This is a genomic window from Stutzerimonas stutzeri (assembly GCF_002890895.1).
Lineage (GTDB): Bacteria > Pseudomonadota > Gammaproteobacteria > Pseudomonadales > Pseudomonadaceae > Stutzerimonas > Stutzerimonas stutzeri_AB.
In genome coordinates this window covers 230,687-346,029 of sequence record NZ_POUL01000002.1, presented here as the reverse complement: position 1 = coordinate 346,029, position 115,343 = coordinate 230,687, and the positions used below count along the sequence as shown (strand labels likewise).

The following is a 115,343-nucleotide window of genomic DNA, read 5'->3' as shown; positions in this document are numbered from 1 at the left end:
GCCGCCATTCAGCGGCGCAGAGCGGCTTCCCGTCAGTTGCTGGCGAGCTGCCAACCGCCGCCAAGTGCCTTGTAGAGGCCCACGACGCCGCGATAGACCTCGACTTCGGCCTGCGCCTGCGCATCCTCCGCAGCCAGGCGCTCGCGCTCGGCATCCAGTAGCACCAGAAAGTCCACCGTGCCTTCCCGGTAGCGGATTGCCGCTTGCTCCGCTGCCGCGCGACTGGCGCCCGACTGACGCAGCAGTGCGAGCAGTCGCTCCTGGGAGCGCGAATAGTCACTGAACGCGTTTTCCGACTCCTCCAGCGCCAGCAGGACCTGCTGCTCATAATTGGCCAACGCACCCTCGGCGTCTGCTTCTGCACCGCGCAGCCTGGCTCGAACGCTGCCCATGTCGAACGCAGCCCAGGTGATGCTCGGCGCTACACCCCAAGCCTGCGCCGCGCTTGAACCGATCTGCGAACCGCGTCCGGCGATGAAACCCAGAAAACCGCTCAGGCTTACCCGCGGAAACAGATCAGCTGTCGCTACGCCCACGTTGGCGGTTGCCGCTGCCAGCTGTCGTTCGGCCGCGAGAATGTCCGGTCGGCGACGTAGCAGCTCGGTGGGGTCACCAATCGGCAGAGCCTTGGCAATGGCAGGCAGCTCGCGCGGCGTCAGGTCGACGCTGAGTTTGTCGGCGCGCTGGCCGAGCAGGGTCGCGATGCGATTGGTTGCCCGGGTCTGCTGTGCCTGCAGTTGCGGCAAGCTAGCCTGGGTCGCTGCTAGCCGAGCGTCGGCGCGCAGCACATCGAGCTCGTTACCCACGCCCGCGTCGCGCAACTGCTCAGTCAGACGATGTGAGTTGCGCTGGTTCTCAAGGTTTTCCCGGGCGATGCGTTCACGCAGTTGCGCCCCGCGCAACTGGCCATAGGCATCGACCAGTTCGGCAATCAGGCTGACCTGTAGTTGATAAAGCTCGGCTTCCGCGGCTTCGCTCTGTGCCTCGCTGGCTTCGATGCGCCGCTGAACTCGGCCGAACAGGTCGAGTTCCCAGGCCATGTCCAGCCCAAGATCGTAGCGCTCGATGCTGCTGCGCTCCTCGCCGAATCCCGGCTGCTGAGCCTCGCCATACTCGGCACCGGCCCCTGCGGTTACGGTAGGGAAGCGATCATTGGTCACGTCATCGCGAATGGAACGAGCGGCGCGGAGCCGGGCGAATGCGATGCGCAGTTCGCGGTTCTCGGACAATGCTTCACCCACCAGAGCATCCAGCGTCGGGTCATCGAACTGGCGCCACCAGGCCGCCTGAAAACGCGACTGATCGAAGCCAGTCGCCGCAGCCCTTTCGATATGCGCCGGAGCGACGTCCGGCGCGCGGTAATCCGGCCCCACCGCGCAGGCGCTCAACGCAAGAGCGACCGCGAGCAGAAGCGGTGTGCTAATGACAGCCTTCATGCGTGCGCCTCCTTCAGTACCGCTTTTTTCTCCGCGCGCCGTTCGACGAAGGCGCGAATGACCAGGTAGAACACCGGCGTCAGCAACAGCCCGAAGAAGGTCACGCCGAGCATGCCGCTGAACACTGCAACACCCATGGCATGCCGCATCTCAGCGCCTGCTCCCGAAGAGAGTACCAACGGCACCACACCCATGATGAACGCGAAGCTGGTCATCAGGATCGGGCGCAGCCGCAGGCGGCAGGCCTCGAGCACAGCGGATAGGCGATCCATGCCTTCTTCCTGTTTGTCCTTGGCGAACTCGACGATCAGGATCGCGTTTTTGCACGCCAGGCCGACGAGCACGATCAGGCCAATCTGGGTAAACACGTTATTGTCGCCGCCCGACAAGATCACCCCGGTGATGGCCGAGAGCAGTGTCATCGGTACGATTAGGATCACCGCCAATGGCAAGCTCCAGCTCTCGTACTGCGCCGCCAATACCAGGAAGGCCAGCAGCACGCAGAGCGGGAAGACGAACATTGCAGTGTTCCCCGCCAGGATCTGCTGATAGGTCAGCTCGGTCCATTCGAAGCTCATGCCATTCGGTAGCTCAGCTTGCAGCAGCCGCTCCATCGCAGCTTCGGCCTGACCGGAGCTGTAGCCGGGGGCGGCTGCGCCGTTTATTTCAGCGGTCAGGAAGCCGTTGTAGTGCATCACCCGATCCGGGCCGGAACTGTCGCTGACCTTGACGAAGGTCGACAGCGGGACCATCTCGCCACGGTTGTTGCGCACCTTCAGCTGGCCGATCTGATCGGGCGTCAGGCGAAACTTCTGCTCGGCCTGGACGTTGACCTGATAGGTGCGACCAAAACGGTTGAAGTCGTTGGCATACAGCGAGCCGAGATAGACCTGCATGGTGTCGAAGATCTGATCGATAGCCACGCCATGGGTCTTGGCTTTCTCCCGGTCGATGTCGGCATCGATCTGCGGCACGTTGACCTGATAGCTGGTAAACAGCCCGGCTAGCTCGGGATAGTCCGCGCTCTTGGCGATGACGTTCTGCACCTGCTTGTACAGCTCTTCGTAGCCAAGATTGCCGCGGTCCTGCACCTGCACGCGGAAGCCGCCGATGGTGCCCAACCCTTGTACCGGTGGTGGCGGGAAGATCGCGATAAAGGCGTCCTGAATTTGCGCGAACTGACCGTTCAGATCAGCCGCGATGGCGTTGGCGGACAGCGAGGGATCACTGCGCTCATCAAAGGGCTTGAGCGGGGTGAAGACGATGCCGCTGTTCGGGCTGTTGGTGAATCCGTTGATCGACAGGCCTGGGAAGGCCACGGTGTTCTCGACACCGGGATGCTCGGCAGCGATCTGTGACATGCGTTTGATGACGTCTTCCGTGCGATCCAGCGTGGCGGCATCCGGCAGTTGCGCAAAGGCCACCAGGTACTGCTTGTCCTGCGGCGGCACGAAGCCGGTCGGTGTGCTGGCGAAGCCCATATAGCCGAGTCCGACCAGGCCGAGATAAACCACCAGGGCAATGCCGCTGCCACGCAGAATGCGTTTAACCGCACCGACGTAGCCGTGGCTGGCGCGTTCGAATACCCGGTTGAAGGGGGCGAACAGCCAGCCGCCGAACAGCTTGTCCAGCAGGCGTGAGAAGCCGTCTTTAGGCGCGTCATGGCTACGCAGCAACGCGGCCGCCAACGCTGGCGACAGGGTCAGGGAGTTGAAGGCCGAGATCACCGTGGAGATCGCAATGGTCAGGGCAAACTGTTGATAGAACTGCCCGGTAAGGCCCGAGATGAAGGCAGTCGGGATGAACACCGCGCAGAGCACCAGCGCCGTGGCGATGATCGGCCCAGTCACTTCCTTCATCGCCTGCTTGGTGGCTTCCACCGGCGACTTGCCGAGGCCGATGTTCCGCTCGACGTTCTCCACCACCACGATGGCGTCATCCACCACGATGCCGATTGCCAGCACCAGGCCGAACAGTGACAGCGCATTGAGCGAGAAACCCAGCATGTGCATCACGGCAAAGGTGCCGATGAGTGATACCGGTACGGCGGCCAGCGGGATGATCGACGCGCGCCAGGTCTGCAAGAACAGAATCACCACCAGCACCACAAGCACAATCGCTTCAAGCAGGGTATGCACCACCGCCTCGATGGAACCGCGAACAAAGATGGTTGGGTCGTAGACGATTTCGTAGTCCACGCCTTCAGGGAAGTCCTTCTTCAGCTCGGCCATGCGGGCACGCACTGAGTCGGAGATTTCGATTGCGTTCGAGCCAGGGCGCTGGAAAACCGGGATGGCCACGGCGGGCTGGTTGTTGAGCAAGGAACGCAGTGCGTATTGGCTGGAACCCAGTTCGATACGCGCGACGTCCCGCAGTCGAGTGATCGAACCGTCTTCGCCGGCGCGAATGATGATGTTCTCGAACTCTTCCTCGCTGACCAGCCGGCCCTGTGTGTTGATCGACAGCTGGAAGTCCGTCGCGCCCGGCGCGGGTGGCGCACCCAGCGAACCCGCAGCGACCTGACGGTTCTGCTCGCGGATCGCGTTAACCACGTCGGTTGCGGTGAGGTTGCGCGAGGCGACCTTGTTCGGATCGAGCCAGACGCGCAGCGAATAATCACCCATGCCGAACAGCTGCACATCGCCAATCCCGTCCAGCCGCGCCAGCTCATCTTTTACGTTGAGCGCCGCGTAGTTGGAGAGATAGAGCATGTCGTAGCGCTCGTCTGGCGAGGTCAGGTGCACCACCATCGTCAGGTCCGGTGAGGCTTTGTCCACCGTCACGCCAAGGCGCTGCACCTCGGTCGGCAACGTCGGTTGGGTACGCGTGACGCGGTTTTGCACCTGCACCTGGGCGTTATCCAGATCGGTCCCCAGGGCGAAAGTGATGGTCAGGGTCAGCTTGCCGTCAGCGGTTGCCTGGGACGACATGTAGAGCATGCCCTCGACACCGGTGATGGCCTGTTCGAGGGGGGACGCGACGGTTTCGCCGATCACTTTCGGGTTGGCGCCCGGGAAGCTGGCGCGCACCACCACAGTGGGCGGCACGACTTCGGGATATTCGCTAATCGGCAGCTGGAACAGCGATATGGCGCCACCGATCAGGATGATCAGTGATAGCACCGCGGCAAAGATCGGCCGCTGGATAAAGAACTGGGAGAAATTCATGACGCACTCCGGGGGAGAGGGCACGCGCGACGTGCCCTGACGGAATCGGTTTTGTTTGAGTTGGCGCCTTGGCGCCGGTCAGTGGGACGTGCTGAACGTCAACTGCTCGGCCCTCGCGCCAGGGTCCGGTCGACCACCTGCGGGTTCATCGCTGCCGATATGGCACGGCTCTGTTCTTTCAGCGCGGCGAGGGTGTCCGCATCTGCCATCGGTACGTCCTCTGGCTGTACGGCATTACCGGGTCGCACGCGCTGCAGGCCGTTCACGACGATGGTTTCACCTTCCTCCAGACCGCTACGCACGATGCGCAGGCCCTCCAGCTTCGGACCAAGCTCGATGGCGCGATAGTTGACGGTGTCGTCCTCCCCGAGGACCAGGACGAACTTCTTCCCAAGATCGGTTCCGACCGCGACATCCTTGATCAGGACGGCGTCGTAGGTGGCGCTACCGACCAGCTTCAGGCGGGCGTAGAGACCGGGAGTGAAGCGCCCGTCACGGTTATCGAACACGGCGCGTCCGCGAATGGTGCCGGTGCGTGGGTCGACCTGATTGTCGATGAAGTCCATGTGACCCAGATGAGGGTGGCCTTCCTCGTTGGAGAGCCCGAGGTACACCGGTGTCTCCTCGCCACGCTCACCGTCACGGGCGAGTTCGCGGTATTTCAGGTAGGTGCGTTCGTCCGCCTCGAAGTAGGCATAGACCTTGTCGGTCGACACCAGCGTTGTCAGCAAGGCTTCGCCAGCATTGACCAGGTTGCCCGCTGTAATCAGCGCACGACCTACGCGGCCATCGATGGGGGCGGTGACGCGGGTGAACCCGAGATCCAGCTTGGCTGCGTCGAGCTGAGCCTGGATGGCGGCGACGGCGGACTTCGCTTCGCTGGCGGCGCTGGCTCGCGCGTCAGCCAGTTCGGCGGAAATGGCATTGTTGGCGCGCAGTCGCTCACCGCGCTCGGCTTCGCTTGCGGTCCGGCGCTCAGTGGCGCGAGCCTGTTGCAACTCGGCCTGCAGGCGTTTGACCTGCGCTTCGAACGGGCGCGGGTCGATCTGAAACAGCAGATCGCCTTTCTTCACCAGCGAGCCTTCTTCGAACGCGACCTTGTCGATGAAGCCCGACACGCGAGGACGAATATCGACCGATTCGGGCGCTTCCAGGCGGCCGGTGAGCTCGTCCCATTCGGTCACCTGCTGTTCGATGACCTCGGCAACACTGACGGCGGGGGCCGGCATGGCCGCTTCGGTGGCTTCAGGGGCTTTACCGCATGCGCCTACAAGGGCGGCAGCAACCGCAACCAATGGGTAACGCAAGGCTTTGAGTGAACGATCCATGCTTGACTCCGCAACTCGGGTTTTTATCGATGGCGGGAGTGTGGGGGCTGGCCTTTACAAGCAGAAATCGAACGAGGCGAATGTAAATATCATCCGCGATGATGTTGCAGCATTTGTCATTGATGGCGCCGACAGCAAAACCGCGGCTGAGCTTCAGACCACCCAGCGACACTAAGCACTAGCCGCACGGGCACACAAGGAGCAGTGGAGAGGAAAGGGGCGATCGGTTGCAGCTACAGGGGGAATCGGCGCCCGAGCGGCAACCGATGCTAAACCTTATCGCGATCTGGGTTGGTTCAGAGACTGTCCGGATCGCCTACGAACATCTGGATGCGCGAGCGCAGCCAACGCTCGGCCGGGTCGTTGTCCTGAGCGCCGCGCCAGGCCATGGACAGCTCGAAGTCCTGGCTGGTCTCGAATGGCAGCGGCTCGGCCCGCACGCCACCGTTGGCGGCAAGCGCTGCGGCGGCATAGTCCGGCATGGTCGCGACCAGGTCGGTTCCGGCCAGCAGGCTCGCCAACCCGTTGAACTGTGGCACCGCCAGCACGACCTTTCGCTTGCAGCCGTGCAGCGCCAGCTCGTCATCGATATAGCCGTTCAGGTCGCCAGCAAAGGAAACCATGGCGTGCGGGCGCGAGCAGTAGTCTTCCATCGTCATACGGCCAGGGATGCTGTCGGCACGCAGCAACATGGGTTTCGGTCTGCGCAATACCTTGCGCTTGGCGTTGGCTGGCAGCTCCTCGGTGTAGCAGACCCCCACCGAGATCTCGCCCGAGGCAAGCAGGCCAGGCATCAACAGGTAATTGGCACGACGCACCACCAGCACCACACCCGGCGCTTCGGCACGGACGCGCCTGAGCAACTGCGGCAGCAGGGCAAATTCCACCTCATCGGTCAGGCCGATGCGAAACACCAGTTCGCTGGTGGCCGGGTTGAAGTCAGAGGCGCGGCTGACGGCCGTGGAGATCGAATCCAGCGCTGGCGACAGCAACCCGGCGATCTCTTGCGCGCGTGCAGTGGGCTCCATGCTGCGCCCGGTGCGCACGAACAGCGGGTCGTCAAACAACGTACGCAGGCGTGCCAGGGCGGCACTGATGGCGGGCTGCCCAAGAAACAGCTTTTCAGCGGCGCGAGTCACGCTGCGCTCATGCATCAGCGTTTCGAAGACGATAAGCAGGTTCAGATCCACGCGGCGAAGGTCGTTGCGGTTCATGCCATTCACTTCAAGCTGTGGTCAGACAAAGGCGCGGCTGACCTTCTGGAGGGTTGCGGTTGCATTCTAGACAGATCGGAGTGACGCCGGCATGTCCATTTCAGCTTTGGAATTACACAAACCTGCAGTCTGTGGCGCAGGTTTACATACAGCTCATCATCATTCCCACGCATGGCGACTATCGAGCGGAATGCAGGGATCGGCGCTGGAGTTGTTCCGGCGGTGCAGATAGAGTCACTGACACAGTAGTAATCGAGGGGTCTTTCAATGTCCCGCATCATCCGTTTCCACCAGTTCGGGCCAGCCGAAGTGCTGCGTTATGAGCAGCGCGACGTGCCAAAGCCTGGCCCGGGCGAGGTGCTTGTCGACGTGAAAGCGATCGGCATCAGCTGGAACGACGTACTTTGGCGGCAGGACTTGGCTCCGCGTCACGCCAAGCTCCCGGCAGGGCTGGGCAGCGAGATCGCCGGCGAGGTGTTGGCGGTAGGTGATGATGTAGATGGTTTCGCGGTGGGTGATCGTGTTGCCAGCTTCCCTGCGCACGATCTCAACCAGTACCCGCTCTATGGCGAGCAGGTTCTGCTGCCGCAAACCTCGCTGGTGCACTATCCGGAGATGCTCAGCGCAGCTGAGGCCAGCGTCCATTACACGCCGGCGCTGGTGTCTTATTTCGCTCTGATCGAACTGGCTCAGCTCGAGCCTGGACAATACGTGTTGGTCACCCAGGCGCGGCATTGCACCGGGCCTTCTGCGGTGCAGCTGGCGAAAGCACTTGGCGGACGTGTGATCGCTACCTGCGAGACGGCCGAGGATCGCGACTTCCTGCGTGAGCTGGGTGCCGAGACGGTCATCGTTACCGAAGAGGAAGATCTGGTCGGGCGGCTGCAGAAGATCACCGGTGGGGCTGGCGTGGAAGTCGTACTCGACGGTTGCGGCGGCTCGCAGATGAAGCTGCTGGGCGACGTGATCGCACCGCGCGGCAAGTTGATCCTTTACGGGCTCAACGGCGGCAACGAGACAGCGTTTCCGGCTTGTGCGGCGTTCAAGAAGAACTTCAAGTTCTTCCTGCATTGCCTGTGCGATTTCACTGGCCAGCCCGAACTGGGCATCGAGCAGAACCGCGACGCGGTCGAGCGTGCCTTGCTGCACATCAACCAGCTCACGGCCGATCGTCTGGTCACTCCGCAGGTCGACAAGGTATTTACCTTCGACGAGGTGGTGGCCGCGCACGAGTATGTTGAGAGTGGTGCTCCGCGTGGGCGGGTCGCACTGCGCGTCGACTGATTGACCGAGGCCCCTGTTCAGGGGCCTCTCATCGCTTCACAGAAACTTTTCCTTCCGCCGTCAAGTCCTCCGAATACAGATTTCAGGCTCTTACGGAGGATCCAGCATGCCCGACGAAAACCAGACGCTCCCACCTCAACAGCAACCGGAGCCTGGCAAGGAAAGCGAGATGAGCCCTCGCCCGGAGTACCGTGGAGAGGACTACAAGGCCGCCGGCAAGCTTACGGGCAAGGTTGCGATCATTACCGGTGGCGACAGTGGTATCGGCCGCTCTGTCGCGGTGTTATTTGCCCGCGAAGGCGCTGACGTGGCGATTCTTTATCTGGATCAGCACCAGGACGCCGAGCAAACCAAGCGCGTAGTGGAAGAGCAGGGGCGCAAATGCCTGACTTTCGCCGGCGACGTGGCGGACCGCGGTGTATGCCGCAAGGTGATCGATGAAACGCTGAGCGAGTTCGGCAAACTCGACATCCTGGTCAACAACGCAGCCGAGCAGCATCCGCAGGAAAAGCTCGAGGACATCAGCGAAGAGCAGTGGGAGAAAACCTTCCGCACCAACATCTTCGGCATGTTCCAGATGACCAAGGCCGCACTGCCGCATCTGAAAAAAGGCGCCTCCATCATCAACACGACCTCGGTTACCGCCTACAAGGGCAGCCCGCACCTGTTGGATTACTCGTCGACCAAGGGCGCAATCACCTCATTTACCCGCTCGCTGTCGATCAACATCGCCGACCGCGGAATCCGCGTGAACGGAGTAGCGCCTGGGCCGATCTGGACGCCACTGATTCCGTCGACGTTCGATGAAGAAAAGGTGAAGAAATTCGGCGCCAACGTGCCTATGGAGCGTCCGGGGCAGCCTGATGAAGTGGCGCCGGCATACGTGTATCTCGCCAGCAGCGACTCGTCCTACGTCAGCGGACAAGTTATTCATGTCAACGGCGGCACTGTGCTCAACGGCTGACCGAACGACTGTCGACAGGAGGGAAGGCATATGCCCCGTACGATCTGGAAAGGCGCCGTCAGTTTCGGCCTCGTTCACATCCCCGTCGCGCTTGTACCGGCAACGACCCGGCAGGGTATCGATTTCGACTGGCTGGATAAACGCAGCATGGACAGGGTCGGCTACAAGCGCATCAACAAGACCACTGGGGAAGACATCGAAAGCGAGAACATCGTCAAAGGCGTGGAGTACGAGAAGGGTAATTACGTCGTCATCAGTGATGAGGAAATCAAATCAGCCCACCCTGAAGCCACGCAGACGGTCGATATCGTTGCCTTTGTCGATGCCAAGGACATTTCTTTCCTGTACATCGCTACCCCGTATTACCTCACCCCGGATCGACGGGGTGAAAAGGTCTATGCATTGCTCCGCGAAACCTTGGAGCAGACCGGTAAGGTCGGCATCGCCAATGTTGTGCTACGCAACAAGCAGCATCTGGCCGTTGTGATGCCGCTGGGCAAGGCGCTCGTGATGAATACCTTGCGCTGGGCCGATGAGGTGCGGGGCGTGGAATACCTTGAGATGAAGGACGAAGCGCTCAACCCCGACCTTAATCCCAAGGAACTCGACATGGCCAAGCGGTTGGTCGAGGACATGAGCGAAGACTGGAACCCCGAGCAGTACAAGGACACCTTTCAGGATCAGATCATGGATCTGGTGGAGACCAAGGCCCGAGAAGGCAAGCTCGAAGCCGTGGGTGGGCCGGAAGAAGCAGTGGATCGTCGCAGCGCCGATGTCATCGATCTGACCGAGCTGCTCAAGCGCAGCCTGGCCGGCAAGTCGTCAGCCAAGAAAGCTGCACCGGCGAAGGAAGTCGACGAGGATGACAGCGATGAGGCCGCGGCCCCGGCCAAGCGGACCACGAGCAAAACCGCAGCGAGCAAATCCAAGGCTCCAGCCAAATCGACTGCCAGTAAGTCTTCAACCAGCAAAACCTCGACGGCACGCAAGACGAGTACCAGCAAACCGGCAGCCAGCAAATCCAGCAGCAAGAAGGCGAGCTGAGTCCATGAGGATTGCCCATGGCTGAGAGGACGGCCAAGAGCCGCCCCGATGTGGGCGGTATCGGCATCAGTAATCCGCAGCGGGTCATCGACCCGGCCAGCGGCGCCACCAAGCTGCAGCTCGCTGAATACTACCTGGCAGTCGGTGAATGGCTGACGCCTCAGTTGGCCAAGCGGCCGCTGTCGATTGTTCGCGCTCCGGAGGGCGTCCCCGGTGAAAGCTTTTTCCAGCGTCACTGTGGACGTTTGAAAATGCCCCACATGCGCGTGCTGGATAAATCTCTGGATCCCGAACACGCCCGTCTGATCCAGGCGGACAGCGTGACGGCCGTGATCGAGGCGGTGCAGATGGGCACCATCGAGTTCCACACCTGGAATGCGCGTAGCGATCGGATCGACAAGCCGGACCGGGTCGTTTTCGATCTTGATCCCGACCCGGAACTGCCATGGTCGAGCATGGTGCAAGCCACCTGCATGACCCTCGATCTGCTCGACGAACTCGGTCTTCGGGCCTTCCTCAAAACCAGCGGAGGCCGGGGCGTACACATAGTCGTGCCCATCGACCGTCGTCACAGCTGGGATTGCGCCAATGAATTTGCCCGTGGCGTTACAGTCCGACTGGCAAAGGAAGCGCCGGAGCAAATCGTCGCGAAGATGGGCCCGAAGAACCGGGTCGGCAAGATCTTCGTCGATTACCTGCGTAACCAACGGGGCGCAAGCACGGTCGCTGCCTTTTCCGCGCGGGCAAGGCCCGGCCTGCCGGTTTCCGTACCCATCGCCCGGGAGGAACTGCAGCAGATCAGCGGCGCCGATCAATGGAACATCCTCAACCTGCATGAGCGCCTCGACAACCTGAAGCGCGAGCCCTGGGCCGAATACCCTACGACCCGCCAGATTCTCTCGGCTCAACTGTTAAAAGACCTCGCTGCGCGCCAGTGACGCGACGGGTGACCTGTTGATGGTCGAGGTCCTGAACTAGCCTTTTAAGCGTAACGACTGTGACGCCCGTCTGTCCCTCTGGAGGAACCATTCCAGAGCGGTCCAGTCGACCTGTTAGATGGACAGACACAATAAGTAACAGGAGATACCGATGACCGTGCGAGTATCCCGGCGACAGTTCCTGAAGTTCGGTGCGGCTGGTGTAGGCGCGTCGAGCATGGCCATGATGGGATTTGCGCCTGATGAAGCCTTCGCGTCGATTCGTCACTTCAAGCTGACCGGCGCAAAAATGACCCGCAATATCTGCACCTACTGCTCAGTAGGCTGCGGCATGCTGCTTTACTCCCGTGGCGATGGCGCGATCAACGTGATCGACGAGATCTACCACGTCGAAGGCGATCCGGATCACCCGGTCAGCCGCGGTTCGCTTTGCCCACGCGGCGCAGGTGTTATCGACTTCATCAAGAGCGAATCGAGGGTCAAATACCCTGAGGTCCGTGAGCCTTACACCAATGAGTGGAAGCGCATCAGCTGGGACGAGGCCTTCGCGCGTATCGCCCGGCACATGAAAGATGACCGCGACCGGAATTTCGAGACGCATGACGAGCAGGGCCGGCTGGTCAACCGCTGGATGACCACATCGATGGTAGCGGCTTCGGCCTGTACCAACGAGACGGCCTATCTCACGCAGAAGATCACCCGAGCGCTCGGCATCCTCAAAATAGACAACCAGGCTCGCGTTTGACACGGACCAACGGTGGCAGGTCTTGCCCCAACATTTGGTCGCGGTGCCATGACGAATCACTGGACCGACATTGCCAACGCCAATGTCATCCTGTCGATGGGCGGCAATTCGGCTGAAGCGCATCCGGTGGGCTTCCGCTGGGTCATGCATGCCAAACAGCGCAGCAATGCTGTCCTTATTTCGATTGACCCACGCTTCAATCGCACCACCGCAGTAGCGGACTATCACGCCTGGCTTCGTACTGGCACGGATATCGTGTTTCTCGGCGGGTTCATCAACTACCTGATCGAAACCGAGCGCTATGCCCACGAGTACGTGCGCGAGTACACCGACGCCAGCCTGATCGTGGCCGAAGGGTTTGGCTTCGAGGAAGGATTGTTCACTGGGTACAACCCAGCGGATCGAACCTACGACCGGAAAACCTGGAATTTCGAGCTGGACGAAAACGGCTTTGCCCGGACCGACCCAACGCTGCAGCATTCACGCTGTGTCCTGCAACTGATGCGTCAGCATTACAGCCGCTACAGCGTCGATCAGGTGGAAAACATCTGCGGCATGCCCAAGGCAAAGGTGCTTGAGCTCTGGGACCTGATGGCGACCACTTCGGCGCCCGACAAGACCATGACCATCCTCTACGCCCTGGGCTGGACGCAGCACACCATCGGCTCGCAGATCATCCGCTGCGGAGCCATGGTCCAGCTGTTGCTGGGCAACATGGGAATGCCGGGTGGCGGGGTGAATGCGCTGCGCGGGCATTCCAACATTCAGGGGCTTACGGACATCGGATTGCTGTCCAACCTGCTCCCCGGCTACATGAATCTTCCGTCGGTGAATCTGCAGTCCTACGAGGACTACATGAAGACCCGCATCAAGCTGCCGCTGCTCGAAGGCGAGGTCTCCTACTGGAAGTTCTATGAGCGGTTCTTCGTCAGTTTGATGAAGGATTGGTACGGCGATGTGGCAACCAAGGAAAACAATTGGTGCTACGACTGGCTGCCAAAGCTGTCCGAACCAATCTATGACGTGCTGTACGCCATCAACGACATGACGCTTGGCAAGATGACCGGCGCATTCTGTCAGGGCTTCAACATTCTGGCGGCTTTCCCGAACAAGGCGAAGGTCATGGACGGCCTGTCGAAGCTCAAATTCCTGGTGATCATGGACCCGCTCACCGTGGAGACCGGCGAGTTCTGGAAAAACTTCGGTGAATACCACGACGTCGACCCGTCGCAGATCCCCACCGAGGTGTTCCGGTTGCCGACCACCTGTTTTGCGGAGGATGACGGCTCCATCACCAACAGTGCGCGCTGGTTGCAATGGCATGAGCGCGCCGTGCCTGGCCCGGGCGAAGCCATGACCGATACCGAGATCCTGGGTGAGGTCATGTTGCGCCTGAAGCTCATGTACCAGGAGGAGGGTGGTGCCTTCCCCGATCCGATCCTCAATCTGAGTTGGAACTACAAGGTGCCGCAGTATCCCAAGGCGTCCGAACTGGCCATGGAGTACAACGGTCGCGCACTGGCGGACATTACCGATGACAGCGGCAAGGTCATTCGGCGCAAAGGCGAGCAGTTGCAGGATTTCAGTGAACTGCGCGCGGACGGCTCGACCGCCTGTGGTTGCTGGATCTATTCCGGCGCCTGGCCCGAGCAAGGCAACATGATGGCCCGTCGCGACAATTCGGACCCTTACAACACCGGTAATACCCTGGGCTGGGCCTGGGCCTGGCCGATGAATCGGCGACTGCTCTATAACCGCGCTTCGGCGCGTCCCGACGGTACGCCATGGGCACCGAACAAGGCATTCATCTGGTGGAACGGCGAGCGCTGGACAGGCGCTGATGTGCCCGACTTCCCGGTCACGTCGCCGCCCTCGCAAGGGGTGGGTCCGTTCATCGTCACCCAGACCGGACGTGGGCATTTCTTCGCCTGCGAATGGTTGAACGAAGGGCCTTTCCCTGAGCATTACGAACCCATGGAGACGCCGATCGACCGCAATCCACTGAGCCCGGACAACCCCTTGGCGCTGCATAACCCCATCGCCCGGGTGTTCGAGCAGGACCGCGACTCGTTCGGTTCAAACACGGAATTCCCCTATGCGGCGACGACCTATCGCCTGACCGAGCACTTCCATTACTGGACCACCCATGCGCGGCTCAACGCCATCGCTCAGCCGGAGAAGTTCATCGAGATCAGCGAAGTGCTCGCCGGCGAACTGGGCATTGCGGCCGGTGATCGAGTCAAGGTCAGCTCCAAGCGCGGCTATATCACCGCCGTGGCGGTGGTCACCAAACGGCTGGTGCCGCTGGAGATCGACGGCCGCACCGTGCATCAGATCGGTATCCCGATTCACTGGGGGTTCAAGGGTGTGGCGAAGAAGGCGCACCTGACCAACACCCTGACACCCTTCGTGGGCGACGGTAATACGCAGACGCCAGAGTTCAAGTCGTTCCTGGTGAACGTGGAAAAAGTCGGAGGGATCCTCTGATGAGAGGCGACCAGATCAATCTGCAGAACATCATCGCCCGTTCGGCGACGACCACGCCTTCGCCACAGGTACGCCATGGGGGTGTGGAGAAGGTCACCAAACTGATCGATGTGTCGGTCTGCATTGGCTGCAAGGCCTGTCAGGTGGCGTGCTCGGAGTGGAATGACCTGCGCGACGAGGTTGGGGAGTGCGACGGTACTTACAACAACCCTCAGGACCTTTCGCCTGAGTCATTCGAGGTGATGCGTTTCTCGGAATACGAGGACGAGCAGGGCAACCTCGAATGGCTGATCCGCAAGGACAACTGCATGCATTGCGCGGAGCCTGGCTGTCTCAAGGCCTGCCCGTCACCTGGCGCCATTGTGCAGTACGCCAACGGCATCGTCGATTTCAATTCCGAGCATTGCATCGGCTGTGGTTATTGCGTGGCGGGTTGCCCGTTCGACATTCCGCGAATCTCGAAAAAGGACAACAAGGCGTACAAGTGCACTCTGTGTTCGGATCGGGTCTACAACGGGCTGGAGCCGGCGTGCGTCAAGAGCTGCCCGACCTCGGCCATCATGTTCGGCACCAAGGAAGACATGCTCGACTACGGTGCTCACCGAGTTGCGGATCTGCAGGGGCGTGGCTACGAAAATGCCGGGATATACGATCCGCCAGGTGTTGGCGGCACTCACGTGGTCTATGTGCTGCAGCACAACGACAGGCCGGAGCTGTACAGCGGGTTGCCGCGTGATCCCCATATCGCGCCCACGGTCGAGCTGTGGAAAGGGGTGACCAAACCGATCATGTCGGTGGCGCTGGGCATGTCGGTGCTGGCGGGCTTCTTCCATTACGTGATGAAGGGGCCGAAAGAGGAGCCGGAGGACGATCCGGATCCGGAAAATGCGCATGACGCCCGTGAAATCGACAGGCGCGGGGAGGACCGGCTATGAGCCACTCGAATGTCAAACACGGCATCTTGCGCTATGGCTGGTGGACGCGGGTGAATCACTGGCTCATCGCGATCAGCTTCGTGCTGCTTGTGCTGAGCGGCCTGTCGCTGTTCTATCCGGCGTTTTTCGGGCTGACCGCACTGTTCGGCGGGCCGGAGCCGACGCGCATCGTTCACCCGTACATCGGCGTGTTCATGTCGTTGTTCTTCGTCATCCAGGCGGTGCGCTTTTTCGGCGACAACCTGATCCGTCGTCACGATGTGCAATGGATGAAGCAGATCCGCGACGTGCTGGCCAACCGCGACGAGCGACTGCCGCCGGTAGGCAAGAACAACGCCGGGCAGAAGCTGGTGTACTGGATCTTCCTCGCCACTGTGCCGGTGCTGCTGATCACCGGCATCGTTCTCTGGCGCCCATGGATCGCCGATGACATGCCGGTCTGGGCGCTGCGCTGGGCGGTCACCATCCATGCTTACACCGCCTTCATTGCGATCATCACACTGGTGATCCATATCTATTCGGCGATCTGGGTGAAGGGGTCGGTACGCGCGATGACGCAGGGACGTGTAAGCCACGCCTGGGCGCGTCACCACCACGGTCTCTGGTATGACGAGGTACGCCGCAAGGGAGGGCATGAAGATCCGGGCGGTCTGTCGCCCAACCGGGACGTACCCTCGAAACGAACGTAAGGAGCTGCAGTGAACCACTCTTTTGGAAGTGCGCCATCGGGAATTATGGAGGCGCCAAATGTGGTGTTGCCGGACGCCAAAGTGTTCAGCAAGCGCGCGACGAGGCTGCGGGAACTCGTCCAGCAGGTTCCACCGCTGGATGAGTTTCTCGCCTTCATGGCGCGCTTGGTGCAAGCCCAGCACCAGGTACTGATTGAGCGTGAAGCAGGTTGGCGTCCGGCTGAGGACGCATTCGATCAAGCGTTGAAGCATGGGCTGCCGCCACTCGGCTTTCAGGCCTTGAAGCGTGACGTGCCCTGGCATGAAGACCTGCTGTCGATGCTTGATGCGATGGAGCTTCACATAGGCGAGATTCAACGATCGTTGCTCAAGAGACTCCGGGAATCCTCGCGTGAGCAGCTCGATGCGTTGGCGGACGACGTTCTCGAGGCCCGACCCGGTGATGAAACAAGCCGCCCGTTACTGCCACTGGTCGCCGCCGCCCTGCAGATCAGTTGGATGAGGCTGGCGATGGCGTTGCCTCGGCCCCCCGAAAAACCCGTGGGCGAAGCGAAAGGGCTGTGCCCGTGCTGCGGTTCCCCACCGGTCGCCAGCGTCATTCACAACGAACGTCACCGCGCAGGCGTGCGTTATCTGCATTGCTCGCTGTGCGCTACTGAGTGGCATCTGGAGCGACTCAAGTGCAGTGTCTGTGACAGCGGCGCGAAGCTGCTGTACCTGACGTTGGATAACGAGCAAGGCAAGCCGGCTATGCCGGTTCAGGCGGAGTCGTGCGGCGAATGTCACAGCTATCTCAAGGTCATGTTGCGCGAGGAGCACGGGCGCGCTGACCCGGTAGCAGACGACATTGCCAGCCTTGCGCTCGATATGCTGCTGGCCGAACAGGGCGAATACGGCCGTAGCGGGTACAACCCGTTGCTGATCGTCGGTGGTGACTAGCGCACCAGGCGTATGTCTCAGACGGGCACCTTTGGGGCAGCCCCACATCAAATGCGCTTCGGATTGCCAGCAAACTGGCTCCTACTGGAGCAATGCACTCACACCCCTGCCGTTCTGTCCGGCGTTTGCCATAAAACAACCGCAGCGCTGTCTGTGACAAGCGGTAGCGGCCTTCTTGCTGAACTTTTCACGCCTCCTTTGGTTCGGAAAGAACAGAGCCCGAGAAAGCCCGCATGAAGGGTTTTCCGCCGGTATAGCCAGTCCCGCTCGATTGCCAATCACGAGCGGGGAGGTTTTGCCGTTTCGCTGTCATTTCGCCTAGGAGCCCCGTTCGATGACCGATGCAAAGCCCCATCCGGTGATTCACCCCCGACTTGAACAGGCCTTGCGGATGCCGCGCATCGCCATTGAATCTACCCAACCCGTCCTTGAAGGGGGGCGATTTGCCGCAAAGGCAACCATTGGCCACCCGATCAACGTCACGAGCAAGATCTTCGCCGATGGGCACGATCAGCTCGCTGCGACGATCTGCTGGCGGACCAAGGACGAAACCACCTGGCGCCGCGCACGGCTCAAGTTGATCGGCAACGACAGCTGGGAGGGGCAGTTCACCCCAACCCAGGTCGCATCACACGAGTTCATGATCGAAGCCTGGTGGGATATTTACGAGACCTACCGTTACGAGCTGTCGAAGAAGCACACCGCCGGCGTTCCGGTGCAACTCGAGCTGGAAGAAGGACGGCTGTTGCTTGAGCGCGCCAGCCAGCGCGCGCAGGGCGAAACCAAGGCCATCCTTGATGACCTGCTGCACCGCCTGAGCGTGGCGCACCTGGACGACGAGCGCGTCTCGGTGATGCTGGCCAGTGAAACTGCCGCGGCGATGGCTGATGCAGACCCACGTGAGCATTGCAGCCAGAGCGATGTATACCCGGTGGAGGTCGAGCGACCGCTTGCACTGTTTGCCAGCTGGTACGAGTTGTTCCCCCGCTCTGAAACCGATGACCCCAACCGTCACGGTACCTTCCACGACGTACACAAGCGTTTGCCGTCGATCCGCGACATGGGCTTCGACGTGCTCTATTTCACGCCGATTCACCCTATCGGCCGGCAGCACCGCAAAGGCCCGAACAACACCCTGCATGCCGGTCCGGATGATCCAGGCAGCCCGTATGCAATCGGCAGCGAAGCCGGTGGGCACGATGCTGTTCACCCGGAGCTGGGTACGCTTGACGATTTCCGCGCACTGGTCGCTGCGGCCCGAGAGCACGGTCTGGAAATCGCACTCGATTTCGCGATTCAGTGTTCGCAGGATCACCCGTGGCTCAACGAGCATCCGGGCTGGTTCTCCTGGCGACCGGACGGGACCATCCGCTATGCGGAGAACCCGCCGAAAAAGTACCAGGACATCGTCAACGTCGATTTTTACGCCGAAGACGCCATGCCCGATCTGTGGATCGCCCTGCGCGATGTGATCTGGCACTGGGTGGAGCAGGGCGTGAAGATCTTCCGCGTCGATAATCCGCACACCAAACCGCTGCCATTCTGGGAGTGGATGATTGCCGATATCCGCGAGCGAGACCCGGATGTCATGTTCCTTTCCGAGGCTTTCACCAAGCCGGCGATGATGGCGCGCTTGGGCAAGGCTGGCTTCAACCAGAGCTACACCTACTTCACCTGGCGCAACAACAAAGCGGAGCTCAGCGAATACCTCACCGAGCTCAACGAGCATCCGCTGCGCGATTGCTACCGGCCTAACTTCTTCGTCAACACACCGGACATCAATCCGTTTTTCTTGCACGACTCCGGGCGCGCCGGGTTCCTGATCCGCGCGGCGCTGGCGACCATGGGCTCCGGGCTGTGGGGCATGTACTCGGGGTTTGAACTGTGTGAGTCGGCGGCGATTCCAGGCAAGGAGGAGTACCTGGATTCGGAGAAGTACCAGATACGGGTACGGGACTATCACGCACCGGGCAACATCGTCGCCGAGATTGCCCAGCTCAATCGAATCCGCAGGCAGAACCCGGCCCTGCAGACCCATCTGGGGTTCAAGGCATACACGGCCTACAACGACAACATCCTGTTCTTCGGCAAACGCACGCCGGATCTGAAGAACTTCATCCTGGTTGCGGTCAGCCTTGACCCACATAACGCCCAGGAAGCGCATTTCGAGCTGCCGCTGTGGGAGATGGGGCTCCCGGACAATGCCGAGACCCGAGGCGAAGACCTTATGAACGGGCATCGCTGGACTTGGTACGGCAAGACTCAGTTTATGCGGATTGAGCCCTGGCACTTGCCGTTTGGCATTTGGCGCATCAGTTCGGATGCCATGGACCCTGACTTAAAGTGATTTATTAAGAAGGGTATAAAAACGCTATTTATCAGTTGTTTATAAACATTAGCTCATCTCGTTTATAGACTAGCTGGCTTACTTTTCCGCCTCGGCTGGCCACATGTGTGGGCCAGTCAGGAGGCAGATGAAAGGAACGAGACCATGGCCAGAGCGCGCAAACCTGCTGCCTTTATCAAGGACCCTCTTTGGTACAAGGATGCGGTGGTCTATCAGGTCCACCTGAAATCCTTCTTCGATTCGAACAACGACGGCGTCGGCGACTTTCAGGGCTTGATCGACAAGCTCGACTACATAGCCGACCTCGGCGTGAACACCATCTGGCTACTGCCGTTCTACCCATCGCCGCGTCGCGACGACGGTTATGACATTGCTGAATACCGTGGCGTGCATTCGGATTACGGCACCATGGCTGATGCCAAGCGCTTCATTGCTGAGGCTCACAAGCGTGGCCTGCGGGTGATCACCGAACTGGTCATCAACCACACTTCCGACCAGCATCCGTGGTTTCAGCGTGCGCGCAAGGCGAAGAAGGGCTCCGCTGCGCGTGACTTTTACGTGTGGTCCGACACTGACGAGAAATACGACGGCACGCGGATCATCTTCCTGGATACCGAAGTATCGAACTGGACCTGGGACCCGGTGGCACAGCAGTACTTCTGGCACCGCTTCTATTCTCACCAGCCGGACCTCAACTTCGACAACCCGCAGGTGATGAAGGCGGTTCTCAGCGTGATGCGCTACTGGCTGGATCTGGGGATCGACGGACTGCGTCTGGACGCGATTCCCTACCTGGTGGAACGCGACGGCACCAACAACGAGAACCTGCCCGAAACCCATGTGGTGCTGAAGAAGATCCGCGCCGAGATCGACGCCAACTACCCCGACCGCATGCTGCTGGCCGAAGCCAATCAATGGCCGGAAGACACGCAGCTGTACTTCGGCGGCGAGGATGGCGGGCTCGGCGACGAATGCCACATGGCCTTCCATTTCCCGTTGATGCCGCGCATGTACATGGCGCTTGCCCAGGAAGACCGTTTCCCGATTACCGACATTCTCCGGCAAACACCGGACATTCCCGAGAACTGCCAGTGGGCGATCTTCCTGCGCAACCATGACGAGCTGACGCTGGAAATGGTGACCGACAAGGAGCGCGATTACCTCTGGAATTACTACGCCTCCGACAAGCGCGCGCGAATCAACCTCGGCATCCGACGTCGCCTGGCGCCACTGCTGGAACGGGACCGCCGCAGGATCGAGCTGCTCAACAGCCTGTTGCTTTCGATGCCCGGTACGCCGGTGATCTATTACGGCGATGAAATCGGCATGGGCGACAACATCTTCCTCGGTGACCGCGACGGTGTGCGCACGCCGATGCAGTGGTCGGTCGACCGCAACGGCGGCTTTTCCCGCGCCGACCCGCCCAGCCTGGTGCTGCCGCCGATCATGGACCCGCTCTACGGCTATCAGGCGATCAACGTCGAGGCTCAGCAGCGCGACCCCCATTCACTGCTCAACTGGACGCGACGGCTGCTTTCCATCCGTAAGCAGTTCAAGGCATTCGGCCGTGGCACCCTGAAGATGCTGGCGCCGAGCAACCGTCGCATTCTTGCCTATATCCGCGAGTTCACGACGGCAACCGGCGAGACGGAAGTGATCTTCTGCGTCGCCAACGTCTCGCGTTCGGCACAGGCCGCAGAGCTGGAGCTGTCGCATTACGCCGGAATGGTGCCGGTGGAAATGGTCGGCGGCAGTGCCTTCCCGCCGATCGGCCAACTGCCGTATCTGCTGACTCTACCTCCCTACGGCTTTTACTGGTTCCAGCTGGCAACCAGTCACCAGATGCCGAGCTGGCACCAAGAACCGGTGGAAACCATGCCTGATTTTCAAACGTTGGTGCTCAAGCGCCTGGATACGCTCAATGCGGCCAACAAACGGATTCTGGAAACCGAATCGCTGCCGGCATACCTGCCCAAGCGTCGCTGGTTCGCCAGCAAGGACGCGACGATCAACTCGATCAAGATTTGCTACAGCGTGCCGTTCGGCGACCCGCAACGCCCCGTGTTGTTGAGTGAGGTGGCGGTCGATGCAGGCGGACGCAGCGACCGTTATCAGTTGCCATTGGGCTTCCTTGACGAAGGTGACTTCGATATCGCGCTGCCACAGCAACTGGCAATGGCGCGGGTTCGTCGCGGGCCGCAAGTGGGCCTCCTAACTGATGCCTTCGCGCTCAAGCAGTTCGTACTCGGCGTCATCCAGGGGCTGCGCGAGGAGCAGGTGCTGCCGTGCGGCGAAGGCGAGATACGTTTCCAGCCCATGGCGCAGCTCGCAGAAATCGAATTGCCAGCCGAGGCGGAAGTGCGCTACCTCACTGCGGAACAGTCCAACAGCTCGGCAATCATCGGCAGCTGCATGATGATCAAGGTCTTGCGCCGCGTTTCGGCCGGGATGCACCCGGAACTGGAGATGGGCAGCTTCCTTACCGAACAGGGCTTTACCCATATTTCTGCGATGCTGGGGCAGGTGAGCCGCTTCGACAAAAACGGTGAGCAATATGCCCTGATGGTCGTGCAGCGCTTCCTCGACAACCAGGGCGACGCCTGGGAGTGGACGCTGAACACGTTGGATCGGGCGGTGCGCGACCAGATCGCTGGCGGCGTTTCGCTGCATGAAAACCAGTTCAGTGCACTGGAGGAGCTGGAAGCCTTCAACCGGCTGCTTGGGCAGCGTCTTGGCGAAATGCACATGACCTTGGCGGTGCAGACCGACAACCAGGCCTTTGCCGCCGAGCCGACCACGGCTTCTGATGCCAAGGAATGGACGCAGTTGATTTCCGGCCAGGTCGAACATGCGCTTGACCTGCTGCAGGCTCGCCGTGGCGATCTGGATCGTAAAACTACCGCTCAGGTCGATCAGCTCCTTGACCAGCGCAAGCAGCTGTTGGCCGAGGTCAAGCGGCTGGCCAACCGCACGCTGGGTGGGCTGCGGACGCGCGTGCATGGTGACCTGCACCTTGGCCAGATTCTGGTTGCGCAGGGTGATGCCTACTTCATCGACTTCGAGGGTGAGCCCGCACGCTCGCTTGAGGAGCGACGCAGCAAGCTGAGCCCGTTCAAGGACGTCGCCGGTGTCCTGCGCTCCTTTGAATATGCCACCGCCATGACGCTGCGTAACGCCCAGTCGAGCGACAGCTCGGAAGTTGCCGACCAGGCTCGCCGCACCATTTCCGATACCTATCAACAAAGCGCACGTGCGGTCTTCCTGGAAGCTTATCGCGAGGCGACCGCCGAGTTGCCACATGCCTGGAAGGACGCGGCCGGCGCTGATGCGGCTCTGGCCCTGTTCAGTCTGGAAAAGACCGCGTATGAAGTAGCTTATGAAGCAGAGAACCGCCCGGCTTGGCTGACCGTCCCGCTTCAGGGACTGGCGACGCTGGCACAACAGATTTCCGATGGAGGTTCCCAATGAATGATCGTCCGGCCGTGACAATGCCCGGTGAAAACCTGCTACCAACCGATGCTGATGTCGACGCGCTGGTGCGCGCCGAACATGGCAACCCGTTTTCCATTCTTGGCCCGCACCCGGACGGTGATGGGCTGGTCGTGCGCGCCTACCTGCCCAATGCGTTGGGCGTCGAAGTGCTTGAGCGCAGCGGCGGCAGGGTGCTGGCGGCCATGGAGCAAGGCCAGGTGCCCGGCTTTTTCTTCACCCGCTTGACCAATCAGCAGCCGTATCTGTTGAAGATTCGCTGGGCCAGTGGCGAACAGATCACCGAAGACCCTTTCAGCTTTGGTCCCCAGCTCGGCGAAATGGACATGTACCTGTTTTCCGAGGGCAACCATCGGGAAATCGGCCGCGTATTCGGCGCTCAGCCCATGGAGGTCGATGGCGTTCAGGGTGTTCGCTTTGCAGTGTGGGCGCCTAATGCTCGCCGCGTATCGGTAGTTGGCAGCTTCAACGGTTGGGACGGGCGTCGGCACCCCATGCGCCTACGCTTTCCGTCAGGCGTGTGGGAAATCTTCATCCCGCGTTTGCAGCCGGGCGAGGCCTACAAATACGAGATTCTCGGCCCGCACGGGATCCTGCCACTGAAGGCCGATCCGATTGCTCTGGCTACCGAACTGCCGCCAGGCACTGCATCGGTAGTCTCGCACCCGCTCGAATACGAATGGAAAGACGAGGCCTGGCTGGAGCAGCGAGCAAAGCAACAGTCGGTGAAAGCACCGATGAGCATTTACGAGCTGCACGCCGGTTCCTGGCGTCGCGACGGCGGCGACGACGGTCGCTTGTACGACTGGCATGAACTGGCCGAGCGGCTGATTCCCTATGTGGTCGACCTGGGCTTCACCCATATCGAACTGATGCCCATCATGGAACACCCCTTCGGCGGCTCCTGGGGTTACCAGCTGCTGTCCCAGTTCGCGCCAAGCGCGCGTTATGGATCAGCGCACGACTTCGCAGCCTTCATCGATGCCTGCCACGCCGCCGGTATCGGTGTGATTCTCGACTGGGTTCCGGCCCACTTCCCGACAGATGCTCATGGTTTGGGCGAGTTCGATGGCACGGCGCTATACGAGTACGCGCACCCGTTCGAGGGCTTCCATCAGGACTGGGATACCTACATCTACAACCTGGGGCGTACCGAGGTGCATGGCTTCATGCTTGCCTCGGCATTGCACTGGCTGCGCGAATTCCACGTCGACGCACTGCGAGTGGATGCAGTGGCTTCGATGCTTTATCGCGACTACTCGCGCAAGGATGGTGAGTGGATTCCCAACCGTCATGGCGGCCGGGAGAATCTGGAAGCCATCGACTTCCTGCGTCACCTGAATGATGTCGTGGCGACTGAAACCCCTGGTGCGCTGGTCATTGCTGAGGAGTCCACAGCATTCCCCGGCGTGAGCAAGCCGACGTCCGAGGACGGGCTCGGCTTTGCCTACAAGTGGAACATGGGCTGGATGCACGACACGCTCCAATACATCGAAGAAGACCCGATCAACCGTCAGTACCACCATGACAAGTTCACCTTCGGCATGGTCTACGCCTACTCGGAACACTTCGTCCTGCCGATTTCCCACGATGAGGTGGTGCACGGTAAAGGCTCGCTGATCGACAAGATGCCGGGCGACCGCTGGCAGAAATTCGCCAACCTGCGGGCTTATCTGTCGTTCATGTGGACGCACCCCGGCAAGAAGCTGCTGTTCATGGGCTGCGAGTTCGGCCAGTGGCGTGAATGGAACCATGACCGCGAGCTTGATTGGCATCTGCTGGAAGAGCCCGACCACCGCGGCGCGCAGAATCTGGTGCGCGATCTCAATCATCTGTACAGCAAGGAACCTGCGCTGCATGAGCTCGACTCCGATCCGGCCGGCTTCCAGTGGTTGATCGGTGATGATCGCGCCAACAGCGTGTTTGCCTGGCTGCGCATGGATTCCAGCGGCAATCCATTGTTGATCGTGGGTAATTACACGCCGGTCGTTCGCGAGAACTATCGCATTGGCGTGCCCGTCGACAGCCGCTGGGAGGAAATCTTCAACAGTGACGCCGAGTGCTATGGCGGCTCCAACGTGGGTAATGGCGGCGGCGGCATATTGGCCGAGCAGATTCCTGCTCATGGTCAGGATGTGTCACTGGCGCTGAGCCTGCCGCCGCTGGGTGTGATCATCCTTCGACCCCAGGTGTAACTGCTGCAGACCGGCGCCTGATGCCAGACGCCGGTACAAAAAAGCCGGAGCGATGATCGCTCCGGCTTTTTTGTTTATGGTGCTTGCGGTGGCAGCGGGCAGGGCAAACTTGGGGTCATTATCAAGTCGCTGTAGACGGGTGCTCCTCCTGCGGGTCTTCGTCGGTTTGCGCCTGGCCACGAGAACGCAGCTTCTTGGCCCGTAGTTCCAGCGCCACGTAAACCATCGTGGCGAACATAAGCGGGATAAGGAAGTAGACCACCCGGTAGCCGATCAACCCGGCCACGATGTTGGCCTGGCTGAGTTCACCGCCGCTGAGCATTGCCACGAACACCGCTTCGATCACCCCCAGCCCGGCCGGTATGTGGGCAATCACGCCCGCTACGCTGCTGATCATCAGAATGCCCAGCACGACGGGATAGGGCACCTGTTGCGACAGCATGAAGTAGACCACCAGCGCCATCAGAGCCCAGTTGCTGGCGCCGAGCAGCATCTGGACCACAGCCAGGCGCAGGCTCGGCAAATAGATCTCGTGCTTGCGGATAGTCCAGTGGCGCCGTTTGGAGAAGCCGCACGCCCAGAGATAGACCGCCGAGACCAGCAGCAGCCCAGCGCCCAGTACACGCAATGCGGTATGACCGATCTCCCAGTCAGCGGGCGGCGTGATCCAGCCCAGGGAAAAGATCAGCCCCGCCAGCCACAAATAGCCGAGCCAGTTGGTCAGCACGCTCATGGTGAACACACGGGTGATCTGCGAGGTGCGCAGGCCAAACCGCGAATAGAGCCGATAGCGCAGCGCGATTCCGCCGACCCAGGCGCTCAGGTTGAGGTTGAAGGCGTAGCAGACAAAGGTCACCGGGAGGATTTGCCGGATTGGCATGTCGTGCTGGGCATAGCGTTTGCCGAGTACGTCGAAACAGCAGTACACCGCATAACTCACCGCGGTGGCTGCGCCAGCCATCCACAGCGTCCTGGCGCTGTAGTTGCGCAGCGTCTGATAGACCTCACTCCAGTTGACGTTGCGGGCAAGCCCGATCAATAGCCCGGCGACCAGAATGAAGAAGCAGTAGGTCAGGATCCGCTTGATCAGCGGCCATCGGCGGCGCCACCCGCTCTGTGGCTGGTGGTGTCGCTCTGTCATTGATGTTCTCGCTGCAAGGGGGCTGGGCTGGGCTCCAGGGGCTCCGGATCGAGCAGCTGCAACCTTGGTTTATGCGCCGGCAACAGGCCCACCCACTGAGGGAAGTGACGCAGGAAGTGGAAAATGATGAAGGCCAGCGGTGCTCGCCACCAGTAACCACGGATGATGCGCTCCAACGGAATGCGGCGGCAGTCCTGTTGCAGCAGTCGGTCCAGGTTCTCGTGCAATTGGCGGTTGAAGCTGTGATCACGAATGATCAGGTTCGCCTCGAGGTTGAGCGACAGGCTCAGGGGATCGAGATTGCTCGAGCCCACTGTGGACCACTCGTAGTCGGCCAGCGCTACCTTGCCATGCAACGGCCGGCGGCAGTATTCATGGATCTCCACGCCGTCGCTCATCAGATAGTTGTAGAGCATGCGCGCGCCGAATTTTGCAATCGGCATGTCCGGTTCGCCCTGCAGAATCAAACGGACCCTGACGCCACGCCGTGCGGCGTTTCGGATTTCCCGCAGCACGCGGTAACCGGGGAAGAAATAAGCGTTGGCGATCAGCAGGCGTGAGCGAGCATCGCGGATCGCCTGCAGATAATGCTGCTCGATGTCGTTGCTGTGGTCGTTGTTGTCGCGGGTCACGAACAGGGCGCGGGCTTCTCCTCGGCTGACGCCGACAAAACCGTTGCTTTGGGTCCGTGATCGCCGATGCCACCAGCGCCGATGCGTAGAGGTGGCCGAAATGTTGGCGAGCGAGAAACGGTGGATATCGTGTACGACCGGGCCTTCGACCCGAAGCGCGTAATCCTGCTTGGCCGCTGGGCCAAAATCGCCGAGATGGTCAGCGGAAAAGTTGATGCCGCCGATGAAGGCCAGATCACCATCCACCACGACAATCTTGCGATGCATGCGGCGGAACACGTTCAGACGCTTGCCCAGTACCCGCTTGCCCGGATCGAATACGTGGACGCGTACGCCGGCCCGCGCCATCGCCGCGGCAAAATCGCCATCCAGGTCAGCCGAGCCATAACCGTCTACGGTCACGTCCACACTGACGCCGCGCTCCGCTGCGGCGATCAGTGTCTGTTGCAGCTCCTGTCCAACCTTGTCTTTGAAAAAGATGAAGGTTTCCAGCAGCACTTCCTTTTCCGCGGCCGCGATGGCCTCGAATACAGCGGGAAAGAATTCCTCGCCGTTTTCAAGCAACTGAAGACGATTCCCGTCTCTCCAGTGAAAATTCATATGTGTATCTCCACCGCCAAGGGCAGATGATCGGACAAGTGTGTCCAGGGTTTGTTACCCAGTATTCTCGGTTTGTGGCTCGTGGCATTTCGCACATAGATCCGGTCCAGCCTCAGCATCGGCCAGCGCGCCGGGAAGGTTTTCGCCACCGTGCCCTGTGATACCGCGAAAACCTCGTGCATACCGGCGCAGCGATCCAGCACCTGCGCACCTTTGAGTCGCCAGTCGTTGAAGTCCCCGGCAACCACCACTGGGGCATCGGCTGGCAGCGAGTCGAGAAGGTCGCAGAGCAGGCGCAATTGCTGCTGACGATGCGCTTCGCGCAAGCCCAGGTGCACGCAGATAGCATGGAACTCGTCATGCCCCGGCACCTGCAGCACGCTGTGCAACAGGCCGCGACGCTCAGGGCCAGCAATGGAAATGTCGAGGTTCTCGTAACGCGTGATGGGAAATTTGGAGAGCAGGGCATTGCCGTGATCGCCGTCCGGGTAGACGGCGTTGCGGCCATAGGCGAAATCGGTCCAGATGCTGTCAGCCAGGAACTCGTACTGCGACATCTTGGGCCAGTCATGAAAGCGCAAGGCATGCTTTTCATGAGTGCCGAGCACTTCCTGCAGAAACACGATATCGGCCGATACCGCCCTGACTGCCTCGCGCAACTCCGGCAGGATGAACCGCCGGTTAAGTGCGGTGAAGCCTTTATGGGTGTTTACGGTCAGCAGGCGGACCGTGCTGACCGCCGTGGACATATGCGCGTCTAGGTCGCGGCTGTCGAGGGGGTGGGACTTGTCCAGATTCACGCCAATGCTCCTTCCAACTGGCCTGGAGTGGTTTCCAGGTCTTTATCCAGTCCGAGCCGGCGCAACAGCTGTCGCGCATCATAGGGCGCCCGGACCTTTACATCGTTATCGAAATAGCAATAAACGGCGCGATGCTTGCGCGCCGGAGGCTTGCTGGAGCTGATCAGATGAGCGTCGTCAGGCTGGCCGCCATTGCTCCAGCGGGTTATGCGCTGGGCCCAGTTATCCAGCGCATCATCGGTGTAGCCGCTGGTGTAGAGCTGTTCGGCCCCGTGAAGGCGGATGTAGACGAAATCACTGGTGAGATCCTCTCGGTATGGCCACTTACCGGCCGTGTCGGCTACAACCAGTGCAACCTTGTATTTGCGCAAAAGCGCTACGAACGCCGGATCGACAAAGCTCTCATTACGTATTTCGACCGCATGGCGAAGGGCGCGTTTGCGGTCAATCTGCAGATAACTGCGCCCCTCCATGCGTGGTTCGCAGCCTTTTGCCATCTCCAACGCCGCAGCCGTGTCATGCGGCAGCAAGCTGAGGAAGGTTTCGAAACGCTCGGGATCGAACTTGAACGATGGCGGGAACTGCCACAGCATCGGGCCGAGCTTGTCCTTGAGCGCAAGAACACCGGAGGCGAGAAAGTTGGCAATGGGCTTCTCGACGTCCCGAAGGCGCAGCACATGGGTGATGTAGCGGGGCGCCTTGACGCTGAAAACGAAGCCCTTGGGTGTCTCGTCATACCAGCCGGCGTAGAGCTCTGGCTTCTGCAGCGAGTAGAACGAGCCGTTGATCTCGATGCTGCTCACGGCGCGCGAGGCGAACTTCAGCTCGTTCTTCTGGACGAGACCCTTGGGATAGAAGTCGCCTCGCCAGGGTGCGTAGCGCCAGCCGGACATGCCTATATGGATGGCTGCCATCGCTTGCTCCTGTGGCCTAACGGGGGTTCTGCATGCTGGTCGGGTCGCTGGCCGGAAAGGTGTCGGCGACGGCCTCGTCGACCAGCGTTTCCTCCGAGCCGTGTACGTTCGAGCCCTCTCGTTGGGGCTTCAGCTCGACCTTGATCCAACCGCCTTCGCGCCGATCGAACGCTTCGAATGCCGCGATGACATCGCTCATCGGCTTGACCTGGGTGAGAATCTTCGTCGGGTCGATGCGCCGCGCCTGGATCATCTCGATCAGCCGGGGGATGTATTTGCGGTGGTGGCAGTTACCCATGTTCATGGTGATGTTCTTGTTCATCGCCATGCCGATGGGAAAGGTCGTGGCATCCGGTGGGTAGACGCCAATGATCGACAAGGTGCCGGCCTTGGCCAAACACTGCACGCCCCATTCGAGCGCCTGGGATGGGGCATCGCCCGGTTGCCACTTGGCGTTCTGGTCGGCATTAGCGCCGTCGGCAGGTTTGCCGCCGCAGCAACCGTGTTCCGCATCGACGCCTACCGCATCGATCACGCGGTCGACGCCAATCCCGCCGGTCAAACGCTTGAGCGTTTCGATCGGATCTTCTCGATTGAAGTCAATGATCTCCGCCCCCTGACGCTGGGCCATGCGCAGACGGTCGTCGTATTGATCGATGGCAAAGATGCGCCCGGCACCCAGCAGTTTGGCGCTGGCAATGGCGAACTGGCCGACCGGACCGCAGCCGAACACCGCTACTGTGTCGCCGGCTTCGATCTCGGCCATCTCCGCGCCGAAATAGCCGGTCGGGAAAATGTCCGAGAGCAAGATTGCCTGGTCATCGCTGATCTCTGGCGGCAGTTTCACCAGCCCGATATTGGCGAAGGGAATGCGCGCCTTTTCGGCTTGCAGTCCATGAAATGGGCCTGTGGCCGCAGGGCCGCCGTAGAACGCAGTGCCTGCTTCCTTGCCGTTTGGATTGGCCACGTCGCACTGGGCGAAATAGCCCGAGCGGCAGTACGAGCAGTTGCCGCAGGCGATAGTCGAGGGAATCACCACGCGGTCGCCGATCTGCAGGTTGCGCACGTCCTCGCCGAGCTCTTCAACGATGCCGACACCCTCATGGCCAAGAATGGTGCCGGGCTTCATGCCGCTGAAGGTGCCGCGCACGAAGTGCAGATCCGTCCCGCAAATGGCAGAGGCGGTGATGCGCACAATGGCGTCGGTCGGGGCTTCGATCTTGGGGTCGGGTACGTCTTCGAGGCGTATGTCGCCGACATCGTGATAGACCACAGCTTTCATGGGCGTCTCCATAAACGGTCCAATCGCGCCTGGCCGGGCATCGATTGGTCTGAATGAATGGTGAGTGACATCCAGCAGATCAGCCGAGCTGGAGCAGCTGGGCTGAAGAGTCCTTGGGCATGCGCCTGCCTGTGCGGGCGGCGCGATCCACGGCACGTTGCTTACGCAATCTGCTCCCTTCATTCGGACTGATAGCGGCTTGCCCGGTTCATCTTTTTTTCCCCTGCAGCGCAGCCGGGGCCGCTCAGTATCGGGAGTTACCGCCTGTTGGAAGAGTGCTGAGGCGAGGCGAAAGGCACGGCCGGGTCAACGAAACGGGTGCTCCCATGGCAGCTCGCCCGCGAACGCTTCGACCAGATAGTCGATCATGGCTCGCACTTTGGCCGGTGGGCGGCGGTCTGGCGGGTAGACGACATGGATCCCGCCGAGGCCCAGCGGTGGCTGATCGAGTTCGATGACTTCCAGCTCACCTCGGCTGAGGGCCGCCGCCACGATGAACTGCGGCTGGTAGATCAGCCCTTGGTCACCCACGGCGGCTGCCACCAGCGCCGCGCCGTTGTTAGCCACCAGGTTTCCCTGAATCGGTACGCGGAATTCTCCCTCGGGTCCGAATGCCCATTCTCGACCGCCCAGCAAGTTCGACAGGCTGTAACCCAGGCAATTGTGCTGCGACAGATCGCTCACTCGCTTCGGCACGCCATGCCGGGCCAGATAGCCGGGCGAGGCGCAGACCTGCATCCGGCAGTCCGTCAGGCGCCTGGCCTGCAACGGGCTGTCGGTCAGGCGGCCAATTCGCACGGCCATGTCCCAGCGCCCATCGATCAGGTCAACCTGGCTGTCGGTCAGCCCCAGTTCGACTTTGACCGCTGGGTGGCGCTGACTGAACTCAGGCATCAAGGGCGCGATGAAACGGGTACCGAACGACAGAGGCACGTTCATGCGCAGCAGGCCTGAGGCTTCGACCCGCTGTGAGGCGACGCTGGCCTCGGCTTCGTCGATTTCCGGGAGGATCCGCAGGCACGCCTCGAGGTAGCTGCTGCCCGCCGCTGTTAGGCTTAGCCGTCGGGTGCTGCGGTGAAAGAGCTTGACCCCAAGGCGTGCTTCCAGCGCATCCACATGCTTGGTCGCCATGGCCGGTGACAAGCCCATATGACGCGCCGCGGCAGACAGGCTGCCAGCACTGGCTGCACGGGCAAACACTCGCATTCCGGTGATTCGGTCGAGCATTGCAGCTCCTACTCTCAGTTGAAACTGTTGATTCAGATTGCCTTGTTCAGCTCAAAACAACCGTAATCCATACTGTGCGTCCGCCCCCTCAGGATCAAGATGCGATGCACAACTACGCCAATATGAGGATGCCCACACTGTTCGTGCCGCACGGTGCCGGGCCGTGCTTCTTCATGGAATGGAACCCAGCCGATGCATGGGATGCGATGGCTGCCTTTCTGAGATCTGTCGCCGCAACGTTGCCGCAGCGCCCTCGTGCGATCGTGCTGATCTCCGGGCATTGGCTGGAGTCCCGCGTCATGGTCACGGCGAACGCACGACCTGAGCTCATCTATGACTACAGCGGATTTCCCGCGCACACCTACGCCTTGGAGTACCCGGCACCAGGCGATCCATCGCTGGCGGCACGGCTGGTCGATTTGCTTGGTGAGGCTGGCATTGCGGCGGGCGAGGACGGGCGACGCGGCTACGACCACGGCACCTTCATCCCACTGAAGCTGATGTTTGCCGAGGCAGACGTGCCGGTGGTGCAGTTGTCGCTGCAGCGCGATCTGGACGCGGCGACCCATCTCGCTATTGGTCGCGCCATCGCCCCGCTGCGTGATGAGGGTGTGTTGATCGTCGGCAGCGGCATGAGCTTTCACAACATGCGTGGCTATGGCGATCCGCGTTTCGCGCCGATTTCGGATGAGTTCGACCACTGGTTGAGCAATGCCGTCAGTGCACCGAGTTCGGATCGTGAGGCGCTGCTGCAAGGATGGGAGCAGGCGCCTTCAGCGAGGCTCTGCCATCCGCCCCGTGGCGAAGAGCACCTTTTGCCGCTGATGGTGGCGGCTGGTGCGGCGGCGGACGGGGCGGGACGCAAGGTATTCACTGATCGCGTCATGCATACGACGCTGTCGGCCTACCAGTTTGACTGATCAATCAGTCCATTTAGCAAAGAGGTCTCTATATGCTCAGCTCTGCCGTACAGATCCAAACATCCGACCCCAGCCGCCTGATCCGCAGGCTCTGCAAACACTGGAGCCACAAGTTCGAGGTGGATTTCGATGACCGACATGGCCATATCACCTTGGGTGAGACTCAGTGCTCGCTGGCGGCTGGAGAACACAGCCTGACCGCTACCTTGCAGACGATGGACGAGGAACAGCTGACGCGGATGGAGGCCGTTGTGGCTGACCACCTGCAGCGCATGTCAGCCGACGAGACGTTCAATTTCGTCTGGCAGCGCTGAAGCGCTATCGCGATCAGTTGTTGCTGGCGAAGTTCGGCAGCGTGCTGACCGGTTGTGAAAAGCGGAAAGGAATCGACAGCATCGAGTCGCCATAAGCTTTTTGCACGACGAAATGCAGGTGCGGGCCGGTGCTACGGCCGGTATTGCCGGACTGCCCAAGCAGCGTGCCGACTTTAACCTGCTGCCCCGCCTTGACCTTCACTGAACCGCGGCTCAGGTGCAGGTATGCGCTGTGCGTGCCGTCGTCGTGCAGGATTCGCACATAGTTGCCGGCCGGGTTGGGCATCCGCCCGTGCTGCCCATCGCGCGCCTTCAACACCGTTCCCGCACGCGCGGCCACGATGGGCGTGCCCTCCGGCATGGCGATATCGACCGCATAACGGCCCTTGGGCGAGGTGTGGCTGTAGTCACCGCCTGCGCCCTGCGAAATGGAGAACGGGCCGCCTTTCCAGGGCAGGGCATAGGCATAACCGCCAACGGAACCCTTTTTGCCCGGCTCAGGTGAGTAGATCAGCGAGTAGCTGAACGAGTGCTGGTACATCAGCGGATAACCGGGTTGGCGTTTGCGCAACGTGGCAACGCGCATACGGGTCCGTGCCGGCACTGTCTTGCGGACCACGCCTTTACCAACGCCGGTGACGTTAACCATGTGCGTCAGGCGCACTACGACTTCGACCGGAACGTCGGTGTCGTTGCGCACGTCCATCGCTTTGCCCGAGCCGATACGGTTGACGAACAGCTTTACGGTGCCTGGTTTGGTGGCGGGCAGCGTCGCATTGCTGATGGTGCCGCCAGCAAGCGAGGGCAGGGCAACAATGGAGCAGCAGGTCAGCAGAACGAAGGAAATGAGCAGCCGAATGAGATGCATAAAGAAGTGATCCGTCACGGAAGGGACACTCTGCCCGCGACTGGCAGGAACAAATCCGTAGGTTCATGAACGCCGCGCTGTGGGTTGGGACTGGAGTCGCTTGGCGGGGTTCAATACCGCACGTCGAGTTCAAACGAACGGTTGAGTGCTGGCGCGGTTGTTGTGCTTCAGAGACAAAAAAAGCCCCGGAGACCGGGGCTTTGAACGCAACTGTTGTCAGGTCGGTGCCTGCTCGCCCGTCATTCCTCTTCCTTGATCAGTTCGAACAGCAACAGCGAGCGGCCGGTGAGGGCGTATTCGTTGTTGAAGTCGAAACGCTCGGACCGGGCGTTGGGGTTGTTGGTATCAATCAGGCGGTTCCAGTAGATGCCTTGAGGCACCTCGGGTAGCGCGAAATTGACCACGTCGTGATGGGAGTTGACGATCAGCAGCAGGGTAGCGTCCGAGCCGGCCTTGCGGATACCGGTCGGCTGCGCTCGACCATCGAGCAGCATGCCCATGCACCGATTGTTGCCGTCTTCCCAGTGCTCAATGGTCATTTCCACGCCGTGTGGCGCCAGCCAGGTGACGTCCTTGATACCCAACTCTTCGTTATAGGCGCCAACGAGAAAGCGTCCACGTCGCAGCATCGGATAGCGCTGACGCAACCGGATCAGCTTGCGCACGAAGCTCTGCAGCGTGCGGCCATCCTCAGAGATATCCCAGTTGACCCAGCCGATTTCGCTGTCCTGGCAGTACGCATTGTTGTTGCCGTTCTGGGTGCGTGCGAACTCGTCACCGGCGACGACCATCGGCGTGCCCTGAGAGAACAGCAGGGTGCCGAAGAAGTTACGCATCTGCCGGAAGCGCAGTTCGTTGATCTCCGGGTCGTCGGTCGGGCCTTCCGTGCCATGGTTCCAAGAGATGTTATTGCTGCTGCCGTCGCGGTTGTCTTCGTCATTGGCCTCGTTGTGCTTGTCGTTGTACGACACGAGGTCATTCAGGGTGAAACCGTCATGTGCAGTGATGAAGTTCACCGAGCTGAACGGGCGGCGGCCACGCTGATTGAACAGGTCGCCAGAACCGGTCAGGCGCGCTGCAAAGTCCGGCAGCTGATCGCCGTCGCCTTTCCAGAACGCCCGCACGGTGTCGCGATACTGGTCGTTCCATTCGGCCCAACCGGGCGGGAAGCCACCGACCTGATAACCGCCGGGGCCACAGTCCCAGGGCTCGGCGATAAGTTTGGTCTTGGCTAGCACCGGGTCCTGACGGCAGGCGACGAGGAACCCGTGGCGTTCGTCATAACCGTCGTGCTCGCGGCCGAGGATGGTCGCCAGGTCGAAGCGGAAGCCATCGACGTGCATCTCTTCAGCCCAGTAGCGCAGGGAGTCGGTCACCATTTGCAGGACACAGGGGTGACTCATGTCCAGCGTGTTGCCGGTGCCGGAATCGTTGATGTAGTAGCGCTTCTGGTCGGGCATCAGCCGGTAGTACGAGGCATTGTCGATGCCGCGCATGGAAAGCGTCGGGCCCAGCTCGTTGCCCTCGGCGGTGTGGTTGTAGACCACGTCGAGGATGACCTCGAGATCCGCGTTGTGCAGGTGGGCGACCATTTCCTTGAATTCGCTGATCTTGCCGCTCGCCAAATATTTCGGGTGCGGTGCGAAGAAGGCGATGCTGTTGTAACCCCAGTAGTTGCTCATCCCTTTTTCGAGCAGATGTTGATCCTGCACGAAGCCGTGGATCGGCAGAAGCTCGATGGAGGACACGCCGAGCTTGCGTACGTAGTCGATCACTTCCGGCGTTTTGAATCCGCCAAAGGTGCCGCGCATGTCCTCGGGCACTGCCGGGTGCTGCATGGTGAACCCACGCACGTGGGTTTCGTAGATGATCGTGCGATCCCAGGGCACCTGTACCGGGCGGTCATGCCCCCAGGTGAAAGCGGGGTCGATGATCTTGGACTTCGGCACAAAGGGCGCACTGTCGCGCTCGTCATAGCTCAGGTCCGCGTCGGCATGGCCAATGGTGTAACCAAACAGCGCCTCGGACCATTTGAGCCCACCGACCAATTGCTTGGCATAGGGGTCGATCAGCAACTTATTCGGGTTGAAGCGGTGTCCGGCATCCGGCGCATAAGGGCCATGCACGCGGTAGCCATAGATCTGCCCTGGATGGGCATCGGGCAGGTAACCGTGCCAGATTTCGTCGGTGTATTCCGGCAGCTCGATCCGCTCGAGTTCGGTTTCGCCATCGGCATCGAACAGACACAACTCAACCTTAGTGGCGTTCGCGGAAAAAATCGCGAAATTGACCCCCAACCCATCCCAAGTGGCGCCAAGCGGGAAGGGCATACCCTCACGGATACGCGAAGGCGTCAGAATCTGAGGCGCCGCAGGCTTTTTTCTACTCATGAAATCTCCGATGGCAACTCTGCCCGTTGGTTGTGCAGGGCGGTGAATGACCACGACTCGCCGGCTCCCAGATGGAGCCGGCTCGGTGGCATGACGCGGTGTCGTTCAGCTGTCTTTCTTGACGCGTGGTGCACGGGGTTTCTTTATGCCGTCAGGTGTGCCCTCGGCTGCGTTGGTTTCCGCTTTGGCTTTGGGGCGTGCAGTCCCCTTGGCCGGTGCGACCGCAGGTTTGGCTGGCTTGACGTCTTTGGGCTCCTTGGCTTCCTTCGCAGGTTTTGCTGCCTTGGTTGCCTTGGCGGGTTTGTCCGCAGGGGTGGCATCCGTTGGTTTTGTGACTGCTTTACGTGTCCGGACTGCAGGCTTTGATTCAGACGTATCGTTTTCCGCTTCGGCCAGCTTGCGGGCCATCTCCCAATGACGTTCGTCCTGCCCGTGCGGGCGGCCTTCCGAAACCCAGATGTCGTAGGCCAGCTCGCGGATGCGCTGCTCTTGTTTAGTCATCGTTCTGATTCTCCTGTTGAACTCATTGTTAGCTGTAAAAGCGCAAAGGGCAGGTGCTGCAAAACCTCGGGCACGCTTAAACCTTCTTGTTTGGGTCTGACTGTCATTCCGTCGAAAAGTCGCTGCATTGCATTACCGCTCAGCGCATCGGGCAATCGGACATGGGTGTCGCCCCAGTGCTCGATCGGAATCTGTGGTGTCTGGCTGTCGCCAAGCAAGCCATAGGCCAGACGCGCGGCGATCACAATCACGCAGTTGCCGTCGAGCTCACGAGCGAAGGCAATCACACTCTCGGCATGCTCGCCTTCGACCTTCAAAGGAAGATAGCGGCCTTCGGTAAACAGGCGCGGGTGGGTCCGACGCAGTTTCAGTATGTTCGCGATCAGCCATTGCTTGATGCGACCGTCCTGCCAGTTCTCCATGAGCTCTGCAGGCTGTGCGTCCAGGCTGAAGGTGGCGCGACGACGGTCGAAATCGACGGGGCGGCGGTTGTCGGGGTCGACCAGACTGAAGTCCCAGTAGTCCGCGCCCTGATAGAGGTCGGGCACGCCCGGCGTGGTCATGCGCAGAAAAGTCTGGGTAAGGCTGTTCAGTGCGCCGGCAGGGGCCAGCTCGGCGGCAGCGGCGGCGATGTCGTCGCGCAGCGTCTTGCACTCGTCCCCCAGAAGCAGGGCGCGCAGATAGTGCTGGCAGGCGCCTTCGTAATCACTGTTCGGATCGGTCCAGGTGCTGCGCAACTTGGCCTCGCGGACGGCCTTTTCCTGCCATTGGATCATCCGCTCGCAGAAGGTTTCCATGGCCGACTTGTCGTCGGTCTTCAGATCCAGCGGCCAGCAGCCGAGCAGCACCTGATACAGCAACATTTCGTCGCCCGCCGAAGGCGCTGGTCCCTCCGGCAGCTCCTGCCGCTGGCCGTAGGCGAGTTGGCGCCAGTGTTTGACTTTGCTAGCGAACCATTCGGCGCGTTCGCTGATCACCGTCATCCGCGCACGGGTGTCTTCGCCGCGTTTGTGATCATGGGTCGCCGTGGTCAGCAGGTTGCGCGGGAAGTGCTCCGCACGTTCAAGGCACTCAGCATGGAAGGTATCGACCGGTGCGCTGAAGGTCTGCGGGTCGAAGCCGACATCGTTGCGCGACAGCAGGGCGCCAGAGCGGTAGCAGGCGGTATCTTCAACGGCCTTGGCGGCAGCAGGCGAGGTCAGCTGCTGGAAGCGGGTACAGGCATAACGGCGAATCCGCCGTGCAGGTCCCGGCGGCAGGGAGCGAAGGTCTTCTCCACCGAGCCAGCGATCAAGCAGATCCAGCAGCGGCCAATCGGCTTCGCCAAGCGTGGTGCGCGCTCCGGACAGCGCCTGTTGAAAGAACGGCTCGTCAGACTCGCGTCTGCCGCGGGCCGCGATGTAGGTGCGGTACACCGGGAAATGCACGATCAGTTCGAGCAGCCCACGGCGGATCGCGCCAAGCGTGATATCGCGGGTCATCACGTCATGGCGCGCGACCTGCAGCAGCGCCTGGGCAACGGTTTCGAAGTCCCCGGCCAGTGGCCCGGTCAGCACCAGTTGTCGCGCCTGCCGTACTTCCTCCATGAAATCGGCGGGGCGCTCGGCGGTTTCGCTCCACAGCGTACACAGCACGGATTTACCGGCCGGGTCATGCTGCAGCAGCGACACCTGGTTCATGAACTCGTAGCCAGTGGTGCCGTCGACGCCCCAGTCATCATGGAGATGTTCGCCTTCAGCGAGAATCTTCTCGACGTAGATCGGCACATGGTCCTGTTCCGCACCCTCGGGGCGCGCGGCATTGAGCCGATCGACACGACGGCGCAGGCGCCGGCAGTAACCACGCGGATTGGCCAGCCCGTCGATGTGATCGATGCGTAAGCCGTCGACCAGCCCTTCGCTGATCAGCTCGAAGATCTTGGCGTGAGTTTCCTCGAACACAATGGGGCGCTCGACACGCAGACCGCCCAGCTCGTTGATGTCGAAGAATCGCCGCCAGTTGATGTCGTCGCCTGCAGTGCGCCAGCTGGCGAGGCGATAGTTCTGCCGCTCGAGCAGACCATGCAGGCGTTTGAAGCCTTCCTCGGTGGTCGAGTCGTAGTGCCTGAGCGCTTGTTCCAGTGTTTGCCGGGTATTGCTGTCCTCCAGCAGGCGGGCCAGGTCTGCACGCAATTCACGTGCGGTCTGATAAGGCGCCGGCTCGGTTTTCAGTGCATCGAAATGCTGCGCCAGGCTACGCAATTCAGGCTGATCGGTCAGGCGCAGGATCTCGCCGTAAGTGGGCGGCGAAATTGGGAAGCGGTGCTCGTAGTGCTCGGCGTAAAAAGCGCCATTTTCGATATCCAGGCGCAGGGGAATCTTGCCTTCCTGCAGCGCATCGCCGTAGTCACTGCCAAGGAAGGGCACCAACAGCTGGCCTTCCAGCAGCGGGTCGGGAGAATTCCACTGGATGTCGAAAAACTGGGCATAGGGGCTGCGGCGCCCCCACTCGAGCACGTCGAGCCACCAGGCGTTGCCGGAGCCGCCAACCGCCATGTGATTGGAGACGATGTCCAGTATCAGGCCCATGCCCTTGGCGCGCAGGGCATCGACCAGTCTTCGCAGTGCTGGCTCACCACCCAGTTCCGGATTGATACGGGTCGGGTCGATGACGTCGTAGCCGTGCATCGAGCCGGGCCGTGCCGTCAGCAGCGGGGACGCGTACAGATGGCTGATACCAAGGTCGGCAAAGTAGTCGACCAGAGCGGTGGCATCGTCGAGGGTGAAGTCACGATGGAACTGCAGTCGCAACGTGGCGCTAAGGTCTCTCATCGATGTTTACTTCCAGTGGCCTGCTTGCGCGCGTTGGAGAGCAGCTCCAGGCGGTGCGAGCAAGCGGGGTCATCAAGCAGGGTGGCGCTGTCGCTGGGGTAGCGTCGGCGCCAGTTCGGATGGGTGTCGATGATGCCGGGCAGGTTCGGTTGTTCGAGCAGGCCCAGGGCGTCCTCGACCGGGAACAGCACCAGCGGAGCCGGCGTGCGGCCGAGGAAGACGGCACAAGCGTCGGCGAGTACGTCTGGATCCGTGAGGTCGCCCTCGATGCTCGGCGCGTATTCACGTAACAGCCTCAGCAGCCCGCCACGCTCGCGTTCGCGTTCCTCAAGCTGTGCGGGGCGTTCGTCCTCGCGGTGCTGGCCGACCTGGATACGCCAGTCGATGTCATGGGCTGTCCACCAGCCCTCGATGGTCGGCAGGTCATGCGTGGTCGACGTGGCGATTGCGCTGTCTGGCCATTCATTGAGTGGCTTGAAAGTGCCGTTGTTGTCGCGTTCGAAAAACAGCACGCGCATTCCCAGCAGCTTGCGTGCCGCCAGCTTGTCGCGCAGCCCTTCGGGCACCGTCCCGAGATCTTCGCCCAGCACCACAGCGTTACGCCGCCAGGCCTCCAGCGTGAGCAGACGCAGCAGGTCGTCAAAGGGGTAATTGAGGTAGGCGCCTTCGGTGGGGCCGGCACCTGCGGGCATCACCCACAGACGCATCAAACCCATTACATGGTCGATGCGTATGCCGCCGGCATGCGCCAGGTTGGCCCGAACCATTTCGATGAACGCGCGATAACCGTGTGCCTTGAGGCCCCATGGGGAGAACGCTGAGATCCCCCAGCTTTGTCCCTGACGATTGATGACATCGGGCGGTGCACCCACGCTCAGCGCTGCCAGCACTTCATCCTGGCGACTCCACGCCTGGCTGCCACCCCCGTCGGCACCCACGGCCAGGTCGCTGATCAGGCCGATCTTCATTCCAGCGCTGCAGGCGGCAATCTGTGCGCGCTCAAGCCCACGGGCGATCAGCCATTGGCAAAAAGCGTAATAGCTGACCTCGGAGGCGTTTTCCTGTGCGAACTGTTCAACGGCGGCGCTTTGGGGCGTGCGGTATTCCTCGGGCCAGTCGCGCCAGTGCTGTGGGAAACCTTCTGGGCCGAGGAGGGATGAGTGCAAGGCCTCGAAGCGACAATGGTTTTCCAGTGCTTCACCGCCTGCTTCGCGAAAACTGTCGAAGTCCGCCTGCTGGGCGTTACCGCCGGTGGCGAAATCCTCGTAGAGCGTGCGCAGCAGGCACTGACGGGCTTGCGAGGCTGCGCTCCAATCGATCAGGTCGAGCGCCTCGAGGCGTTGCAGCTCATCAGCAAGCCCGCAAGACTCGATTGCCATGCGCAGCGGCTTCTCACCCAGTACGGTGCCAGGTGCACTGTGCAGAATGTTGTAGAACAGCCGGCTGGAAGGCGAATACGGGCTGTATTGGCCGCTGTTGCCGGTAAACATCGCGTGCACCGGGCTGATGCCCAGCGCGTCGGCCCCATGTGCAGCTGCATTGCGCGCAATCGCTTCAAGTGCCTGGGTATCGCCGAGCCCGCCATCACCGGGCCGACGCAATCCATAGAGCTGCACCGTAACCCCCCAGGCTCCCGGGCCGGCCACGTCTTCTACGCTAGGGCAGGCGGCAGGGGAGACGGCCAGCGTAAGCTGCTGGTCAGCAATACTCAGCCGGTGATAGCCGGGCGTATCGATGGCCGCAAGACGCGACTGGCTATCCAGGCTTCCGTCCTGCTCGCTCCCGTCTTCGAGGGTCAGGCTGTAAGGTGCCGATGGCTCGAAGTACTGGCTGAGGTCCAGCGGCGCGCCCTGATCCAGCGTCAGCAGCGGCGGCACACTGGCGGCGCCTGAGCCGGCGTCGAGTTTTTCCAGGCTGCGTTCAATCTCCTCGTCGCTGGTGGCTGGCAGCCCCAGCCCGCCGAGCACGGCACGCAAGACCTCCGGTTTGACCCGTTGATCCTTGCCATCCGCATCAACCCATTCGATGGACAGGCCAGCCGCCTTGGCCAGGCGGTTCAGTCGTTCATCGCTCATTAAGACACTCCTGCTGATTCGAGCAAATACATCCTGGCGGTGCGCGCAGGTAATGTGTCGGTGCCGCCTGAATCGCCTTCACGGCTGCTGTGCAGCAAGCGCGCAGTCGAGGCAGGGGGCGTAACGGCAAGGTCGTTGCCACTCAAGTTGAGCTCCAGGCGCAACTCGCTGCGGTCACCCAGTTGCCAGCGAGCCAAGGCCGCGCTTTCGCCCAGGGCCTCAGCGCCGAGGAATTGCGAGCCTTCCAGCCGCGGCACGATTTCGGCGTGGCGAAGCTGCAGCAGATGGCGGTACAGGCTCAGCCATTCGGCGTGCTCAGGCTCGTCGCGCTTGCTGAAGTCAGGTTTGGAAGCCTCATACGTCTCGACTGCGTTTGGGTCGGGGATGCGCTCACGGGTGTGCTCGTCGGCGAACTCGGCAAATTCCGCGAATTCACCACGGCGACCCTCACGCACGGCGTCGGCCAGCTCGCCGTGATGGCTGGTGAAGAACAGGAAGGGCTCGCGCGCGCCCCATTCCTCGCCCATGAACAGCAGTGGCACCATGGGCGAAAGCAGCAGTACGGTCGTCGCCGCTTTCAGTGCTTCGGGTGGCGCCAGGTTGATCAGCCGGTCGCCGAAAGCACGGTTACCGGTTTGGTCGTGGTTCTGCAAAAACAGGACGAAGGCGGTCGGGGAGAGGTGACCGCTGGGCTCGCCGCGCGATTCACCACGGCGATTCTCATGCCCTTGATAGACGAAGCCTTGACCGAGAAAACGCACCAGTTTGCTGGTCGAGTCGCTGTGGTAATCGCCGTAGTAGCCCTGGCTCTCATCGGTGAGCAGGGTGTGCAGCACGTTATGACCGTCGTCGTTCCACTGGGCGGTGAAGTCATCGGAGAGCAGGCTGGAAAGGTTGTGTTCGTTCTCCAGCACCAGATGCACATGGCGACCGGGCTCAACCTCCGCACGCACGCGTTCGGCCAATTCGGGCAGGAAGGTCGGGTCTGGAATCGCGTGGACAGCGTCCATGCGCAGCCCGTCGAAACGGTAGTCCATCAGCCACATCAGGGCGTTATCGATGAAGAAATCGCGCACTTCGCGACGACGGAAATCGATGCCGTCTCCCCAGGGCGTCTGCTGGTCGTGACGGAAGAAGTGCTTGGCGTAGCTGTGCAGGTAATTACCGTCCGGCCCGAAGTGGTTGTAGACCACATCGATGAACACCATCAGCCCCAGACCATGGGCGGTGTCGATCAGGTGCTTGAGCTGATCAGGTGTGCCGTAGGAAGCTTCCGGCGCGTAGAGCAGAACGCCGTCGTAGCCCCAGTTGCGGTCGCCGGGAAATTCGGCGAGCGGCATCAACTCGATCGCAGTCACGCCGAGATCCGCCAGCGCCTGAAGACGCTGTTCGATCTGCGCATAGCCTCCGTAACTGCCAACGTGCAGTTCGTAGAGCACGGTTTCGTGCCAGGGGCGGCCTGGCCAATCCGCGTTGCGCCACGTATAGGCTGCAGGATCGACGACTACGCTCGGGTCGTGCACATCGGCAGACTGTGCCCGGGACGCGGGGTCGGGCACCTGAAGTTCATCGTCGATGAGGAAACTGTACTGCGTGCCGGCGCCGACATCTGCCTCGATGCTGTACCAGCCGTCTTTACCTTCCTGCATTGGCAGCGTAGCGCCGCCAATGATCACCAGGCTGACGCTTTGCGCGTCCGGTGCCCAGAGCCTGAACCGGGTACGGGATTCTTCCAGTAACACCGGTCCGTGTTGCCCGTTGCGGGCAGGCCTATTCTGCATTGATCAACCTCGTTAGATAGTGGCACTGACCTCGCGTCGTCCGCCCAGCAGGCGTTGGTACAACCGGTCATAGGGTTCGATCGCATGACTCCAGAAAAATCCCCCACTCATGGCACGGCAGCGCATTGCATTGAGTAATTGGGCGTTCTGATGCACCGACAGGGCGCGTTCGACTGCGCCGCGATAGCTGTCCACGGTGGCTTCGCCGAAGAGGAACCCGGTAACGCCGTCGTCGATGCTGTCCGCCAGGCCACCCGTGCGGTGGGCTATCGGCAATGACGCGAAGCGCTGTGCGTACATCTGGCTCAGGCCGCAGGGCTCGTAGCGCGATGGCATGAGCAGGAAGTCACTGCCGGCAAACAGGCGCCGGGCGTCGGTTTCGTTGAAGCCGATATGCGCACCGACACGGCCGGGGAAACGCTCGACCAGGCGGCGAACCTCGTCTTCGATGTGTGGCTCGCCACGACCCAGGATGGCCAGCTGGCCGCCGCGTTCTACAATGGTTTCGGCAACCGCGATGGTCAGGTCGATGCCTTTCTGGTGCACCAGGCGAGACACCACCGAGAACAGCGGGCCATCACCTGCGTCCAGCTCGAACAGTTCGCGCACGTGCGCCGCGTTGGCCTGTTTGCCGGACCAATCGTTCGGGCCGAACGGGCTGACCAGATGAGAACAGCTGCGCGGCTCCCAGCTTTCTTCGATGCCGTTGAGCAAGCCGCTGAGCAGGCCTTGGCGTGCCTTCATGCTGAGGAAACCTTCCATGCCGCAACCGAATTCCGGCGTGGTGATTTCCTCCGCATAGGTCGCGCTGACGGTGGTCACATGGTTTGCATAGGCGATGCCGGCTTTGAGCAGCGACAGCGAGCCATAAAACTCCATGCGCTCGGGACCACAGCCTTCCAGAGGAATGGCCAGCGAGCGACGCAGGCTCATATCGATGTTGCCCTGGTACGCCAGGTTGTGAATGGTGAAAACGCTCGGCGTGGTAAGCCCGCGCCAGTGCATGTAGGCAGGTGTCAGGCCGGTCGGCCAGTCATGGGCGTGGACCAGATCAGGTGTCCAACGAATGCCCGCCGTGCCGTCGGCAATATCGGTCGCTGCCATGCAGAGACGGGCAAAGCGCACCGGGTTATCCGGCCAGTCCTGGCCATGCTCATCTCCATACGGCAGGCCGTCACGCTCGTAGAGTTCCGGGCAGATCACCACGTAGATGATCAGGCCGTCAGGCATGTCCAGCCGGCCAATGCGGCTCGGCGGCAGGTCAGCGTGGGAGATTACGCTGCCGACAATTCGTATCGGTTCGCCGCACTGCATCACCTGGGTATAGCCGGGGATGAGCACGCGCACGTCGTGTAGATCACTCAGGGCTCGGGGGAGGGCTGCAGACACATCGGCCAGGCCGCCGGTCTTGACCAGATCGGTCAACTCGGACGTCACGAAAAGTATTTTCTTCTTGTCGTCCTGCGTGCTGCGCAATTGCAGCAGGGGTCGGTCTGCTGGCGGTGCCAGGCGTTGTGCGATATTCAAGCTGACAGGCCGGGCGTTCACAGCAGCAATACTCATAATTTACCTCTCCCCAAGCGGCCGGCCTCTTTGCCAAGCCTGCTACAAGCACGTTTCTTCCATGCAGCACCACCGGGGCGCCGCAAACCATGAGCACGACAAAGCTGAATTTTCTGTATTGAGGCCGCGTGAGGAGCGGCGTAGAGCTGCGTTGGCCCTACCCTGAAACAAGACCGGCACGCCGTGAAATAGTTCTCGCCTTTAGGCGGAATACTGAAGCTTGGAACTTTGCCCCTGAGTATTGCCTCGGAAAGTTGACTCAAGTCAGCTTTTTTCAAGACGAAAGCCGGAGTCAAGACCATGCAAGACCTTGCTGAAATCGTGCGGTTTCTTCGTGACAAACAGATGATGTTGACCACTGCGGAATCCTGCACCTGTGGCCTGATGGCCTCCCTGTTAGGCGACATCCCGGGCTGTGGCAGAGCGCTCGACAGCGGATTCGTTGTCTACTCGCCAAAGGCGAAGAACCAGCTGCTGCACGTCAGTTTCGAAACCATCGAAACCTTTGGCCTTACCAGCGAAGAGGTCGCCACCGAAATGGCCATCGGCGCGCTGAACGCCAGCGTTGCCGATATCGCCATTGCAAACACCGGTGTGGCCGACGACAGCGGAGAGGATGCCGGCGGTACACAGTGTTACGCCTTTGCACTGATGCAAGGGGAGCGCCAAGTAAGCATCAGCGAGACCGTTCAGTTCGAAGGTGATCGCGTGGCCATTCGTAAACAGGCAGCTCGCTACGGGCTAGAGCAGTTGCCGAGCAAATACGAACAGCTGGTACGTAAACTGCGCGAGCGCGAATGAATTCGCGGTGACTGCGTCCGCGCACCGACAGACGACAGTTCGCAACGTAACGCCCCATATTGCAGCACAGCCGGCATGACTCCTGTGGTCACACCGGCGGCTGACGTTCGGGCTCGATATGGTCGGGAACGGAATGTTCGACATTTGGCTTCCGGCCCACGTTGAGATCCGCGCGCAGCTGCGGCAAGCAGCCGGGATACTCGCGCTGGATGAAGTTGATCAACGCCTCGCGCAGGTGGCAGCGCAGGTCCCAGGCGCGCGATGAATCTGGCGAACTGACCAGCACCCGCACCTGAATTGACTTCTCGCTGGTATCGGTTACCTGCAGCACGATCACGCGCCCGTCCCATAACTCAGGCACCTCACGGCAAAGGCGGCGCAGCTCCTCGCGCACGGGCTCCAGTGGCAGCGAGTAATCGACCCAAAGAAACACTGAGCCGATGATGCTGGAATTACGGCGTGTCCAATTCTGGAAGGGCTTCTCGATAAAATACTGCAGAGGAACCACCAGCCTGCGGTCATCCCAGATCCGCACCACCACGTAGGTGCCGGTTATTTCCTCGATCCGCCCCCACTCGTCTTCGACGATCACCACGTCATCCAGACGAATTGGCTGGGTGATTGCGATCTGTATACCGGCAATCAGGTTGGCCAGCACCGGGCGCGCAGCGAAGCCGACGGCCAGACCGGCGAGACCCGCCGAGGCCAGCAGACTGGCGCCGAACTGGCGAGCACCCGGAAACGTCATGAGCATTCCGGCGGCACCGATCAAGAGGATGAAGAAGCTCAGCGTCCGCAACAGCACCCGCGATTGCGTCTGGATCTGGCGCGCACGCAGGTTGTCGCTGACGTCGACGGGGTTTCTAAGCCGCACGGCCTGTTCAAGGCCGCGCATCAGTCGCATGGCCAGCCAGGTAAAGCAGGCAATCATGACCAATGCAGTAAGGCGTCGAGCGAGACTGATCAAGGCCAGGTCGTCACTGGCCGCCGCCAGCACAGCTTGCAGGCCCAGCAGCGGCAGCAAGACGCGGATGGGCTTTTCCAGCTGCTCCGAGACGGCTTTGGTAAGCAGAAATCCGCGGCCAAGTCGCAGCATCACGGCCGTCAGCACTCGGCTGAATACACTGAGCAAGACCACGACAAAGGCGGAGGCCAGAAGCGTGCGTAGCGCCGGCTCGGTGATGTAGTTTTCCCACTGGAGGAGGGGATCTAGAAATTCGATGAGGTCAGCTCCGTCTAATCCGTTGCATGAGGGACTGGTTGTCCTATGCAAAGTTCATGGCAGTGCAGCCAGTCGGGTCCGCGGAACCTTGCTGGCCTGCCATCTCTCACACATAACAAGAGGGCAGCGGTAACGCCCTGATGGCTATCCAAACCAGTGGGAGAGAAACATGCAAAGCGCTCAGACGGGAAATGACGTCCGCATTGAACGATTGATTGAATGGCTTCGCGACGCGCATGCCATGGAAGCGCAGGCTGAAACCATGCTCAACAAGCAGGCCAGCCGCATCGAGCATTATCCGCAGCTCAAGGCGCGGATCGAGCAGCACATTACCGAAACGCAAAACCAGGCGAAGCTGATCGAGAGCTGCCTGCAGCGTTACGACAAGTCCTACTCAGGTTTCAAGGACCTGGGCGGCAAGATGATGGCGATGGGGCAGGCCATGGGCGGGATGATGGTCAATGACGAAATTGTCAAAGGCGCGCAGATGGGCTACGTCTTCGAGAACCTTGAGATCGCCTCATACGAGATCCTCATTGCTGCAGCCAAGGCGGTTGGCGACACCGAAACCGCTGACATCTGCACACGCATCCTCGGTGAGGAAGTCGCAATGGCCGAGTGGATGCGCAGCCACCTGGCCGAGCTGACCCAGGCCTATCTGACCCGAGCTGCCGAACCGCATACCGAAGCGAAGCGCTGATAGAGCACGCCACCCTGGTTGTCGGTGATGCGATGCCGAATGGCTAGCCGCCGACAACCTTGGCGACATCCGCAGCGACCGGCATGCCACTGCGCGTCGCGTAGAGCTCAAAGCGCAGTTCCTGCGCCAGGCGGACAAGGTTTGCGGCGTCCCGGCATTGATCGTCGGTTATGCCGAACACGGTGAGTTCCTCACCGTCAGCGGTGTCTTCATAGAGCCGCACGGTGAGATGACTGTCTTCCTGCGCATGGCAATCACAGCGGAAAGGGTGGAGATAGTCGCGAAGGATGTTCTCTATGGTGGGCAGAGGTAGACGTGTACCCATGATCCTTCCTCCCATCGATGTCCGCATGTGGGTGGCTTGCGCCGAGGTGGCGCAGCCTAGGTTTTTCAACTTCTACAAACGCTAGCAGGCCTTGCCGAGATGTAAACACCCTAGCGCAACCGCTTGGCAGAAGGCGCGCAGCTTGATCAAAACGATAATGGAGTCGCTGCCATGGCCTTGGACGAATACAACCGAAAGCGCGACTTCACCGCGACCCCCGAGCCCGGCGGCGAGAACGGTACTGGCAAACGCCGCAAAGCCCATGCGCTGCAGTACTGCATCCAGAAGCACGACGCGACTCGGCTGCACTATGACTTCCGACTGGAACTCGACGGGACGCTGAAAAGTTGGGCTGTTCCCAAGGGGCCGTCGCTCGACCCGAAATCCCGCCGTCTGGCCGTTCATGTCGAAGATCATCCTCTGGAATACGCAACGTTCGAAGGCAGTATCCCGAAAGGACACTACGGCGCCGGCGATGTCATCGTCTGGGATCGTGGTGTCTGGGTTCCGGAGGGAGATCCGCAAGAGGGTTATCGCAAAGGCAAGCTCAAGTTCAGCCTTGAAGGGGAAAAACTCAGCGGTACCTGGAATCTGGTTCGTACCCGTATGGCGGGGGGGAAGGAACAGTGGTTTCTGATCAAATCCAATGATGATGCGGCCAGGCCAGAGAGCGATTACAACATCGTCGAAGAGCAGCCAAACAGTGTGCTGAGCGATCGAACCCTGATTCCTCGCAAGCGAGGTAAAGCCAAGCCCCCGGCGGCAACCAAAGCCGTCAAGACGCCTGCTCGTCGGCGCAGCCGCAAGGATGAACCAAACGCGACGCTGTCCGGCGCTAAACAGGCCCCGTTACCGGAAAGCTTGAAACCGCAGCTCGCTACGCTGGTTGAGTCGGTGCCTGATGGTGACTGGCGCTATGAAATCAAATTCGACGGGTATCGCATCATGGCGCGCATCGAGTCTGGCAAGGTCCAGCTCTTCACGCGTAACGGCCATGACTGGACGCACAAGATGCCACAGCAAGCCGAAGCGCTGGCCGGGCTGGGTCTGGAGTCCGCCTGGCTCGATGGCGAAGTAGTAGTGCCCGATGAAGACGGCACGCCGGATTTCCAGGCACTGCAAAACGCCTTCGAAGCTGGGCGCAGCGGCAGCATCATCTATTACCTGTTCGACATGCCCTATCTGAATGGCATGGACCTGCGCGAGGTTGCGTTGGAGGAACGCCGGGTTGCCGTGAATCAAGTACTGGATGCTGACGAGAGCGAGTTGCTGCGTTATTCCGCTGACTTTACGGATCAGCCAGAGAGCATGCTTGAAAGCGCATGCCAGATGAAGCTTGAAGGGCTGATCGGCAAGCGTGCAGGTAGCACCTATGTTTCCCGGCGCAGCAACAGCTGGGTCAAGATCAAGTGCAAGAATCGGCAGGAGTTCGTCATCGTCGGCTTCACCGACCCCAAGGGCGCTCGCAGCGGCTTCGGCGCGCTCCTGTTGGGCCTTCACGATGAGCAAGGTCGGTTGCTGTACGCCGGTAAGGTGGGCACAGGCTTCAACCACGCCACGCTGGAAAGCTTGCACGCCAAGCTCAAGCCGCTAGAGCTCGATAAAAGTCCGTTAGCCAAAGCACCGCCCGCCGCCGATGTTCGCGGCGCGCACTGGCTAAAGCCGGAGCTGATGTGCGAGGTCGCCTATGCAGAAATGACCCGCCAAGGCGTGGTTCGCCATTCTGTATTTCATGGCCTGCGCTCGGATAAACCGGCCAAAGCCATCACCCATGAACGCGCAGCGAAAGCGGCCAAGGCACCCGGCACCGCGAAGCCTAAAAAAAGCAACCCGGCCCCGAGTACGGCGGGTGGCAGAATCAAGATTTCCAATCCTGAACGCATCATCGACAAGTCGATCGGTGCGACCAAGATGGAGTTGGCGCGCTTCTATGCCGAGGTCGCGCCTTGGGCGTTGCCGCACCTGACGCAGCGTCCGCTTGCGTTGGTCCGCGCTCCAGAGGGAATCGACGGCGAGCTGTTTTTTCAGAAGCACACCGAGAAGCTGAGCATCCCGCATATCACTCAACTGGACACTTCGCTGTTTCCCAACCATGCAGCCTTGATGACCATCGACACTGCTGAAGCGCTCACCAGCGCAGCGCAGATGGGCACGATAGAACTGCACACCTGGAATGCCGTGGCGCCGGTGCTCGATCACCCAGATCGCTTCGTGCTCGATCTCGATCCTGACCCCGCGCTGCCCTGGAAGCGCATGGTCGAAGCCACTCAGCTGACTCAAACTCTGCTTGATGAAATCGGACTGCAGTCCTACCTGAAAACCAGCGGTGGTAAGGGTTTGCACATCATGGTGCCGCTAAAACCGATACACAGCTGGACAGAAGTAAAAGCGCTCAGCCAGGCGATTGCCCAGTACATGGCGAAATTGATGCCCCAGCATTTTTCTGCAGTGAGCGGGCCGAAGAATCGAGTCGGGCGCATCTTTATCGACTACCTGCGTAACAGTAAGGGCGCGAGCACCGTCGCGGCTTATTCAGTGCGGGCACGCGAGGGGCTCGCTGTCTCTGTGCCTATCCATCGATATGAACTGGCCGATCTCAAAGGCGCCAACGTCTGGACCATCCGCAACCTCATTCCGCGTTTGGAAGAGCAGGGCGATGACGACCCGTGGGCAGGCATCGACGAGGCGGACCAGCAAATCACCGATGAGATGCGTGACCGAATAGCCATGAAATGACCGAAACGGGCTGGCCGCGCCCTTGATGCCATCATGGGCGGACGAGCATGCCAGCATCGTTGAGCCCCGCGGAAGGCTCTGAACCGCCGTTTCAGGCCCGTCATTCCTACAAAAAAAAGAACCGTTCGTCGGCACCAGCGCTTAAAAATGTTACGAAACGGAGCTAATGCCATTTCCATTTTTCGCCATGCCCCTGATTAATAGCCGGCGTTACATTTTATTTCGGTTATGAACAAGCGCAGCCGGGATCGTAATGCACCGGAGAAGGGCTCTAGCACGCTTTTAGGCGCACTTTTTATATGGTTAAAGAGCTCGAGTTTAGCCATGTATCACAGCATTGTTGTTTGGTTTTCTCTAAACAGGGGCGGATTAATTATCCCCTGATTATGATTCAGTATCCGACGAGTGGGATAGCGATCTAATTGTTAGCGCCGCTGCGCCTGGTCGCTTTATACAAGCGATTCGGTCTTGCACCCGCAAACAAAGGCTTCCATAGTTTTTACACGGCAAACGGTAGTGCGGTGCTGGAAAGCGCTGTTAAGCGCGCATTAAAAACAGATACCTCTCGAACTGTTGGATTTGGTTTATATGACGAAGGATTCGATTTTGCCTTGTACTGCTTGGTTCTTGATCCATTGCAAATCCAGACAAGAGCCTAGGGCGCTGGCAAACCTGTTAGAGCAGGGCTATATCTGCTACCTACCCACTCTGCACACCGGTGCAGTTACAACTATCGGTAGAGCTTCGACGAACAAATCAGAGCAGGCATTATTTCCTGGTTACATGTTTGTCCGGCTTTCTTCGGACTCAAACTGGCATAGTCTTCGCTGCACCCGTGGTGTACTTCGGGTCGTTGGTTTTGACAATCGGCCGTACCCGGTCAGCAACGAGCTTATCGAGCAGATAAAGGAACGTTGCGACAGAGCCCGAACGCCTGAGCCAGGGAGCAAGGTTCAGGTAAGAATCGGGCAGAACACCGGTATCGACGCGATTTTCCTGGCCTCAGACGGCGCAGAGCGCGCCGTTCTGCTGTTGAGACTACTCAATCAGGAGTGTCGCCTGACCGTTTCGAATACATCGGTCAGGCCAGTACATCCTGCCTAACGTTCGAAGCAGTACTCTAACTTATTCAACACTCACCGAATTCGTACAAGGCGTTAACTCAACAAGGGCATTAGGTTCCTGGCGGGAGCGTGGCTGAACGCAAAGCGGCTTCACTTGATCAATGAACGACAATACAGCATTCAAGGGGTTAGTTAATCGTTCAGTTGGTAGGTGAAAAAAGGAGCGAGGAGAACAGTGATGTCGATACGCATAGTTTACGGGTTGCTTACGTTGTTGTTGATGTTAATCAGCGATGCGACTCGAGCCGACGTAATTTCTCAATATCGGATGTCCGCTGGTGACGTCATCAATATCAGGGTGCTTGGCGAACCGGACCTGACATTTGAAGAACTTCGGCTAACCGACGCTGGATCGTTCTCCTATCCGTTTATTGGCGAAGTGAAGGCGAACGGTAAGACTGTTGCACAAGTAGAAGAGTTATTGCTGAAGGCGCTGAAGGGAAAATATCTGGTAAGTCCGCGCGTTTCGGTAAATGTTCTTGAATACCGAAACTTCTACATCATCGGCGAGGTGAAGTTGCCAGGCGGTTATCCCTATCAACCGGGTCTGACCCTGCGCCGTGCCGCCGCGCTTGCCGGAGGATTGACCGAAAGGGCATCGGCAAAGCGAATCACCATCATCCGCAATCTGGACCCGGGCCAGGGTCCGACCAAAGCGTCGATGGATACGCCTGTTTATCCGGGCGACACCGTGACCATCGAAGAAGGATTCTTCTAGTGCGGTTCCTCACCTTGCGAGCTTGATATGACCAGCAAACCCCCTTCGATCGAGCATCACCTGACGGCGGTGCCGCATGGCCCTGCCGAGGCTGAACTCGACCTGCGCAAACTCTGGCTGAGTGTCTGGTTGCGCAAGTGGCTGATTCTGGGCGTCATGCTGTTCGCAGCGCTGGCCGCTGCATGGACAACATCCTGGATGACGCCGCTGTATCGCGCCGGCGCCACGCTTCTGGTCGAGAGCGAGCGGGCGAAGCTATTGGCCATTGAACAGGCCAATCAGAATGAAACGCTCAACAACGACTTTCTGCAGACCGAAATTGAGCTGCTCAAGTCTCGCGGGTTGGCCGAGCGGGTGGTGCGCCAGCTTGACCTGGTCAATCACCCAGAATTCGCTGCGCAGCCTCTGTCAGTAGGGCAAGGAGTGGGAACCTGGTTCGCTCGACTCGGCGCGTTCGTTCGTACGAAACAGCCAGACCAAGCTGCCCAAGGCGAAAGCACATCTTCCAAGGCGTTCGACAGGGCCACCGAAAAACTAATGGCGGCAATTACTGTGAACCCGCGGGGCAAAAGCCAGGTGGTCGCGGTCGAGGTGCTCCTGGCTGATCCGTATGTCGCCATGAAAGCGGCCAATGCTCTGGTCGAAGGCTATATAGCGAGCAAGTTCGAGGCAGGGGTTGCCACGTCTGCGACGGCCACGGCCTGGATGGACAGCCGTCTCGAAGAACTGCGGCAGAAACTGCAAGAGTCGGAAAACCGGCTCCAGGCCTATCGCGAATCCGAGGGGCTGGTAGATCTGCAAGGTATCTCGACGATCGCCGCTACTGAGCTGACGCTGACCAGTGATCGTTTGATCAATGCGCGGCGGCAGCGTGCCGAATCGGAAAGCCAGTTCCGCCAAGTGGAAGCAATGAAAGGCACCCGCCTGGACGAACTGGCCAGCGTGCCGGCAGTACTGTCGGACCCGGTCATCCAGCAGTTCAAGGCGACCAAGGCGCAAGCTGCTGCGCGGGTGGACGAGGTGTCGCAGCGCTATGGGCCTGGCCACCCGGAACTCATCGCGGCAAAGGCTGATCTCGATGCCGCCACAGCCAGCCTTAAGACGCAGGTCAGCCAGGTGGTCTCGGGTATCCAGCGGAACTATCAATTGGCCGTCGCCAATGAACAATCCCAGCAAGCGCTGTTCGACTCGAACAAGTATCAGATCCAGGACCTGTCCAGCAAAGAGTTCAAAGTCCGGGAGTTGGCGCTGGAGGTCGAGGCGAACCGAGCGCTCTACGACACGTTCCTGGTCCGCTTGAAAGAGACCGCGGCCACCGCCGACCAGAACAGCGTCAATGTGCATGTCGTCGATCGGGCGATGGTGCCAGAGGAACCGGTCAAGCCAAACAGGCCATTGATCGTTGCAGTGGCTGGCTTGATCGCGTTGTTCTTCGTAGCCGGTACGGGTGTGGTCAAGGATGTGTTGAATGACACATTCACGACCACCGAGGACATCGAGAACAAGCTGAACATTCCTGTGCTGGGCATCGTGCCGTTGGTGCAACAGGCACAGGGCGCACAGTTGGCAAGAATGTATTCGGAGGGCAACAACCCCCTTTTTACGGAGACGATCCGCACCATCCGGACCAAGCTCGAAATGGCCAATACCGACCATCACAGCCAGGTCATCGTGACGACGTCGGCATTGCCCGGGGAGGGGAAGAGCACACTATCGGCCAACCTCGCCCATGCCCTCGCTCAGTTGGGCAAGGTCATCCTGATCGACGCAGACCTACGCAAGCCGACGCTGGCCAAAAACTTCGGACGGCCCAAGGGCAGCATGGGTCTGACCGACATCATCGAGAACCGGGCCAGCCTGGAAAGCTGCATCACACAGGTCAGCGGCGTCGACATGATCTGCGCCGGCACCGCCGTGCGAGATCCTCTTAGCCTGCTTTCGTCGAGCCGGTTTTCAGCTTTGATCGAAGCACTGAAGACTCGATACGACCGCATCGTTGTCGACTCGCCACCCACTCAGGGTGTTAGCGATGCGATGGTCTTGGCGGCACATGCGGAAGCGCTGTTGTTCATCGTGCGAAGCGAGGTGACGTCCAGCACCGAAGTGGAGCGCGGCGTTGCCCAGCTGCGGCAGAACGCTACTCCGGTGGACTGGCTGATCCTAAATCAAGTGGATATCAAAAAAGCGGAAAGGCATGGCTATCGATATAGCAGTTATTACGACTACTACCAGTACGGGTCAGGCTCGCCCAGCTGAAACCCGCCACGAATGGAATGGTCGTCACGCTAATAAACCCACTGCCCCCTGGATGGAACCCGCCTGTGAAACGATATATCAAGAATTCCGTTTGGCTGTTGCTGGAAAAGATAACCAAACTGGCCGTTGCCTTTGTTTTGATTGGCCTGGTCGCTAACCAGCTTGGTCCGCAGGATTTCGGCGTACTCAGCCTGGGACTTAGTGTGGCAACCATTATCTGGGCAATGGGCAACCTGGGTCTGGATCAAATCCTCATCAAGGAATTCACGCAACAGAAATACCCTGACAGCCAGCTGCTCAGTACGACCGTTATATGCAGGCTCGCTGCGAGCGCCTTGGTCGCGATTCCTTGCTTGATCGCGATCTATCTGGCCCCAGCGTTTTCACCTGAGCACAAGTTGGCCTATGCCATCACGATCGGGTCGGTGCTGTTCTACAACTTCAACAGTTATCAGGCGCTGTATCAGGCCAAATCCCAGTCTTCGCATATTGCGGTGATTGGCCTCTCCAGTTTGTGCATCTCTTCGTTGGTCAAGATAGTTCTGTTGTGGAACGAAGCTGGGCTGATCCTGTTTTGCCTCAGCGCCGCCTTCGATATTGCGATGAATCTGTTGCTGTATTCCCTGTATCCAACCAAGGGGGCCGTACGCGTAAGATTGTCAGCGTTCAACGTTTCGATCGTGCGAGAACTCTGGCGACCTGCTGCACCGATGCTGCTGTGTTCGTTGATGATCGTCGTCTATACCCGCGTGGATCAACTGATGATCGCATCGCTGCTCGGCGTCGCGCAGGCCGGTGTCTATAGCGTCACGATTCGCGTCGTCGAAGCGTACGCGGTGATTCCCATGCTGGTCGGAACTGCGTTCTTCCCCTACATATGCACCAAGCCAGACGCAGAAAAGGTCCGAACCTATTTCGATATCGTGGTGTTTTCGTCGGTAGCCACGGGGCTCACCGTCTGGGCGGCCGCATACCTGGCCATCCCCTTGCTCTTCGGCGCTGAGTACATGCAGGCGCTTGAGATATTAGGCATCTCCATGCTGGCGGCGGTGTTTTCCGTTGTCGGGTTCGCCTGTACAAACTATCTAGTCGCGGTGGATCTTGGACATCTGCGGCCGTTGCGGCTCGGGCTCGGGCTGTTGATGAACATCGGCCTGAATCTGATGCTCATCCCTCGCTTCGGTCTGTGGGGCGCTGCAACCGCGACGCTGATCAGCCAGATATTTGCCTCTTGGATCGGAAACGCCCTTAGCGCCAAAACGTTCGAATGCCTGAAATTGCAGAGCTGGTCCGTATTGACTCTTGGCCTGCCGGGCGTCAACCGGGTGGTACGTGAGTTGCTCGGTGAACGGGTTTCTCGGACCAAACGATCCAACGCGCTGCAACCCCGAAGCGTCCCGTCCAGTCATGTGATCGAGCCAGGAGACGCCTGATGCCAACAGTCTCGATAGTCATACCGACCTACAACAGTTCGACCTTCATCATGGATGCCGTGGCGTCCGTACTACAGGCGGTTTCCGGGCTGAGCTATGAAATCATTCTGGTGGACGACCGGTCAACCGACATGCCGGCGCTGCGCGCTGTGACCGCAGACACGCCTTGTCTGACGATCATCGAGAAATGCGCGAAGGGCAATGCGGCAGTTTCCAGGAACCTGGGAATAGCGGCATCGAAGGGTGAATTCATCTTTCTGCTCGACAGCGATGATGTGTTCGCGCCGGAGCATATACAGCGGCGTGTGCTGCTTCACCAGCGCGACGGCTACGGCATCCTGTTCGGCCGCTATCTGGCGAGAAATACCTACCGGACGTTCAAGGTCGAGCTTCCCCGCTACCTGGGCGACATGCACGATTATCTGTTCTGTCAGAACGGTGATGTCCGAAGCTCGACGATCAGTTTGTGTCGATCCCGATACAAAGGCACGACCTTCGATTCTCAGCAGGCCAAGCATCAGGACTGGGGATTCGCCCTGCGTGCTGCCAAGGCGGGCGAGTGCCTGGGTTTCGATGAAAAGTACGGCGCGATCATCGATTCATCAATCAATGGTGGGCGCATGAGCAACGTGCTGAACATTCCTGCAAGCAGCTACTTCCTCAACGCTTACATCGATACGCCAAAGCACTTGCGCGGTTTTGCAATGAACCATCTGCGGGTGGTGCTGAAAAATAACGACAAGCAATCTACAGCCTTTGTCCACACCACGCTGGTCCGTTCGCTTCGCGACGCCTCGCTGTGGGAGCGCGTGAAGTACTTTCCGGCGGTCTTTATCACCGGTCCAGCACTTACTCTGCCGGCCAGTTTGTTAATGCAGATTCTGGCGACGGCGCGTGCGTTGACGATCAAAAGCTATCGAAAACTCATCAATGACTAGGCGGATTGCGCGATGACCAGACCGATCATCATTGCGACGGTGCTGCGTAGAACCGGCGAGACCGGTGTGCATACTCACTTTCGTACCTGGTCGGACTGGCTGGAAAAAACCGGCCGGGCGACGCCGACATTGGTGACGCCTTACGACCGATACAAGTGGCTGGTCTATCCCGTATTTGCGGTACGTCGCTTGGTTGCGCCGCTCAGCGGCACCTTCGGTCTGTGGTGGTACCGCTACTGGCACCAGTTGTTTCTGTACCTGAACCTGAAGACAACGCTCGCCGATGGCCGGGCATGCGTGATCTATGCCCAGTGCCCGATGTCAGCACAAGCGGCGCTCACGGCGCGTGTATCGCCGACACAACGGGTAGTAATGATTGCCCATTTCAATATTTCGGAGGCAGAAGAATGGGCGGGGAAGGGCATCATTGCGCACGATGGAAGGCTGTTCAGGGGCATCCAGGCTTTTGAAGCGCGGGTGATTCCGCTCGTTGACCAGCTGGTTTTCGTATCGGCTTTCATGCAGCAAAAAATCTATCTGAGGATTCCCAAGACATGCGTCGTAGACGCGAAGGTGATACCCAACTTCATTTCCGAATCTCGGACTGACGGGATCAGCCAGAGCAAAATCGGCGACCTCATCTGCGTTGGGACCCTCGAGCGCAGAAAGAATCAACGCTATGCCCTCGAGATAGCTGCAGCCGCACGCCAACATGGTCATCCGCTGCGGCTGACGCTTGTCGGTGGAGGTCCGGATCGCGCGGCTCTGGTCAAGGCGGCACAGGCACTGGGCGTCGAGAGCGATGTGGTCTTCACAGGCCATGTGAATGACGTGGCTCATTTGATGGCGAGCCATCGAGCCTGCTTGCACGTCTCGCACATGGAGAGCTTTGGCATCGTGTTGATCGAAGCGATGTCGCAAGGCTTGCCGGTCTTTGCGAGTCGCGTCGGCGGCGTTCCGGAAGTATTCAATGACGGCATCGAAGGGCGCTTTATTCCGCTAGATGACGCCGCCGCCGCAGCCGGGATCGTTGAGCAATGGCTGTGCAGTCCTGCCGCGCTTGAAGCGGCTAGCGCTAGCGCCCGAACACGCTTCGAGGGCCACTTCGAAACCGGCAGAGTGGCGCTTGAGCTAGTCGATTTCCTGATGCTGGATGAGAACGAACGTAATGTCATGACCAATGCGCCAACGGGCGAGCCAACAGGCGCGCCTGTCGCGACTGCCGATTGATGTCGAGTTCGTCCAGCAAGGAGTAGCGATGTCTGTTCACCGTCTCACACCTAACAGCATCATCGTGTTCCCGGCGTTCTGCCTGACGACCGCGATTTTGACATCGGCCATGTTGACGTACGGCCTGGGCATCGTCGGCTTCAGAGCGATGCCCTTCGTACGGCTCGCGGTCGTGGCAGCCGCCATTGTTTTTGTTGGCGTGTTCCTGCTCCAGACGCGGCTGAAACCCAGATTAGCCAGTGGAAATCTATGGCGGGCGGTTCTGGCGCTTCAAATGCTCGGGCTGGTTTATTTGGTGGTGGGCTTACTCAGGGAAAACAGCAAGCTCTATCTGATTACTGATCTTATTTATCTGTTGATGTTCTTGTTGACCTTCTTATTGGGCGCCTGGTGCTACAGGGTTGGAACGGTCGCACTCTCCTACAACAAGTTTATTCGTGTGGTAATCATTCTGATTGGCGTTACTTCGTTCTGCTGGGCTTTTAATCTTCAGGTTGGAACGCCACCGGAGCTGCTGATTCTATGGGGATGTGCACTGATCATCTCAATGGCTCATAAAAATCATTCCCACACTTTTTTCTTGTTGCTCGCTGTCATTCCCCAGGTCGCTGGCGTAAACAGGGCGTTAGTCTTTGCCGTAATCGGAGGGTTGGCGATTTATTTGCTCAGTGCGCCTTTGCTTAAAAAGATAAAAGCAATCGCCTTGATAGCTGTATTTATAACTGTGGTAGGTGCAGTCGTGGGCGTATCGGGCGCTATCAAAGGGAGTAGCTTCGAAAGGCGGATTGATGAAAGTCTTTCGCTGCTCTCATCAAGTCAGGGGGCGGAGCTGCCTATTCCACTCCAGCAACGATTCTACGAGGGTGATCTGGTAAATCACGATGTGGGAAGGACATTATTGCCGTTTTCTTTACTGTTCGGACTGGGGTATGGATACACGCTGGACATGACACAGAGCATCGACTCGTCAGTGATCGATAGCCAATTGCTGGGTGGGCAGCACACCCATAATATCCATTTCTTAAACTATGCATTGCTCGCTCGGTTCGGGCTGTTGGGAACGCTGTGCTTCGCCTTTATTTTTGTTACCTGTGCGGGCCGTTGCTTTGCGCTGTTCAAACAAGCGGCGACGGACAGGAATACGGTTGAATTGCTGGCGAATTTATTTGTGGTCTTGCTTTTTCTATTCTCCGCGCCTGCATCATCATTTCTATTTTCTAGCATGTTGCTTGGTTATTTCTGCGGCATTGCTAACGAGTCAAGATTGGTGGACTCATCAAGCCGATTTATTTGTTGACGCTGCGTACATCCAACTAAGGACCATTCATGAAAGTACTGCTGGTCAGCTCATATCGCTCGAAAGGGGGGGCCGCCAGGGCAGCATCAAGGCTCACTGAAGCCTTGGCTCAAGCCGGCGTGCAGGTGGAATATAAAAGTATCTATCCGCAGCTAATGAACACTTGGCAGAAAGTGCACTATCTGGCACGTGTTGCATATGATCGGGTGCCCGCTTTGATCATTGCTCGACAACGAAGCATGTTTTCATCGGGTGCGCTGCCGAATGAAAAACTGATCAAGTCGATCAATGAATCAGATGCTGACGTGCTTCATTTGCATTGGGTGAACGGCGGCGGCCTGTCTGTAGATGACCTCAAACTCATCAACAAGCCGATCGTTTGGACACTGCATGACATGTGGGGTTTTACCGGAGGCTGTCACTACGATGCTGAGTGCAACGGTTTTGCTTCTGGCTGCGGACGTTGTCCGTTGCTCAAATCCGATGACTCAGCCGATCTCAGCGCGGTCGGCGCCGCACAGAAAGCGCATGCATATGCTCAGGTCAAAAACCTGACGATCGTAGGGCTAAGCAGCTGGATGGTCAAAAGTGCTCGTCGATCAACGGCCATGGATCGGCTGACAATCAAACAGCTCCCGAACCCCATCGACGTGAATGTCTTCCGCCCTGAGGATAAGTCGTTGGCGCGGGCAAGACTGGGTATTTCCACAACGACCCGTCTGGTCGCCTTTGGCGCTGTTGCGGCCGTTGGCGACGACCGCAAGGGGTTCCATAAACTGCTACCAGCCTTGTGCTTGTTGAAAGAGCAGGGGCATACAAATATCGAATTGGCGGTCTTCGGTGGCTCGGGTTCCGAGCATTCCCAAGAGACCTTTTACAAGACCCACTACTTTGGCCACATCAGTTGTGATGAACAGTTGCGCGACGTCTATAGCGCTGCTGACGTAATGATCGTGCCCTCGTTGCAGGAAGCGTTTGGACAGACTGCGACCGAGGCCATGGCTTGCGGCACTCCGGTCGTTGCGTTTGGCGCAACCGGGCTCCTGGATATCGTCGACCACAAGCAGAATGGATACCTGGCGACTGCATTCGATGAAGCCAGCCTGGCTGAAGGCATCGCCTGGGTGTTGGACGCCGAAAACAGCGATGATTTGCGAAGCCAGGCTCGTACCAAAGCGGTAAAGCAATTTTCCAACGACTGGGTTGCGGCCCAGTACCTGGCACTCTACCGAAGCTGTTTCACGCAAGAGAATCCGACGCCAGCAGAAGCCTTGGTGGGTTGATTCAAACAGTAGAGTCCAGTTCAGATGTATTCGAAACAGCGGCTTGCGTATGTTATCCAGTTGCCGCTGTTTGCCGCGCCGCCAGTAATAACTTTTGCGAGATTTAGCCAGCGCAGACTTACTATCTAAAGTTCTGTGTGCGGGGTAACTTCGCCTTCAGACCCTGTTTTGGAGTATGCCTGACTGTTGGCCGTGGCGCTGGACTGCTCCGTGTTTCTGGCGTTACTGAAACTTCGTTGCTGTTGAACATAAAAAGGCAACTCGCTTTTGCGTGGGCGTTGGTCCTGGCGCAGGCTTAACTGTGCCTGTATACAATTTCTAGAACACGCTGTGGATATTTGATATCCGTAGGTTTGTTTATTCCGCGAGTTAGTCGGAAGGAGGTTTCTCGCCCTGAATTTAGTTATGCAGCGCCTCTTTGGGCGGCTTTATTTCGAATTTCATGCACGGTCTGGATAGCGTTTGTAAGTGCTGTGTGCAGGTGCAATGTGGGAGGCGACGATGAAGTATCTTATTTACGGAATAAACTACAGCCCCGAATTGACTGGTATAGGGAAATATAACGGAGAGATGGCTACGTGGCTCACCGAGCAGGGGCACGAAGTGCGAGTTGTGACGGCCCACCCCTATTATCCAGACTGGAAAGTTTTTCCCGATCATCGCAGTTGGCGCTATGCCAGGACACGTGAGAACGGAGTCACCGTCATACGCTGTCCGCTTTATGTTCCTGCAAAACCTACTGCCTTGAAGCGCTTGTTGCACCTGGCCAGTTTCTCGTTTTCATCTGCGTTAGCGCTTTTTGCCAATATCGGCTGGCGACCTGACAAAGTCATTCTGGTGGTGCCCACGCTGTTCTGCGCGAGCCAGGCAATCCTTTACGCAAAACTAACTGGCGCAAATAGCCTGCTGCACATACAGGACTTTGAGGTTGACGCCATGTTCGGCTTGGGGCTCTGCAAACGCAAAACGGTCATACAATTCGCTAATGCGGCAGAGGCCTGGACGTTGAAGGCGTTCGATGAGATATCCACCATATCGGGCGGGATGATGGCGCGCGCTCGAAGTAAAGGCGTGAATGATGAAAAACTCAGCTTGTTCCCCAATTGGTCCGAAATATCACGATTCCAAGGCGTAACGAAGTCGCCTGAACTGCTAAAGCGGCTGGGAGCGCCCGCTGAGAAAAAGGTCGTGATGTATTCGGGAAATATCGGCGAGAAGCAGGGTCTGGAGATAGTAATTAGGGCAGCTGAGCTCTTGGAGACACGTGACGATTTGGTGTTTCTCATAATAGGCGAAGGCGCGGGGAAGAGCCGGCTGGTGGAGAGCGTTCGGCTTAAAGGGTTGTGCAATGTGCTCTTTGCACCGTTGCAGTCTTACGATGATTTGCCGTCCCTTCTTGCTTCCGCCGACTGCCATCTCGTAATACAGCGTCGTGGTGCAGCCGACGCCGTGTTGCCTTCGAAACTCACAAATATCCTCGCCGTCGGCGGAAACGCGGTGATCACGGCGGACCCGACGACAAGCCTCGGAGTGCTCTGCAGCGAATATCCGGGGATTGGTGCGCTTGTTGAGCCGGAGTGCGCGCTAGCGCTCGTCGAGGGCATCAAAAGATGTATCGCCATGGCGTCGCCCAATCGCATTGCGGTCGCCTATGCCCAGGAGTTTCTGGATAAGGAGCGGATACTGGCGCGCTTTGTGGCCGGCCATGCTGCGCCAGTGGTCGGCGAAGCGATCCCAGGGAGTGGCGTGACCGTCAGCGCGTATTCGGATGTGCAAGTTAGCGCGGCCAGCCGAGTCGGTCCCTTGCACGGCAGCCCGCTGATTGCTCAGGGGAGAGCGTCCGCCAGTGCTGGGCTGGCGGTGGAAAAATAAAAAGTCGTTTCACTCGATAGCGAAATGCGCCTGAAAAAGTAGGGCGCTTTGCTCAGCGAGAGTGGGCTAGTGGGCTAGTGGGAATCTGGCCGATGGCGGGTTGCCTCCTCCATAACTCTCCCCTCGATTGTTCCTGTAACGTGGAGCTGCCCTATGCGGACGTTCATGAATATTGATGCAGATACGGTCTCACATGTCGCAGGTGAGCTGAATCGAACGGGTTTTGCGTCCATCAGCGACTATCTGACGCCGGAGCAGCTCGAGGCTGCACGTGAGGACATCGCATGCGAAGCCCGCTTTCGTGGCAACGCCAGCTTTGCTGTCAGGGGCACGCCCAACATAACGGGGACGCTGTTCGAACGGTTAGTGGTTTCGGAAGAATTCCAACGGCTGTTGCTGGGTGTTTTCACCGCTGGAACCGGACGCACACCGTTACCTACCGAGAAAGTTCACACCGTCATACGCTGCCTGAAGGGTTGCGACAGTGCTAGGGAATCGAACCGGTTTCACTATGACGCTACCACCTTGACGGTGCTGCTGCCGGTTTCGATGCCTGAATGCAGTACGGAGCAGGGACGCTTGGTCCTTTTTCCGAATACGCGCGGACTGCGTTTTAGCGCATTGTTCAATGTGATCGAAAAAGCGGTGATTCAGAACCGCATCAGTCAGCGGTTGGTAGCGGTGGCTGTAAACCTTGGTTTTCTCCACCCGGTAAAGATCGTTCTTGCTCCGGGCAGCCTGTACTTTTTCTGGGGTTACCGCAGCTTGCATGCCAACGAGCCATGTGATCCGCAAGCGCTGCGTTCAACCGTGCTGTTTCATTACGACAATCCGCACCGACATAGCCAAGTGGCACGCCTGCTGTTGCCCAAAGGACGCTGACTTCTATTGCGATAGCCATCTTCCGTAAGGCTTTTATCACAGCCTTGGCGACTCAGACTTTAAACGCCTTTCGCGGGCTGTCTCTGTAGCTGATCGTCAGCTCCGTTGGAACATCCTCTGTTTGGCCAGCTCCAAGTAGTGCCCAGACAAGAGTTTTCCTGATGATTTGCCATTTCCCTTGCGACTGCCAGCCAAGGCTATCGATGCCTCGGGCTCGTCTCACCTGTCCGTCTGTCAGCAGCATATGCTTCAGCCGTGCCGCGGAGCACTGCCATCCATGAAGCTCACTCGTTGGCTGATCGTGCTGTCTTTCGTGGTCGCGGCAGCTTGTTTTCTCTGGTTCGATCTTGAGCAATACCTGACGCTGGAAATGATCCAGGCGAAGAGTGGGGCGCTTCGAGACGAGGTTCAGGCGCACCCCTGGTGGACCGGTTCGGTGTTTTTTGCCGCTTACGTAGCGCTGACGGTCATGTCGTTCCCCGGCACTGTGGTGCTGACGCTCCTTGCGGGAGCCTTGTTCGGACTGGTTGGCGGAACCTTGATGGTCTCCTTCGCCAGCAATATCGGCGCGCTGGTCGCGATGCTCATCAGCCGGTTTTTGTTACGCGACTGGATTCAGAGACGATTCAACAAACAGATTGCGAGTATCAACCGAGGGATCGAGCGGGACGGCGCCTTTTACCTGTTCTCGCTGCGGTTGATTCCGCTCGTTCCCTTCGTTCTATTGAATCCTGCGCTCGGTCTGACGCGCGTGAGCATGTGGACGTTCTGGTGGACTACCCAGGCCGGCATGCTGCCGGGGCACGCGATCTACGTAGGTGCAGGACGCCAACTCGCGCGTATTCGGGAAATTTCCGACATTCTCTCGCCGAGCTTGATAGGGACGCTGGCCTTGCTAGCCATCTTTCCGCTGGCCGCGACCAAGCTGCTGACGCTCTACAAGGCGCGCAAGGTCTATAGCGGTTGGCAAAAGCCGAAGAGTTTTGAGCACAATTTGTTGGTCGTTGGTGGCGGCAGCGGGGGCCTGGCCGCGGCTCGGATTGCGGCGTCGATGAAGGCCAGGGTGGCATTGGTCGAGAGCGAGCGCCTTGGCGGCGCAGCGCTGCACAGTGGCAGCGTTCCGGCGAGGGCGCTGATGCGGGCAGCCAACATGAATTACGCGCTGCGCCAGGGCGGTACGCTGGGCATTCGCCTGCACACCGAAGTCGACTTTGCAGAAGTCATGGCACAGGTGCGCCGCACGCTTGACGAGGCGCAAGAGCAGGTCACGGCAGAATCTTGCAAGGCCACCGGTGTTGAGATGATCCGGGGTAAAGCCCAGATGACGTCACCCTGGTCGGTTCAGGTCGGCGATCGCACCCTTTGCAGCCGCGCCATCGTCATCGCTACGGGAAGCCAGCCCGTCATCCCGCCGATACCGGGCCTTGAAAACGTCGAGCCGCTGACCTGCGAGAACGTCTGGGATTTGCAGCAACGGCCAGAGCGGCTGCTGATCATGGGAGGCGAAGCCAATGCCTGCGAACTGGCCCAGGCGTTTCAGCGCCTCGGCTGTCAGGTGACACTGGCCGTCGAAGGCGAGATGTTGTTGGCTGCCGCTGAGCCAGAGGCACGCGAGGCTGTCCATGACGCCCTTTGCGCCGATGGGGTTGAGGTTCTATTGAAGGTCTCACCACAGCGTTTCGAATTGGTCGAGAACGAGCGCCGCCTGGACTGTTTGATTGATGAGCAAAAACATTCGCTTCCGTTCGATCAGGTGCTGCTGGCGTTGGGACGCAAAGCCCACCTGGACAATCTAGGACTGGAAACGCTGGAGTTGAACATTCGCGAGGACGGCAGTCTGGAAGTGGACGAATACCTCGCTACGCGCTACCCGAACGTCTATGCCGTGGGCGCAGTGGCAGGTCCGGACAGCTCGTTTCAAAGCGCTAAACACCACGCCTGGTACGCCGCCGCCAATGGTTTATTTTCCGGATTCCGCCGTTTCATGGTCAGCGACAGAGTGGTCCCCCGTGTGGCCTTTACTTCACCCGAGATTGCCAGCGTGGGCCTGACTGAAGCCCAGGCGAAGTTGGCTGAAGTGGAATACGAGGTGACCATGCTCGACCTCGATTCGCTTGAGGCGGCACAGATGAGCGCTGGTAACAGTGGCTTGCTGAAGGTGCTCACCGAGCGCGGGCGTGACCGCATCATTGGCGTCACGCTTGTCGGGGATGGCGCGAGTGAAACACTTGCCGTGTTCGTGTTGGCGATGAAGCACAAACTGGGGTTGAACAAACTGCGCCGTACCGTACACATCAACCCGACCTTGGCCGAGGCCAGTCTCGCCGTTGCCGAGGCTTGGCGCCGTGCCCATACCGCCAAACGTCCGCAAACCTGGGCGGCCAGGCTGCATCGATGGCGGCTCGGTGGGCAGCCTTAGGGCTGCCGGAGTTCATCAGTCCAGCTGCTGCAGAATCCGATAGGCGAGCTTCACCCGCTCTTCGTTCGGGTAGTACCGGTTGGCCAGAATAACGATGCCAATCTGCTTAGCCGGGACGAAAGCCACATACGCGCCGAAGCCATTGGTTGACCCGGTCTTGTTGATCCAGACAGACCGCTGCGGTTCAAGGGGCGGTGCTATCGGCTCCACCAGCTTGCTCTCGAGGACCATGGAGCTGCCATTTCCAGTTAGCAGATCGTCCAGCTTCGCCGGGTACGGATACTGTTCCCAGACCAGAGCCTGGGTCATGGCGCCCACACGGTAGTAGCCGGTTCGCGTGGCCGCCATGGCGCTCTTGATTGATGTGTCCATTTCGACGCCGCCCAACTGGGCGTCAACAAAGTGCAGCAGGTCTTTGCTCGTTGTTTTCACACCATAGGCTTCGTCAGCCAACAGCGCTGGATTCAGCCGAACTGGTTTTCCGGCCTTGTCGTAGCCCTGGGCGTAGCGCGTCATCTGCTCGGGTGGCACTGCGAGATAAGTGTCGACCATGCCCAGTTTCGGCAACAGCTGCGACTGCAGCGCATCGGCATATGGCATCCCAAGGCTTTTTGCCGCAGCCCGTCCGAGCAGCCCGATGCTGGGGTTGGCGTAGCTGCGATAGCGACCGGCGGGATGTTGCGGCTGCCAGTTGTTGAAATACTGCGTCAGCTGCTGCTCGGTTTGAATGTCGTCAGGCAGCTGCAGAGGAAAGCCGCCAGCTGTGTGCGTAGCGAGATGGATCAGACTGATCTGCCCGATCCTGTCGCACTCAAGCGCTGGCAGGTAGCGACAGGGGCCGTCACTCAACGACAGTTTGCCTTGCGCCTGCGAGTAAGCGGCTAGCGTGGCTGTAAGCGTTTTGCTGACCGAGCCCACCTCAAACAACGTATCGCGTGTTACAGGCTGGCCAGTTTTCTTCGACGCCACGCCAAAATCAAAGAACCGCTGTTGACCGTGAGCGGTGATAGCAACCGCCATGCCCGGTATCCCGTGCTCAGCCATCGCGGCTTTTGCAGACTCATCGACAGTTCGATCTATGTTTTCGATGTTCATGCCAGCTGCGACGTTGCAGCTGAGCGTCGCCAGTACCGCAGCGACGACTAGTCGAGCTTGAATCTTCGGTATCGGATGCATCTCGACGCCTCAATCATTGCGGAGTAGGCCCCGGCATTTGGCCGTGCTCTCTGAAACCTAGGTTTTCGTCAGTCTTTACAGCATCCGTTGCGCAGCGACTCCAGCGAGGACCGCCAATGCAAGAGCGCCGATCAGTAGTCCGAGGCGCCAACGCGAAACGGAATGTTCGGCCGGCGCTTGGGTTGGTGCCATCGCTGCAGCGGTGCGAAGCGGGTTCGGCGTGGCGGGGCGGGGACGGGCGGGCTTCGCTTCAGGAACCGCATGGGCAGGCAAGTCCGCGGCGCGAATGAAAACGGTGGCGTCTTCGTCCGCAACTACCGGAGCGTTGACCTTGGGACCAATGACCAGCAACGTCGTGTTTCCCAGCTGGACCTGATCGCCAGGCTGCAACACGGCTGTTGTGACCTTCTCGCGATTGACGAGCAAACCGTTGGCTGATGCCAGATCTTTGACTTCGAGTACGTCGCCCTTGAGATAGAACTCGGCGTGCCGGCGCGACAGCTCAGCGTCACTGAAGCAAAGCTCGCACTTCACCGACCGCCCAAACGTCATCGAGCCGGTGATGTGGTACTTGTGTCCCTGGTTTTCACCTTTTACGACCTGCAACAACCAGCGTGGCGCAGTCGCCACCTTAGCGCCGACCTTGGCAGGATCGACGATCTCCAGCTCCAGCCTGCCAAGGCGAACGCGGTCGCCAGAGCGAATCTGATAGCGCTCACCAATCTTTTCTTCGTTGACGAAAGTACCGTTCGGTGTACCGAGGTCCGTCAGGTAATAGAAGCGATTGTCGTGGCGCAACTCAGCGTGAAAAGGTGCAATGCCGACGTCGTTTAGTACCAGATCGTTGCTGCCGTCCGAACCAAGAGTGAATGTCTCATCGGCAAGCCATACCGGACTTTGGCGATTGTCAACGAAATGGATCCTGAGCATCTATGCATTACCTTGAGCGGGATAGGGTGGGCTCGAACCAAGCGGCCGAGCGATCTCATCAATTGAAAATTCGGTTCCAGAGTCGCTTCACCGGATTGGCAGGCGTTTGGGCCTGCACAGGGGTACTGGAGGTGGTGCGGGTTGTGCTGACAGCGGTCCGTTTCGCAACACGAGGCGCTCTTGCTTTGGCGACTCGCTGCAAATGCCCGTCGCGCAAAGCGAGGAGGGTGGCCTGCTCGGGCGTAGCCTCAAGGCCTTGATGGATGTATTCGAGCGCTACTGCGTATTCGCGCCGGCCGTAGGCCGCTTCAGCCAGTTCGGTATAGCGTTGGCTTACGCGTTCCAGGCCGACGTGGGCAGCTTCGTTTTCCGGTAGCCAGCCAAGCACCTGACGAAAATAGTGTACAGCGCTGTCTTCGGCCGGTTCGAGCAACTGATTCTCCGCCAGCCGCTGCTCAGCCAATACCAGCGCTCCGGCGATACGGGCATTGAGCACGCGCTTGAGCCCGTCGAGGGCCTTCGGGTTGTCCGCATCCAGGCGCAATGCGCGGCGGTAGTAGTAATCGGCGTTATCCAGCGCCGGCGCAATCAGCTGCCCATTGGCCAGCCGAACCTCAGCGCGTGTCAGGAAGTCATTGATGCGGGTGTATTGGAACCACTGATAACCACCAACGCCCAGAGCAACTGTCGCTAGCATCGCCGCACCTATTGCCCCCCATCGTTTCAGCCCACGATGGCGGGACCGTCGTCTGGGGCGAGAAGCAATGACAACAGCCGGCGCGATACGAGTCTGATCCATGTCTGGCTCGGTGAGCGTGTCGATGGCTTCCAGCAATTCGCGGCAACTACCGAACCGTGCGCTCGGTTGCTTGGCCAGCATGCGATCAAGAAGCATCTGATAGGGCGCTAGCGCTGGCGGTAGCTGGGGTCCGGGCATCTGTACGTGATTGAGTACAGTTTGCGGATAGCTGCCCGCGCGGAATGGGTTGGTGCCAGTCAGCATCTCGGCAAGAATCACACCGAGGCTATAAATGTCGCTCCGTGCGTCCAGTGTCTGGCATTGGGCCTGCTCCGGGCTGCTGTAGGCGGGGCTGCCGACGGCTATTCCGAAGTGGGTAAGTTCGTTGTCCAGCTCTATCGCTTTTGCCACGCCGAAGTCGGTGAGCACGACGCTTCCATCGTCCCGGAACAGGATGTTGGCGGGTTTGACATCTCGATGGACCAGGCCGCCGTCATGAACGACGGCCAGCCCTCCAGCCAATTGCCTAATGATGTCCAGCGCACGCGAAGGGGAGAAGACGAGACCGCGATGCTGAGCCAAGTCGCCGCCACCGATGTATTCCATGGCGAGGTAGTGCCGGCCGTCAGTGACCTGGCCAATGTCATAGATCGTGATGATTGCAGGATGGCGGAGCGAAGCGACGATGTGGCCTTCCTGAATGAAGCGTTCGGTAAAGGCTGCGTCCTCGGGCCGTAACAGCACCTTGACCGCGACCTCACGGTCTAGCGAAAGCTGCGTAGCCAGGTAGACCTCGGCCATTCCGCCTTTTCCGAGGCGTTTGTGCAGGCGATAACCGGGAACTTCTAGCATCCGTTGCGTCATGAAACGTGGGCCTACTTACGACTTCAGGGGGTTTAGCAGCCTATTGATGAGCCGCCGTGTGCGGGACTCGGTCGTCGGAGAGACTGCAGTTCGTCCGACCACAATGCAGGAGATATTGTCGCGTCCACCGTGGTTATTCGCCTGGTCGATCAGATACTCCACAAGACTTTCGAGCGTATCGGCGAAGGTGCAGCTGGCGTGGATCTGGGCGTCAGTCAGTTCGTTGGTCAGCCCATCGCTGCAAAGCAGGAGCAATTCATCGCCGCCAAGTGTGCCCTTGCAGGTGCCGATCTCCAACGGTTCTTCGCGCCCGAGGCAACGCATGATGATGTTGCGCCAGGCATGTCCTCGAGCATCGGACGGCTGCAGCTCACCAGCATCTATCATCATCTGCACCCAGCTATGGTCACGGCTGAGCTGCACAATCCCGTTGGCAGTGACGAGATAAGCTCGACTGTCACCCACCCAGACAAGCTCGAAATTGACCCCGTCGAAATGCGCCGCGACAAGGGTCGTTCCCATACCATCATCGCTGGATGCGTCGAGCACGGCTCGGTTCGCTACGTGAACAGCAGTGTCCAGCGGTTCGCCACTTTCTACCGCCTGCTCCAGTGCCGCGAGCGCCAGTGTACTTGCGACCTCACCACATTGGTGACCACCCATGCCGTCAGCGATGGCCCAAAGGCCCAGCGTTGGCGAGCAGAGCAGAGCGTCTTCGTTGTGATCACGGGTTCGACCGGGAGAGGTGAGCCCGGCGTATTCCAGCAAGGAGGCAGAGAGCGTAGGTTGCATGCGAGGGCCAGTTCCTTGTTCCTGCGGCACGACAGCGAACGAACATGATGCGTGGGGCCTGTGCGGCTGTCATTGATTGGCAGGCAAGCAAACGCAAAACTGTTAACTCGTCGGCGTCCTGACGTGAACAGCAAGAGGCTTTCGTTGTGCTCAATCTGTCGGATCGGGCTCGTTTCGCTACTTGAAGCCAACCTCTAAGAGCGAAAACCGACGGTTGCAAACTGCATATCTTCGAAGCTTGAGACTGCGCAATCCGCTGTAGATCTAGATGCAGACAGTGGCGCTGACAAATGCGATGGCTCTCGGAGGACGCGTGACCTTGCGCTGGAGTTTTTGAGGGATGCGCGTCTTAAGAAACACTCGGTCTCGACTTCGCGATTTTCTTTCTGGCGATTGCAGTGATCTGCATCCCATTGGTGCCTTGTTAACATCGCGTCTAAGGGTTTCGCCGTAAATGGCTTCGAAATGAGTGCTGTTAGTTCGAGCGACAGCGCGGCCGTTAGAGACCTGCGCATCATGCTGGGCTGTTCGCTGACTGCGTGGTCCGCATGCAGGGGCAACTAAGGGTCGCTGTTGATGTAGTCACCGGTGCTGCGTTGCATGGGAGCTGCTACGACTTTGTCGTCGGCTCAAAACCGATGGCGAGTCAGCGGCACGCTCAATGGCCCGACGCAGGATGACCACCTTGGCGGATAAGGAAGTTCGGATGGTTATAGGTTTATGGGCGGATGTCAGAGTCGCCCATAAATTGGGTTAGGTTGCAGGCCATGAGTGGTCGCTGCCCAATCACCTCATTGAGTGGCAACCTGATTCGCATAATGTATATTATGTTAAATAGCGTATTGGGTTTACGCACACGCATGTACTCACTATGACTGTGTACGGCAAACGGACCGCACTCTCGCCGCACAAGCCTCCAGCTTCGGGATGCCATGTGCGGCTCTTCTTCCATGGTTTACTGATTTTCCAGAACAACGCTGCGTATGTCGTCTGCCAGTTGGCGCACACGCGCTTCGCTGGTATCCCATGAGCACATGAAGCGTGCGCCGCCTACGCCGATGAATGTGTAGAACATCCAGCCGCGGCTCCTCAGTGCTTCGAGCGCTAATGGTGGGATGCTGACAAAGACGCCGTTGGCTTGCACTGGAAACATCAGTTCTACACCGGGCACGTCGCTGATCAGTTTGGCAAGTAACTGCGCGCAGCTGTTCGCGTGTGCGGCGTATTTCATCCAGGCGCCACCCTCCAGCAGGCCTACCCATGGTGCGGATAGAAAACGCATCTTCGATGCAAGCTGGCCAGCCTGCTTGCAGCGATACTCGAAATCCTCGGCGAGATCTCGGTTGAAGAACAGGATGGCCTCGCCTACGGCCATGCCGTTTTTGGTGCCGCCAAAACAGAGCACGTCTACGCCTGTTTTCCAGCTCAATTCAGCCGGTGACAGACCAAGATAAGCGCAGGCATTGGCAAAGCGTGCGCCATCCATATGCAGATGCAGCCCCAGCTCCTTGCAGGTGTCGCTAACGGCGCGGAGCTCGTCTGGCTGGTAGACAGTGCCAATTTCGGTGGCCTGGGTCAGGCTGACGACGCGCGGTTTTGGGTAGTGGATGTCCTTGCGTTTCAGCGCTATTTCGCGAATGGCCGCGGGCGTCAGCTTGCCCTGTTCGGTCCGCGCCACCAGCAGTTTGGAGCCGTTGGAGAAGAATTCCGGTGCGCCGCATTCGTCGGTTTCGATGTGTGCGATATCGCCGCAGATCACGCTGTGATAGCTCTGGCATAGAGATGACAATGCCAGTGAGTTGGCCGCTGTACCGTTAAAGGCGAAAAACACTTCGCAGTCGGTTTCGAACAATTGGCGGAAATGGTCGGCTGCGCGCGACGTCCATTGATCGTCACCGTAGGCGCGATCATGCCCCTGGTTGGCTCGGGCCATCGCTTCCCATGCTTCCGGGCAAATTCCGGAATAGTTGTCGCTGGCAAATTGCTGATTGGCGGTGCTCATCAAAGCCTCTCTATGAATACTGTCTAGCTGCTGATTGGCAGGAAAATGATGGTGTAGAGCCCTAGCACGCCAAGCACGAACACCGACACACCGAGCCACAGTACTGACAGCGCATCAGCTTGGATTCGCCCGCTTTTCACCCCGCTGGCGCTACGTGTGTAGCGTCGCTGCTGGGACGTCCAGATGCCCAGCGCAGTGGCTAGGGATAGCGCGACCAACACTGCAACGAATGTCCCGTGGTAAGGCATCCAGCGCAGAAACAGTGCGCTTACGGTGATCAACGTCAGCAGGGTCCGGCCCCAGGCCAGCGATGTGCGTTCGGGTTGCAGTCCAGGGTCTTCATGCAGTGGTAGCGGCGGCGGTTTGGGCTCCAGACGGCGGCGAAAGGAAATATGCATCGGCGTTCGGTCAGTTGCGTAACGCGACGAAAGCGATCAGAACCAGCGTCACCAGCGTGCCACCGATGGACAAGATCGGGATCAACAGCGGGAATGGTAACGGCCCCTGATGACGCATGGCTCGCTCGATGGTCAGCCAGCGGAAGCAAGCGGTCGAGCTGATGAACATCGCCAGTAGCAACAGTGAAATCGACAGAACCTTGCGTATCTCCAGCGGGAAGATTTCACTGGCGAAGGCCTCGACCGCAACGCCGCCAGCCAGCACCGCGAGCGACGTTCGTATCCAGGCAAGAAAGGTCCGTTCGTTGGCCAGGGTAAAGCGCGGATCGGGCTCCTTTCCGCCAGACAGCAACCTGTGACTCCAGCGACTGCGTTCCATTGTGCTGATGCATCTCCGATCGGAAGGTTCGTGTGTCATTCAAACAGAAACGATGCGGCGCTGCAGGTTCCGTTGATCTCACTGTGGATTGATTGAAATCGCGCAGCCGCCACACTGGCCTGTGCGGGTCACGGACGTAGATCAACGTCAGCGGGACGCAGCATGCTAATGTGCTGCGTTTTCAAACACCTCGGAGATCTCCATGTTGCTTCGCCTGGTAACCTTTATTGCGCTCGGCACGGCATGCTTGTCGGCAACGGCAGCTGATCAGAACCACGCTCACCACCAGATGATGGGTGCAACACCCGAGGCCACTCATGTGTGGTCGCGCGCCATGCCGCCCTCCGCCCCCACCGGTGCGGTCTATTTCACCTTGCAAAACCCAGGTGATGCGCCGGACCGGCTGTTGGGCGTGCACACACCGCGTGCGAAGAAGGCTGAGCTGCACACTCACGTGCACGAAGGCGACATGATGCGCATGAAACAGATCGATTCGATCGAGGTGCCTGCGGGTGGCCAGGTCGAGTTCAAGCCAGGCAGTAACCACGTCATGCTCTTCGAACTGAGCGCCCCGCTCGCTGCGGGTGAACGTTTCCCGCTGACCCTCGAATTCGAACACGCGGGTGAAGTAACCGTCGAGGTGTCCATCCAGGACCAAGCCCCGACGCCTAGCACTCACGAACACATGCAGCACTGACAGCGGAACGACACAACATTTGGCGCAAACCAAACCAGAGGGGCGCGCGTTCTGCGGCAAAGGGCCGGCTGATGCAGCTGGCCCCTCTCCTCCTTCGCCGTCTCCGCAAGCTCGCCGCAACCAGACGCAACTGTTATCTAGATTCCTGTTTGGGTGCGCATGGTGACGAACTCTTCAGCAGCGGTCGGGTGGATACCCACCGTATCGTCGAAGATTCGTTTGGTAGCGCCGGCCTTCAGCGCAACGGCCAAGCCCTGAATGATTTCTCCCGCCTCGGGGCCTGCCATGTGACAGCCCAGCACCTTGTCGGTGTCCGCGTCGACGACCAGTTTCATCAGGCTTCGCTCTAGGCTGTCGGTCATGGTCTGCTTCATCGGTCGAAAACGGCTTTCGTACAACACCACCTTGTGTCCTTTTTCGCGTGCTTGTTCTTCGGTCAACCCGACTGTCGCCATGTTTGGCAGGCTGAACACCGCTGTGGCGATATTGTGGTAGTCGACTGGCCTGTATTCGTCGGGCCTGAAGAGTTGCCGAGCCACCGCCATGCCTTCGGCGAGCGCGACGGGGGTTAGCTGGATTCGACCGATTACATCGCCGATTGCCAGGATTGACGGCGTCGTCGTGCGGAACTGATCATCAATGGCAATGAAGCCACGCTTGTCCAAAGCCACGTCGACGTTATCCAGCCCTAGCCCGTCGAGCATAGGCCGACGCCCGGTGGCGTAGAAAATGCAATCCGCCTCAAGGGTGCGGCCGTCTTCCAGCGTGGCAAGCAGCGTACCGTCTACCTGTTTGTCAATGCGGGTGATGTCAGCGTTGAACTGCAAGTCGAGACCCTTTTTGATCAACTCATCCTTGAGATGATCACGCAGCGAACCATCGAAACCGCGCAGGAACAGGTCTCCGCGGTAAAGCAGCTTGGTATCCGCACCGCAGCCATGAAAGATCGAGGCAAACTCGACCGCAATATAGCCACCGCCCACCACCAGGACGCGCCGGGGCAGCTCATCAAGGTAAAAGGCTTCGTTGGAGGTAATGGCATGCTCGCGTCCTGGAATATCCGGCACGAATGGCCAGCCGCCGGTTGCAATCAGAATGTGCTCGGCGCTGTAGTGCTTGCTATCGACCTCGACGGTATGCGGGTCGACCAGGCGTGCATGGGCCTGCAGCAAGGTGACGCCGCTGTCAGTCAACAGGTTCTTGTAGATGCCATTGAGACGCTGGATCTCGCGATCCTTGTTGGCTATAAGCGAAGCCCAATCGAACCTGGCGCCGTCGATGGTCCAGCCATAGCCCTTGGCTTCGTGAATGTCTTCGGCATAGTGGGCGCCGTAGACCAGCAATTTCTTCGGCACACAGCCGACGTTCACACAGGTGCCGCCCAGGTAACGGCTTTCGGCTACCGCCACGCGGGCGCCATAGCCAGCTGCAAATCGGGCGGCACGGACTCCACCGGAACCAGCGCCGATGACGAATAGATCGAAGTCGTAAGCCATGAACTGTTGTCTCCCTTGTAGATCGCACAGCATAACCCAGCCCGTTGGCTGGATTCATTGGAGGAGCATCGCATGCGCCCTACCCTCACTCATCTCGCCCTGCACGTGCCCGATCTGGACGCCTGCATTGCCTTCTATGAGCGATTCTGTGGAATGCACGTGTTTCATGAGCGCGCCGGCAAGGGATCGCGCATTGTCTGGATGGCCGAGCCAGGAAAAGAGCGTGAGTTCATTTTCGTGATCATGCCCGGCGGGCAGGACCGTGGACTGGCTGACAATGACTACAGCCATTTTGGCTTTGCCCTGTCCAGTCGCGCCGAGGTCGATGCAATTGCTGACAGGGCGCGGCAAGTTGGCTGTCTGATCTGGGAGCCCAGGGCCGAACCTTACCCCGTTGGCTATTACTGCGGTGTTCGCGACCCGGCTGGCAACTATGTCGAGTTCAGCTACGGTCAGCCCCTTGGGCCCGGCGCTGAGGAAATGCCCGTTCCCTGAAACGCACAAAGCCACCCGGAGGTGGCTTCCTGCACAGCGTTATTATTAGAACGCTTTACCGGTCAGGTAGAAGTTCTCGTAGCAGAAGTTGGTGGCCGCGATATAGCCCTCGGCACTGCCGCAGTCGAAGCGCTGACCCTTGAACTTGTACGCCAGCACGCAACCGTCCTGAGCCTGGCGCATCAGAGCGTCGGTGATCTGGATCTCGCCGCCTTTGCCTGGCTCGGTCTGTTCGATCAGGTCGAAGATATCCGGCGTCAGGATGTAGCGACCAATAATTGCCAGGTTGGACGGTGCATCCTCCGGCTTGGGCTTCTCGACCATGTGGCTGACACGGAAGATGTCGTCACGGATCATCTCGCCGGCGATCACGCCATACTTGCTGGTCTCTTCCGGCGGCACTTCCTGGATTGCAACGATCGAGCAACGGAACTGGTTGTACAGCTTGACCATCTGCGCCAGTACCGGATCACCGTGGAGGTTGATACACAGGTCATCGGCCAGGACGACAGCGAAGGGCTCGTCGCCGATCAGTGGACGGCCACTGAGGATCGCATGACCCAAACCCTTCATCTCGACCTGGCGGGTATACGAGAAGCTGCATTCATCGATGAGTTTGCGGATGCCGACCAGGTATTTTTCCTTGTCGGTGTTACGGATCTGATGTTCGAGCTCGTAGCTGATGTCGAAGTGGTCTTCCAGGGAGCGCTTGCCGCGACCGGTAACGATCGAAATTTGGCTCAGCCCAGCAGCCAGTGCCTCTTCAACCCCGTATTGAATCAGGGGCTTGTTCACTACCGGCAACATCTCCTTGGGCATGGCCTTGGTCGCAGGAAGGAAGCGCGTGCCATATCCGGCCGCAGGAAAAAGGCATTTCTTGATCATGTGAGTCCTTGAAAAGATGAGTCCAATTGATGCACTGCGCCTGGATCGGTCAGCAGCCATAACCTGCATGTCCCGCCAACGGCGACTGACTAGAGGCTACGACCGCCGAATCGCTTCGGGGTTCGAATACGGCTGGGCTAATTTCGCAATCCCCATAATCCGGACGGATGGTCATTGACACGGCCTAAGCATAGCGTGGACCGGCTCGCCGAAATTGCCAAGAGGCTTAGGGAAAAAGTTTGCCGTTGCGGCCTTCCAGCGCTCCGAGAGGACAATTGCGTGCTGAATGGACTGGTGCTGCCGAATGTTCGGACGCTCGCCGCGCGATTAGATAAGCGCTTAAGTCGCCCTTTGGCTCCTCGGTATTTCTTGATCTAAATCAACAAACCTTGAGTTTGATTTCCTTCCATCGAGAGCCATGGCTCAACGCGATTGAACAGCGACTACGATGTCGCCGGCTTTTCTGATAGCACTTTGCCTGCAGCCGGGTGGCGTCGAGAAACCTTGTAAAGAGAAGGGATGTCCGGCCGATAAGTCAGGCAGATAGAGCGGCCAAGCCCTGAACCGGACGCCCGCTGTGGTCCGCCGCGTCCTCGTGAAGGTTTCGTTTTCGTGTAGCAGCAGTACCTAAGGAACAGGATGAACAGTACCTCTCCAGCTCGGCAAATGTCCGTTCAAACAAAAATCAACCTGGCCCTGTTGGTGGTGTTCGCCCTGGTCCTGGCAGCCTCCCTGTTCTATTCGGCGGGTTCAGAGAAGCAGCTGATACTGCATGTTGTCGAACAGCAGACCAAGGATACGGCTGACTCCTATTTCGACAGTATCAATACCATGATGCTGACCGGCACCATGGGCCAGCGAGAAGTGCTGCGTAACAAGATTCTTGCCCGGCCGGGAGTGATCGACGCACGCATCATCCGCGGCGAGCCAGTGGCCAAGGTCTTCGGCCCCGGATTCGAGCATCAGGCCCCCAAGGACGAGCTGGACAAACGTGCGCTTGCTGGCGACGCCACCGTGGAAGTGAGCGAGGGCCTGAATGGCCGTGTACTGACGGTGATCAATCCGATCCACGCGCAACAGGATTACCGCGGCACCAATTGCCTGACCTGCCACCAGGTCCCACAGGACACCGTGATGGGCGCGGTCCGTATTAGCTACGACCTGTCCGCACTGGACGGCGAGGTGCATCGCAACATTCTGACTTCAGCCGTGATCCAGGCGCTGTTGCTACTGGCGGGTATGGTCGTCATGGGCTACATCATTCGCCGGGTGATCATCAGCCGTATCAACGACATGCGTCACACCATGGAGGCGATGACAGAGGACGAGGACCTCAGCCGTACTGTGGCTGTCCACGCCCAAGATGAAGTCGGCGCCATGGGCACTGCGTTCAACCGCATGATCTTCAAATTCCGCAGCAGTCTGGAAGCGGTGGCCGCCGTGACCCACCAGCTGGGTGAGGTATCGAATCGAGTGTCGAGCGTTGCAGAAAAGACCCAGACCGCAGTCATGGAGCAGCGTAGTGAAACCGACATGGTCGCCTCGGCCATGAATGAAATGAGCGCGACCGTTCAGGAAGTGGCTCGGCATGCTAACGAGACAGCATCGGCCTCGAGCGGCGCCGATGATGAATCGCGCGTTGGCGTCAACCTCGCAACCGAGGCACTGGACGGCATCGAGGTGTTGATTCAGGACATCGAAAAAGCGGCGCATGTGATCAAACAGGTCGAAACTGACAGTATCAGCATTGGCATGGTGCTGAACGTCATCAACGGTATTGCCGAGCAGACCAACCTTCTTGCACTGAATGCTGCCATCGAGGCCGCTCGCGCCGGAGAACAGGGTCGCGGCTTCGCAGTGGTGGCCGATGAGGTTCGCACCCTGGCCTCGCGCACGCAGAAGTCGACCGAAGAAATCCAGCGCACTATCGAGCAACTGCAAACGGGAGTCCGTAATGCCGTGCAGGCGATGGAAGGCGCCCAGGTTCGCGCACAAACCGGTTCGGACTGCGTAGCCAAGACCGCTCAGAGCCTCACCGTGATCGCGGGCGAAGTGAATACCATCAACGGCATGAACACCCAGATTGCCACGGCGGCCGAAGAGCAGAGCGCGGTTGCCGAAGAGATCAACCGCAACATCACCACTATCAGTACGATTGCTGACACTACCTTGGCCGATGCGTCTCAAACCTCACAGATCAGTGAAGAACTGGTGCAGCTGGCGGCCGAGCTGAATCGTCTGGTTAGCCAGTTCCGGCTGTAATCACGAATGGCAGCTGCCGCGCATGCGGCAGCTTGGCCTACTATTAATGTGACGACCGCTCGGCGTCCGGGCGTCCGGCCTGACCGGTTCTTGATCTGGGACAGGCCCACTCCGACTGGGGAAACGCGATAATTCGCGCCAAGATGTCGCAGGCTGCCGACGGCCCTGCCCGGCCCAGCCACTCACAATCATGCAATCAAGGTGAAACTCTACATGGACCAAACGCCGAGCTTTAACCGCGCCCTGGTCGAGAAATATGACCGTCCCGGTCCTCGCTATACCTCCTACCCTACTGCCCCGCAGTTTCATCAGGCCTTTGCCATAGATGATTACCGCAGCGCTGCGCAGGAAACCAACGAGGCCCCGACGCCCAAGCCGCTGTCGGTGTACATCCATATCCCGTTCTGCAAAAGCCTTTGCTACTACTGCGCCTGCAACAAGATCATTACTCACAAGACCGATCGCGCCGTCGAGTACCTCGATTACCTCAAGCGCGAGATCAGGATGCAGGCCGCGCTCTTCGACCGCTCGCGGAAGCTGACTCAACTGCACCTCGGCGGCGGCACCCCAACCTATCTCACCAGTGAACAGCTGGCTGATCTCATGGCGACGCTGCACGACGCGTTCAACATGGACGACAGTGACAATCACGAGTTTTCGCTGGAAGTCGATCCACGTACCGTGACCCCGGCTCAGATCCATCAGCTACGCGAGCTTGGCTTCAATCGCTTGAGCTTCGGCGTACAGGATTTCGACGAGCAGGTGCAGATTGCAGTCAACCGCATCCAGACTGAAGAGCAGACCCGAGAGCTCGTCCAGGCTGCGCGTGACGCCCGATTCAAGTCGATCAGCGTCGACCTCATCTACGGCCTGCCGCTGCAGACCGTTGAAAGCTTCGGCGTGACGTTGGACAAGATCATCGACATCCGCCCGGATCGAATTGCGGCTTACAGCTATGCGCATCTGCCGGATCTGGTCCGGGCGCAAAAGCTGATTCGCCCGGAAGACATGCCGCCGCCCGAGCGAAAGCTCGAACTGCTGGAGCTGACCATCCGGCGGCTCACTGAGGCGGGCTACGTCTATATCGGCATGGATCACTTCTCCCTGCCGGACGACGAACTCACCCTCGCGCGTGCCAATGGCACGCTTCAGCGAAACTTTCAGGGCTACTCGACCCATGCCGATTGTGACCTGATCGGCCTCGGTATCTCATCCATCGGTAAAGTCGGCAACAGTTACAGCCAGAACGTAAAGGAGTTATCGCAGTATTACGCTCGGCTCAACGACGGTATGTTGCCGGTGCACCGCGGCTATCAGCTCAGCGAAGACGATCGCTTGCGTCGCGACGTGATCGTTTCATTGATGTGCCATGGCCGCATCGATTACGCCGAAATCGAACAGCGCTACGGCATCGACTTCCAGGATTATTTCGCCGACTCGCTGGCCAAGCTGGACGAACATGTCGCCGACGGGCTGGTGGAAATCAATGACGATGCCCTGGTTCTGTTGCCTCAGGGGCAGTTGATGTTGCGCAACGTCGCCATGGCGTTCGACGCCTATTTGGGCGGCGAGCAACGGGGCCGTTTTTCCCGCACGGTCTGATCCTCATTGCGCTTAACCCACCCGGCCAAGGCTCGGGTGGGTTGAGCGCCAAGCCTTACTCTATAGCTCTCCAAGCCCCGCCGGTGCAGAGGTCGTCGCCACTGATCGTCCAGGCATTGCCAAAACCATTGGTAACTGTATAAATACACAGCCTTGTGGGCGCCATGCCCATGCTCGACCGAACCGGACGTTCGATGCGCCAGGCGCTGGAAAACCCCTTCTATTACCTCGACAACTTTCGCCAAGTGCTCGCCTGGGTTGGTGAGCGCCACGGTGATCTGCTGCACGATCACGAGCGCGCCTTTCTCGACCATTTTCATCAGGTTCCGCAGGCCGCGCAGGCATTGCTGGTGCGCATGGTCATGCGCAAAGGCACGTTGTTTCGCGCAAGCAAGCTGCACTACGCGGAGATTGGTTGCCCAATGCAGGCATCCGTTGCGCTTATCGAACACGGCTGGATCGAGATCAACCCGATGCTGGATCTGGCGCAGCTGTTTGGTCTGCTGAAAAAAGACGAACTGCTTCGCGTTTATGGCGGTGCCGCAAACTGCGGCCGGCGCAAGAGTGATTTACTCCAGGCCATGCTGGACGAAGCGCCCCAGCCAAAGCCGTTTGCCAGCTGGTGTGAGGGGCTTGAGGACGCGGCGTTCGCACTGACGATTGGCGATCTGGGCGACCGCTTGCGGCTGATGTTCTTCGGCAACATCCATCAAGACTGGTCCGAGTTCGTGCTCGCCGATCTAGGCATTTTTCGCTACGAGCAGGTTGCGTTCTCCCCGGCTTCCCGCGCCTTCCATGCGCGCGCTGATGTGGATGCCTACCTGCACCTGCATCACTGTCGTGAACGCTTCGAGGCAGGAGAAGCGGTAGAAGCGGTGCTATCCGATATCCCGTCGACGCCGTACGCCAATGAATGGCTGGAAAATCGCCGCGGCAAACTGATACTGAGCATCGCCAGGCAATGCGAGCGCAACGGTGATCTGCCCTTGGCGCTGCGCCTGCATGCAGCCAACAGCTATCCCGGCGCACGCGAGCGTGCAATCCGGGTGTTGGAGCGTTGCGACCAGCCAGAGGCCGCCATGCAGCTGGCCCTGATGGCGCAGGCCAAGCCTGAAAGTGAGCATGAAGCCCAGCAACTGCAGCGTATTCTGCCGCGCCTGCTACGCGCGCTGGGCAAGCCGGCCGCGCGTCAGGTGCGCGCGGCGCAGCCAGAACGCATAGACCTGAGCCTGCCCAGGCCCGACGGCATGAGCGTCGAGCAGGCCGTACGCGCGCACCTCGGTCGCAGCGATGCGCCGGTTTACTACGTTGAAAACGCGCTGATCAATTCGCTGCTTGGTCTGCTCTGTTGGGACGCTATTTTCGCGCCTTTGCCCGGCGCGTTCTTTCACCCGTTTCACGCCGGCCCGGCTGATCTGACGCGCCCTGATTTCCATGCTCGTCGTGCCGGCTTGTTCGACGAGTGTCTGAGCAAGCTCGGCACTGACGAATACCGTGTCTGCATTCGTCGCACGTTTCGAGAGAAGTTTGGCCTGCAGTCGCATTTCGTCAGCTGGGGGCTGTTCGACGAGGCATTGCTGGAGCTGGCACTCGCCTGTATCCCAGCCGAGCATCTGCGCGCATTTTTTCAGCGCATCCTTGAGGATGTGCCCAACCATCGCAGCGGCTTGCCGGACCTCATCCAGCTGTGGCCCGGCGAGCAGCGTTATCGAATGATCGAAGTGAAGGGCCCTGGCGACCGCTTGCAGGACAATCAGAAGCGCTGGATCGAATTTGCGCTGAGGCAGCAGATTCCGCTCGCTGTTTGCTACGTGCAGTGGTCGGAGGCTGCGCCTTGAGTTATCGGGTCGCGGTGCGAGCCCTGTGCGAGTTCACCGCCAAGCAGGGTGACCTGGATCTGCGCTTCACGCCCTCGCCTACCGCGCTGGAAGGTATCGCCGGTCACGCCACGGTCACCGCGCGGCGTGGCGATGGGTACGAACGGGAGGTCACGCTTGAAGGCACCTACCGCAATCTATACGTGCGCGGCCGCGCCGATGGCTACGACCCAACGAAGAATCAGCTGGAAGAAATCAAAACCTACCGAGGCGACCTTGCCCGGCAACCGGACAACCACCGCCACCTGCACTGGGCGCAAGCCAAGGTTTATGGTTGGTTGCTCTGCCAGATGCGCTCGCTGCAGTCACTGGACATCGCATTGGTGTATTTCGATGTGGTCAGCCAGAAGGAAACCCTGCTGATCGAAACCTGCAGCGCTGAAGATCTGCAGGCGTTTTTCGAAACCCAGTGTCAACGCCTCATTGTCTGGGCAGAACAGGAGCTGGTCCATCGAGCCGAGCGTGACCAGGCATTACGGCTTCTGACATTCCCCTACGGTGAGTTTCGTAGCGGCCAGCGACAGCTCGCCGAAGCGGTGTACAAGGCTGCCTGCACCGGTACCCACCTGATGGCGCAGGCGCCAACCGGTATTGGCAAAACGCTCGCAACCTTGTTTCCGCAACTGAAAGCAGTCCCCGGTCAGCAGCTCGACAAGCTGTTTTTTCTCACCGCGAAAACCTCCGGTCGGCAGTTGGCACTGGACGCACTTGCCAGCCTGAAGGCCTCGTCGCCGTTGCGCGTGCTGGAACTGATCGCACGGGACAAAGCCTGCGAGCATCCGGACAAAGCCTGTCATGGCGAATCATGCCCGCTTGCGCGTGGCTTTTATGATCGCCTTCCCGCTGCGCGCGCCGAGGCCATAAGACGACCGTTTCTCGATCAGTCGACGCTGCGCGAGGTGGCCGTGGCCCATCAGGTCTGCCCCTATTACCTCAGTCAGGAAATGGCTCGCTGGGCCGATGTGGTCGTTGGCGACTACAACTATTACTTCGATCTGAGCGCCCTGCTCTACAGTCTGACGCTGGTCAATCAGTGGCGCATCGGGTTGCTAGTGGACGAGGCCCACAACCTGCTGGAACGCGCCAGGGCGATGTACAGCGCCGAGTTGGACATTCGCAGTTTCAAAGGCTTACGGAAGATACTTCCGGCAGCACTTAAGAGGCCAGTCGAGCGTGTGCTGCGCTGCTGGGGTGATGTGCACCGTTTGCAAACCCTCAGCTATCAGGCCCAGCCGGAATTGCCACACAAGCTTCTTGGCGCGCTGCAACAGGCGGTCAGCGCAATCACCGAGCATCTCGCGGAAAACCCCGCAGGTCTCGATCCGGCGCTGCAGTCGGTGTACTTCGATGCGATGCATTTCTGCCGGCTCGCTGAGCTGTTCGGAGATCACTCGCTGTTCGACTGCACGCTGCTCCCGACACGGAGTGAGGCACGCGTGTCTGTGCTCTGTTTACGCAACGTGCTACCTGCGCCGTTTCTGAAGGCGCGCCTACTCGAAGCGCGCTCATGCGTGCTGTTTTCAGCCACCCTCAGCCCGCCGCGTTTCTACGCCGACACGCTCGGCCTGCCGCTCAACCACGTATGGCTCGATGTGGACTCTCCGTTCCAGTCCGAACAGTTGCAGGTGCGTCTGGCTCGGCACATTTCGACCCGCTATCACGACCGTTACGCTTCACTTCAGCCGATTGTCGATTTGCTCGTCGAGCAATTTCGGGAACGTCCTGGCAACTACCTGGCGTTCTTCAGCAGCTTTGACTACTTGCAGCAGGTGACCAACCTGCTCGCTGCGCAGCATCCGCAGCTGCCCTATTGGGAACAGACGCGGAGCATGCATGAAGAGGCGCGCCATGCCTTTCTTGCACGTTTTACGGATGAAAGTTGCGGTATTGGCTTCGCCGTACTGGGTGGTGCTTTTTCCGAGGGTATCGACCTGCCAGGTCGGCGTCTGATCGGCGCTTTCGTCGCTACGTTGGGACTGCCACAGGTCAACCCCGTCAATGAGCAAATGAAAGCGCGGATGGATCAGCTGTTCGGCGCGGGCTATGACTACACCTACCTCTACCCTGGGCTGCAAAAGGTTGTGCAGGCCGCCGGCCGAGTTATTCGCACCACCGAAGACGTCGGCGTTGTTCACTTGATCGACGACCGCTTCGCCAGGCAAGACATCAGACGACTCCTGCCGGTTTGGTGGGCTTCTGCCGAATAGGTAGAGTCGCTTCGAGGTCATCGTATCTCCACCCCTCGACAAGCCAATATCAACTGGCTGCTCTTCGACTTCTAAAGCCTGCCAAATAGAGCATTAGACCAAAGTCTGAGCTCTCACAATTCTTTACAAATTGAATTGACAAGTCACACTCCGCAGCCATAATCCGATCTGTCGTACGACAACTGATATCAGGTCTTTTGCGCCGACAGCGTCGCTTTGAACAGCGGTCGCGCTTTATCCCGCCTCGTCTTTGACACCTGTCGCACTGGGCGGACTACTTAAAAAAGGGAGCACAACAACAATGACCCCACGCAATTCTTTGTCTGCCGCCGTCTTCGCAGGCACTCTGTCGCTGGCGCTCGGCATTCCTGCCGCCGCCTACGCTGCGGACGGTTTTGTCGAAGGCAGCAAGGTCACGCTCAACGCTCGTAACTTCTACATCAACCGTAATTTCGTAGACCCGGCCTACAACGGCGGCCAGAACAAGGCTGAGGAGTGGACCCAGAGTTTCATTCTCAATGCTCAGTCCGGCTACACCCCTGGCCCGATAGGTTTTGGCGTTGATGTGCTGGCCGGTTTGGCAGTCAAGCTCGACGGCGGTTCCGGCACCTACGGAACTGGCCTGCTCCCGACTCACGGCACTGGTGCTGAACGCCACCCAGCGGATGACTTCGGTCGGATAGCCGTGGCTGCCAAAGCCAAAATGTCGGAAACCGAACTGCGTGTCGGTGAGTGGCAGGTTGTTGTGCCCGTGCTCCGTGCGGATGACGGCCGCTCGCTGCCACAAACCTTCCAAGGTGGCATGATCTCGTCGAGAGAGATCAGCAACCTGTCACTGTTCGGTGGTCAGATGCGCCAGAACAGCACCCGTGACGATGCCAGCATGGAAGATATGTCGTACAAGGACGGACTGAACGGCATTACTGCCACTTCAGACCGCTTCAATTTCATCGGTGGTGAATACACCTTCAATGAAAAGACCAAGGTTGGTCTGTGGCATGCCCGTCTCGAGGACATCTACCAGCAGAGCTATGCGCAGGTGCTACATGTCCAGCCGCTGGGTGAAAATCTGGCCCTAACCGCGAACCTGGGCTACTTCACCGGCAAGGATGAGGGCAGCGCCCTGGCTGGCGATCTGGACAACAAGACCTATTCCGGTCTGTTTGGCCTGCAAGCCGGTGCCAACACCTTCTACATCGGTTTGCAAAAAGTCAGCGGTAATCAGTGGATGCGCGTTAACGGTACCGGCGGTGCATCGGTAGCTAACGACAGCTTCAACTCCGCCTATGACGCGGCCGATGAGCGCTCCTGGCAGATTCGCCACGACTACAACTTCGCTGGCGTCGGTATCCCTGGCCTGGTCCTGATGAACCGCTATATCAGCGGCGACAACATCACCACAGCAAGCGGTGACGAAGGCTCGGAATGGGGTCGCGAATCCGAGCTGGCTTATACCGTACAAAGCGGCGCTTTGAAGAACCTGAACATCAAGTGGCGTAACTCCAGCATGCGTCGTGACAGCTCGTTCAGCCGTAACGAGTTTGACGAGAACCGTCTGATCTTCAACTACCCGATCTCGATCTTGTAAGCGTCACCACCACGCTGGACGCAACACTCCTCGCTCCTGTTGCGGAAACTTTAGCCCGTCCTAGTGACGGGCTTTTTTTTGCCACTGTAGGGCTTAGCAGAGCGAGAAAGCCCATCCCACGCACCGAAACCTTTCAATCAGCCGGGCACTATTGACTTGAGTGCCTATACTGTGCATATCCGCTGACGAATGCCGAGTTGTGGGGTGCTGTGAGGCATCGACTATCGCCAGAAGGTCGTAGTCTCCCCCTTCACAGCCGTGGGCAGGCCTTGTGCGTGCCTTCCGGCATACTCAACGGTGATCGTTATGAATCAGCTTTCACACACCGCGACAGACGCATTTCACACGGCTTTTGCGGGCACGCTCGTTTTTCCCGAAGATCCCCAATACAACGAAGTGCGCCAGATCTGGAACGGCATGATCGACCGCCGTCCTTCGCTGATTGCCCGCTGCGGTTCTGCTGACGACGTGGTTCGGTCTTTGGACTTCGTTCGCCAACACGACCTGCCTTTCTCTATCCGCGGCGGCGGACACAATATTGCTGGGAATGCAGTCTGTGACGGCGGCCTGATGATCGATCTCTCGCTTATGAAAGACGTGACTATCGATCCGGAACAACGTCGAGGCTATGTCGAGCCGGGCTGCACGCTGGCTGACTTCGATGCGGCTGCGCAAGCACACGGCCTGGCCACGCCTCTGGGCATAAACTCCACCACGGGCGTGGCCGGGCTGACCCTTGGCGGCGGCTTTGGTTGGCTCAGCCGAAAGTACGGCATGACCGTAGACAGCCTGCTGGGGGCGGATGTAATAGTCGCCGATGGTTGTCAGCTGCACGCCAGTGAGTCGGAAAACTCGGATCTGTTCTGGGGGCTTCGCGGCGGCGGCGGGAATTTCGGCATCGTCACCCGTTTCGAATTTCGGCTGCACCCGGTAGGGCCTGACGTGTTGTGCGGCCTCATCGTCTTTCCGTTTGAACAGGCGAAATCCGTTATCACCCAGTTCGCTCGTTTCACCGAAACGATGCCGGACGAGCTCAACGTCTGGATGGTTGCCCGCAAGGCGCCGCCGTTGCCGTTCCTGGCCGAAGAGGTCCACGGCAAAGAAATCGTTGTGCTGGCCGTTTGTTACGCAGGCGACCCCGATGAGGGCATGAAACATGTGGAGGCACTGAGGCAGTTCGGTTCCGCCTACGGTGAGCACATCGGCGTGCAGCCGTATGTCGATTGGCAGCAGGTCTTCGATCCGCTATTGACGCCGGGCTCCCGGAACTACTGGAAATCCCACAATTTCTCAGAGCTCGAGGAGGGGTTGATCGATACCGTCATCGAATACGCCAATGCACTGCCCTCACCGCAATGCGAGATATTCGTCGCTACGATAGGTGGCGAAACAGGACGAACCAAGCCTGACGCCATGGCTTACTCGAGTCGTGACGCCAACTATGTGATGAATGTGCATGTCCGCTGGGAAACGGCGGATGAGGATGCTCGTTGCATTGCCTGGGCGCGGGAGTTTTTTGACCGTACGCAGTCGTTTGCCAGTGGTGGCGCTTACGTGAACTTCCTGACCAGTGATGAAGCTGAGCGCACCGCCTTCGCTTATGGCACGAGCTACCAGCGACTGGTGGATCTGAAAAGGAAGTTCGACCCGACAAATCTCTTCCGCATCAACCAAAACATCAGCCCGGCATGACCGAACGCGAGCGCTCTTGAATGGGCGCTCGCACCTCTCGGCCGCCCTGCGACTTTGAGCTATCAACACCTGGGTGAGACGCTACTGGAGCGTACGAGCCATACGCTGAATCTGCAGTTTGCAACTGACCTGCATTGTTTCGCCGGGCTGCAGCACCTGTATTCCGTTTGCGTCCGGATCGTCCATGCAAAGGGCATTGTTGGCATGAGAAACCGGCTCGACCGCAAAAAATCCCATTTCTGCCGGTGGCGTGAACACGACCAGATGATCGAGTGACTCGCTGGCGTGCATGGTCAGCGCTACCCCTTCGTTCGGCCAGCGGATGGTTACTGGCTTGGTGCGGCCTACGAAACAGTTGTCCAGGCCGGGTTGCTGAAGTGATTGCTCGGATGAAAAGTCCCATTCAGCAGGGATCGGCGCCTTCTTGAACGGCAGGTTTTGAGCGTCGTTCTGCCAGACATCCTGCGCTTCGAATTGCAGCTGGCATGCGTCATGACGCAGGAAATACGGGTGCCAGCCAAGTCCGGCGGGCATCGAGCGGCTGTCGCTGTTGCGCAACCGCAGTTGGAGTGCAACGCCGGTATCGTCGAGCTTGATCTCGTGTTCCACCTCGAAAGCGAACGGCCAGTCACGCACGCCATCCCCCTCCGGCTGATGCGTAAAGGTCAGGCGAAGACTGGTCGAGGTTTGCTCGGTCAGGCTCCAGGCGCGCTTCCAGGCGACTCCATGAATCGGCAACGGGTGTTCGGCAGACAGGTTGCGCAACGGATAACGTGTTCCCTCATGTATGAACCCGCCATCGCCGACGCGATTGGAAAAGGGTGCAAGGACAAAGCAGCCGGTACGTCGAACGCTGTTGGAGCCGTCCCAAGGTCGTAGCAAATCGATGCCATCGACGCTCAATCGCGTGATTGCCCCGCCCAATGCTGGGCAAACCGACAGTCGCAGCGATTCATGCTGAAGCTCGACCTCGGTCAGAGAGCTAAGGTCAGCCATGCGCCGTCTCCTATGAAAGCCGTATCGCTCGAGGATTTGAATTTGAATGGCGCCTAGCACCTGCGGGCTTGTGGCTCGCGGCGTTGGGCGCCCAGGGGATGTCACTCTGTAGTTATCTGACCGAGGCTTTTGGCCTGGGCCGCCGGCGACCGAGGCCGCCTACTCATCTGAAACGCACGGGTATGTGTGCTCAGACAGCCGTCAGCACCTCGCCGCGCTCGAGAAACGCGCGCAGATTGGCGAACAGCAACTCTTCCATGGCCAGCCGGGTTTCCTCGGTAGCGCTGCCAATGTGCGGCAGCAGAACGACGTTGGGCATGTCAATCAGGGCTTGTGGCACCTTGGGCTCGTGGGCGTACACATCGAGACCCGCGCCGCCCAGCCGTCCTTCGGTCAGCGCGTCGACCAGGGCGGGCTCGTCGACCACGGAGCCGCGCGAAACGTTGATCAAAATACCTTTCGAGCCAAGCGCATCGAGCACACTTCGATTGATCAGGTGGCGGGTACTCTCACCGCCCGGACAGGTCAGAACGAGAAAATCGCTCCACGTCGCCAACTCGACCAGGTCTGATTCGTAGCCATAGCCGCTGCCTTCGACCGGGCGGCGATTGTGGTAGCGCACCTCCATGTCGAAGCCGCTGGAGCGCTTGGCGACCGTTTCTCCGATTCGCCCGAGGCCGACAATGCCGAGTCGCTTCCCGCTCACTTGCGTCGCCAACGGCAAGCCGCCGGAGAGCCACTTGCCTGCACGTACGAAGCGGTCCGCGCGCGACATCTGTCTTGCGGTGTCGATAACCAAGCCGAAGGCCAGATCCGCTACACAATCGTTGAGCACGTCCGGAGTGTTGCTCACCAGGATGTCTCGCGCCCGTGCAGCGGCCACATCAATGGCGTCATAGCCGACGCCGAAACTGATGATCGCTCGCAGGTTGGGTAGTTGTTCGATCAGCGCGGCTGTGCAGCCGAACCGACCTGACGTCACCACGACATCGATGCGTTGGGCATGCTGGGCAACCAACGCATCGGCCCCCTCCTCCCAGAAACGCAGCACTTCATGCTCCGCAGCCAGGCCACAATTGAAGCGTTCAGTCAGCGGGCCGATTTGAAGTATGCAGGTCACGGGATCACCTCGAATGGGTTGATGAATGGGTGATGAGCGTGCTCAGAGCACCTTGCCCGGGTTCATCAGGCCGTTGGGATCAAGTGTTGTCTTGATGGCACGCATCAGTTCGAGTTCCAGCGGCTCCTTGTACAACCGCGCGGCGGCGCGCTTGGCCTGGCCCAATCCATGCTCCGCGCTGATGCTGCCCTGAAATCCGGCGGTGGCCTCGTAGATGACGTGCATGATCGCCTCTTGCTGTGCCTTGAAACTCGCATCGTCAGAACCGACCGGCTTGCTGATGTTGTAGTGCAGATTTCCGTCGCCAACATGCCCGTAGGCGACGATGCGCACGCCGGGAAACCGCTCAAGCAAGCGCTGATCGGCTGACTGGATGAACGCCGGAATGCAGCTCACCGGCACGCTGATGTCGTGCTTGAGGCTAGGGCCTTCGTGGTTCTGGGCTTCGGAAATACCTTCGCGCAGCGCCCAGAGCGCCGCGACCTGCGCTTCGCTGCTGGCGACGACTGCGTCGCTCACCTGCCCATGCTCCAGGGCTTCGCCTATCCCGAGTTCAAGAAGGTCATTGAGCGGCGCGTCAGGTTGGGTATCGCTCAACTCGATCAGCACATTCCAGGGGTGCGCCGCGACAAAGGGATCGCTGCAGCTGGCGACGTGACTGAGCACGAACTCAACGCTCTGTCGCGACATCAACTCGAACCCCGTCAGCCGATCTCCACAAAGGCCTCGGATGATGCCGATCAATTGAACCGCCGCTTCCGCGCTGGGCAATGCGACCCAGGCGGTCGTCACGCTGCGCACGGCTGGATACAACTTCAGCACCGCCGCGGTAATGACGCCAAGCGTGCCTTCCGAACCGATGAACAGGTGTTTGAGGTCATAGCCTGTGTTGTCCTTGCGCAGACCGCGCAAGCCATTCCAGATCTGCCCGTCGGGGAGTACCACTTCCAGTCCCAGGGCAAGGTCACGCATGTTGCCGTAACGCAGCACGGCAGTGCCGCCGGCGTTGGTGGCGAGGTTGCCGCCAATCGTGCAGCTGCCCTCCGCGCCGAGGGACAGCGGGAATAACCGCCCAGCGTCGGCGGCGGCCTGCTGGACCCTCTGCAGAATCACCCCCGCCTCGACCGTAATGGTCTCGTTCGCTGCATCGACTTCGCGGATACGGTTCATGCGCGTCAGGGATAGCACAACCTGTTTGCCGCTGGCGTCCGGGATCGAGCCGCCGCACAAGCCGGTATTGCCGCCCTGCGGAACCAGTGTCACTTGGTACTGGTTGCAGAGCCGTACCACGGAGGCGACCTCTTCGGTGCTGGCCGGGCGAACTATCAGAGCAGCTTCACCACGGTAAGCGTTGCGCCAGTCGCTCAGATAGCTGTGCATGCGCTCGGCATCACGAATGATGCCGAGCTCACCGACGACGCTTTCAACGGCGCGGATGAATTCGTCCGGCAGCTTGCTCATCTCGATCTCCGCAGTTGACCACTCGATGCAGCGCATCGCGCGGATGCGCTTTTGCGCCGTGGTCAGGTGATGGGCGCTGGATTGAACAGCACGATGTCGTTGTGCAGCCGGTGTTGTTCAGCCCAGGTCTTCTTGCGACCGCTGGCGACATCCAGGTAGTAGTGAAACAGCTCCCAGCCGAGCTCTTCGAGGGTGGCGCGGCCGCTGGCGATGCGCCCTGCGTCGATGTCGATCAGATCCGGCCAGCGTTCGGCCAGCTCGGTACGGGTCGCCACCTTGACTACCGGCGCCATGGCCAGGCCGTATGGCGTGCCGCGGCCGGTAGTGAACACGTGCAGGTTCATACCAGCTGCCAACTGGAGCGTGCCGCAAACAAAATCGCTGGCCGGCGTCGCGCAGAAGATTAGCCCCTTGCGATCAACCCGCTCGCCGGGACCGACCACGCCATTGATGGCGCCGCTGCCTGATTTGACGATCGAGCCCAGCGACTTCTCGACGATATTCGACAGCCCACCTTTCTTGTTACCCGGCGTGGTATTGGCGCTGCGGTCGGCGGCACCGCGCTCCAGGTACTGGTCGTACCAGTCCATCTCGGCGATCAGCGCGTCGGCGACTTCAGTCGACTCGGCACGGGCGGTGAGCATGTACACCGCGTCGCGCACCTCGGTGTTCTCGGAGAACATCACGGTGGCGCCGGCGCGAACCAGCAAGTCCGAGGCATAACCCAGCGCCGGATTGGCGGTGATGCCCGAAAAGGCATCGCTGCCGCCGCACTGCATGCCCAGCACCAGTTCGGACGCCGGCACCGTCTCGCGGCGGCGCTGATCGAGCTTCTTCAACCGCGTTTCGGCCAGGGCCATGATCTGCTCGATCATTTCGCCGAAGCCGGTGTTGGATTCCTGCAGGCGATAGAGCCAGGGGTCGCGCAGATCCACCGAGGGATCGCCCTCGTGCATCACCTGCTCGGCTTGGAGCTTTTCGCAGCCGAGACTGATCACCAGCGCCTCGCCGCCCAGGTTCGGGTTGCGCGCCAGGTTGCGCACGGTGCGGATCGGGATGTAGGCGTCGCGCGCGTTGATGGCCACCCCACAGCCGTAGCTGTGAGTCAGCGCGACCACGTCGTCGACGTTGGGGTATTTGGGCAGCAGCTCGTCACGGATGCGCTTGACTGCATGCTCCAGCACGCCGGTCACGCACTGCACGGTCGTGCTGATGCCGAGGATGTTGCGAGTGCCCACGGTGCCATCGGCGTTGCGATAGCCCTCAAAGGTGTAGCCCTCCAGCGGCTCGAGCTTGTCCGGCACGGCGTTTGCGCGCGGCAGGCTGTCGAGCGGCGGCGCGCTGGGCATCTTCAGCTGGGTTTCCTTGATCCAGGAGCCTTGGCGCAGTGGCTCGAGCGCGTAGCCAATGATCTGGCCATAACGGCGTACCGGCTCGCCTTCCGGGATATCGACCAGCGCGACCTTATGACTCTGGGGCACATTTTCGACTGTCACCAGGCCGTCCTCGAACCGGGCACCTGTCGGTACACCACCATCGTTGACCACTACGGCCACGTTGTCCGCCTCGTTGAGGCGAATGTAACGTGGCGAATCCTGATGCTGAATCAATTCCACGGCGTCGTTCATCTCGGTCTCCGGTCAGGCCGGTTGTTGTTCTGGTCTGGTTGCGCAGCGCGGCAAGGTGGTTTCAGCCCACCAAGGTAGATGTTCAGGCTGCAAGCGGTGGGCTGAAGCCCACCCTACTCGCCTGCGCAGCCGCGCATTTCCCTTGGGCTGTCTGCTTCGCTCTAGCGCGGTTTCTCGCGTCGGTCTCAACGCACCAGACAAGGCTTCTTGTTGTTGAAGGTCCATTCCGGGATCAGGTACTGCATGGCAACGGCATCGTCCCGCGCGCCCAGGCCTTTTTCCAGATACAGCTCATGGGCCTTCTGCAAGGCATCTTCATCCAGTTCCACGCCCAGGCCCGCCTTCGCCGGGACGGCCACCTTGCCGCCTACGATCTGCAGCGGTTCGCGGGTCAGGTACTGGCCGTCCTGCCAGATCCAGTGGGTATCGATCGCAGTGATCTTGCCCGGTGCGGCAGCCGCCACGTGGGTGAACATGGCCAACGAGATGTCGAAGTGGTTATTCGAATGCGAGCCCCAGGTCAGTCCCCATTCGTGGCACATCTGCGCAACGCGCACCGAGCCGCTCATGGTCCAGAAATGCGGGTCCGCCAGCGGGATGTCTACGGAGTTCAACTGAATGGTATGACCCATCTGGCGCCAGTCGGTGGCGATCATGTTGGTCGCGGTCGGCAGGCCGGTGGCACGGCGGAATTCGGCCATGACTTCACGGCCGGAATAGCCGTTTTCAGCACCACAGGGGTCTTCGGCATAGGCCAGCACACCGTGCAGGTCCTTGCACAGATCGATGGCTTCAGCCAACGACCAGGCGCCGTTGGGGTCCAGGGTAATGCGGGCATCGGGGAAACGCTCGGCCAGTGCACGGATCGCCTTGACCTCTTCGCTGCCCGGCAGCACGCCACCCTTGAGTTTGAAATCCTTGAAGCCGTAACGCTCGTAGGCAGCTTCTGCCTGGCGTACGACGGTCTCGGGGGTCAGCGCTTCTTCGTTGCGCACGCGGAACCAGTTATCGCTGGCGTCCGATTCGTCGCGGTAGCCAAGGTCGGTCTTGTTGCGGTCGGCAATGAAGAACAGGTAACCGAGCATCTCGACTTCGTTACGCTGCTGACCGTCACCGAGCAGTGCGGCAACCGGCACGCCGAGGTGCTGGCCGAGCAGGTCGAGCAGTGCCGACTCGATGGCGGTGATGGCGTGAATGGCGATACGCAGGTCGAATGTCTGCAAGCCTCGGCCCGCGACGTCGCGATCGGCGAATGCCTTGCGTGCCTGGTTCAGCAGACCGTTGAAGTTGCCGACCGACTGGCCGATCAGAATCGCTCGTGCATCGTCCAGCGTCTTGCGGATGGCCTCGCCACCGGGGACTTCGCCGACACCGGTGTTGCCGGCGCTGTCTTTGAGAATGAGGATGTTGCGGGTGAAGTACGGACCATGGGCGCCACTCAGATTGAGCAGCATGCTGTCTTGTCCTGCGACCGGGACCACCTTGAGTTCAGTGATGACCGGAGCACCTTGATTCACAGAATCGTTCATATGTGTCTCTCTTTTGTTCTTATGGTCCGCATTGCGGTGTAGCAATCTGTTTGCCGCTGGCGCGGCCCGCCGAGTCATTGAGTGACTCGTACGGGTTGCGCCTTTGGGCGGCTCGGCTGATCAGCCGATGTAGGTAGTCTTCACGGTGGTGTAGAACTCCTGGGCGTAACGGCCCTGCTCGCGCGGGCCGTAGGACGAGCCTTTGCGACCGCCGAACGGCACGTGGTAATCGACGCCAGCGGTCGGCAGGTTGACCATCACCATCCCGGCCTGGGAGTGACGCTTGAAGTGATTGGCGTACTTCAACGACGTGGTGCAGATGCCCGCGGACAGGCCGAACTCTGTGTCGTTGGCCATCGCCAGTGCTTCGTCGTAATCCTTCACCTTCACCACGTTGGCGACCGGCCCGAAGATCTCTTCACGGCTGATACGCATGTCGGCGGTGCTGTCGACGAACAGGGTTGGCGCCAGGTAATAGCCATCGGTGCCACAGCTCACGCGCTCGCCGCCACAGGCCAGGCGTGCGCCCTCTTGCTTGCCGATTTCGATGTATTTCAGATCCTGGTCCAGCTGGGCCTGGGAAACCACCGGGCCTACGTCAACGCCCTGCTCCAGTGCCGAACCGACTTTGATCTTCTTGATTCGCTCGATCATGGCTTCGACGAAGCGGTCGTAGATGCCTTCGGTGACGATGATGCGGCTGGAGGCGGTGCAGCGCTGGCCGGTGGAATAGAACGCGCTCTGCGCGGCCAGTTCGACGGCAGTATTGAGGTCGGCATCGTCCAGAATGATTTGCGGGTTCTTGCCGCCCATTTCCAGCTGAACCTTGGCCTGACGACCCACGCAGGTCGCCGCAATGCCACGACCGACGCCCACCGAACCGGTAAAGCTGACGCCATCGACGCGCTTATCGTTGACGATGGCTTCGCCCACTTCGCGGCCCTTGCCCATCACCAGGTTGAACACGCCGGCCGGGAAGCCGGAGCGCGAGATGATGTCAGCGATGGCCCAGGCGCAGCCGGGAACCAGATCAGCCGGCTTGATGACAACACAGTTGCCGTAGGCCAGTGCCGGAGCGATCTTCCAGGCCGGGATGGCAATCGGGAAGTTCCACGGGGTGATCAGGCCGATCACGCCCAGCGGCTCGCGAGTGACTTCAACGCTGACGCCCGGACGAACCGATTGCAGCGTCTCGCCAGCCTGACGCAGGCATTCGCCAGCGAAGTACTTGAAGATGTTGCCGGCGCGGGTGACTTCACCGATGGCTTCGGGAAGGGTTTTGCCTTCTTCTCGGGCCAGCAGGTTGCCCAGCTCTTCGCGGCGGGCAAGGATTTCCAGCCCGACCTTTTCCAAGGCGTCAGCACGCGCCTGGATACCGGACGTGGACCACGCAGGGAAAGCCTTGCGTGCGGCGGCGATGGCTGCCTCGACTTGCGAGGCGTCCGCCTGGGCGTATTCGCCGATAACGTCCGACAGGTCGGACGGGTTGATGTTGGCCTGGTAATTCTTGCCAGCTACCCATTGGCCATCGATGTAATTGTCATAACGTTTTGCGTCTGCCACGTAACGCTCTCCTTCGTGAGATCCGCCGCAGTGCCTGTCTCAATAAAGGCACCGCAGTGGTTGGGGCGAGTGATTGGTCTGACGTGCTCTTACTGAGCGCCCTGCTTCTCGATCAGCGCTGCAAGTGCTTCGTACTCGTCCGGGCGCAGGTCGGTCAGTGGTGCGCGGACGGGACCGGCGTCATACCCGGCGATCTTCGCGCCAGCTTTGACAATGCTGACTGCGTAACCCTTGCAACGGTTACGGATGTCGAGGTACGGCAGGAAGAAGTCGTCGATCAGCTTGCCGACGGTTTCGTCATCTTCACGCGCAATGGCGGCGTAGAAGTCCATGGCCAGCTTCGGTACGAAGTTGAAGACTGCCGATGAATAGACCGGCACGCCAAGGGCCTTGTAGGCAGCGGCGTAGACTTCTGCGGTCGGCAGACCACCAAGGTAGGTCAGGCGATCGCCCAGGCGACGGCGGATGGAAACCATCAGCTCGATATCACCGAGGCCATCCTTGTAACCGATGAGGTTCGGGCAGCGCTCGGCCAGTTGCTCGAGCAGCGGTGCGGTCAAGCGGCATACGTTGCGGTTATAGACCACGACACCGATGTTCACTGACTTGCACACTTCTTCCACGTGCAGTGCAACACCTTCCTGGCTGGCTTCGGTCAGGTAGTGCGGCAGCAGCAGCAGGCCCTTTGCACCAAGACGTTCAGCTTCCTGGGCGTACGCGATGGCCTGACGGGTTGGACCGCCTACACCGGCAAGAATCGGTACCTGACCGGCGCAGGTATCGACGGCGGTCTTGATGATGTCCGGATATTCCTGCGGGGTCAGCGAGAAGAACTCGCCCGTGCCGCCCGCGGCGAACAGTGCCGTTGCGCCGTAAGGAGCCAGCCATTCCAGACGCTTGATGTAGCCGGCACGGCTGAAGTCGCCTTGCTGGTCAAAGTCGGTGACCGGAAAAGACAGCAAACCAGAAGAGAGGATGGCCTTCAGTTCTTGTGGGTTCATTGTTCGAGCATCCTGTGAAACAAAGAGTAGATGATATAGGGCCTCAGCCTTGGAGATACGTTATCGTACAACATGTGGCTGCGCTACCTCTTTGTTGAAGATTTTCGTCGGCCTGCCCCTGCAGCTTCAGGTAGCGACGCTCACCCTGGACAGGCGAACAAGTGAAGCATAGATGCAGTATTCAAAAGCAATCTATGCCTTTGAAACAAAAAAATGACCGTCGGGTCATACGAGGCCCCGTTAGTTTGTTTCACCGATTTGACAAGGGCGAACCGCACTGATAAAAATCTCCACAAGTCATACGACAACGTATGACATTTAGAACAACCAGAGCTTGAAAGCCATGTATCAGCCTCCGATCTCTCGTCTTGAGCGCGCCCTGCCCTTCCTTGCTCAGCCCAGTCTGCTAGCTGGAACCACTACCTCAGTGGGTTTCGTTGGTTGCAGCATCGGTTCGGACCCTTGTCGCTCCGCACCTCGGGATATTCGGACGGCCTCGTCTTTAGTTGATTTCCAAACATCTATGCCAGCTCGACCAGGTCGAGGGCATGGACCTTTGGCGACTTCAACACGGCAATAGGCATTGCCCACCTTATTAAGCTCATAAAAATAATCAGGAGCAAGACAGCAGATGCAAGACACACGAACCGCGACGCCAGTGGTCAAGGAAATGCAAGTCATCCCGGTCGCGGGATATGACAGCATGCTGTTGAACCTGTGCGGGGCGCACGCGCCCCACTTCACTCGCAATCTGGTGATCCTCAAGGACAGCGCCGGGCGCACTGGTATCGGTGAAGTGCCGGGTGGCGAAGGCATTCGGCAAGCCTTGGAGCGATCCAAAGACCTGGTGATTGGCCAGCCCATCGGCCGCTATAACGGAATCCTCAACGCATTGCGCCGCAGCATTGCAGGCGGCTCGGCCAAGGGTCCGCAAGCTACGCAGCATGAGGTCACGTCCGAAGCGGAAGCGGCGGTTCTGAAGCAGCCGCACGAGATCAATCTGCGTTTGGACAACGTCATCACCGCTGTCGAAGCGGCCCTTCTCGATTTGCTTGGCCAGCATCTCGACGTGCCAGTTGCAGAACTCCTTGGCAGTGGCCAGCAGCGCAACAGCGTGCCGATGCTCGCTTACCTCTTCTATATAGGCGACCGCACCCGTACCGACCTGCCGTATCTGACCGGCACCGGTCCGGCTGATGACTGGTATCACATCCGTCATCAGGAGGCGGTGACCCCGGCCTCCATTGTCCGACTGGCCGAGGCCGCTACGGCGCGCTACGGTTTCAAGGATTTCAAGCTAAAGGGCGGTGTAATGCGTGGAAGCGAAGAGATGCAGGCGATTGCCGGCATCAAGTCGCGCTTCCCTGACGCCCGCGTGACGCTTGATCCCAATGGGGCCTGGTCACTCGCCGAAGCCATCCAACTGTGCAAAGGCCAGGGACATATCCTTTCCTACGCAGAAGATCCATGCGGGCCGGAAAACGGTTACTCCGGTCGGGAGATCATGGCCGAGTTCAAGCGCGCAACCGGCATTCCTACCGCCACCAACATGGTTGCAACCGACTGGCGGCAGATGGGCCATTCGTTGCGTCTCGAATCGGTCGACATCCCGCTGGCCGATCCGCATTTCTGGACCATGCAGGGTTCGGTGCGCCTCGCGCAGATGTGCGAGCAGTTCGGCCTGACCTGGGGTTCGCATTCGAACAATCACTTCGACGTGTCGCTGGCAATGTTCACCCACGCTGCCGCCGCAGCACCGGGCAACATCACTGCGATCGACACCCACTGGATCTGGCAGGAAGGCCAGGAGCGGTTGACCCGCGAGCCGCTGCAGATTGTCGGCGGTGCGGTTCAGGTTCCAGACAAACCGGGCCTGGGTGTTGAGCCGGACATGGATCGGATCATGGCTGCGCACGAGCTATACAACCAGGTCGCCACAGGCGCGCGCGACGACGCCATGGCGATGCAATACCTGATCCCTGGATGGAAATACGACCCCAAGCAACCCAGCGTGGGTCGCCCATAAAAGAAGAGAAGTACTAGAAAAGAGATACCAAGCGCCGCAACCCCAACCACCGGAGAGACATACAATGAAAAAAGCAATCAGCGCCTCCCTTGTTTCCGCCCTTCTAGCCACTGCCGTAAGCGGCGCATTCGCTGCTGAAACCGAGTGGCCCACTCGCCCGGTACAGGTTGTCGTCATCGCCAACGCTGGCGGAGATACCGACTTCAATGCCCGTACCATGGCCAAGTACTTCACCAAAATTACCGGTGAAGCGATGGTCATCACCAACGTTGCCGGCGGTGGCGGCACCCTGGCGGCCGAGCAGGTAAAACAGGCCGACCCGGACGGCAACACCATTCTCTTCACCCATACCGGGCAAATGATCGTCAACGAAGTCGCTGGCCTGACCGAAGACAGCCTGGACGCCTTTGACATCTGCTGTATCGCCGGTGTGGACAAGGGCACCGTCTTCGTTGCCTCGAAGAGCTCGGGTCTGAAATCGCTGGAAGATCTGATCTCCAAATCCAAGGCTGAGCCGAGCAGCGTCACCTACGGTACCGAGATGGGCAGCTATTCCCATCTGCAGGGTTTGATGTTCGAAGGTTTGACTGATACCAAGCTGAAGATGGTCGATGCCGGCACGGTATCCGAGAAAGTTGTCGCTCTGCTGGGCGACCGTATCGACCTCGCTGCCATCAGCTACGGTTCGGTACAGGACTACGTCACGAGCGGTGAGATGGTTGCCCTGGGCCAGCCAAACGACGAGCGCAACCCACTGCTCGGCGACGTACCGACCTTCAAGGAGCAAGGCGTCGATTTCGTCATGGAAAAGCCTTACATCGTGGCATTCCCGGACGGTACTGATCCGGCCATCATCGAGAAGATGTCTGGCATCGTTAAGCAGATCACCGAGATGCCTGAATACGAGGAAGAGCTGCGCAAGACCTTCAAGCAGCCGGTCAGTTATTTCGATACCAACTCGTCGATTGACCGCCTGACGAACACCCGCGAAGACTTCATGAAGTACAAAGACGAACTGCGCCAGAGCAAGTAAGCCCGCGGCATGATGCCGGGCGCAGTCGCTGCGCCCGGCAGCCTTTCCTCTGAATCGAGAGCTGTCCCATGGATACCTACAAGAGAAAGGAGTTACTGGTCGGAGCCCTGATGCTGGGCGCCGGCCTGTTCTACCTGTTCCTGACCATCAATCTTCCGCGCAAAGGTTTCATCGACGCTTCGACCGTGCCCTACGTGCTATCCGTTGGGCTTTGTCTACTGGGCGTGCTTCAGCTGCTGACGGCGACCAAGGCCACCCAGCCCCCTGTTGATCCGGATGCGGACGCCGACCCGTCGGCTGCAACACCGCCGGACTACCCAACGGTGTTCAAAACGCTGGGGCTGATCGCGGTTTATGTCGCCATGCTGCAAAAGATCGGCTTCCCGATCATGACCGTGCTCTATCTGTATGCGCAGTTCATCGTCATCACGCCGCGCGAGCAGAAGATCAACCACATCACCTACATCGTCATCGCGGTCATCACCTCCGCCTTGATCTTCTTCACCTTCCGGCAGGGCTTCGATCTGATGCTCCCGACCGGCTTTCTGAAAATCTAGGAGGCGGCCATGTTCGAATTACTGCAGGCCGGCTTTGGCGCGGTTTTCTCGCCCTACATCTTTATTCTGATCACCTTGGGTGTTGCCGTTGGCATCGTCTTCGGTGCAGTTCCCGGCCTTTCGGCCACGATGGCAATCGCTTTGTGCTTGCCATTGACCTACACCATGGGCCCAGCTGCAGGGCTGTCGCTATTGGTGGCCCTGTTTATCGGTGCGACATCTGGTGGCCTGATCTCAGCCATTCTGCTGAAGATTCCAGGCACGCCCGCCTCCATCGCCACGACCTTCGACGGTGGCCCGATGATGGAAAAAGGCGAAGGGTTGAAGGCACTGGGCGTCGGTGTGGTGTTCTCCTTCCTCGGCACGATATTCAGCATCGTCGCACTGATGTCCATTGCGCCCTCGCTGGCAAAGATCGCTTTGCGCTTCGGACCTCATGAATACTTCTCCATCGCGATCTTTTCGCTGACGCTGATCGCCACGCTGTCCACCGGCTCGCTGCTCAAAGGCATCTATGCCGGCACGCTTGGCTTTGCGTTCTCGACCGTGGGTATCGCCCCGGTGGACGCCATCCGCCGCTTCACATTCGATTCGCCGAACCTCAACGGTGGATTTGCGATGTTGACGGTGATGATCGGCATGTTTGCCGTGGCGGAAGTGATCAAGATCGCCGAGACCGGCAGAGCGGCACACAAAAGCAAGATCGCCTCGGTCAGCATGAAAGGCGTGAAAGGTTTTGGTTTCTCGCTCAAGGAGTTCTTTGGGCAGATCCCCAACGCGTTTCGCTCTGCGCTGATCGGTATCGGAATTGGCATCCTCCCAGGCATCGGTGCCGGCACGTCGAACATCGTGTCCTACATCATCGCCAAGAAGCGCTCCAAGCATCCCGAACGGTTCGGCAAGGGTGCGGTTGAAGGTGTGGTGGCCAGCGAAACCGCCAACAACGCGGGCATCGGCAGCGCCATGATTCCGTTGATGACCCTAGGCATTCCCGGCGACACCGTGACCGCGATTCTCCTCGGCGGCTTCATGATCCATGGCATCCAGCCAGGCCCGCTGCTGTTCATCAGCCAGGGCGCGTTGGTGTACACCATTTTTGCGGCGCTGATCCTCGCCTCGGTGATGATGCTGGTCCTGGAGTTCTATGGCCTGCGCATCTTCATCAAGCTGCTGGCGGTGCCCAAGCACATCCTGCTGCCGATCATCCTGGTGCTGTGCGTCGTCGGTGCCTTCGGTCTGAGCAGTCGGGTGTTCGATGTCTGGACCATTCTGCTGTTCGGCCTGATTGGTTACGGCTTCGTCAAGGCTGGCATGCCTGCAGCGCCGTTCATCATCGGTTTCATCCTCGGGCCCATGGCTGAAACGAATCTACGGCGTGGCTTGATGTTGTCGGATGGCAACTTCATGGGCTTTCTCACCAATCCCATCTCTGCAGTATTCCTGTTCCTGGCGCTGGCTTCAGTGGCCTGGCACCTGTTCAGTGCGCTGCGTAGCCGAAAAACTACTGCGGCCAGGCTGCAGGAAACCTGAGTCGGTTGTGCCTAGCCCGCAACGACGGGCTGGGAGCTGTAACAGAGGAACGAGACCGCGCCTGAGGGCGCGGTCTTTCGTTCAGGCGCGCTTGCCGAACTCCACTTCAGCTTGCGTCCAACCTGCTATCTGGTCGCTCAGGCTCAGCCCCAAGCCGGGGCGGTCCGGGACGATCATCTGCCCGTCGCGTATCTCAAGACGTTCGTTGAAGGCTGGCTCCAGCCATTCGAAGTGCTCAACCCAGGTTTGGTGCTCATAGGCAGCCGCCAGATGCAGATGGATTTCCATGACAAAGTGTGGGGCCATGACCATGCCGCGTAGCTCTGCGGCATGCGCCACCTTGAGGAACGGTGTGATGCCGCCCAGGCGTGGGGCGTCGTGCATGATCACGTCCACCGCGCCGGTGTCTACATAACCCAGCGCTTCTGTGGCGCTGGTGAGCATTTCGCCCGTACCGATAGGCGTGTCCAACTCGGCTGCCAGCGCGGCGTGACCGGTCATATCGTGAGCGTCGAGCGGCTCTTCAATCCACTCCAGCTGGTATTGCTCAAGCTCGCGGCCCATGCGCAGTGCAGTGATGCGGTCCCATTGCTGATTGACGTCGACCATCAGCGGTACGTCATCGCCCAGATGCTTGCGCAAGGCCTCAACGCGCTGCAGATCCAAACGCCGGTTTGGTTGGCCGACCTTCATCTTGATCCCGCCAATGCCACGTTCACGCGACTGGGTAGCCTTATCGAGCACCTCCTCAATGGAGGCCTGCAGATATCCACCCGAGGTGTTGTAGCAAGGCACGGCGCTGCGGTGCGCGCCAAGCAATTTTGAAAGCGGCAACGCGGCACGCCGTGCCTTCAGATCCCAGAGCGCCGTGTCGATTGCTGCGATCGCCTGCGCCGCAACACCGCCGCGACCGACCGACGCGCTGGCCCAGATCATCTTGCTCCAGAGCCGTGAAATGTCATTGGCGTCTTCCCCGATCAGCAGCGGCGCGATTTCCTGGGCGTGGACATATTGTGCCGGGCCTCCCGTGCGCAAGCTGTAACTGAAACCGAGCCCGCCATACCCCTGCCGGGTTTCAATTTCCGCGAACAGCAGGCTGACAGACTCAAGGGGCTTCTGCCGCCCCGTCAATACCTTCGCATCGCTGACCGCCATGCGCAGCGGCAAGGACACTGTCCGCAGTTTGATCCAGCAAATCTCGTCACCCGCCAGTTCCGCGTTCGCTTGAATGGTCATCGGTTGTTCTCTTTCAGGTTGTCGAAATGCTTGCCAAGGCAAAAACCACGGCGCGCGCGGTACGCCCCGATCCGTCGTGCTGTTTGCCATACGTGCCCCTTCGCAATCTGTTTTATCTGAGGAGGACGGTACAGCTGCCACCGCGATGTCATCATACAACCTGAATCCGCATGGCTGTCAGATCTGGCTCCATTACTGAACGGCCCCACACTCGACTTTAGTGGTATGTGAATAGATCCGTAGGCTCGCTAGCGTGACGTTTCGATGGTACAGAGTGAGCGCTGTAAGCGGCGAAATCAGTGGCTTCGGGGGCTTTTTATCGACTCGATGCAGCCCGGTGAGGTGATTTACGAGGCCTTGAAACAGTCGGTTTGTCAGGTTGACAAAGGCCCATAACCGCAGAAATAATCGAATCAAGTCATCTGACAACCGATGACACCAAAAACAATAAGCGATGGGCAGACCTCAATGACAAGCACGACGACCGCTCCCACACCCCTCAATCGCCTCCTGCTGACAGGCGCCGCAGGAGGATTGGGCAAGGTATTACGTGAAACGCTTCGCCCCTACGCCAAGATCATCCGCCTCTCCGATATCGCGCCCATGGATGCTCCCACCGGCGATTACGAAGAAGTGGTGCAGTGCAATCTTGCCGACAAAGCCGCTGTGCACGCCCTCTGTGAAGGCGTCGATGCAATCGTCCACTTCGGTGGCGTATCGGTAGAACGTCCTTTCGAGGAAATTCTCGAAGCCAACATCAAGGGCGTATTCCATATCTACGAAGCGGCACGCAAGCACGGCATCAAGCGTGTGATCTTTGCCAGCTCCAATCACGTAATTGGGTTTCACAAACAGACCGAAACCATCGACGCCAGCGCCCCGCGCCGCCCTGACAGCTACTACGGCCTGTCCAAATCCTATGGCGAGGACATGGCGAGCTTCTACTTCGATCGCTACGGCATCGAAACCGTCAGCATCCGCATCGGCTCTTCGTTCCCCGAGCCGCTGAACCGCCGAATGATGGCGACCTACCTCAGCTATCGCGACCTGACCAATCTGATCGAGCGGTCACTGTTTACCCCGGACGTGAAGCACACCGTCGTCTATGGCGCTTCGGCGAACCGTGACGCGTGGTGGAACAACCACATGGCCGCGCACCTGGGCTTCGAGCCTCAGGACACGTCGGAAGTGTTTCGCGAAAAGATCGAACAGCAACCGCCCTACGCGCCTAATGATCCAGCTCTGATCTATCAGGGTGGCGCCTTCTGCGAAGCAGGCCCATTCGAAGACTGATTCCGCCACGCCGCGAAAACAACAAGAGAATCGCCATGGCAAACTCAGCAGAACTGATAGTCGACGCACAGAACGCAACGGGCGAAAGCCCCGTCTGGGTAGCTTCGGAACAAGCGCTGTATTGGGTCGACATACCCAACAAGCAGCTGCTGCGCTGGAATGCTTCGGATGCCTCCGTGACACGCTGGACGGGTGACCAGATGATCGCCTGTATCGCTCGCCGCGAAGGTGACGCGAACCGTTGGGTAGCCGGCATGGAAGACGGCATCTTCGATGTCGTTCCGCAGAACGACGGCACACTCAGCACTACCCGGCTTGCTGGCGTTCAGCATGGCGCAGGCAACATGAGATTCAACGACGGGCGCTGCGACCGCCAGGGCCGCTTCTGGGCCGGCACCATGGTAATGGATATGTCCGCCGGCACTCCGGCCGGCGCGCTGTACCGACTCGACGGTTCGGCTGACAGCGCATCGCTCAAGGCTCATCTGCAGGATTTCATCGTGCCCAACGGGCTGGGATTCAGCCCCGACGGACGCACCATGTACCTTTCCGACTCGCACCCCAGCGTTCAACGCATCTGGGCCTTCGATTACGACATCGACAACGGAACGCCGAGCAACCGTCGCCTGTTCGTCGACATGAACCAGTATCCCGGCCGACCTGACGGCGCTGCGGTGGATGTCGATGGTTGCTACTGGATCTGCGGCAACGATGCCGGCCTCGTTCATCGTTTCACTCCGGATGGACGCCTCGATCGCTCGTTACAGGTGCCAGTAAAGAAGCCAGCGATGTGCGCCTTCGGTGGCTCCGGCCTGGACACCCTGTTCGTCACATCCATTCGCCCAGGCGGTGATCTATCCGATCAGCCGTTGGCGGGTGGTGTATTCGCCCTGCAAGCCGGCGTCGCCGGACTGGAGGAATCCCGCTACCGCTAACGCTTCACCATCAAGGACAGGCACGCAGTTGTCCTGCCTTGACGCTCGCAACACTGCATACCAACAAAAACAAAACGGAGATTCACATGGACTTCAAACGCAAGTTGCTCATCGCTGCACTTCCCCTGGCCTTCTGCCTGTCGAGCACCGCTTATGCGGAGATGACGCTGAAGATCGCTGAGATCCACCCCGCCGGTTACCCGACTGTCGTGGCTCAGGAAAACATGGGCAAGAAGATTGAAGAAGCCACCGACGGTGAGCTCAAGTTCCGCATGTTCTCAGGTGGTGTGCTGGGTTCGGAAAAAGAAGTCGTTGAACAGGTTCAGTTGGGCGCGGTGCAGATGACCCGTGTCAGCCTGGGCACACTCGGTCCGGTCGTTCCAGACGTCAACGCCTTCAACATGCCGTTCGTGTTCCGCGACCACGAACACATGCGCAAAGTCATCGATGGTGAGATCGGTCAGGAAATCCTCGACAAGATCACCAACTCCGATTTCAACATGGTCGGCCTGGCCTGGATGGACGGGGGCGTCCGCAACCTGTACACCAAAGAGCCCGTGCGCAACCTTGAAGACCTCAAAGGCATGAAAATCCGCGTGATGGGCAACCCGTTGTTCATCGATACGCTGAACGCCATGGGTGCTCAGGGTGTTGCGATGAACACCGGTGAAATCTTCAGTGCGCTGCAGACCGGTGTCGTCGATGGCGCCGAGAACAACCCGCCAACCATGCTTGAGCACAACCACTTCCGCGCGGCGAAAAACTACTCGCTGACCGGTCACCTGATCCTTCCTGAGCCAATCGTGATCTCAAAGACCACCTGGAACAAGCTCACCCCGGAGCAGCAGGAAATCGTCAAGAAGTACGCCAAGGAAGCGCAGATGGAAGAGCGCAAGCTGTGGGACGAGAAGACCGCCAGCAGCGAAGCCAAGCTCAAGGAAGAAGGCGTCACCTTCATCGAAGTTGACAAGAAGCCCTTCTACGATGCAACCGCCCCGGTTCGCGAGAAGTACGGCGCACCTTACGCCGAGCTGATCAAGCGTATCGAAGCCGTTCAGTAATCCGTTCCCTCTGAAAAACCTCGCGGCGACGGGCCTCGCTCGCCGCCGCGCCTGTGGTGAAGTCTGATGAAAAACACGCTGCTGCGCGTCAACGACGCGATCTACATGACCTGTGTTTGGGTCGCGGGGCTGGCCATCGTGGCCATGTCCATGATCATCCCCTGGGGGATCTTCGCGCGCTACGTGCTGGGCTCTGGCGGTGGCTGGCCTGAACCCGTAGCCATCCTGCTGATGGTGATCTTTACCTTTCTAGGTGCAGCGGCGAGCTATCGGGCCGGTGCGCATATGGCGGTGACCATGTTCACCGACCGCCTGCCTGAACATCTGCATCGGCATATCGAACTGCTGGTTCAGATCCTGATGGGCATCATCTGCCTGTTCATGACGATTTGGGGCATCAAGCTGTGCGCTGCGACCTGGAATCAGTTCATGAGTACGCTGCCGACACTTCGTGTGGGTATCACCTATTCTCCGATCCCAATCGGCGGCGCTATCACGCTGTTGTTTGTCATCGAACGCATTATCTTCGGCGACCAGAGCCATCGGCGTGCGGTCAACTATGAGCTGGTCGAAGACAGCAAGGAGGCCGCGTAAATGGACGCGCTGATTCTACTCGGCAGCTTTGCCGTACTTTTTCTCCTGCGCATGCCAGTGGCGTACGCACTGGGCATGTCGGCGCTTATTGGCGCCTGGTGGATTGACATTCCCTTCGATGCGGTGATGATTCAGGTCGCCGGCGGCGTCAATAAGTTCTCGCTACTCGCGATCCCCTTCTTTGTGTTGGCCGGTGCAATCATGGCCGAAGGTGGTATGTCGCGGCGGCTTGTGGCGTTTGCCGCGGTGTTGGTCGGCTTCGTGCGGGGCGGCTTGTCCCTGGTAAACATCATGGCGTCGACCTTTTTCGGCGCGATCTCCGGCTCGTCACTGGCAGACACCGCTTCGGTAGGTTCGGTGTTGATCCCGGAAATGGAGAAGAAGGGCTACCCTCGCGAGTTTTCCACGGCCGTTACGGTCAGTGGTTCAGTCCAGGCGCTGCTGACGCCACCCAGCCATAACTCGGTTTTGTATTCACTGGCTGCTGGTGGCACCGTCTCGATCTCGTCACTGTTCATCGCCGGTATCGGCCCAGGCCTGCTGCTCAGCGCCGTGATGATGACCATGTGCCTGATCTTTGCTCGGGTTCGCAACTACCCCAAGGGGGAAGTCGTCCCACTCAAGCAAGCGTTGAAGATTTGTGTTGAAGCGCTGTGGGGCCTGATGACCATGGTCATCATCCTCGGCGGTATTCTGTCCGGTGTGTTCACTGCGACCGAATCTGCCTCCATCGCTGTGGTTTGGGCGTTCTTCGTCACCATGTTCATCTACCGTGACTACAAATGGCGCGAGCTCCCCAAGCTGCTTCACCGCACCGTTCGTACCCTCTCGGTGGTGATGATCCTTATCGCGTTCGCCGCAAGCTTCGGCTACATCATGACGCTGATGCAGATCCCGTCGAAGATCACCACGATGTTCCTGACCCTGTCGGACAATCGCTACGTGATCCTCATGTGCATCAACATGATGTTGCTGGTGCTGGGCACGCTGATGGACATGGCGCCGCTGATCCTGATCCTCACGCCGATTCTGATGCCCGTCATCATGGGCATAGGTGTCGACCCGGTGCACTTCGGCATGATCATGCTGGTGAACCTCGGCATCGGGCTGATCACCCCACCGGTTGGCGCGGTGCTCTTTGTCGGTGCGGCAATCGGCAAGGTCACCATCGAGAATACGGTCAAGGCACTGCTGCCCTTCTACATCGCGCTGTTCATGGTGTTGCTTGCAGTAACCTACATCCCCGCAATCTCACTCTGGTTGCCCAACCTGGTGCTCTGACGACTGTGCATGCGCGAACGAGGACGCCGCCCACCGGGCGGCGTTTCTCTTTTGTAAGCCGGTAAACCTTTAACGCAACCAAACGATGAACCACTGTCATGCCTACCGCAGGCCGCAACCGAACCCAGTAAAGCTGTTCAGGACAGGATTGAACCGATGCAAACTGCCACACCCTTTCCGCGTCACATTGCCGTACTGATCCTCGCCACCCTGGCTTGCTCGTTCGCCGCCAATCATATCGCTGCTCGCATTGCCTTCGATCACGACACCGGCCTGTTGCTGGCCATGCTCTGCCGCGCGGGTGTGACGTTGCTGGCCCTGGCTGCGCTTGTGTTCTGGCGGCGCGAGTCCCTGCGCTTGAGTGCTGCTACGTGGCGCTGGCAGACCCTTCTGGGACTGTTGATAGCGATCCAGAGCTTCTGCATCTATTCGGCGGTCGCGCGTATTCCTGTCGCACTGGCTCTGCTGGTGGTCAATCTCTCACCCATCATGCTCGCGCTCCTGAGTTGGGCGCTTGGCGGCCCGAGACCGACCCGTCAGGCGCTGGCGATCATGGGGCTGATTCTGATCGGCCTGGTACTGGTGCTCGATGTTCCGACAAGGCTGATCAGCAGTGACGCGCCTGATGGTCAATGGGTGGCGGGCATTCTGTTCAGTCTGACCGCCGCCGCGGTGTTTGCCCTGGCGTTGTGGGTCACCGAGCATAAGCTGTCTAGCATGGCTGGCTCGGTACGGAGCATGCTGACGCTGATTCTGGTGTTCAGCGCCTCGGCCCTGCTCGGTGCCAGCGGTCTGATCCCGGGAGGGCTAGGCCTGCCCAGCGCAACCGTCGGCTGGATCGCGCTGGGGTGCCTGGTGCTTCTCTATGGCGCGGCGTTTTCCACACTGTTCATCTGCATGCCGCGGCTGAACATCGCTCGCAACGCCCCGGTCATGAATATGGAGCCGGTTGCCGGAATGCTGCTTGGGTGGCTGATACTTGGCCAGATGTTGGGTCCACTGCAAATACTGGGTGGCTTCATCGTGGTGGGAGGCATTGTCCTGCTGGCTTACCGCAAGCACTGATCAGGCGAACCGGTGATGGGTAGGCGCGAACAGCGCCTACGGATGGGAATTTACTTCAAAGCAGTATTGCCAGCGGCCCGATAGAGACCGGATGGGCCACTGGCGTTGTGGGGGCTGAAGATTCGATCAGCTGACCTTGTCCGTCTCCGCCTCTTCATGGGCCTGGCGCAGACGCTCACGGCTGTTGGTGAGATGCAGGCGCATCGCAGCTCGGGCTGATTCGGCGTCCTGGCGGGCAATGGCGTCGTAGATCTGTTCGTGTTCACGACCGAGGCGCTGCTGGTAATGCGGCTGATCATCATGTGCCAGGCGTGCGGAATTCAGCCGACTGCGCGGGATGATCGCCGTGCCTAGGTGATTCATGATGTCCGTGAAGTAACGGTTGCCCGTTGCTTCGGCGATTTGCAGATGGAACTGGAAATCCGACACGGCGGCTTCACTCGAAAGCGCCGCACTTCGCTGGAGCGAATCCAGAAATTCCCGCATAGCCGTCAGTTGTTCGGGAGTCCGGCGCTGTGCCGCGAGTCCAGCGGATTCGACTTCCAGGCTGATCCTCAGCTCCAGAATCGACAACACGTCGCGTAGCGTTCCGATAGTAGCCGGGTCGATGCGCAGACCTGTGGTGCTCGGGGTATCGAGTACGAAAGTGCCAATGCCATGGCGAGTCTCGACCAGTCCGGACGCTTGCAGCCTGGATATCGCCTCACGCACTACTGTGCGACTGACCCCCTGAGCCTGCATGATCGCTGACTCTGTCGGCAGCTTGTCGCCGCGTTTGATAACGCCGTCGCGGATCTGCTGAGACAACTCGGTCACCAGCTCCTGTGCGAGGCTGCGGTGCTTACGGCGAACACGCGGCTGGGCGATCTGATTTTCCATGGACACATCGATCTCGTTGAAGCGAAGTAACCCGTATCATAGCTCAGTAGTTGTACGATAACTATCCGACCACCGTCTATTGCTCGATCCTACCTTGCGTCCGAAAAACGGCGGGGTTCAGCGTGAATCCTATACTGCACTGACAATCATCAGTCAGGAGACCGACATCATGCGCCGAATCATGTTACTGCTCGCTGCAGCGGTTGTAAGTACGCCGCTTTGGGCTATGCACTGCCCGATGGACATGGCCAAGATCGACAAGCAGCTCGAGACCAATCCGCCAAGCGATCCGGCAACGCTGGAAAAAGTAAAAGAACTACGAGCGGAAGGAGAGCAGTTGCACAAAGCGGGCGACCACACTCAATCGCTCCAGGTTCTCGAGCAGGCCCAGGCGTTACTCGATTCCGCTGATTGACCGTCCCAAACGGACGGCCCGCTCCTGCGGCCGTCCGAACTAGGGCGGGTTTGCGTCGCCTGTGCATCTGACTCGCAACTCCTTTCGTGCAAAATCTTCTTCGCTGCTGAGGGTGTCGTAACCCTCTGGACAGAGCTGCTCTGCACGAGTCTCACATTCAGGTTGCTCCACTTTCTCGCAGGCCAATACGTACTCGTCGGTTGGCTGCGCGGCTGGCACAACCTCGAACGCACTGCAGCCAGCCAGCGTCAGCAACGCCCCTGCGGCAAGGCTGACGCGATAGAACCTCTTGATCATGGGCACAGTGTCTCGCTCGATAGAACCGATGCGTTGATCGCCTACTCGGCGTAAGCCTCGGCTGACCCGCACTGGTGAAGTTGGATGATTTCGCGCCGCCCGTGTCTCGCCTACTCTAGTCACCAGTAGCGCATGAAGCGCAGCGGGCCAGGAAGGCTCGGGAAGGAGCGCTCGCAGGACTGCGAGTTAAAGGACAACGGAACGACTGGCTATACGCCTACAGCCCCGCCCCGTGCGGGGCTTTTTAGTGCGCAACTGCTAACGCGGGTTAGGCGCGTCATCCAATTCTGCACTGTCGGGGTCGATGTCAGGGACATTGTCCATCTCCCCTCCTCGCTTGGCATTGTCTCGTGGAGTCGTGCCGTCATTGTTCGGCAACTCATCCACACCAGCTTCACTACCGGGACTGACATCCGTTCGCTCGGATCCCAACGGCGGTGGTGAACCGGGAATGATCACATCCTCTTTGCCTGCGCGCTCGGCGTGCGAAGGATCGTTATTCTGGTTTGAGAGACCGTCAGGGTCATTGGCCATCGTTTAATCTCCTCTGCCATAGCAAATGCGCTACAGGATAAGAGGAGCGTGGCGGGGCTGCGTTCACGACGATGGGGAGCCACTGGTCACATGCAATGAGCCATAGCACAGCGGCCTGCTGCCCTATAAACAATCAAACCGGCTGCGGCGGCCGGTTTAGATACGGATGTATCAGTGTGTCCCGATGGTGCCCGGAGCGGGAATCGAACCCGCATACCCTTTCGGATGAGGGATTTTAAGTCCCTTGCGTCTACCAGTTTCGCCATCCGGGCGGGACGGTGATGCGCGACGTTGATCGCGGCGCAGGACTATAACGAGGCTCTGGCCGAGGCGCAACCCGAACGGCGATGCCGGCGCGTCTGTAGCGAGTTTTGCTGCCATGGAACAGTCCGAAGTTAGGCTTACGACGTAACGATTCAATGACGACGGCGCATGCCGACGATCAACCAGAACACCAGCCCGAGAATCGGAAAAATGGCGATACCCAGCGCCCATAGGGCTTTCGCACCGACGCTTCGATCGCTTTTGAACACGCTGATGATGGCCAATAGATCCAGCACGATCACGGCGCCAGCAAGCGCAATTGCAAGGTAGCTCATCGCATCTGACATAGAGGACTCCTTAATAGACTCTATGTTTCAGTCACCGTCCGAGGCGCTACAGTTCCGGCTAGAGAGGATGCTCACCAGACCAGACCAAGCTGCAGTGTCACGAATCACAAATTGAGCGCATAAAAAAAACCGCAAGCTTTCGCTTGCGGTTTTTTTTATTACTGGAGGCCGATGTCGGAATCGAACCGGCGTACACGGATTTGCAATCCGCTGCATAACCACTCTGCCAACCGGCCTCAAAACGATAACGCCGCATGCAGCGGCGTCATCGTCAACAAACTGGAGCGGGAAACGAGACTCGAACTCGCGACCCCGACCTTGGCAAGGTCGTGCTCTACCAACTGAGCTATTCCCGCATCGTCTTGGTGACGGGCGCCATTTTATAGTTTCAGCACGCCCCGTCAAGCCCTTGATTAAAAAAGTTTTTTATTTCTTTTCAGTAGGGCTTAGATGAGGCCAGGCGGCCATCAGGTAATTGGCCATCGACCACAACGTCAGCCCGGCAGCGACGATTAGCAAGGCATAACCCAGCCCAACCCAGACGGTAGTCAGCGGGGGGTTAGCCAGCAAAATGATGAGCGCCACCATTTGTGCCGCTGTTTTCCACTTGCCCAGATTGGACACCGCCACCTGTGCCCGGGCGCCCAGCTCTGCCATCCATTCGCGCAAAGCTGACACCACAATTTCCCTGCCAATAATGATCGCTGCCGGCAAGGTCAACCAGAGGTTCGAATGCTCCTCAACCAGCAGCACCAGGGCCACAGCCACCATCAGTTTGTCCGCCACTGGATCAAGGAAGGCGCCGAAGGGCGTGCTCTGCTGAAGTTTGCGGGCCAGATAACCATCCAGCCAGTCGGTGAGGGCCGCGATGGCGAATACCGCGCTTGCCGCCAGGTAGCTCCATTGGAAAGGCAGATAGAACAACAGGATGATGATCGGTATCAGCAGTACGCGTAGCACGGTGAGAATGTTTGGGATGTTCATCGATACCACTGGTCCGCGGATTTAAGGGGTGATTCTACTCACTGTGCAGAGCGGCATAAATCGACTCGGCAAGCTTTTTACTGATACCCGGCGCCTTGGCGATCTCGTCAAGACTCGCACGGCTAAGTTCTTGAAGACCACCGAAGTGTTTGAGCAGTTCTCGGCGGCGTTTCGGTCCGATGCCGGCAACCCCCTCTAATGTTGAGGTGGTGCGCGCCTTGCCCCGTCGCGCTCGGTGGCCGGTGATCGCGAACCGGTGGGCTTCGTCGCGCACCTGCTGGATCAGGTGGAGCGCTGGCGAGTCGCCTGGTAACGTGAATTCATGCGCTGCATCGTTCAGATAGAGGGTCTCCAGGCCCGGCTTGCGGGTGACGCCTTTTGCAACGCCCAGCAGGATCAAGTCGGGCACGGCGAGCTCCTGCAGCACTTCACGGGCCATGTTGAGCTGGCCCTTGCCTCCGTCTACCAGCAAGATGTCCGGTAGCTTGCCCTCCCCCTCGGCTGCTTTTCTGAAGCGACGGGACAGCGCCTGGTGCATTGCGGCGTAATCGTCACCCGCGGTAACGCCTTCGATGTTGTAGCGCCGGTAGTCAGACTTCAACGGGCCTTCCGGACCGAACACTACGCAGGACGCCACGGTGGCCTCGCCACTGGAGTGGCTGATATCGAAGCACTCCAGCCGACTTGGCTGTTCATCCATCTCCAATGCTTCGGCCAGCGCCTGGAACCGTGCAGCCAGATGCTGGCGGCTTGCCAGTCTTGCACCGAGTGCTTGCTCGGCGTTGGTCAGTGCCAGCTGCTGCCAGCGCGCACGGGTACCGCGTACCCGATGGGTGATGGTCAATTCGACATCGCGTAACTCGACGACCGCGCTGATGAGTGTTCCGAAGTCTTCGTGCACGGCGTTGACGATCAGCTCGGCCGGCAAATCGCGCTCCATGGAGCTGAGGTAATACTGCTCCAAAAATGCCTGCAGTACGTCGCTGACACTTTCCTCTATTGCGACCTGAGGGAAGAAATTCTTGCTGCCCAGCACTCTTCCACTGCGCACGCTGATCAGGTGGACGCAAGCGCCGCCCGGGCTCACCACGGCTGAGACGATATCAACGTTGCCGCTGCCGCCTTCCATGCTTTGCTGATCCTGGACGCGTCGCAGGATGCCTATCTGATCGCGTATCTCCGCGGCACGCTCGAAATCAAGCGCCGTCGCGGCCTTCTCCATGTTCTTTGAAAGCTCCTCAGCCAGAGCATTGCTGCGCCCTTCCAGAAACATCACCGAATGACGAACGTCCTCGGCATATTCCTCTGGATTCACGAGGTTCACACACGGCGCCTTGCAGCGTTTGATCTGGTACTGCAGGCACGGGCGGGTGCGGTT

General features: G+C 59.5%; 89 protein-coding genes and 3 tRNA genes (1 of these 92 cut by a window edge). 47 read left to right on the top strand and 45 right to left on the bottom strand.

Features of this window, described 5'->3' with window-relative positions; all coding sequences use genetic code 11:
- Positions 1-32: 32 nt before the first annotated feature.
- From CXK96_RS04475 to mexE, 3 genes are all read right to left on the bottom strand, one after another.
- Positions 33-1,436: an efflux transporter outer membrane subunit gene (locus tag CXK96_RS04475; protein WP_102835291.1), complete on the bottom strand. Its 1,404-nt coding sequence runs from the start codon at positions 1,434-1,436 to the stop codon at positions 33-35.
- The gene (locus tag CXK96_RS04470; protein ID WP_102835290.1) at positions 1,433-4,603 is read right to left on the bottom strand and encodes an efflux RND transporter permease subunit; all 3,171 of its coding nucleotides are present in this window, start codon (positions 4,601-4,603) and stop codon (positions 1,433-1,435) included. Before CXK96_RS04470 ends, CXK96_RS04475 begins: the two co-directional genes overlap by 4 nt.
- Before the next feature lie 98 nt (positions 4,604-4,701).
- Positions 4,702-5,931: a multidrug efflux RND transporter periplasmic adaptor subunit MexE gene (gene mexE / locus CXK96_RS04465; protein WP_102835289.1), complete on the bottom strand. Its 1,230-nt coding sequence runs from the start codon at positions 5,929-5,931 to the stop codon at positions 4,702-4,704.
- Here mexE and CXK96_RS20720 point away from each other — a divergent pair.
- Positions 5,930-6,106, top strand: coding sequence for a hypothetical protein (locus CXK96_RS20720; protein ID WP_180981489.1), 177 nt, complete (start codon positions 5,930-5,932; stop codon positions 6,104-6,106). The genes mexE and CXK96_RS20720 overlap by 2 nt on opposite strands.
- 121 nt (positions 6,107-6,227) lie before the next feature.
- On the opposite strand, the gene CXK96_RS04460 is transcribed toward CXK96_RS20720, so the two are convergent.
- Entirely contained in the window at positions 6,228-7,145 is a 918-nt protein-coding gene (locus CXK96_RS04460) for a LysR family transcriptional regulator (protein WP_102835288.1), read from the bottom strand.
- 267 nt (positions 7,146-7,412) lie between these two features.
- On the opposite strand from CXK96_RS04460, the gene CXK96_RS04455 reads away from it, so the two are divergent.
- The 11 genes from CXK96_RS04455 (at position 7,413) to glgB (ending at position 25,201) form a co-directional block, all read left to right on the top strand.
- Entirely contained in the window at positions 7,413-8,429 is a 1,017-nt protein-coding gene (locus tag CXK96_RS04455) for a zinc-dependent alcohol dehydrogenase family protein (RefSeq protein WP_102835287.1), read from the top strand.
- Between the two features lie 106 nt (positions 8,430-8,535).
- Entirely contained in the window at positions 8,536-9,393 is an 858-nt protein-coding gene (locus CXK96_RS04450) for an SDR family oxidoreductase (RefSeq protein ID WP_102835286.1), read from the top strand.
- Positions 9,394-9,423: 30 nt separating this feature from the next.
- Entirely contained in the window at positions 9,424-10,437 is a 1,014-nt protein-coding gene (locus CXK96_RS04445; protein ID WP_102835285.1) for a Ku protein, read from the top strand.
- A gap of 17 nt (positions 10,438-10,454) precedes the next feature.
- Complete coding sequence (gene ligD / locus CXK96_RS04440) at positions 10,455-11,375, top strand: non-homologous end-joining DNA ligase (protein WP_102835284.1); 921 nt, start codon at positions 10,455-10,457, stop codon at positions 11,373-11,375.
- 157 nt (positions 11,376-11,532) lie between these two features.
- Positions 11,533-14,607, top strand: coding sequence for a formate dehydrogenase-N subunit alpha (fdnG, locus tag CXK96_RS04430; protein WP_180981492.1), 3,075 nt, complete (start codon positions 11,533-11,535; stop codon positions 14,605-14,607).
- A complete protein-coding gene (gene fdxH, locus CXK96_RS04425) occupies positions 14,607-15,542 on the top strand; it encodes a formate dehydrogenase subunit beta (protein ID WP_102835281.1) in 936 nt (311 codons plus the stop codon). Before fdnG ends, fdxH begins: the two co-directional genes overlap by 1 nt.
- Positions 15,539-16,231 carry a formate dehydrogenase subunit gamma gene (locus CXK96_RS04420; protein WP_102835280.1) on the top strand — a complete coding sequence of 231 codons (693 nt, stop codon included), beginning with the start codon at positions 15,539-15,541 and terminating at the stop codon, positions 16,229-16,231. The genes fdxH and CXK96_RS04420 overlap by 4 nt, the downstream gene beginning before the upstream one ends.
- Before the next feature lie 45 nt (positions 16,232-16,276).
- Positions 16,277-17,170 (top strand): formate dehydrogenase accessory protein FdhE, encoded by an 894-nt coding sequence (gene fdhE / locus CXK96_RS04415; RefSeq protein WP_102835279.1) that lies wholly within the window; start codon positions 16,277-16,279, stop codon positions 17,168-17,170.
- Positions 17,171-17,504: 334 nt separating this feature from the next.
- On the top strand, positions 17,505-19,517 hold the full coding sequence (locus CXK96_RS04410; RefSeq protein WP_102835278.1) for an alpha-1,4-glucan--maltose-1-phosphate maltosyltransferase: 2,013 nt from the start codon (positions 17,505-17,507) through the stop codon (positions 19,515-19,517).
- A gap of 144 nt (positions 19,518-19,661) precedes the next feature.
- Positions 19,662-22,985, top strand: a complete 3,324-nt coding sequence (gene treS / locus CXK96_RS04405) for a maltose alpha-D-glucosyltransferase (RefSeq protein WP_102835277.1) — start codon at positions 19,662-19,664, stop codon at positions 22,983-22,985.
- Positions 22,982-25,201, top strand: a complete 2,220-nt coding sequence (gene glgB / locus CXK96_RS04400) for a 1,4-alpha-glucan branching protein GlgB (RefSeq protein ID WP_102835276.1) — start codon at positions 22,982-22,984, stop codon at positions 25,199-25,201. Before treS ends, glgB begins: the two co-directional genes overlap by 4 nt.
- Positions 25,202-25,322: 121 nt before the next feature.
- On the opposite strand, the gene CXK96_RS04395 is transcribed toward glgB, so the two are convergent.
- The 6 genes from CXK96_RS04395 to CXK96_RS04370 form a co-directional block, all read right to left on the bottom strand.
- Entirely contained in the window at positions 25,323-26,342 is a 1,020-nt protein-coding gene (locus CXK96_RS04395) for a lysylphosphatidylglycerol synthase domain-containing protein (RefSeq protein WP_102835275.1), read from the bottom strand.
- Positions 26,339-27,574 carry a cardiolipin synthase ClsB gene (gene clsB, locus CXK96_RS04390; protein WP_102835274.1) on the bottom strand — a complete coding sequence of 412 codons (1,236 nt, stop codon included), beginning with the start codon at positions 27,572-27,574 and terminating at the stop codon, positions 26,339-26,341. The genes CXK96_RS04395 and clsB overlap by 4 nt, the downstream gene beginning before the upstream one ends.
- Positions 27,571-28,374 carry an endonuclease/exonuclease/phosphatase family protein gene (locus CXK96_RS04385; RefSeq protein ID WP_102835273.1) on the bottom strand — a complete coding sequence of 268 codons (804 nt, stop codon included), beginning with the start codon at positions 28,372-28,374 and terminating at the stop codon, positions 27,571-27,573. The genes clsB and CXK96_RS04385 overlap by 4 nt, the downstream gene beginning before the upstream one ends.
- The gene (locus tag CXK96_RS04380) at positions 28,371-29,288 is read right to left on the bottom strand and encodes a DUF72 domain-containing protein (protein ID WP_102835272.1); all 918 of its coding nucleotides are present in this window, start codon (positions 29,286-29,288) and stop codon (positions 28,371-28,373) included. The genes CXK96_RS04385 and CXK96_RS04380 overlap by 4 nt, the downstream gene beginning before the upstream one ends.
- Before the next feature lie 16 nt (positions 29,289-29,304).
- Positions 29,305-30,570, bottom strand: coding sequence for a zinc-dependent alcohol dehydrogenase (locus CXK96_RS04375; RefSeq protein ID WP_102835271.1), 1,266 nt, complete (start codon positions 30,568-30,570; stop codon positions 29,305-29,307).
- A 306-nt stretch (positions 30,571-30,876) separates the two neighbouring features.
- Positions 30,877-31,797: a LysR family transcriptional regulator gene (locus CXK96_RS04370; RefSeq protein ID WP_102835270.1), complete on the bottom strand. Its 921-nt coding sequence runs from the start codon at positions 31,795-31,797 to the stop codon at positions 30,877-30,879.
- Between the two features lie 104 nt (positions 31,798-31,901).
- On the opposite strand from CXK96_RS04370, the gene CXK96_RS04365 reads away from it, so the two are divergent.
- Together CXK96_RS04365 and CXK96_RS04360 are read left to right on the top strand one after the other, a co-directional pair.
- Complete coding sequence (locus CXK96_RS04365) at positions 31,902-32,717, top strand: DODA-type extradiol aromatic ring-opening family dioxygenase (RefSeq protein WP_102835269.1); 816 nt, start codon at positions 31,902-31,904, stop codon at positions 32,715-32,717.
- Between the two features lie 32 nt (positions 32,718-32,749).
- The gene (locus tag CXK96_RS04360; RefSeq protein WP_102835268.1) at positions 32,750-33,031 is read left to right on the top strand and encodes a DUF2218 domain-containing protein; all 282 of its coding nucleotides are present in this window, start codon (positions 32,750-32,752) and stop codon (positions 33,029-33,031) included.
- A gap of 13 nt (positions 33,032-33,044) precedes the next feature.
- Here CXK96_RS04360 and CXK96_RS04355 read toward each other — a convergent pair whose 3' ends face one another.
- The 7 genes from CXK96_RS04355 to glgA all read right to left on the bottom strand — a co-directional run bounded on the left by CXK96_RS04355 (position 33,045) and on the right by glgA (position 45,019).
- Positions 33,045-33,899, bottom strand: a complete 855-nt coding sequence (locus CXK96_RS04355) for a M23 family metallopeptidase (protein WP_102835267.1) — start codon at positions 33,897-33,899, stop codon at positions 33,045-33,047.
- Positions 33,900-34,138: 239 nt separating this feature from the next.
- The gene (glgX, locus tag CXK96_RS04350; RefSeq protein ID WP_102835266.1) at positions 34,139-36,289 is read right to left on the bottom strand and encodes a glycogen debranching protein GlgX; all 2,151 of its coding nucleotides are present in this window, start codon (positions 36,287-36,289) and stop codon (positions 34,139-34,141) included.
- A gap of 105 nt (positions 36,290-36,394) precedes the next feature.
- Positions 36,395-36,790, bottom strand: a complete 396-nt coding sequence (locus CXK96_RS04345) for a DUF2934 domain-containing protein (RefSeq protein WP_102835265.1) — start codon at positions 36,788-36,790, stop codon at positions 36,395-36,397.
- On the bottom strand, positions 36,787-39,600 hold the full coding sequence (locus tag CXK96_RS04340) for a malto-oligosyltrehalose synthase (protein ID WP_102835264.1): 2,814 nt from the start codon (positions 39,598-39,600) through the stop codon (positions 36,787-36,789). Before CXK96_RS04340 ends, CXK96_RS04345 begins: the two co-directional genes overlap by 4 nt.
- Positions 39,597-41,675: a 4-alpha-glucanotransferase gene (malQ, locus tag CXK96_RS04335; RefSeq protein WP_102835263.1), complete on the bottom strand. Its 2,079-nt coding sequence runs from the start codon at positions 41,673-41,675 to the stop codon at positions 39,597-39,599. Before malQ ends, CXK96_RS04340 begins: the two co-directional genes overlap by 4 nt.
- Complete coding sequence (gene treZ / locus CXK96_RS04330; protein ID WP_102835262.1) at positions 41,675-43,456, bottom strand: malto-oligosyltrehalose trehalohydrolase; 1,782 nt, start codon at positions 43,454-43,456, stop codon at positions 41,675-41,677. Before treZ ends, malQ begins: the two co-directional genes overlap by 1 nt.
- A 12-nt stretch (positions 43,457-43,468) precedes the next feature.
- Complete coding sequence (gene glgA / locus CXK96_RS04325; protein ID WP_102835261.1) at positions 43,469-45,019, bottom strand: glycogen synthase GlgA; 1,551 nt, start codon at positions 45,017-45,019, stop codon at positions 43,469-43,471.
- Positions 45,020-45,319: 300 nt separating this feature from the next.
- Between glgA and CXK96_RS04320 the strand changes: the two genes are divergently transcribed.
- The gene (locus CXK96_RS04320) at positions 45,320-45,820 is read left to right on the top strand and encodes a CinA family protein (protein WP_102835260.1); all 501 of its coding nucleotides are present in this window, start codon (positions 45,320-45,322) and stop codon (positions 45,818-45,820) included.
- Positions 45,821-45,908: 88 nt separating this feature from the next.
- Here CXK96_RS04320 and CXK96_RS04315 read toward each other — a convergent pair whose 3' ends face one another.
- A complete protein-coding gene (locus tag CXK96_RS04315) occupies positions 45,909-46,916 on the bottom strand; it encodes a mechanosensitive ion channel family protein (RefSeq protein WP_234484393.1) in 1,008 nt (335 codons plus the stop codon).
- A 295-nt stretch (positions 46,917-47,211) separates the two neighbouring features.
- On the opposite strand from CXK96_RS04315, the gene CXK96_RS04310 reads away from it, so the two are divergent.
- Positions 47,212-47,742: a ferritin-like domain-containing protein gene (locus CXK96_RS04310; protein WP_102835259.1), complete on the top strand. Its 531-nt coding sequence runs from the start codon at positions 47,212-47,214 to the stop codon at positions 47,740-47,742.
- Positions 47,743-47,785: 43 nt separating this feature from the next.
- Here CXK96_RS04310 and CXK96_RS04305 read toward each other — a convergent pair whose 3' ends face one another.
- Entirely contained in the window at positions 47,786-48,067 is a 282-nt protein-coding gene (locus tag CXK96_RS04305) for a DUF1652 domain-containing protein (protein ID WP_102835258.1), read from the bottom strand.
- A gap of 171 nt (positions 48,068-48,238) precedes the next feature.
- Between CXK96_RS04305 and ligD (CXK96_RS04300) the strand changes: the two genes are divergently transcribed.
- The 12 genes from ligD (CXK96_RS04300) (at position 48,239) to CXK96_RS04245 (ending at position 66,255) form a co-directional block, all read left to right on the top strand.
- Positions 48,239-50,803 (top strand): DNA ligase D, encoded by a 2,565-nt coding sequence (gene ligD, locus CXK96_RS04300; RefSeq protein ID WP_102835257.1) that lies wholly within the window; start codon positions 48,239-48,241, stop codon positions 50,801-50,803.
- Positions 50,804-51,391: 588 nt separating this feature from the next.
- On the top strand, positions 51,392-51,907 hold the full coding sequence (locus CXK96_RS21140) for a transcription termination/antitermination NusG family protein (protein WP_102835256.1): 516 nt from the start codon (positions 51,392-51,394) through the stop codon (positions 51,905-51,907).
- A gap of 198 nt (positions 51,908-52,105) precedes the next feature.
- A complete protein-coding gene (locus tag CXK96_RS04290; protein ID WP_102835255.1) occupies positions 52,106-52,645 on the top strand; it encodes a polysaccharide biosynthesis/export family protein in 540 nt (179 codons plus the stop codon).
- A 27-nt stretch (positions 52,646-52,672) separates the two neighbouring features.
- Positions 52,673-54,901, top strand: coding sequence for a GumC family protein (locus CXK96_RS04285; RefSeq protein ID WP_102835254.1), 2,229 nt, complete (start codon positions 52,673-52,675; stop codon positions 54,899-54,901).
- Between the two features lie 65 nt (positions 54,902-54,966).
- Positions 54,967-56,334, top strand: coding sequence for a flippase (locus CXK96_RS04280; protein WP_180981488.1), 1,368 nt, complete (start codon positions 54,967-54,969; stop codon positions 56,332-56,334).
- A complete protein-coding gene (locus CXK96_RS04275; RefSeq protein ID WP_102835252.1) occupies positions 56,334-57,272 on the top strand; it encodes a glycosyltransferase family 2 protein in 939 nt (312 codons plus the stop codon). Before CXK96_RS04280 ends, CXK96_RS04275 begins: the two co-directional genes overlap by 1 nt.
- A gap of 246 nt (positions 57,273-57,518) precedes the next feature.
- Positions 57,519-58,502 carry a glycosyltransferase family 4 protein gene (locus tag CXK96_RS04270; protein ID WP_423835181.1) on the top strand — a complete coding sequence of 328 codons (984 nt, stop codon included), beginning with the start codon at positions 57,519-57,521 and terminating at the stop codon, positions 58,500-58,502.
- Between the two features lie 28 nt (positions 58,503-58,530).
- Complete coding sequence (locus tag CXK96_RS04265; protein WP_102835250.1) at positions 58,531-59,799, top strand: hypothetical protein; 1,269 nt, start codon at positions 58,531-58,533, stop codon at positions 59,797-59,799.
- Between the two features lie 29 nt (positions 59,800-59,828).
- Positions 59,829-61,082, top strand: a complete 1,254-nt coding sequence (locus CXK96_RS04260) for a glycosyltransferase family 4 protein (RefSeq protein WP_102835249.1) — start codon at positions 59,829-59,831, stop codon at positions 61,080-61,082.
- A gap of 501 nt (positions 61,083-61,583) precedes the next feature.
- Positions 61,584-62,954 carry a glycosyltransferase WbuB gene (locus CXK96_RS04255; RefSeq protein WP_102835503.1) on the top strand — a complete coding sequence of 457 codons (1,371 nt, stop codon included), beginning with the start codon at positions 61,584-61,586 and terminating at the stop codon, positions 62,952-62,954.
- Between the two features lie 153 nt (positions 62,955-63,107).
- Entirely contained in the window at positions 63,108-63,836 is a 729-nt protein-coding gene (locus CXK96_RS04250) for a hypothetical protein (protein WP_102835248.1), read from the top strand.
- A 277-nt stretch (positions 63,837-64,113) separates the two neighbouring features.
- Entirely contained in the window at positions 64,114-66,255 is a 2,142-nt protein-coding gene (locus tag CXK96_RS04245; RefSeq protein WP_102835247.1) for an FAD-dependent oxidoreductase, read from the top strand.
- A gap of 15 nt (positions 66,256-66,270) precedes the next feature.
- Here the strand turns inward: CXK96_RS04245 and ampC are convergent, their stop codons facing one another.
- From ampC to CXK96_RS04210, 7 genes are all read right to left on the bottom strand, one after another.
- Positions 66,271-67,431, bottom strand: coding sequence for a class C beta-lactamase (gene ampC / locus CXK96_RS04240; protein WP_102835246.1), 1,161 nt, complete (start codon positions 67,429-67,431; stop codon positions 66,271-66,273).
- 75 nt (positions 67,432-67,506) lie between these two features.
- On the bottom strand, positions 67,507-68,361 hold the full coding sequence (locus tag CXK96_RS04235) for an FHA domain-containing protein (RefSeq protein WP_102835245.1): 855 nt from the start codon (positions 68,359-68,361) through the stop codon (positions 67,507-67,509).
- 58 nt (positions 68,362-68,419) lie between these two features.
- Positions 68,420-69,964, bottom strand: coding sequence for a serine/threonine-protein kinase (locus CXK96_RS04230; RefSeq protein WP_102835244.1), 1,545 nt, complete (start codon positions 69,962-69,964; stop codon positions 68,420-68,422).
- Positions 69,965-69,979: 15 nt separating this feature from the next.
- The gene (locus tag CXK96_RS04225; protein ID WP_102835243.1) at positions 69,980-70,756 is read right to left on the bottom strand and encodes a PP2C family protein-serine/threonine phosphatase; all 777 of its coding nucleotides are present in this window, start codon (positions 70,754-70,756) and stop codon (positions 69,980-69,982) included.
- Between the two features lie 955 nt (positions 70,757-71,711).
- Complete coding sequence (locus tag CXK96_RS04220) at positions 71,712-72,758, bottom strand: threonine aldolase family protein (RefSeq protein WP_102835242.1); 1,047 nt, start codon at positions 72,756-72,758, stop codon at positions 71,712-71,714.
- Positions 72,759-72,781: 23 nt separating this feature from the next.
- Positions 72,782-73,156 carry a DUF202 domain-containing protein gene (locus tag CXK96_RS04215; protein ID WP_102835241.1) on the bottom strand — a complete coding sequence of 125 codons (375 nt, stop codon included), beginning with the start codon at positions 73,154-73,156 and terminating at the stop codon, positions 72,782-72,784.
- 10 nt (positions 73,157-73,166) lie between these two features.
- Entirely contained in the window at positions 73,167-73,535 is a 369-nt protein-coding gene (locus CXK96_RS04210; protein WP_102835240.1) for a YidH family protein, read from the bottom strand.
- A 202-nt stretch (positions 73,536-73,737) separates the two neighbouring features.
- On the opposite strand from CXK96_RS04210, the gene CXK96_RS04205 reads away from it, so the two are divergent.
- The gene (locus tag CXK96_RS04205; RefSeq protein ID WP_102835239.1) at positions 73,738-74,232 is read left to right on the top strand and encodes a copper chaperone PCu(A)C; all 495 of its coding nucleotides are present in this window, start codon (positions 73,738-73,740) and stop codon (positions 74,230-74,232) included.
- A gap of 137 nt (positions 74,233-74,369) precedes the next feature.
- Here CXK96_RS04205 and gorA read toward each other — a convergent pair whose 3' ends face one another.
- Entirely contained in the window at positions 74,370-75,728 is a 1,359-nt protein-coding gene (gene gorA / locus CXK96_RS04200) for a glutathione-disulfide reductase (protein ID WP_102835238.1), read from the bottom strand.
- A gap of 72 nt (positions 75,729-75,800) precedes the next feature.
- On the opposite strand from gorA, the gene CXK96_RS04195 reads away from it, so the two are divergent.
- Positions 75,801-76,223: a VOC family protein gene (locus tag CXK96_RS04195; protein ID WP_102835237.1), complete on the top strand. Its 423-nt coding sequence runs from the start codon at positions 75,801-75,803 to the stop codon at positions 76,221-76,223.
- Between the two features lie 45 nt (positions 76,224-76,268).
- Here the strand turns inward: CXK96_RS04195 and galU are convergent, their stop codons facing one another.
- Entirely contained in the window at positions 76,269-77,108 is an 840-nt protein-coding gene (gene galU, locus CXK96_RS04190; RefSeq protein WP_102835236.1) for a UTP--glucose-1-phosphate uridylyltransferase GalU, read from the bottom strand.
- 639 nt (positions 77,109-77,747) lie between these two features.
- On the opposite strand from galU, the gene CXK96_RS04185 reads away from it, so the two are divergent.
- From CXK96_RS04185 to CXK96_RS04160, 6 genes are all read left to right on the top strand, one after another.
- On the top strand, positions 77,748-79,370 hold the full coding sequence (locus tag CXK96_RS04185) for a methyl-accepting chemotaxis protein (protein ID WP_102835235.1): 1,623 nt from the start codon (positions 77,748-77,750) through the stop codon (positions 79,368-79,370).
- A 213-nt stretch (positions 79,371-79,583) separates the two neighbouring features.
- A complete protein-coding gene (gene hemN / locus CXK96_RS04180) occupies positions 79,584-80,972 on the top strand; it encodes an oxygen-independent coproporphyrinogen III oxidase (protein ID WP_102835234.1) in 1,389 nt (462 codons plus the stop codon).
- A 194-nt stretch (positions 80,973-81,166) separates the two neighbouring features.
- Positions 81,167-82,810, top strand: a complete 1,644-nt coding sequence (locus CXK96_RS04175; protein ID WP_102835233.1) for a VRR-NUC domain-containing protein — start codon at positions 81,167-81,169, stop codon at positions 82,808-82,810.
- The gene (locus CXK96_RS04170; RefSeq protein WP_102835232.1) at positions 82,807-85,056 is read left to right on the top strand and encodes an ATP-dependent DNA helicase; all 2,250 of its coding nucleotides are present in this window, start codon (positions 82,807-82,809) and stop codon (positions 85,054-85,056) included. The genes CXK96_RS04175 and CXK96_RS04170 overlap by 4 nt, the downstream gene beginning before the upstream one ends.
- A 301-nt stretch (positions 85,057-85,357) precedes the next feature.
- Positions 85,358-86,644, top strand: a complete 1,287-nt coding sequence (locus CXK96_RS04165) for an OprD family porin (RefSeq protein WP_102835231.1) — start codon at positions 85,358-85,360, stop codon at positions 86,642-86,644.
- Between the two features lie 306 nt (positions 86,645-86,950).
- Positions 86,951-88,336, top strand: coding sequence for an FAD-binding oxidoreductase (locus CXK96_RS04160; protein WP_102835230.1), 1,386 nt, complete (start codon positions 86,951-86,953; stop codon positions 88,334-88,336).
- Between the two features lie 81 nt (positions 88,337-88,417).
- Here the strand turns inward: CXK96_RS04160 and CXK96_RS04155 are convergent, their stop codons facing one another.
- From CXK96_RS04155 to kdgD, 7 genes are all read right to left on the bottom strand, one after another.
- Positions 88,418-89,332 carry an aldose 1-epimerase gene (locus tag CXK96_RS04155; RefSeq protein ID WP_102835229.1) on the bottom strand — a complete coding sequence of 305 codons (915 nt, stop codon included), beginning with the start codon at positions 89,330-89,332 and terminating at the stop codon, positions 88,418-88,420.
- 190 nt (positions 89,333-89,522) lie between these two features.
- Positions 89,523-90,452 carry a 2-hydroxyacid dehydrogenase gene (locus CXK96_RS04150; RefSeq protein WP_102835228.1) on the bottom strand — a complete coding sequence of 310 codons (930 nt, stop codon included), beginning with the start codon at positions 90,450-90,452 and terminating at the stop codon, positions 89,523-89,525.
- A gap of 42 nt (positions 90,453-90,494) precedes the next feature.
- Entirely contained in the window at positions 90,495-91,913 is a 1,419-nt protein-coding gene (locus CXK96_RS04145) for an FAD-binding oxidoreductase (protein WP_102835502.1), read from the bottom strand.
- A gap of 62 nt (positions 91,914-91,975) precedes the next feature.
- The gene (gene garD / locus CXK96_RS04140) at positions 91,976-93,529 is read right to left on the bottom strand and encodes a galactarate dehydratase (RefSeq protein ID WP_102835501.1); all 1,554 of its coding nucleotides are present in this window, start codon (positions 93,527-93,529) and stop codon (positions 91,976-91,978) included.
- 197 nt (positions 93,530-93,726) lie between these two features.
- Entirely contained in the window at positions 93,727-95,070 is a 1,344-nt protein-coding gene (gene gudD / locus CXK96_RS04135) for a glucarate dehydratase (RefSeq protein WP_102835227.1), read from the bottom strand.
- A gap of 120 nt (positions 95,071-95,190) precedes the next feature.
- On the bottom strand, positions 95,191-96,633 hold the full coding sequence (locus CXK96_RS04130) for an aldehyde dehydrogenase family protein (protein WP_102835226.1): 1,443 nt from the start codon (positions 96,631-96,633) through the stop codon (positions 95,191-95,193).
- Between the two features lie 89 nt (positions 96,634-96,722).
- A complete protein-coding gene (gene kdgD / locus CXK96_RS04125; RefSeq protein ID WP_102835225.1) occupies positions 96,723-97,634 on the bottom strand; it encodes a 5-dehydro-4-deoxyglucarate dehydratase in 912 nt (303 codons plus the stop codon).
- 631 nt (positions 97,635-98,265) lie between these two features.
- On the opposite strand from kdgD, the gene CXK96_RS04120 reads away from it, so the two are divergent.
- The 4 genes from CXK96_RS04120 (at position 98,266) to CXK96_RS04105 (ending at position 102,780) form a co-directional block, all read left to right on the top strand.
- Positions 98,266-99,660: an enolase C-terminal domain-like protein gene (locus tag CXK96_RS04120; RefSeq protein WP_102835224.1), complete on the top strand. Its 1,395-nt coding sequence runs from the start codon at positions 98,266-98,268 to the stop codon at positions 99,658-99,660.
- 64 nt (positions 99,661-99,724) lie between these two features.
- On the top strand, positions 99,725-100,693 hold the full coding sequence (locus CXK96_RS04115) for a Bug family tripartite tricarboxylate transporter substrate binding protein (protein ID WP_102835223.1): 969 nt from the start codon (positions 99,725-99,727) through the stop codon (positions 100,691-100,693).
- 68 nt (positions 100,694-100,761) lie between these two features.
- Positions 100,762-101,250: a tripartite tricarboxylate transporter TctB family protein gene (locus CXK96_RS04110; protein ID WP_102835222.1), complete on the top strand. Its 489-nt coding sequence runs from the start codon at positions 100,762-100,764 to the stop codon at positions 101,248-101,250.
- A gap of 9 nt (positions 101,251-101,259) precedes the next feature.
- Positions 101,260-102,780, top strand: coding sequence for a tripartite tricarboxylate transporter permease (locus CXK96_RS04105; protein ID WP_102835221.1), 1,521 nt, complete (start codon positions 101,260-101,262; stop codon positions 102,778-102,780).
- Between the two features lie 81 nt (positions 102,781-102,861).
- Here the strand turns inward: CXK96_RS04105 and CXK96_RS04100 are convergent, their stop codons facing one another.
- Positions 102,862-104,016: an L-talarate/galactarate dehydratase gene (locus CXK96_RS04100; RefSeq protein WP_102835220.1), complete on the bottom strand. Its 1,155-nt coding sequence runs from the start codon at positions 104,014-104,016 to the stop codon at positions 102,862-102,864.
- A 468-nt stretch (positions 104,017-104,484) separates the two neighbouring features.
- Between CXK96_RS04100 and CXK96_RS04095 the strand changes: the two genes are divergently transcribed.
- The 6 genes from CXK96_RS04095 (at position 104,485) to CXK96_RS04070 (ending at position 110,245) form a co-directional block, all read left to right on the top strand.
- The gene (locus tag CXK96_RS04095; protein ID WP_102835219.1) at positions 104,485-105,309 is read left to right on the top strand and encodes an NAD-dependent epimerase/dehydratase family protein; all 825 of its coding nucleotides are present in this window, start codon (positions 104,485-104,487) and stop codon (positions 105,307-105,309) included.
- Positions 105,310-105,344: 35 nt separating this feature from the next.
- Positions 105,345-106,244 (top strand): SMP-30/gluconolactonase/LRE family protein, encoded by a 900-nt coding sequence (locus CXK96_RS04090; protein ID WP_102835218.1) that lies wholly within the window; start codon positions 105,345-105,347, stop codon positions 106,242-106,244.
- 86 nt (positions 106,245-106,330) lie between these two features.
- A complete protein-coding gene (locus CXK96_RS04085) occupies positions 106,331-107,305 on the top strand; it encodes a TRAP transporter substrate-binding protein (protein ID WP_102835217.1) in 975 nt (324 codons plus the stop codon).
- Positions 107,306-107,371: 66 nt separating this feature from the next.
- Entirely contained in the window at positions 107,372-107,899 is a 528-nt protein-coding gene (locus CXK96_RS04080) for a TRAP transporter small permease (RefSeq protein ID WP_102835216.1), read from the top strand.
- The gene (locus tag CXK96_RS04075; RefSeq protein ID WP_102835215.1) at positions 107,900-109,180 is read left to right on the top strand and encodes a TRAP transporter large permease; all 1,281 of its coding nucleotides are present in this window, start codon (positions 107,900-107,902) and stop codon (positions 109,178-109,180) included. It abuts the gene before it with no gap.
- 156 nt (positions 109,181-109,336) lie between these two features.
- Positions 109,337-110,245 carry an EamA family transporter gene (locus CXK96_RS04070; RefSeq protein WP_102835214.1) on the top strand — a complete coding sequence of 303 codons (909 nt, stop codon included), beginning with the start codon at positions 109,337-109,339 and terminating at the stop codon, positions 110,243-110,245.
- Between the two features lie 126 nt (positions 110,246-110,371).
- Here the strand turns inward: CXK96_RS04070 and CXK96_RS04065 are convergent, their stop codons facing one another.
- Positions 110,372-111,124, bottom strand: coding sequence for a FadR/GntR family transcriptional regulator (locus CXK96_RS04065; RefSeq protein WP_102835213.1), 753 nt, complete (start codon positions 111,122-111,124; stop codon positions 110,372-110,374).
- Positions 111,125-111,293: 169 nt separating this feature from the next.
- On the opposite strand from CXK96_RS04065, the gene CXK96_RS04060 reads away from it, so the two are divergent.
- Positions 111,294-111,539, top strand: coding sequence for a hypothetical protein (locus tag CXK96_RS04060; protein ID WP_019339072.1), 246 nt, complete (start codon positions 111,294-111,296; stop codon positions 111,537-111,539).
- A 39-nt stretch (positions 111,540-111,578) separates the two neighbouring features.
- Here CXK96_RS04060 and CXK96_RS04055 read toward each other — a convergent pair whose 3' ends face one another.
- The 8 genes from CXK96_RS04055 to uvrC all read right to left on the bottom strand — a co-directional run.
- Positions 111,579-111,836 (bottom strand): hypothetical protein, encoded by a 258-nt coding sequence (locus tag CXK96_RS04055; RefSeq protein ID WP_102835212.1) that lies wholly within the window; start codon positions 111,834-111,836, stop codon positions 111,579-111,581.
- Between the two features lie 258 nt (positions 111,837-112,094).
- Positions 112,095-112,370, bottom strand: coding sequence for a hypothetical protein (locus tag CXK96_RS04050; protein WP_102835211.1), 276 nt, complete (start codon positions 112,368-112,370; stop codon positions 112,095-112,097).
- A gap of 185 nt (positions 112,371-112,555) precedes the next feature.
- Positions 112,556-112,642, bottom strand: a tRNA-Leu gene (locus CXK96_RS04045).
- Between the two features lie 144 nt (positions 112,643-112,786).
- On the bottom strand, positions 112,787-112,981 hold the full coding sequence (locus CXK96_RS04040; protein WP_102835210.1) for a PLD nuclease N-terminal domain-containing protein: 195 nt from the start codon (positions 112,979-112,981) through the stop codon (positions 112,787-112,789).
- Positions 112,982-113,143: 162 nt separating this feature from the next.
- A tRNA-Cys gene (locus CXK96_RS04035) sits at positions 113,144-113,217 on the bottom strand.
- 44 nt (positions 113,218-113,261) lie between these two features.
- Positions 113,262-113,337, bottom strand: a tRNA-Gly gene (locus CXK96_RS04030).
- A 70-nt stretch (positions 113,338-113,407) separates the two neighbouring features.
- Positions 113,408-113,965 carry a CDP-diacylglycerol--glycerol-3-phosphate 3-phosphatidyltransferase gene (pgsA, locus tag CXK96_RS04025; RefSeq protein WP_102835209.1) on the bottom strand — a complete coding sequence of 186 codons (558 nt, stop codon included), beginning with the start codon at positions 113,963-113,965 and terminating at the stop codon, positions 113,408-113,410.
- A 34-nt stretch (positions 113,966-113,999) separates the two neighbouring features.
- A protein-coding gene (gene uvrC / locus CXK96_RS04020) for an excinuclease ABC subunit UvrC (protein ID WP_423835180.1) crosses the window boundary here: on the bottom strand, positions 114,000-115,343 show its 3' portion. Its footprint extends 477 nt past the window's final position; 1,344 of the gene's 1,821 nt are visible here — the last part of the coding sequence; its start codon lies beyond the right edge, outside the window — the gene reads right to left on this strand; it ends in the stop codon at positions 114,000-114,002.

What these genes read in the sequence shown, in the direction of transcription:
- CXK96_RS04195 (WP_102835237.1), top strand. Translation starts at nt 75,801, where the DNA reads ATGCGCCCTACCCTCACTCATCTCGCCCTGCACGTGCCCGATCTGGAC.
- CXK96_RS04320 (WP_102835260.1), top strand. Translation starts at nt 45,320, where the DNA reads ATGCAAGACCTTGCTGAAATCGTGCGGTTTCTTCGTGACAAACAGATG.
- CXK96_RS04410 (WP_102835278.1), top strand. Translation starts at nt 17,505, where the DNA reads ATGACCGATGCAAAGCCCCATCCGGTGATTCACCCCCGACTTGAACAG.
- CXK96_RS04065 (WP_102835213.1), bottom strand. Translation starts at nt 111,124, where the DNA reads ATGGAAAATCAGATCGCCCAGCCGCGTGTTCGCCGTAAGCACCGCAGC.
- CXK96_RS04075 (WP_102835215.1), top strand. Translation starts at nt 107,900, where the DNA reads ATGGACGCGCTGATTCTACTCGGCAGCTTTGCCGTACTTTTTCTCCTG.
- CXK96_RS04055 (WP_102835212.1), bottom strand. Translation starts at nt 111,836, where the DNA reads ATGATCAAGAGGTTCTATCGCGTCAGCCTTGCCGCAGGGGCGTTGCTG.
- CXK96_RS04310 (WP_102835259.1), top strand. Translation starts at nt 47,212, where the DNA reads ATGCAAAGCGCTCAGACGGGAAATGACGTCCGCATTGAACGATTGATT.
- CXK96_RS04245 (WP_102835247.1), top strand. Translation starts at nt 64,114, where the DNA reads ATGAAGCTCACTCGTTGGCTGATCGTGCTGTCTTTCGTGGTCGCGGCA.
- CXK96_RS04380 (WP_102835272.1), bottom strand. Translation starts at nt 29,288, where the DNA reads ATGGCAGCCATCCATATAGGCATGTCCGGCTGGCGCTACGCACCCTGG.
- hemN (WP_102835234.1), top strand. Translation starts at nt 79,584, where the DNA reads ATGGACCAAACGCCGAGCTTTAACCGCGCCCTGGTCGAGAAATATGAC.
- CXK96_RS04360 (WP_102835268.1), top strand. Translation starts at nt 32,750, where the DNA reads ATGCTCAGCTCTGCCGTACAGATCCAAACATCCGACCCCAGCCGCCTG.
- CXK96_RS04250 (WP_102835248.1), top strand. Translation starts at nt 63,108, where the DNA reads ATGCGGACGTTCATGAATATTGATGCAGATACGGTCTCACATGTCGCA.
- CXK96_RS04365 (WP_102835269.1), top strand. Translation starts at nt 31,902, where the DNA reads ATGCACAACTACGCCAATATGAGGATGCCCACACTGTTCGTGCCGCAC.
- CXK96_RS04205 (WP_102835239.1), top strand. Translation starts at nt 73,738, where the DNA reads ATGTTGCTTCGCCTGGTAACCTTTATTGCGCTCGGCACGGCATGCTTG.
- glgA (WP_102835261.1), bottom strand. Translation starts at nt 45,019, where the DNA reads ATGAGTATTGCTGCTGTGAACGCCCGGCCTGTCAGCTTGAATATCGCA.
- ligD (WP_102835284.1), top strand. Translation starts at nt 10,455, where the DNA reads ATGGCTGAGAGGACGGCCAAGAGCCGCCCCGATGTGGGCGGTATCGGC.
- CXK96_RS04420 (WP_102835280.1), top strand. Translation starts at nt 15,539, where the DNA reads ATGAGCCACTCGAATGTCAAACACGGCATCTTGCGCTATGGCTGGTGG.
- clsB (WP_102835274.1), bottom strand. Translation starts at nt 27,574, where the DNA reads ATGAATTTTCACTGGAGAGACGGGAATCGTCTTCAGTTGCTTGAAAAC.
- treS (WP_102835277.1), top strand. Translation starts at nt 19,662, where the DNA reads ATGGCCAGAGCGCGCAAACCTGCTGCCTTTATCAAGGACCCTCTTTGG.
- CXK96_RS04120 (WP_102835224.1), top strand. Translation starts at nt 98,266, where the DNA reads ATGCAAGACACACGAACCGCGACGCCAGTGGTCAAGGAAATGCAAGTC.
- galU (WP_102835236.1), bottom strand. Translation starts at nt 77,108, where the DNA reads ATGATCAAGAAATGCCTTTTTCCTGCGGCCGGATATGGCACGCGCTTC.
- CXK96_RS04050 (WP_102835211.1), bottom strand. Translation starts at nt 112,370, where the DNA reads ATGGCCAATGACCCTGACGGTCTCTCAAACCAGAATAACGATCCTTCG.
- CXK96_RS04105 (WP_102835221.1), top strand. Translation starts at nt 101,260, where the DNA reads ATGTTCGAATTACTGCAGGCCGGCTTTGGCGCGGTTTTCTCGCCCTAC.
- mexE (WP_102835289.1), bottom strand. Translation starts at nt 5,931, where the DNA reads ATGGATCGTTCACTCAAAGCCTTGCGTTACCCATTGGTTGCGGTTGCT.
- CXK96_RS04475 (WP_102835291.1), bottom strand. Translation starts at nt 1,436, where the DNA reads ATGAAGGCTGTCATTAGCACACCGCTTCTGCTCGCGGTCGCTCTTGCG.
- CXK96_RS04315 (WP_234484393.1), bottom strand. Translation starts at nt 46,916, where the DNA reads ATGCTGCGACTTGGCCGCGGATTTCTGCTTACCAAAGCCGTCTCGGAG.
- CXK96_RS04260 (WP_102835249.1), top strand. Translation starts at nt 59,829, where the DNA reads ATGAAAGTACTGCTGGTCAGCTCATATCGCTCGAAAGGGGGGGCCGCC.
- CXK96_RS21140 (WP_102835256.1), top strand. Translation starts at nt 51,392, where the DNA reads ATGACGAAGGATTCGATTTTGCCTTGTACTGCTTGGTTCTTGATCCAT.
- kdgD (WP_102835225.1), bottom strand. Translation starts at nt 97,634, where the DNA reads ATGAACCCACAAGAACTGAAGGCCATCCTCTCTTCTGGTTTGCTGTCT.
- treZ (WP_102835262.1), bottom strand. Translation starts at nt 43,456, where the DNA reads ATGCAGAATAGGCCTGCCCGCAACGGGCAACACGGACCGGTGTTACTG.
- CXK96_RS04115 (WP_102835223.1), top strand. Translation starts at nt 99,725, where the DNA reads ATGAAAAAAGCAATCAGCGCCTCCCTTGTTTCCGCCCTTCTAGCCACT.
- gorA (WP_102835238.1), bottom strand. Translation starts at nt 75,728, where the DNA reads ATGGCTTACGACTTCGATCTATTCGTCATCGGCGCTGGTTCCGGTGGA.
- CXK96_RS04165 (WP_102835231.1), top strand. Translation starts at nt 85,358, where the DNA reads ATGACCCCACGCAATTCTTTGTCTGCCGCCGTCTTCGCAGGCACTCTG.
- CXK96_RS04085 (WP_102835217.1), top strand. Translation starts at nt 106,331, where the DNA reads ATGGACTTCAAACGCAAGTTGCTCATCGCTGCACTTCCCCTGGCCTTC.
- CXK96_RS04285 (WP_102835254.1), top strand. Translation starts at nt 52,673, where the DNA reads ATGACCAGCAAACCCCCTTCGATCGAGCATCACCTGACGGCGGTGCCG.
- CXK96_RS04095 (WP_102835219.1), top strand. Translation starts at nt 104,485, where the DNA reads ATGACAAGCACGACGACCGCTCCCACACCCCTCAATCGCCTCCTGCTG.
- CXK96_RS04375 (WP_102835271.1), bottom strand. Translation starts at nt 30,570, where the DNA reads ATGAAAGCTGTGGTCTATCACGATGTCGGCGACATACGCCTCGAAGAC.
- ampC (WP_102835246.1), bottom strand. Translation starts at nt 67,431, where the DNA reads ATGCATCCGATACCGAAGATTCAAGCTCGACTAGTCGTCGCTGCGGTA.
- CXK96_RS04040 (WP_102835210.1), bottom strand. Translation starts at nt 112,981, where the DNA reads ATGTCAGATGCGATGAGCTACCTTGCAATTGCGCTTGCTGGCGCCGTG.
- CXK96_RS04470 (WP_102835290.1), bottom strand. Translation starts at nt 4,603, where the DNA reads ATGAATTTCTCCCAGTTCTTTATCCAGCGGCCGATCTTTGCCGCGGTG.
- CXK96_RS04145 (WP_102835502.1), bottom strand. Translation starts at nt 91,913, where the DNA reads ATGAGCAAGCTGCCGGACGAATTCATCCGCGCCGTTGAAAGCGTCGTC.
- CXK96_RS04070 (WP_102835214.1), top strand. Translation starts at nt 109,337, where the DNA reads ATGCAAACTGCCACACCCTTTCCGCGTCACATTGCCGTACTGATCCTC.
- CXK96_RS04395 (WP_102835275.1), bottom strand. Translation starts at nt 26,342, where the DNA reads ATGACAGAGCGACACCACCAGCCACAGAGCGGGTGGCGCCGCCGATGG.
- CXK96_RS04160 (WP_102835230.1), top strand. Translation starts at nt 86,951, where the DNA reads ATGAATCAGCTTTCACACACCGCGACAGACGCATTTCACACGGCTTTT.
- CXK96_RS04185 (WP_102835235.1), top strand. Translation starts at nt 77,748, where the DNA reads ATGAACAGTACCTCTCCAGCTCGGCAAATGTCCGTTCAAACAAAAATC.
- CXK96_RS04355 (WP_102835267.1), bottom strand. Translation starts at nt 33,899, where the DNA reads ATGCATCTCATTCGGCTGCTCATTTCCTTCGTTCTGCTGACCTGCTGC.
- CXK96_RS04345 (WP_102835265.1), bottom strand. Translation starts at nt 36,790, where the DNA reads ATGACTAAACAAGAGCAGCGCATCCGCGAGCTGGCCTACGACATCTGG.
- CXK96_RS04110 (WP_102835222.1), top strand. Translation starts at nt 100,762, where the DNA reads ATGGATACCTACAAGAGAAAGGAGTTACTGGTCGGAGCCCTGATGCTG.
- CXK96_RS04080 (WP_102835216.1), top strand. Translation starts at nt 107,372, where the DNA reads ATGAAAAACACGCTGCTGCGCGTCAACGACGCGATCTACATGACCTGT.
- glgB (WP_102835276.1), top strand. Translation starts at nt 22,982, where the DNA reads ATGAATGATCGTCCGGCCGTGACAATGCCCGGTGAAAACCTGCTACCA.
- CXK96_RS04265 (WP_102835250.1), top strand. Translation starts at nt 58,531, where the DNA reads ATGTCTGTTCACCGTCTCACACCTAACAGCATCATCGTGTTCCCGGCG.
- gudD (WP_102835227.1), bottom strand. Translation starts at nt 95,070, where the DNA reads ATGAACGATTCTGTGAATCAAGGTGCTCCGGTCATCACTGAACTCAAG.
- CXK96_RS04450 (WP_102835286.1), top strand. Translation starts at nt 8,536, where the DNA reads ATGCCCGACGAAAACCAGACGCTCCCACCTCAACAGCAACCGGAGCCT.
- fdhE (WP_102835279.1), top strand. Translation starts at nt 16,277, where the DNA reads ATGGAGGCGCCAAATGTGGTGTTGCCGGACGCCAAAGTGTTCAGCAAG.
- CXK96_RS04090 (WP_102835218.1), top strand. Translation starts at nt 105,345, where the DNA reads ATGGCAAACTCAGCAGAACTGATAGTCGACGCACAGAACGCAACGGGC.
- pgsA (WP_102835209.1), bottom strand. Translation starts at nt 113,965, where the DNA reads ATGAACATCCCAAACATTCTCACCGTGCTACGCGTACTGCTGATACCG.
- CXK96_RS04215 (WP_102835241.1), bottom strand. Translation starts at nt 73,156, where the DNA reads ATGCATATTTCCTTTCGCCGCCGTCTGGAGCCCAAACCGCCGCCGCTA.
- malQ (WP_102835263.1), bottom strand. Translation starts at nt 41,675, where the DNA reads ATGAGCGATGAACGACTGAACCGCCTGGCCAAGGCGGCTGGCCTGTCC.
- CXK96_RS04255 (WP_102835503.1), top strand. Translation starts at nt 61,584, where the DNA reads ATGAAGTATCTTATTTACGGAATAAACTACAGCCCCGAATTGACTGGT.
- CXK96_RS04230 (WP_102835244.1), bottom strand. Translation starts at nt 69,964, where the DNA reads ATGACGCAACGGATGCTAGAAGTTCCCGGTTATCGCCTGCACAAACGC.
- CXK96_RS04100 (WP_102835220.1), bottom strand. Translation starts at nt 104,016, where the DNA reads ATGACCATTCAAGCGAACGCGGAACTGGCGGGTGACGAGATTTGCTGG.
- fdxH (WP_102835281.1), top strand. Translation starts at nt 14,607, where the DNA reads ATGAGAGGCGACCAGATCAATCTGCAGAACATCATCGCCCGTTCGGCG.
- CXK96_RS04290 (WP_102835255.1), top strand. Translation starts at nt 52,106, where the DNA reads ATGTCGATACGCATAGTTTACGGGTTGCTTACGTTGTTGTTGATGTTA.
- CXK96_RS20720 (WP_180981489.1), top strand. Translation starts at nt 5,930, where the DNA reads ATGCTTGACTCCGCAACTCGGGTTTTTATCGATGGCGGGAGTGTGGGG.
- CXK96_RS04455 (WP_102835287.1), top strand. Translation starts at nt 7,413, where the DNA reads ATGTCCCGCATCATCCGTTTCCACCAGTTCGGGCCAGCCGAAGTGCTG.
- CXK96_RS04225 (WP_102835243.1), bottom strand. Translation starts at nt 70,756, where the DNA reads ATGCAACCTACGCTCTCTGCCTCCTTGCTGGAATACGCCGGGCTCACC.
- CXK96_RS04305 (WP_102835258.1), bottom strand. Translation starts at nt 48,067, where the DNA reads ATGGGTACACGTCTACCTCTGCCCACCATAGAGAACATCCTTCGCGAC.
- CXK96_RS04460 (WP_102835288.1), bottom strand. Translation starts at nt 7,145, where the DNA reads ATGAACCGCAACGACCTTCGCCGCGTGGATCTGAACCTGCTTATCGTC.
- CXK96_RS04370 (WP_102835270.1), bottom strand. Translation starts at nt 31,797, where the DNA reads ATGCTCGACCGAATCACCGGAATGCGAGTGTTTGCCCGTGCAGCCAGT.
- CXK96_RS04275 (WP_102835252.1), top strand. Translation starts at nt 56,334, where the DNA reads ATGCCAACAGTCTCGATAGTCATACCGACCTACAACAGTTCGACCTTC.
- CXK96_RS04340 (WP_102835264.1), bottom strand. Translation starts at nt 39,600, where the DNA reads ATGAGAGACCTTAGCGCCACGTTGCGACTGCAGTTCCATCGTGACTTC.
- CXK96_RS04175 (WP_102835233.1), top strand. Translation starts at nt 81,167, where the DNA reads ATGCGCCAGGCGCTGGAAAACCCCTTCTATTACCTCGACAACTTTCGC.
- ligD (WP_102835257.1), top strand. Translation starts at nt 48,239, where the DNA reads ATGGCCTTGGACGAATACAACCGAAAGCGCGACTTCACCGCGACCCCC.
- CXK96_RS04155 (WP_102835229.1), bottom strand. Translation starts at nt 89,332, where the DNA reads ATGGCTGACCTTAGCTCTCTGACCGAGGTCGAGCTTCAGCATGAATCG.
- CXK96_RS04445 (WP_102835285.1), top strand. Translation starts at nt 9,424, where the DNA reads ATGCCCCGTACGATCTGGAAAGGCGCCGTCAGTTTCGGCCTCGTTCAC.
- CXK96_RS04220 (WP_102835242.1), bottom strand. Translation starts at nt 72,758, where the DNA reads ATGAGCACCGCCAATCAGCAATTTGCCAGCGACAACTATTCCGGAATT.
- CXK96_RS04235 (WP_102835245.1), bottom strand. Translation starts at nt 68,361, where the DNA reads ATGCTCAGGATCCATTTCGTTGACAATCGCCAAAGTCCGGTATGGCTT.
- CXK96_RS04060 (WP_019339072.1), top strand. Translation starts at nt 111,294, where the DNA reads ATGCGCCGAATCATGTTACTGCTCGCTGCAGCGGTTGTAAGTACGCCG.
- glgX (WP_102835266.1), bottom strand. Translation starts at nt 36,289, where the DNA reads ATGAGTAGAAAAAAGCCTGCGGCGCCTCAGATTCTGACGCCTTCGCGT.
- CXK96_RS04210 (WP_102835240.1), bottom strand. Translation starts at nt 73,535, where the DNA reads ATGGAACGCAGTCGCTGGAGTCACAGGTTGCTGTCTGGCGGAAAGGAG.